Below are 90,944 nucleotides of genomic sequence, written 5' to 3'. Positions count from 1 at the left end.
ACGGCGTTCTCAAATCGGGCACTGCGTTCGACCCGAAAAGAGGCCTTGCCTGCTAGGGGGTAAGACGGTATCTACGAAAATGCGGGGTTTGCCTTTCCGCCGAGGTCGCTGGACGATCGTGGCGCACCGCCGTCGCGGACGCTGAGACCGCCAGCCACTATGCTGATGCATTGTCTGAGCGGACCAGAAGCAGATGGCGAAAGCGAAAACGGCCTATGTCTGCGGCGAGTGCGGCGCCGAATACAACAAATGGCAGGGCCAGTGCACCGAATGCGGCGCCTGGAACTCGCTGAGCGAGATCGTGCTGGAGAGCGCGGCCACGGCCAAGGCGCCGGCCGCGGCGCGGCGCAGCGGCTGGGCCGGCAAGGCCGAGACGCCGAAGATCACCGCGCTCAAGGACGTGGAGCACCGCGACCAGGCGCGCGTGTCCACCGGCATCGGCGAGTTCGACCGGGTGCTCGGCGGCGGCCTGGTCGAGGGCGCGGTGGTGCTGATCGGCGGCGATCCGGGCATCGGCAAGTCGACCCTGCTGCTGCAGGCGCTGGCGAAGATGGCCGGCACCTTGCCGGTGCTGTACGTGACCGGCGAGGAATCGCTGGGCCAGGTCGCCGGACGCGCGGTGCGCCTGGACTTGCCGCTGGACGGCCTCAACGCGCTGGCCGAGACCGGCATCGAGCACATCCTGCAGCACGCCAGCGCGGCGCGGCCCAAGCTGATCGTCGCCGACTCGGTGCAGACCCTGTGGACCGAGGCGCTGACCGCCGCGCCCGGCTCGGTGAGCCAGGTGCGCGAGAGCGCGGCGCGGCTGGTGCGCTATGCCAAGGAGACCGGCACGGCGGTGTTCCTGGTCGGCCACGTCACCAAGGAGGGCGGCATCGCCGGCCCGCGCGTGCTCGAGCACATGGTCGATGCGGTGCTGTACTTCGAGGGCGAGAGCGGCAGCCGCTTCCGCCTGCTGCGTGCGTTCAAGAACCGCTTCGGCGCGGTCAACGAACTGGGCGTGTTCGCGATGGGCGAGAAGGGGCTGAAGGAAGTCTCCAACCCGTCGGCGATCTTCCTGTCCGGCGGCAGCGCGCACCAGCCCGGCAGTTGCGTGATGGTCACCCGCGAAGGCACGCGGCCGCTGATGGTGGAAGTGCAGGCGCTGGTGGATGCCTCGCCGCTGTCCAATCCGCGGCGCGTGGCGGTGGGCCTGGAACAGAACCGGCTGGCGATGCTGCTGGCGGTGCTGCACCGCCATGGCGGCATCGTGGTCGGCGACCAGGACGTGTTCGTCAACGTGGTCGGCGGCATCCGCGTGCAGGAGACCGCGGCCGACCTGCCGGTGCTGCTGGCGGTGCTGTCGTCGCTGCGCGACCGGCCGCTGGCGGAGAAGACCATCGCCTTCGGCGAGGTCGGCCTGTCCGGCGAGATCCGCCCGGTGCCCAACGGCGAGGACCGGCTGCGCGAGGCGGCCACGCACGGCTTCAAGCGCGCCATCGTGCCCAAGGCCAATGCGCCCAAGACCGGTACGGTCAAGGGCATGGAAGTGATCGCGGTGGAGCGCCTGGCGCAGGCGCTGGAAGCGGCGAGCGAATAGGCCGCGGCTGTCGGCGGGCAGCGGCGCGCCGTGCCCGTGTGCTGCGTCGTTTCGAATCGCGACGTTTTGGTGTGTGCGCGAGTGCGGCCCACGCAGACGCGTGGCCGCATCGCGCGGCCTGGTGTGGAGATTTCCTATCCGCACCTTCAGGCGCGTGCATCCGCTCGTTGCACGTCGATGCGCGCGACCGGCCACAGGTCGCAGCCGGCGACTCATCTTCGGTAAGGCGAACGGCGCGCGTCGCCACGCGCGCCGATGCCCTTGCGGCGCCCCGGACGCGATGGCGCCCGCGGTTCCGTCAATCCTTGCGGTACACCACGCCGAGCTTGTCGATCTCGTCGCCGTCGCGGCCGGTGAAGCCGGCGATGTGCCAGCCGCTGGGCGCGGTGAGCGTGTAGGTCTCGGTGGTCGGCGTGCCGGCGCTGAGGCTGCGGCCCTGGTTGGTGCGCAGGCTCAGCGAGAACAGCCGGGTGTGGCCGTTGTACTGGCCCACGCTCAGCGTGGCCGAGGTCAGCCGCTCGTTGCTGCCCAGGCGCAGCGTGACCGCGTCACCGCCGCTGCCGCCGTGGGCCAGGGTGCTGCCGTTGTCCAGGCCCAGCGCGATGCCGTCCAGGCGCGAGGCGCCGCGCAGGGTCACGCTGGCGATGGTGCGCTGCTCGGCGCCCTTGGCGATGTCGTTGAACGGGGTGCCGTGCGGGCCGCCGAACTGGTCGCTGGTGCGCACGGTGGTCCCGACCGCCCAGCCGAACTGCGCGGCCAGCGGGTAGTGGTCGGATAGCGGCTTGCCGTCGCTGTCGTAGAAGTTGCCGTCGTCGAGCTTGTAGCGGTTGGCGACCAGGGTCAGCTGCGGCGCGTCGCGGTACAGGATCTTGTCCACCACTTCGCAGTCGTTGGTCGGCGGGGTGCCGCACAGCAGCGGCGCGGCGCCGGCGGCCGGGGCGCTGCCCTTGACCAGTTCCACCCAGGTATCGGTCAGGCCGTTGGCGGAAATCAACGCGCGGATGTTGTCGTCGGCGCGGGTGTAGCGGGTATTGGAGTCCATCATCACCAGCACCGCGTTGCCGGCCGACCAGGTCTGGATGAACTGCGAGAGCTGGCTGATGTTGGCGCGCCGCGCGGCCAGGTCGGCGCTCTCGGTACCGGCGTTGGGGTGCGCGTTGTACACGTCCAGCAGCACGCCGTCGTCCAGGCGCACGCGCATGTAGCTGAAACCCTTCGGCGTGAGGCAGTCGGTGCCGTTGCACTTGTCCCACTTGATGCGGGTGAAATCGTCGAAGCGGTAGTTGCTCAGCGTGTTGAGGCCGTCGCCGATCGCCGCGCCGCCGCTGGTGGGCGTGCGGTAGGGGTGCTTGTCGCCCGCGTACAGGGTGGCGTGATAGTTGAAGTCTTCCTGCACGTTGATCAGGCCGTAGGGCGCCAGCTTCGGTGCGATCTGGGCGGTGTTGGCGGCCGGGTTGCTGCTGGAGAGGCCCTGCGGCAGGCCGGCGACGTTGTAGGTGAGCACGTCGAGCACGCCGACGTCCGATTGCGCGTGGACCACGCCGGCGCAGGCCAGGCTCAATCCGATGCCGTAGCTCACGAGGGTGCGTAGATGCTGGATCATGAATCGCCTCTTGCGGGTTGGGAGGAACAGCGGGTGGCGCGAGCGCCAGGGGCGGTGCCGGAAGGCACCGATGCCGCCGCGCGACCGGCCGGAGCCGGCGCACGTGGCGTCATGGGGTCAGGAACTGCGGATCGAGCGCGGCTTCGACCGCGGCGGCGAAGGCGGGTAGCGGGCAGTCGTACGCGGCATCGGCGCGGCTGCACTGCGGAATGAACACCGCCGATTCCAGCGGCGGTGCCTGCACCGTCAGCGCGCGGCGTTCGCGCAGTTGCGCCAGGCTCTGCGCGGTGTAGCGCAGGCGGATCACCCGTTCGCCGTCGGCGTGGCGCCAGCGCTCGAACACCAGCGCGCCGCCGGGCACGGTCTGGTCGGGCTGGTAGCCTTGCAGTTGCCAGTGCAGGTCGAGCATGCCGGCCAGCAGGGTCAGGGTGCCGTCGTGGCCGGACAGCACCACCAGCCGTGCCGCGCCGCCGATCGGCGCGGCGTGCGTGGCCTGGCCGCTGCCGTCCAGCAACGTCGCCAGCAGCCGTGCCGCCAGCGGCGAGGCGGCCATGCGCGCCACGGTGGGCGCGCGCAGGCGCAGCGCGAATTCGGCCTGGTGCGGGGCGAAGGCGCGCAACAGGCTGGCTTCGTCGACGCCGCGCCAACCCAGCGCGGCGAAGTCCTGGCCGTCGGCCCAGCCCATCAACAGGCTTTCGCTGAGGCCGGAGGCGGCCGCGGCCGGGCCTTCGATGCCGGGGATCGCGTCCTCGGCGTCGCCCAGCCGCGCCGGCACCGCATCCAGGCGCTGCTTGCCCTCACCGGCATCGGCCGGGCAGGGCCGTTGCGCGCACTGCAGCAGCAGGTGCTGCAGGCTGTCGATGGCATCCGCCTGGGTCGCGTTCCAGGCCTGCGCATCGCCGCCGATGCGCCCGGCGATGGCCGCGCGCATCTGCGCCACCGCGGCAGGCGTGCGCAGGGCGGGCGTGCCGTCGAACAGCGGATCGGAGGCGCCGTCGGCGACGCTGTGCACCGGGTTGGCGCAGCCCGGGGTCAGCGTGCTGGCCAGCGCCTGCGCCGAGGCGAGGGTGCGTTGGGTGCGGTTGGCCCAGTAGTACGCGGCCGCGCAGCCGTCGCCGGCGAACAGCCCCAGCGGTGCGTAGCGAGCGCGGTAGTAGGCACCGAACAAGCGTTCCAGCGCCGCGCCGTTCGCGGTGAGATACCCGGCGGGCACCGCGAAGCGCGGCCAGGGGCGCGCCGAGTAACGCTCCAGTTGCTCCGCGCTCGACATCGCCGCGCGCACGCCGTGGCGCTTGAGGATGACGACTTTTTCCAGGGTCTCCGTCGCGGCCGGTTGCGCGCGTGCGGCGGTGCAGGCCAGTGGCGTGAGGACGAACAGGGCGAGGGTGGCGAGGCGCGGCAGCGATGGCATCGGCAAGCTCCAGGCAGAGGCGGTACGCCGCGCGCGGCGGTGCGCGCACGGTGCGATGGCCGGCGCCCGCGGCGATGCAGGCCGCGGGGCGGGCTGGCTGCCGCGCGTGGGCGGCAGCGCGGCGGATCAGAAGCGTGCGCGCACGCCCACCGACCAGGTGCGGCCGTAGTCGGTGTAGCCGCCGAACAGGCGGTCGCCGACGTACTGGCGCTGCACGGCGCCGGTGAGATTGATCGCGTTGACGAACACCGACAGGGTGTCGTTGACCTTGCAGGCCACGTTCGCGTCGAGGCTGCCGAACTTGTCGCTGTTGAGCGTGGCGACGTTGGCGGTGCCGACCGCGTTGACGATGTCGTCGCTCCAGCCATAGCTCATTCGCGCCATCAGCGGCCCCTTCTCGTAGAACAGCACCGCGTTGTAGGTGTTCTTGGCCACGCCTTCGAGGCTGTCGGTGAAGGTGCGGTTGCCGTCGCGGTAGGTGGCCTCGCTGTCGGTCCAGGTGTAGTTGAGCTGCATGCCCAGCCCGTCCAGCGGCGCCGGCAGGCCGGCGAAGACCTGCTGGTAGGCCACTTCCACGCCCTTGACGCTGGCCTGGCTGCCGTTGATCTTGGACGAGAGCAGGTAGGTCTGGCCCTGGTACTGCAGGTTCGACATCTGGGTCTGGATGAAACGCGAGATGTCCTTGTAGAACACGCCGCCGGTCAGCGCCGAGGTGCCGTCGATGTACCATTCGAAGGTCAGGTCGTACTGCCAGGCCTCGAACGGACGCAGCGACGGATTGCCGCCGCTGGCGGTGAGGATCTCGCCGCTGGAATTGAAGGTGAGCTTGGACGACAGGTCGGTGAGGTCGGGGCGGGTGATGACCTTGGCCGCGGAGCTGCGCACCACCATGTCCCCGCGCACGTCCCAGGCGGCGTTGAACGAAGGCAGCGCGTTGCTGTAGCTGCGTTCGAAGCGCACCGGCTGCGCGCTGCCGTTGACGTCGGCGTGGCCGTCGGTGGTCTGCTCGGTGCGCACCAGGCGCACGCCGAGGTTGCCGCGCAGCGCGCGGCCGGCCAGGTCGCCGCCGAAGTCGGCCATCGCATAGGCCGAGCCGATCTTTTCCTTCACCTCGTAGGAGTTCTGCAGGTCGGCGCTGTTCGGCGTGTTGACCAGGTCCGCGGCGGTCGGCCAGGTGCCGAAGAAGCGCGATTCGATCGGCGCCAGCCACTGCCGCGGCAGGTTGCCGTTGGCGTCGGTCAGCATGTCGTCCACCGGCAGCGCGGTGAAGTTGCCGGCCGGGAAGCGCACCCCGGCGATGCTGGTCAGCAGCAGGTCGGCGCGATCGTAGGTGCGCGAGCGCTGCCGGTACTTGGCGCCGACCTTGAGCTCGCGGAAGAAGCCGTCGCCGAGCGCGCGTTTGGCGTCGAGCTGCAGCGCGTCCTCCTTGTCGCGCGCATCGATCTCGCGCCACTCCAGGCGGCGCCCGGCCACGCTGGCCGGGTTGGTCGGGTCGAAACCGTTGGTGAAGCGCCAGTCGGGCACGTCGTCGCCATCGGCCTGCGGCATGTCCACGCGCATCGACAGATTGGTGCCGCTGCGCAAGCGCGTGCGCCGGATCGGATCGGAGTCGTAGCTGTGCGCCTGCGAGTGGAACGCCACCGCGCCCAGCGTCCACGCATCGCCGCTCCAGGTGCTGGACAGGCGCGCGCTGCGGTTGTCGTCGGTGATGCCGGAGGTCTCGCGCGAGATCTGCACCTGGCCGTTGCGGTAGTCGAAGCCGGCGACGCCGCCGTGCGCCACGCGCAGGTTGCTGAGCTTGGCCAGGCTGTCGAAGCCCACGCCCAGGCTGTATTCGTCGTAGTGCACGGTCTGCTTGGCGTAGAGCAGGTCCAGGTTGGTTTCCCAGGCCGCGCTCGGCTTCCACTGCAGCGAGGCGGCGATGCCGGTGCGTTCGCGCTGCTCCAGTTCCAGCGTCGGGCGCAGGCCGGTGGGGACGTAGTTGGCGCCGGGCACGCCTGGCACCCCGTCGCGGTAGTAGTCCCAGCTCACTTCGTTGACCCGGTCCTGGCGCAGGCTGCGCTGCGCGTAGGCGCCGGACAGCAGCAGGCCGAAGGTGCCGTCGGCGTTGACCCAGTTGAACAGGCCGGACACGCGCGGATCGTTGGCGTGGGTACGCTGCGCCTGGCTCGACTCCAGCGACACGTTGGTGAGCGTTTTACCCAGTTCCAGCGGGCGGAACGTGCGCACGTTGACGATGCCGCCGATCGCGCCTTCGTCCAGGTCGGCGGTCGGGCTCTTGATCACTTCCAGGCCGGCGACCAGTTCCGCCGGCAGGGTGTCGTAGCGGAACTGGCGGCCGGTCTGGCCGGAGGTGCGCACGTTCTCGTTGACCGCCATGGTCTGGCCGTTGAGCGTGGTCACCTGGAAGTTGGGGCCGAGGCCGCGCACGCGCACGTACACGCCTTCGCCGCGGTCGCGCACGATCGACACGCCGGGCACGCGCTGCAGCGCTTCGGCCACGTTCTGCGCCGGCAGCTTGCCGATGTCCTCGGCGGCGATCACGTCGACCACGCTGTCGGCGTAGCGCTTCTCGCGCAGCGCGGCGCTGAGGCTGCCGGCATAGCTGCCGAGCACCTGGATGCTGTCCAGTTGCTTGACCGGCGCATCCGCCGGCATCACCGGTGCCGGCGTCGGTGCGGATGTTATCGCCGCCGGTGCAGTGGCCGCTGTTTCCGCCGGCGCGCTCGCTGCCTCGATCGTCACCGTGGTCGGGGTGAGGAAGCGGTAGCGCAGGCCGGTGCCGTCGAGCAGTTGCTGCAGGGCCTGTTCCGGCGCGGCGCCGGCACGGCTGCCATGGGTCTGCGGGTTGCCGGTGCTGCCGGCGGCATAGACGAACTGCAGGCCGGTCTGCCGCGACAACGCATTGAGTGCGCGCGCCAGCGGCTGCGCGGGAATCGCCTCGACCGCGACGGGCGCGGTCTGCGCGCCGGCGACACCGGTGTGCAGGGCGAGGGCGATGGAAAGGAACAGGGTGCGGCGCATCGTCGGGTCCTGTGAGAGCGGGGGTGGTGTGGTGCGCGCGGCATCGCCATCCGGCGTTTGCCTGCGCTGTCCCCGGACTACGAGGCGCGACGGCGAAGATCGGGCACCGTTTTTCGATGAATTTTCTGTGACACGTACGTGGGAGTGCTGGCTTCGCGTGCGCGCACGGGTGCGTGCGTGCACGATGCATGTGACGCGCTGATGGCGCGCCGGCCGTCTGGTTGGAAGGATGCGTGCGCCGCGCAGTGCGCGCGACGCAGCTGCTGCGCTACTGCAGGCGCGCCTGTGTCGGCACGCGGCTGCGCACGTGGATGCCGTCGGCGCTGGTGCGTACCTGCAATGTCGGCTGCGCATCGAGGAAGGCGCGCAACGCGGCGACGTCGTCGCCACGCAGGTTGCCGGTCAGTCGCATCGCACCGGCGTCGCCGTCGTCGATCAGCAGGCGGGTACGGTTGAGCCGGTTGAAATCCTCGGCGACATTGGCCAGCGGTTCGTCGCGGAACACGATGCGGCGCTGCCACCAGGCGTGCATCGCCGCGACGTCCTCGTTGCCCAGTTCGACCCGGCCGTCGGCGGTGTCGATGCGCGCGCTCTGGCCGGCGCCGAGATCGGCCAGCATCGGCTGCTGCGGCCGATCCTCGCGCCACACCTGCACGCGCCCGGACGAGACCTCGATGCGCGCCTGGTCGGGGTGCAGGGCGATGTCGAAGGTGGTGCCGATGTCCTGCACGCGCAGGCCCCCGGCCTGCACCTGCAGCGGGCGGCGGTCGGCGGCGACCACGAAACTGGCCTGGCCCTGCAGCAACTGCAGTTTTCGGCTCCACGGCGTCAGTGTGGCGCGTACCTGGGTCTGCGCGTTGAGCCGCACCGTGCTGCCGTCGGCCAGTTGCACGCTGCGTTGTTCGCCGAGCGCGGTGCGGTAGGTCTGGCTGCTCGGCCAGGCCCAGCCGACCAGCACCGCCATCGCGCACACCGCGGCGGCCGCGGCCAGGCGCCAGCGCGGCGCGGCATGAGTGCGCGTGGCGCGCGCTGGTACTGCGGCTGTCGCGCGCCGCGGCACGGGCAGGGCGATGACGTTGCCGCTCGCCGCGCCATCGGCGGTGTCGTCGCTGGCGAGCAACGCGTCCACGTCCAGGTCCATGCCGCGCAGCGCTTCGCCGAGTTCGCCGGCCACGCGCTGCATGGCCAGATACTCGCGCAGATGCTGCGGCGAGGCGGTCAGCCAGTCCAGCAACTGCTGTTCCTGTTTCGCGTCCAGCGGCTGCATGCGTTGCACGGCATGCCAGTGCGCGGCATCGGCAATGGCGCTGCGCGAAGAGAACGTGCTGTCGTTCACCAGCGGTCTCCGCTGTCGGCCAGCGCGCGGCGGCAGGCCGACAGCCCGCGCACCACGTGCTTCTTGACCATGTGCGGCGACACGCCCATGCGTTCGGCGATCTGCTTGTAGCTCAGCCCGTCGCGGTACTGCATCACCAGCACCGCGCGGGTCCGCGCGGGCAGCTCGGCGAGCAGGGCCTGCAGATGCTGCTGGCGCTGCCGCCGGTGTGCGCTGTCTTCCACGTCGTCTCCCGCCGCCAGCAATTGCGAGAATTGCTCCATCTCGTCGATGCGCAGCGGCGCCTGGCGGCGACGCGCGGCCTGTTCGCGCGCCAGGTTCTGCGCGACGGTGTACAGATAGGCTTCGGGATTGGCGATGGCCTCGCCCTGCTGCCGATGCGCGCGCAGCAACCGCAGATAGGTTTCCTGCACCATGTCCTCGGCGTCTTCGCGCGCGCCGCGGCGCACGAAGAAGCCGCGCAGCACCGGGCCGTGTTCCGCGAACATGCGCGCCCATGCGCGTTTGGGGTGAGCCGCCACCGAGCCTGCCTTGTCCCTGGGGTGCGGCGCAGGCTAGAAGCTGCAGATGACGGTTCGGTGACGTGGGGGCGGTGCGTGTGGAAGAAGGTGGCGTTCGCCACTTCCTGTGGGAGTCGACTGTCATGCAGCCGCGACGCGCGACGTGGTGTGCGTTCCGATGGCGTAATGCGTCGGGACTGAAGTCCCTCCCCACAGTGGACATGGCGGGCTCGCCGCAAGCTTCTGTAGGAGCGGCTTCAGCCGCGATGGGCTCTACCGGTAGAGCCTGTCGCGGCTGAAGCCGCTCCTACGACATCACGGCGGTGCGTGGCGAAGGTGGCGGTTGGAAGTGGCTTGCAGTCGCGACGTGGGTTATCGGTCACGCCTGTCGCGGCTGAAGCCGCTCCTACGAAATCAAGGTGGATGCATCATCACGGTGGATGCATCTTGCCGCGACCGCTAATGCGAATCGCGCGCCACCGCGTCGCCGCTGCCGCCGACCAGGAAGTCCAGGTCCGCGCCCAGGTGCGCCTGCTGCACGTGCTCCACGTAGAGTTTGCTCCAGCCGCGCGTCGGCGCTGGTGGCGGGGTCCATTCGCTACGCCGGCGCAGCAGTTCCTCGTCGCTGACCTCCAGGTGCAGCGCGCGGCCGGGGACGTCGAGTTCGATAATGTCGCCATTGCGCACCAGCGCCAGGGTGCCGCCGGCGGCGGCCTCCGGCGAGGCGTGCAGCACCACGGTGCCGTAGGCGGTGCCGCTCATGCGCGCGTCGGAGATGCGCACCATGTCGGTGACGCCGGCGCGCAGCAGCTTCGGCGGCAGCGGCATGTTGCCGACCTCGGCCATGCCCGGGTAGCCGCGCGGGCCGCAGTGCTTGAGCACCATGATGCAGTCGGCGTCGATGTCCAGCGCCTCGTCGTCGATGCGCGCCTTGAAATCCTCGATGCTCTCGAACACCACCGCGCGCCCGCGGTGCCGCAACAGGTGCGGCGAGGCCGCCGAGGGCTTGATCACCGCGCCATCGGGCGCCAGGTTGCCGCGCAACACGGCGATGCCGGCCTCCGCGCGGACCGGCGCATCCAGCGGGTGGATCACCTCGCGGTTCCAGCACGGCGCCTGCGCGACGTTCTCGCCCACGGTGCGGCCGTTGACGGTGCGTGCGTCCAGCGCCAGTTCGCTGCCGAGTTCGCGCATCACCGCCGGCAGCCCGCCGGCATAGTAGAAGTCTTCCATCAGGTACTGGCCGGACGGTTTGAGATTGACCAGGCACGGCAGCCGCGAGCCGAGCCGGTCCCAGTCGTCCAGCTGCAGCGGCACACCTACGCGGCCGGCCAGTGCGAGCAGGTGCAGCACCGCATTGGTGGAGCCGCCGATCGCCGCGTTGACCTTGATCGCGTTGGCGAAGGCGTCGGCGGTCAGCACCTGCGACATGCGCAGGGCCTCTTCCACCATCTGCACGATGCGCCGGCCGCTGAGCCGCGCCAGCCGCGCGCGGCGCGCGTCCACCGCCGGGATCGCCGCGTTCTCCGGCAGCGACATGCCCAGCGCCTCGACCATGCTGGCCATGGTCGAGGCGGTGCCCATGGTCATGCAGCTGCCCTTGGAGCGCTGCATGCAGGCCTCGGCCTCGACGAAGTCGTCCTGGCTCAGGGTGCCGGCGCGGACCATCTCCGACATCTCGATCACGCCGGTGCCCGAGCCCAGCGGCTGCCCGCGCCAGTTGCCCGACAGCGAGGGCCCGCCGGACACGCCGATGGTCGGCAGGTCCACGCTGGCCGCGCCCATCAGCAAGGACGGGGTGGTCTTGTCGCAGCCCATCAGCAGCACCACGCCGTCCAGCGGATTGGCGCGGATCGATTCCTCCACGTCCATGCTGGCCAGGTTGCGGAACAGCATCGCGGTGGGGCGCATCTGCGTCTCGCCCAGCGACATCACCGGGAACTCCAGCGGGAACCCGCCGGCCTCGTACACGCCCTTTTTGACGTGCTCAGCCAGTTCGCGCAGGTGGCCGTTGCACGGCGTCAGTTCCGACCAGGTGTTGCAGATGCCGATCACCGGGCGGCCATCGAACATGTCGTGCGGATGGCCGGCGCTCTTGAGCCAGCTGCGGTAGTAGAAGCCCTGCTTGCCTTCGCGCCCGAACCACGCCTGGCTGCGGCGCGGCGGTTTGCTGGGTGAGCCCATGTCGGCGGATTCCTCGAGTCCAGGACGCCGGGATCCGCCTGCGCGCAAGCCGCCCCCGGATGCTTTACGCCGGCGATGCTAGCGGGCATATTGATACGTGAAAAATAGCAAATATCATCGAATGGATATTTGTTTTCATATATCGAAATCCTATCCACCTAGAGCGAAACGGCATGGACAACTCGGCAAGCGCAGCGCCTTCCTCCCTCGGCAACGCAACCTACGGCAGCCTGCGCGGGCGCCGCGTCTTCATCACCGGCGGCGGCTCCGGCATCGGCGCCGCGCTGGTCGAGGCCTTCGCCGCGCAGGGCGCGCAGGTGGCCTTCGTCGATGTCGCGGCCGAGGCCAGCGCCGCGCTGGCCGAGCGCCTGGCCGAGGCCGGCCTGACCGTGCCATGGTGGCGCCTCTGCGATGTCACCGACGTGGCCGCGCTGCAGGCGGCGATCGGCGAGGCGGCGGCCGAGCTGGGCGATTTCCACGTGCTGCTCAACAACGTCGGCAGCGACGATCGCCACGCGCTGGACGCGGTGACGCCGGAGTACTGGGAGCGTTGCGTGTCGATCAACCAGCGGGCCGCGTTCTTCGCGATCCAGGCGGTGGTGCCGGGCATGCAGCGGCTGGGCGGCGGTTCCATCGTCAACCTCGGCTCCACCGGCTGGCAGAGCAAGACCGGCGGCTACCCGGTGTACGCCACCGCCAAGTCCTCGGTGAACGGCCTGACCCGCGGCCTGGCACGCGACCTGGGCGCGGCGCGGATCCGCATCAACGTGCTGACCCCCGGCTGGGTGATGACCGAACGCCAGGTCACCCTGTGGCTGGACGAGGCCGGCGAGCGCGAACTGGCGCGCAACCAGTGCCTGCCGGACAAGGTGATGCCGGAAGACATCGCGCGCATGGCGCTGTTCCTGGCCTCGGACGAGGCGCGCGCGATCACCGCGCAGGAGTTCGTGGTGGATGGTGGCTGGACCTGAGCGGCGCAGGCTTTCCGCTTCACGCGTCGCGGCTGAAGCCGCTCCTACAAACGCTGCACGCCGGTGCGGCGGAGACGTTGTGGGAGAGACTTCAGTCCCGACGCGATCAGCTGTCCTTGGGCCTTGGCGGCGGATTCCCCCATTGCGCGTCGCGGCTGAAGCCGCTCCCACAAAGCGCGGTTTGCTGATGCTGGGTTTGCTGTTGTGCGACGGAGTTCGGCCCCGACGGAGCGCGGTTGCGGAGGGGTTGCCGCTTCGCTTGTCGCGGCTGAAGCCGCTCCTACAAAAAGCCGCGCGCCGGTAAGGGCAGCAGCGTTGTGGGAGGGACTTCAGTCCCGACGCGATCAGCCGTCCGTCGGTAGCGACGGCGCGGTTGTTGCCACGGGGACGCCGTAGACCGCAGTTGCCGCCTCCTGCAGCGCCTGCAGCACGATCCGCGCGCCGGGCGACAGCAGCCAGTCGCGGCGGGTGATCAGGCCGAAGGCGTCCATGCGGCAGGACAGCGCCACCGGCACGATCGCCACGCTGCCGTGGTCGGCGAAATGCCGGGCCACGTCCTCCGGCACCACCGCCAGCGCGTCGCCATGGCGCAGCAGTTGCGGCAGCACCACCAGCGCCGAGGTCTCGATCACCCGCTTGGGCGCTTCCAGCCCGGCGTTCTGGAACATCAGTTCGAAACGGTGGCGCAGCACGCTGCCGTCCGGCGGCACGATCCACGGCGCCTCGGCCAGCAGCGCCAGCGTCGGCGTCGGTGCCGCCAGCAGCGGATGGCCGGGGCGGGCGATGGCGCAGACCTTTTCCTCGGCCAGCGCCTGGTAGTGCAGGTGGCGCTTGTCGTGCCGGGCGAACAGCCGCGCCACCACAATGTCGAGCTTGTTCTGCGCCAGTTGCTCCAGCAGCACGTCGCTGCCGTCCACGCGCAGGCTCACCCGCAGCAGCGGATGCTGCGCGCCGACCTGGGCCAGCGCGGACGGCAGCAGGCTCATCGCCGGCCCGGCGATCGCGCCGACGGCCACGCTACCGGCATAGCCGGCCTTCAGCGCCTCGATCTCGGCGCCGGCTTCGCCAAGGCTGGCCAGGGCGATGCGCGCGTGGCGGATCATCGCCTCGCCGTACCAGGTCGCGCGCATGCCGCGCGGCAGGCGCTCGAACAGCGGCACCGCCAGCATGTCCTCCAGGTCCTTGAGCAGCTTGGACGCGGCCGGCTGCGACATGTTCAAGGTCTCGGCGGCGCGGTGGATGTTGCCTTCCTCCTCGATCGCCAGCAGCAGCATCAATTGCCGGGTCTTCAGGCGGGCGCGGACGAACCAGGGCGGGGCGGCAGGCATGGCGCTCACAGAGATACGAATGTTCGTATACGTTAAGCCAAAACCGATATTTGTTGCATATAGGTCGTCCGGCCAGAATAGCGACGAGCGCTTCGCGTCGCGCATGTCCGGCGTCGCGCGCTGCGCGCCCGCATTCCGACAGGCGACCGATGCATGCGATTGATCCAGTTGCTCGATGACGCAGGCACCCCCGGCGTCGGCGTGGTGGAGGACGACGGCCGCCAGGTGCGGTTGTTGCGCGAGGTGGATTCCACCTACGCGCTGGCCAACGCGGCGCTGGCCGCTGGCAACAGCCTGGACGTCCATGCGCAGCAACTGCGCGGCGAGCGCGTGCTCGACTACGCCGCGCTGCTGGCCACCGGCCGGGTGCTGCCGCCGTTGACCCACCCGGACCCGGCGCATTGCCGCGTCACCGGCACCGGCCTGACCCACCTGGGCAGCGCCGCCACCCGCGACGCCATGCACCAGAACCTGCAGCAGCAGGCGGCGCAGGGCACGCTCACCGATTCGATGAAGATCTTCCAGCTCGGCGTGGAAGGCGGCATCCCGCGCGACGGCCAGCCCGGCGCGCAGCCGGAATGGTTCTACAAGGGCGACGGCAGCACCCTGGTCGCGCCGGGCGCGCCGCTGCCGTCGCCGGACTTCGCCCTGGACGGTGGCGAGGAGCCGGAACTGGTCGGGCTGTACGTGATCGGCGCCGACGGCGTGCCGTACCGGCTCGGCTTCGCGCTGGGCAACGAGTTCTCCGACCACGTCACCGAGCGCCAGAACTACCTGTACCTGGCCCATTCCAAGCTGCGTGCCTGCGCGGTCGGCCCGGAACTGCGCTGCGGCGCGTTGCCGCGCGACCTGCGCGGGCACAGCCGCATCCGCCGCGGCGATGCGGTGATCTGGGAGAAGCCCTTCGTCACCGGCGAGGCCAACATGTGCCATTCGCTGGCCAATCTCGAATACCACCATTTCAAGTACGCCGCGCACCGCGTGCCCGGCGACGTGCACCTGCATTTCTTCGGCACCGCCACGCTGAGCTTCGCCGACGGCGTGCAGGCGCAGCCCGGCGACCGCTTCGAGATCGAACTGCCCGAGTTCGGCGCGGCGCTGGTCAATCCCTTGCAGCGCGTCGACAGCGGATTCGCCCTGGGCGGCGTGCGCGCGCTGTAGAACCGCACGGAGGTAGGCATGACCCGACGTTTCCAGAGCTACATCGACGGCCGCTGGGTGGCCGGCGACGCCGTCGCCCCCGACGAGAATCCGTCCGATCTGTCGGCACCGGTCGGCGAGGCCGGTGGCGTCGATGCGGCCACGGTGCGCGAGGCGATCGCCGCCGCCAACGCGGCGCAGTCGGCCTGGGCCGCCAGCACGCCGCAACAGCGCGCCGACGCGCTGGACGCGGTGGGCAGCGAGATCCTTGCGCGCAAGCAGGAACTGGGCGCGCTGCTGGCCTCGGAAGAGGGCAAGACCCTGCCGGAGAGCATCGGCGAGGCGGCGCGTGCCGGGCAGATCTTCAAGTTCTTCGCCGGCGAGGCCCTGCGCATTCCCGGCGAGACGCTGGCCTCCACCCGGCCCGGGGTCAACGTCGAGATCACCCGCGAGCCGGTCGGCACGGTCGGCATCATCGCGCCGTGGAACTTCCCGCTGGCGATCCCGGCGTGGAAGATCGCGCCGGCGCTGGCCTACGGCAACACCGTGGTGTTCAAGCCGGCGGAGATCGTGCCCGGCTGCGCCTGGGCGCTGGCCGAGATCCTCAGCCGCGCGGGCCTGCCCAACGGCGCGTTCAACCTGGTGCTGGGCAGCGGCAGCACGGTCGGCCAGGCGCTGGTCGGCGAGCGCGGCATCGATGCGCTGAGCTTCACCGGCTCGGTGCCCACCGGCAACCGGCTGTTGCGCCAGGCCGCCGAGCGCGGGCTGAAGATCCAGTTGGAGATGGGCGGCAAGAATCCGCTGGTGGTGCTGGCCGATGCCGACCTGGACCTGGCGGCGGAGATCGCGGTCAACGGCGCGTATTTCTCCACCGGCCAGCGCTGCACCGCGTCGAGCCGGCTGATCGTCGAACGCGCGGTGCACGACGACTTCGTCGCACGTGTGCGCACGCGCCTGGCCGCACTGAAGATCGGCCATGCGCTGGAGCCGGGCGTGGACATCGGCCCGGTCGCCAGCGCCAGCCAGTTCGAGCAGGACCGCGACTACCTGCGCATCGCGCGCGAGGAAGGCGCCGAACTGCTCTACGGCGGCGAGGCGCTGGAGTGCGCGCACCGCGGCTACTACCTGCGCCCGGCGCTGGTCGCAGCACAGCCGCAGCATCGCATCGCCCGCGAGGAAGTGTTCGGTCCGGTCGCCGCGGTGCTGGTGGCCGACGACTACGAGCATGCGCTGGCCCTGGCCAACGACACCGAATTCGGCCTGTGCGCCGGCATCGCCACGCGCTCGCTGAAGCACGCCACGCATTTCAAGCGGCATGCGCAGGCGGGCATGGTGATGGTCAACCTGCCCACCGCCGGTGTCGACCCGCACGTGCCGTTCGGCGGACGCAAGGCGTCCAGCTATGGCCCGCGCGAGCAGGGCCGGTATGCGGTGGAGTTCTACACCACGGTCAAGACCGCCTATACGTCCGCACCATGAATTGATCGAATCAGCGCACGCCGGCCTGGGAGGGTGGGCGGCGCGTCGCGGCCCCCGGGCTGCGTCCGCCGCCAGCGTGCCATCAACGAGGAGGGGCTATGCAGAAGCACACGTCGGGAATGCGGGCGCTGGGAATCGCAGCGCTGCTGGGCATGGCGCTGGCCGCCTGTTCCGGCGGCGGCAAGGAGGCGGGCAAGGCGCCCGGGCAACTCACCGTCGGCTTCAGCCAGGTCGGCGCCGAGAGCGAATGGCGCACCGCCAACACCGCCTCGATCAAGCAGGCCGTCGCCGACGCCGGCATGAAGCTGAAGTTCTCCGACGCGCAGCAGAAGCAGGAGAACCAGATCAAGGCGCTGCGCTCGTTCATCGCCCAGCGCGTGGACGTGATCGCGTTTTCGCCGGTGGTGGAGTCGGGCTGGGAGACGGTGCTGCGCGAGGCCAAGGCCGCGCAGATCCCGGTGGTGCTCACCGACCGTGCGGTGAAGGTGTCCGACGACAGCCTCTACGTCACCCTGATCGGCTCGGATTTCGTCGAGGAAGGGCGCAAGGCGGCGCGCTGGCTGGTCGAGCGCTCGCCGCTGAAGGACGGCGACAGGCCGGTGCGCATCGTCGAACTGCAAGGCACGGTGGGATCGGCGCCGGCGATCGATCGCATGCGTGGCTTCAAGGAAATCCTGGCAGCGCATCCGCGTTTCCAGATCGTGCGCTCGCAAAGCGGCGACTTCACCCGCGCCAAGGGCAAGGAAGTGATGGAGGCGTTCCTGAAGGCGGAGGGGCGCAACATCGACGTGCTCTACGCACACAACGACGACATGGCGATCGGTGCGATCCAGGCGATCGAGGAAGCCGGGCTGAAGCCGGGCAAGGACATCCTGGTGATCTCGGTGGACGGAGTGAAGGGCGCGTTCGAGGCGATGCAGGCCGGCAAGCTCAACGTCACTGTCGAATGCAATCCGCTGCTCGGCCCGCAACTGGTCCAGGCCATTCGCGACCTCAAGGCCGGCAAGCCGCTGCCCAAGCGCATCGTGGTGGAGGAGTCGGTGTACACCCAGGACCAGGCCGCGGCCGAACTGCCCAAGCGCAAGTACTGAGGCCGCGCGCATGCATCCGCTGGTGCTGGAGGCGCAGGGACTGAGCAAGGCCTATGCCGGCGTGGCCGCGCTGGAGGACGTGGCGCTGCGTTTGTGCGGCGGCGAGATCCACGCGTTGATGGGCCAGAACGGCGCCGGCAAGTCGACCCTGATCAAGCTGTTGACCGGCGTGACGGCCGCCGACGCCGGGCGCATCGCGCTGGACGGCGCCGTGGTCGCGCCGGCGTCGCCGCAGCAGGCGCAACGGCTGGGCATCAGCACCGTGTACCAGGAGGTGAACCTGTGCCCGAACCTGTCGGTGGCCGAGAACCTGTTTGCCGGCCGCTATCCGCTGCGCGGCTGGCCGCGGCGCATCGACTGGCGCCGGGTCGAGCGCGAGGCCGAAGCCGCACTGCATCACCTGGGCATCGCCATCGACGTGCGGCGCGCGCTGGGCAGCTATCCGGTGGCGGTGCAGCAGATGGTGGCGATCGCACGTGCGGTCGGCGTGTCGGCGCGGGTGCTGATCCTCGACGAACCGACCTCCAGCCTCGATGAAGGCGAGGTGGCAGAATTGTTCCGGGTGATGCGCGCGCTGCGCGAGACCGGCATGGCGATCCTGTTCGTCACTCACTTCCTGGACCAGGTGTATGCGGTGGCTGACCGCATCAGCGTGCTGCGCAATGGCCGCCTGGTCGGCGAATACACGCCCGATGCGCTGCCCGCGCCGCAGTTGGTCGCGACGATGGTCGGGCGCGCGCTCGACCCGGCCAGCGCCGCGGCCGCCGCGGTGCGCGCAGCGCCGCCCGAACACGCTGCGCCGCTGCTGCACGCGCAGGGGCTGGGCCGGCGCGGCCAGTTGCAGCCGGTCGACCTGCAATTGCGCCAAGGCCAGGTGCTGGGCCTGGCCGGCCTGCTCGGCGCCGGCCGTACCGAATTGGCGCGGCTGCTGTTCGGGCTGGACCGCGCCGATCGCGGCCGCGTGGCGATCGACGGCCGTGCCGTGGCGCTGCGCGGCCCGCCCGACGCGATCGCCCACGGCCTGGCGCTGTGCCCGGAAGAACGCAAGACCGAGGGCATCGTCGCCGAGCTGTCGGTGCGCGAGAACATCGTGCTGGCCCTGCAGGCGCGCCTGGGCCTGCGCCGTTTCCTGGCGCCGGCCGAGCAGGTGCGCATCGCGCAGGGCTACGTCGACGTGCTGGGGATCAAGACCGCGAGCCTGGAGACGCCGGTGGGGCTGCTGTCCGGCGGCAACCAGCAGAAGGTGGTGCTGGCGCGCTGGCTGGCGACGCGGCCGCGCCTGCTGATCCTCGACGAACCCACCCGCGGCATCGACATCGCCGCCAAGCAGGACATCATGACCCGGATCCTGGCCTTGGCCCGCGAGGGCATGGCAGTGCTGTTCATCTCCGCCGAGGTCGCCGAGCTCGCGCGCATCGCCGACCGCATCGCGGTGCTGCGCGAACGCCGCCTGGTCGGCGAACTGCCCGGCGGCTGCGGCGAGCGTGCGATCTTCGACCTCATCGCCGGGAGCGCGGCATGAGCGCCGCCGCCACGCCCGAGACCACTGCATCGCGCTGGCCGGCGCGGCTGCGCGCGCATCCGCTGTTCTGGCCGCTGGCGACGCTGGCGGTGCTGCTGCTCGGCAATGGCCTGTTCGACCCCGGCTTCATGAGCCTGCAATGGCGCGACGGCCACCTGTACGGCAGCCTGGTCGACATCGGCAACCGCGCCGCGCCGCTGGCGCTGGTGGCGATGGGCATGACCCTGGTGATCGCGGTGCGCGGCCTGGACATCTCGGTTGGCGCGGTGGTGGCGATCGCCGCGACGGTGGCGGCCTGGATGATCGGCGGCGGCGAACACAGTCGCTTCCCATTGTGGGGAGTGCTGCTGGCGCCGTTGCTGGTGGCGGCGCTGTGCGGGCTGTGGAACGGGCTGCTGGTGGTCAAGGTCGGCATGCAGCCGATCATTGCCACGCTGATCCTGATGGTGGCCGGGCGCGGCATCGCGCAGCTGATCGGCGACGGACAGATCCTCACCATCTACTACCCACCGTATTTCTATCTCGGCAACGGCTTCCTGCTCGGCCTGCCGTTCGCCTTGTTCGTGGTCGCGGCGGTGTTCGTGGTGTTGCAGCTGCTGCTGGGGCGCACCGCGCTGGGCCTGTTCGTGCGTGCCATCGGCCACAACCCGCGGGCGGCGCGGGTGGCGGGTGTGCGTGCGCGGCTGATCGCGGTGCTGCTGTACGTGTTCTGCGCGTTCAGCGCCGGCCTCGCCGGGTTGCTGATCAGCTCCAACGTCAAGAGTGCCGACGCCAACAACGCCGGGCAGCTGATGGAACTGGACGCGATCCTCGCGGTCACCCTGGGCGGCACGCTGCTCGATGGCGGGCGCTTCAGCCTGGCCGGCAGCGTGATCGGCGCGCTGATCATTCAGACCCTGACCGCGACCATCTACGCCTTCGGCGTGCCGGCGCAGGTCACCATGCTGATCAAGGCGCTGCTGGTGTTCGCGGTGATGCTGCTGCAGTCTCCGACCTTCCGCGCCCACCTGCGCGGCTGGATCCGGCTGCCGCCGCCGCAGGTGCGGCCATGAGCGCGGCGGCGCCACGTGTGGCCGGGCCCGGCCTGCGCAAGGCAGCGGGCCTGCTGCAGGGCGCGCGCCTGCCGCTGGCGATCACCGTGGCGCTGTTCGTGGCCATGCTGGCGGCCGGCGGCGTGCTCTACGACGGCTTCCTGGCGCCGCAGGTGCTGGCCAATCTGCTGATCGACAACGCCTTCCTGTGCATTGCTGCGGTGGGCATGAGCCTGGTGATCCTCAGCGGCGGCATCGACCTGTCGGTGGGCGCGGTGCTGGCCTTCGCCACGGTGCTGTCGGCGTCCCTGGTCGAGCGCCACGGCTGGTCGCCGTTGGCGGCGATTCCGCTGGTGCTGCTGCTTGGCAGCGTGTTCGGTGCCGGCATGGGCCTGCTGATCCAGCGCTACCGCCTGCAGCCGTTCGTGGTGACCCTGGCCGGCATGTTCCTGGCGCGTGGCGCCAGCACGCTGATCAGCGTCGACTCGATTTCGATCACCGACCCGCTGTACACCGCGATCGCGCAGGCGCGGCTGCCGCTGGGCGGTGGCGCGTCGCTGTCGGTCGGTGCGCTGGTCGCGCTGGCGATGGTGGCGCTGGGCATGTGGCTGACCCAGTGCACCCGCTTCGGCCGCTGCGTGTACGCGCTCGGCGGCAGCGAGGCCTCGGCGCGGCTGATGGGCCTGCCGGTTGAAGCGACGCAGGTGCGCGTCTACGCCTTCAGCGGCTTCTGCTCGGCGCTGGCCGGCGTGGTGTGCACGTTCTACATGCTGTCCGGCTACAGCCTGCATGCGCAGGGCCTGGAACTGGACGCCATCGCCGCGGTGGTGATCGGCGGCACCCTGCTCGCCGGCGGCAGCGGCTACGTGATCGGCACCTTGTTCGGCGTGCTGATCCTGGGCGCGATCCAGACCCTGATCGTGTTCGACGGCACGCTCAGCTCGTGGTGGACGCGGATCGTGATCGGCGGCCTGCTGCTGCTGTTCTGCCTGTTGCAGCGGCTGCTGACCCGGCGCCTGCCGCAGGGTGCGGCGAGCGAGTGAGCGGCACGGCGGCGTAGAATTCGGCAACCGCAACCGGAGCGCCGACATGCTGACCATCTGGGGCCGCCACAATTCGAGCAACGTGCGCAAGGTGCTGTGGTGCGCCGAAGAGATCGGCCTGGCCTACACCTCCATCGAGGTCGGCGGCGCGTTCGGCGGCAACGATCAGCCGGCCTATCGCGCGCTCAATCCCAATGGCCTGGTGCCGGCGATCGAGGACGATGGCCTGGCGCTGTGGGAATCCAATGCCATCGTCCGCTACCTGGCCGCGCGCTACGCGCCGGGAACGCTTTATCCGCAGGATCCGGTGCTGCGCGCGCAGGGCGACAAGTGGATGGACTGGACCACCTCGCGCTTCGCCGGTGCCTTCCGCGATCTGTTCTGGGGTGTGCTGCGCACCGCGCCGGAAAAGCGCGACGCCGCCAGGATCGCCGCCGCGCTGGAACAATCGGCCGAGCTGTTGCACACCGCCGACGCCGCACTGTCACAACAGCCCTGGCTGTCGGGCGAGCACTTCGCCATGGGCGACATCCCGCTGGGCAGCTTCGCCTATGCCTGGTTCGAGATGCCCATCGAACGCCCGGCGCTGCCGCACCTGCACGCCTGGTACCAGCGTCTGCAGCAGCGCCCGGCCTATCGCAAGGGCGTGATGACGGCGCTGACCTGAGTGCGGCGTTCCCGGCGGGGGAGGGTGCCGTCGCGGCGGTGGCCATGCCCGTCGACGGCTCGCGCGCTCGCTCCCACCTGACGGCAAGGAGCCGCCACCCGTGATCGAACCTCCCAAGATCGTGCTCTGCATTCCCGGCCCATGGCCGGATCGCGCCGACCTGCTCGCGCGCATCGTCCAGGAAAGCGGCGGCTATCTGTTCGCGGGGCAGGTGCTGATGCACATGGACAGCGGCCAGGCGTGCGAACTGCAGCACGAGCCGCACGATGCGCGCATGGCCGCCGCGTTCGCTGCCGCCGGGCCGCACTGGCGCGGCTCGGCCGATATGGCGCGCATCGGCACGCATGCGTCGGTCGTCTACCTGATCGGTGCCGGCGGCTCGCGGGTGCGTGCGGAGACGATGATGCGCGCGGCCGCGGCGTTGCTGGACGCCGGCGGCCTGGGGGTGAAGGTGGAAAGCAGCGGCGTCGCCCACAGCCCCGCCGACTGGCGGCAGCTGTGCGCGGACCTGTCGCTGGGCAGCGCCCACCGCGCCTATGTGCTGAATATCACCGGCGAGCAGGTCCATTCCTGCGGCATGCACCAGTTCGGCATGAAGGACGCGATCGTCGCGGCGCAGGCGGCATCCGACCCGGTCGGCCTGCTGCACACCTTCACCTGCTACCTGTTCAACGAGGCGCCCGACGTGCGCGAGGGCCATACCTTCTCGGTCGCGGCGGACGCGCCGCGCTATCGGCTCCAGGCCGAGCCTTGTACCCAGTTCCAGTCCGGCGACCTGTTCGCCAATCCCTATGGACTGTGGCGGCTGACGCCGCTGTGACCGCGCGTTTCTTCCCGCATCCGTGTACGCCGAGTAGGCGCTGCCGTCGTCGAACGCCTGCGTGCGTCAGGGGCGTCCGCCCGCCACTGCCGGCAGCGCGTCGCCGCCCGCGCGGCGCATCACCCAGTTGAACAGCGGGGTGGCCATCAGCGTGGAGGTGATGGCCATCAGCACCAGGATCGAGAACAGGCCCTGTTCGATCACCCCGGCCTGCAGGCCGATATTGATGATGATCAGCTCCATCAGGCCGCGCGCGTTCATCAGCGCGCCGATCGCCATCGCATTGCGGTTGGTCTCGCCGCTGATCCGCGCCGCGGCCCAGCAGGCGATGCCCTTGCCCAGGAACGAGGCCAGCAGCACGGCGCCGGCGGCCAGCAGGATCTGCGGGTCCAGCAGCACGCTCAGCTCGGTCTTGAGCCCGGAGAAGGTGAAGAACATCGGCAGCAGGAACACCACCACGAACGGCTGCAACTGCTCGCGCAGCTTCTCGGTCAACGCGCCCTTGGGCAGGCAGGCGCCGAGCAGGAAGCCGCCGAACACCGCGTGGATGCCGATCGCGTCCATCGCCCAGGCGCTGACGCAGAACAGCATCAGCACCACCGCCAGCACCCCGGCGCTCAGCGGCTGGTCGGGGCGCACGTGGTCGGCCAGGCGGCGCAGCCAGTGACGGCCGACCAGCAGCATGAACAGCGCGTAGCCCACGCCGCCGCCGATCGCCAGATAGGCGCTGCCCCAGCTGCCGCCGAAGCTGGCCAGCACCACCGCGAGGATGCACCAGGCCGCGGCGTCGTCGACCGCGCCGGCGGTCAACGCCAGCGTGCCCAGCGGGCTGCCGGTGAGGCCGCGCTCGTGGATGATCCGCGCCAGCATCGGGAAGGCGGTGATGGCGATGGCCGCGCCCAGGAACAGCGAGGTCTCCAGCAGCTTGGCCTTGGCCGAGAAAAGCCCGTGCACGTGCAGCAGCCACGGCGCCAGCACGAAGGCGAGCACGAACGGCACGGCGATGCCGGCCAGCGACACGCCCATCGCGCTGCGGTAGCGCGTACGGAAGTGCTCGCCGCGGAAATCGGTGCCGACCAGGAACATGTACAGGCCCACGCCGAATTGCGCGGCCACGTACAGCATGTCCAGGGTCGGCTTGGGGAACAGCGCCTGCTGCAGCTCCGGCAGCAGCGCGCCGAACAGCGACGGCCCCAGCGCCACGCCGGCGATCATCTCGCCGACCACCTGCGGCTGGCCCAGGCGCCTGGCCAGCAGGCCGACCAGGCGGCATACCAGCAGGATCACCGCCGCCTGCAGGAAGAAATACACCGACATCTGCGGGGTGGTCATGGGCGGCCGTCCTGGAAGTGTCGGCGGATGATAGGAGGCCGGGGCGACGAAATCCATGCGGCCACGCCTCGCATGGTGGGGCGGGGCGCGTTTGCGGTATGGTGCCTGGCGCGCGCATGGCGCAGGCCGTACACGCAGGCGGGCCGACACCGCAGGACGCACCGGGGAGCGAAGCGATGAGCAAGGGATGGACGCGGCGACAATGCCTGGGCGCCGCTGCCGCAGGCGCAGTGGCCGGCGTGCTGCCCGGGGCCGCCATCGCGGGCGGCGCCGCTGCCGGTGCGCACGATGCCGACGCGCTGTACCGGCGTGCGCTGGTGCTCGACGCCAACGCCCTGGCCTCGATCGGGCAGGTGTTCGATGGCCCGGATGCACCGCAGCTGTTGCAGCAATTGCGCGACTCCGGCGTGTCCGCGCTGAAGACCACGCTGGGCGGTGCGGCCGGCGACTTCGAGACCGCCGTGCAGGACATCGCCGCCGCGCAGGCGCTGGTCGAGCGCTATCCCCAGCATTTCCTCAAGGTGCTGCAGCCGGCCGACCTGCGCCGCGCCAAGCGCGAGGGACGCGTCGCGCTGATCTTCTCCTTCGAGTCGGCAGCGATGCTGGAGGACAAGCCCGCGCGCATCGACATGTTCCGCCAGCTCGGCGTGCGGGTCATGCAACTGACCTACAACCGCACCACGCCGTTCGGCGTGGGCTGCCTGGACGGCGACACGGGCGGCGTCACCGCGCTCGGCCGCGACGCCATCGCGCGCATGAACCGGCTCGGCGTGGCGCTGGATCTCAGCCATTGCAACCTGCAGACCACCCGCGACGGCATTGCCCTGTCGCAGCGCCCGCCGGTCATCACCCATGCCGGCTGCGCCGCGGTGTTCGCGCATCCGCGCAACAAGCAGGATGCGGAGCTGCGCGCGCTGGCCGACAAGGGCGGAGTGATGGGCGTGTACATGCTGCCGTTCCTGACCGAGGACAGCCGCCAACCGCAGCTGGCCGACTACCTGCACCACCTGCAGCACGCACTGGACGTGTGCGGCGAGGACCATGTCGGCATCGGCACCGATTCGCTGTTCTTCCCGATCACCGAGCAGGACCGGCGCGCCTTCGAGGAAGACCTGTTGCAGCGCCGTCGCGACGGCATCGGCGCCCCGGGCGAGAACCGTCTGCCCTACCTGCCCGACGCCAATACCCCGCGCAAGCTCGAACGCGTCGCCGACGCACTGCTGCGCCAGGGCTATGCCACCCGTGTCGCCGACAAGGTGCTGGGCCTGAACTTCGCGCGGGTGTTCGGCGAGATCTGGAGCGTGTGACGCTGTCGGGCCAGGGGGGGGCGCGCAGCGGGCTGTCCGGCGCAATCGCGATTGCGTTCGCTGACGGGTGCCGGCTGAAACTTTTTTCGGGTCAGATGCGATGCCGCCCATGCGGCGTTTCGCCAACCCGCTTCTTCACCAAAACGAGAGATGGACATGCAACAGCATTCGGATGGACAGCGTCCTGCGGCGGGAATGTCGCGCCGTGATTTTTCCCGCTTCGTGGGACTGGGCGGCATGGCCGGAGTCGCGGCGCTCGCCGGCGTGGACGTGGCCGGCGCCAACACCAGCACCACGCAGGCGGCGGCGCCTTCTCCCATCGTCAACGTCAAGGATTTCGGCGCGGTCGGCGATGGCGCGACCAACGACCAGCCGGCGATCCAGGCGGCCCTGGACAGCGTGGGCACCAACGGCGGCTACGTGTTTTTCCCCGCCGGTTCCTATCGGGTCGATTTTCCGCTGTTCGTGAAGAGCAAGGTCAATAGTGCGGCGGGTTTCGTGGTGGCCGGCTCCGGACAGAACTGCGCCATTCGCGCCGGCGACAACTTCCCGGCCAACGTGGCCCTGGTCTACGTGCTCGGCGGCAACGCCGCGTTGTTCGACCTGGGACTGGATGGCATGAACCGCGCGCAGAACGGCGTGGAATACGCCTACTCCGCGCCGGATCGCCCGGACGACCGTACCATCCTGATCCGTGGCGTGGCGTTCTCGCGCTTCCTGTCCAACGGCTTCCACTGCGTCGGCGGCGAGGGCTATCAGATCCGCGAATGCTTCTTCAATTCCATCGGCGACTACGCGGTCTACAACCGCGACGGCGGCATCAACTCGTTCGTCGAGGGCAATTACATGCTTGGCTGCGGGGGCGTCTATCTGGGGTCCACGTCGGCGCAGCCGGAGGGCGTCAGGATCGTCAACAATTCCATTCTCGCCTCCGCCGGTGCGGGCATCGGCGTCTACGTCGACCACGGCCTGGAGATCAACATCTCGCACAACGTGATCGACCAGGTCAAGGTGGCCTCGGTGCAGATCACCAACAACAGTTCCTACGTCAAATGCATCGGCAATTGGCTGTCGGGGCCGCCCGGCACGGTGGTGTGCTCGCTGAGCCAGGATGCCAACTCGATCACTTTCGCCGACAACACCTTCGAGGGCGGCGATTTCCAGTTGTCCGTGGTCTCCGACACCGTCGGCCGCATCCACGACATCACCGTCCACAACAACATCTTCAACAACACGCGCGACACGGCGATGTTCTTCAACAACATTTCCAGGGTCAGCATCATCGGCAACCATTGCCGCTCGAGCGGCAAGGAATCCTTGTTCTGGGGCGGCGGCCAGTACGGCGTGGCGATGGGTAATGTGCTCTGGAAGGGCCCGAACGCCGCGGCCGGTTTGGTACAGAACACCAACATCGGCTGGTGATGCGTGCGTCGCGTCGGTGCCGGCAGAGGCATCTGCCGCATCGGCGCGGCGCCCGGGGGCGGCGCGACTGTAAGGTCCGGCCCCATGGCGCTGGATGGGCATGCACGGCAGGGTGCTTCCGTACCGTCGGCAGAGCATCCATCCACGCCAGCGTTGCACGCAGCGCTTCTGACCGTTCCAGCGGCACCGCGCCGCCCGCATTGACCGGGCCCTCGCACAGGTTCAGACTTGCGGCCACATTTCCACCCGAACGTCCACGCCGCCATGGCCCGCGCACCGCTGCTGATATTGCCCAACGCCCTGCGCGTCAGCGCAGGCCGGGTGCGCCTGCCTGAAGGAGTGGTCGACGCCGTGCGCTAACGCCGGCCATCGCCGATCCGCCGCAGACAAGCACCCGATGGGTGCTTTTTTATTGCCTGTTTTTCGCTGTTCCACCGTTCCGACACGCCAAGGAGAACGTGCCATGCACTACGCCGCCGAACCCGAAACCTAGCCGCATGCCCGCCTCGCCAACCGGGGCATGCGGCGTCCCCAGTGTTGGCAATGCGGAATCTCTCTCATGAACACGAACACCCTTTCCCGCTGGCGCAATCTCGGCATCATCGCCCATATCGACGCCGGCAAGACCACCCTCACCGAACGCCTGTTGTGGGCTGCCGGTGCGATCCATCGTGTGGGCGAAGTCCACGACGGTGCCGCCACCACCGATTTCTCGGACATCGAACGCGCGCGCGGCATCAGCATCGGTGCGGCCGCGGTGCAGGTGCAGTGGGCGCCGCGCGAGCAGCCGGCGCATCGCCTGACCCTGATCGACACTCCCGGACACATCGATTTCGCGATCGAGGTGGAACGTTCGCTGCGCGTGCTCGACGGCGCGGTCGCGGTGTTCTCCGCGGTCGACGGCGTGCAGCCGCAGTCGGAAACCGTTTGGCGGCAAGCGCGTCGCCACGGCGTGCCGATGCTCGCGTTCGTCAACAAGATGGACCGTGCCGGTGCCTCGTTCGACGGCGTGCTGGCGCAGTTGCGCAGCAAGCTCGATGCGACGGTCTGGGCGGTCGGCGTACCGGTGCTGGGCGACTCCGGCTTCGACGGCTGGAGCGATCTGGTCGGCGGCCGCCTGCTGACCTGGGACGACGAGGGGCACCTGCACGCGCGCGCCTGGCAGGCCGAGGAGGCGGCCGCGTTCGCGGACGCGCGCGAGCAGTTGATCGCCGCGGTGGCCGAGCACGACGAGGCGCTGGCGCAGGCCTATCTCGAGGAATGCGCGATCGACGCCGAATTGCTGCGCGCCGCCGTGCGCCGTGCCACCCTGGCCGGCGCCGGCGTGCCGGTGCTGGCCGGCTCGGCGTTCAAGCGCAAGGGCATCGAGCCGTTGCTGGACGCGATCGTCGACTGGCTGCCGTCGCCGTTGGACCGCCCGCCGGTCGCCGCCCGGGCCGACGCGGACACCGATGTCGGTGCCGGGGACGGACCCGACACCTTGCTGGCGCCGGATCCGTCCGGTCCGCTGGCGGCGCTGGTGTTCAAGTTCGCGCATACCGCGCAGGGGCCGCTGGCGTTCGTGCGCGTGTATTCGGGCACCTTGCGCGTCGGCGACACGGTGTGGACGTCGCATGCGCGGCGTCCGCGCCGGGTCGGGCGGCTGGCGGTGGTGCAGGCGCAGCGCACCCACGACGTGGCGCAGGCGCAGGCCGGCGAGATCGTTGCCGTGCTCGGCTGGAAGGACGCGGTCAGCGGCGAGACGCTCAGTGGCGTGCAGGCGCGGTGGGTGCTGGAACGCATCCGCACGCAACCGCCGGTGTTGGCGTGGCGGCTTGGCGCGGCCAATGCGGCCGACCTGGTGCGGCTGGGCCAGGGCCTGGCGCGGTTGGCGCAGGAGGATCCGTCCTTCCGCGTCGACAGCGATCCGGAGACCGGCGAAGCGGTGATCTGGGGCATGGGCGAGCTGCACCTGGAGGTGATGGTGGAGCGCTTGCGCAGCGAGTGGCACGTGGACGTGCGCACCGGCGCGCCGCGCGTGGCCTACCAGGAAACGCCGCGCACGGCTGCGCTGGGCGTGGCGGCGCGGCTGTCCAAGCAGAACGGCGGCCAGGGCCAGTTCGCGCAGGTGGTGCTGGATGTGCTGCCGCGGGCGGACGGTGCGGTCACCTTCGTTGACCGCAGTCGCGGCGGGGTGGTGCCGAAGGCCTTCGTCGCCGCCACCGAGAAGGGTGCGCGTGCGGCGCTGGCGCAAGGCCCGCTCGGCCATCCGGTGGTCGGCGTGGAGGTGGTGCTGGTCGATGGCCAGGCGCATGCGGTGGATTCGTCGGACCTGGCGTTCCAGCGCGCGGCTTCCGACGCGGTGAAGGCGGCGCTGGCGCAGGCCGGCACGTTGCTGCTGGAGCCGGTGATGGCGGTGGCGATCGATGCGCCTGCGCACAGCGTCGGCGACGTGCTCGGCGATCTGCAGCGGCGCGAGGGACGCGTCGTGGCGATCGAAGAGCGCGGCTCCCGCGCCGAGGTGGTCGCGCAGGCGCCATTGGCGCAACTGCAGGCCTATGCCACCGCGTTGCGTTCGCTGACCCAGGGACGGGCATCGGCGAGCATGACCTTCGACGGCTATGCGCCGGTCAAGGCCGCGTGAGCCGCATTGCCATCTGGCAATGCGGCAGGAGGACGAGGAGCCGGTTCGCCGGCTCCTCTTTTTTTGCGCGCGGATTTTCTAGCGACGGCGACACGGCGGCGCACACGCCAATGGGGCGCCGATGGTGTTCTGGATCCGCAGGGGCCACGCGCCATGGTGTTTGCTTTGTGTCCTCCGATTTGCCTGACGACGCCCCGCGACGCTGCGTGCGCCATGCCGATGCGCGGTGCTTGCGTCGACGCCGCGATCCAGGCTTCATAGCCGGCCCCGATCGCCGGAGCCGCCCATGCATCGCCGTCTTGCCCTGCTGACCTTGTTCGCCCTGTCGCCGGTACTCGCCGCGGCGCAGCCGCCGGGATGCCGGACGCCGTTGCAGGTGGCCGAGGGTCTGTTCCGGGCGCGCGATGTCGATTGGCAGCCGCAGAACCTGGAGAAGCTGCTGACGCCGCCCTTCGCCCAGGCGCTCCAGGCCGACCGGCGCTGCGCCAGGCGCGATGGCAGGTGCCGGCTGGACTTCGCCCCATGGACCGATGCCCAGGACGGGCAACTGCAGAGCGCGCCGAGATTCACTCTGGTCTCCGGTGGCGCGCAGGCCACGGTGGTGGAGGTGCGGATGGATTACCGGCGCACGCTCAGCGGCGCCGGCTCGGTCAAGATCGAACTGCAGCGCCGCGGCAACGGCTGCTGGGCGGTCAGCGATCTGATCGCGCCGGATGGACAATCGCTGTTCGCGCTGCTGACCGACGCGCAGGACTAGGTGCGTAGCGCGTCGCGCCGCATAGGAGTCCAAATCCCTTTTGTAGGAGAGCGGCTTGTGCGCCGTGCGGATGTACGCATGCACCCTCGCTGGGCGGGAGGTGATGGACGTACGGCGCGGATCGACCCTCACCCCAACCCCTCTCCCGGCGGGAGAGGGGCTAGGAGCGCTGCAGTGGCCTGGGGCTACTGCAGCTTCAGCATCACGATCGCCTTGGCCGGCAGCGCCACCTGCAGCGTATCGCCCTGCACGCGGGCGCCGGCGAAGGCGGCCGGGCGCACCGCCTGCGGCTGCGCGAAGGTGTTGAGCGCGTCGATGGTCGGTGCGGTCAGGATCTGCCCGTCGACGCCGCGCGCCTGCACCCCATCGACCTGGACCGCGACGTCGGCGCTGCGGTTCGGGTCCAGATTGGTCAGCGCCACGTACACGTGCCCGTCCTTGGCCCGCACCGCCGAGCCGTGCACCGCCGGCACCGTGTAGCCGGCATGCCGGTAGTCGGGCGTGCTGATCTGCAGCGGCAGCGCGGTCGCGTCGTGGTAGGGCTTGTACAGCATGAAGACGTGATAGGTCGGCGTCAGCAGCATCCTGTCGCCGTCGGTGAGGATCATCGCCTGCAGCACGTTGACCATCTGCGCGATGTTGGCCATGCGCACGCGGTCGGCATGCTGGACGAAGATGTCCAGGTTGAGCGACGCCACCAGCGCATCGCGCAAGGTGTTCTGCTGGTGCAGGAAACCCGGGTTCACGTCGGGCAGGCCCTTGTACCAGGTGCCCCATTCGTCGACCACCAGCGCGACCTTCCTGTCCGGGTCGTACTTGTCCATGATCGCGCTGTGCTTGCTGATCAACTCGTCCATCCGCAGCGTGCGCGACAGCGTTTCGATCCACGCCGCCTCGTCGAAGCTGGTGGAGGAGGCGCGCGGCGGCCAGCCGCCGGGCACGGTGTAGTAGTGCAGGCTCAGGCCGTCCATGAACTTGCTGGCCTCGCGCATCATCACCTCGGTCCAGTGGTAGTCGTCTTCGTTCGGGCCGGGCGCGATCTTGAGGATCTTCTGGTCGGCCGGCGCCTTGACGAAGGTCTGGTAACGGCGGAACACGTCGGCGGCGTATTCGGCGCGCATGTTGCCGCCGCATCCCCACAGTTCGTTGCCGACGCCGAAGAACGGCACCTTCCACGGGGCCTGGCGGCCGTTGCGGCGGCGCTGTTCGGCCAGGGTCGAGCGCGTGGGCGCGGTCATGTACTCCACCCACTGCGCCATCTCGTCCGGCGCCGCGTCGCCGACATTGCCGGCCACATACGCCTCCGTGCCGAGCAGTTCGGTGAGGTCCATGAACTCATGGGTGCCGAAGCTGTTGGGTTCCTCCACGCCGCCCCAGTGGGTGTTGACGCTGGTCGGGCGCTGGCTGCGCGGGCCGACGCCGTCGCGCCAGTGGTATTCGTCGGCGAAGCAGCCGCCGGGCCAGCGGATGTCCGGCACGTCCAGCGCCTTCAGCGCGGCGACCACGTCGTTGCGGTAGCCGCGGGTGTTGGGGATCTTCGAGTCCGGGCCGACCCAGACGCCGCCGTAGATGCCGTTGCCCAGGTGCTCGGCGAACTGCCCGAACAGGTGGCGCGACACCGCGGCGCCGGGGCGGTCGGCATGCAGCGTGCCGCGCACCTCGACGTCGGCGGCCTGCGCCAGTGTGGCGGCCAGTGCCAGGCCGAGCGTCGCGGCGATCAGCGGCAGCCGCCGCCAGGGTGCCGCACGCTGCTGCAGGAAACGGGGCGAACGCATCGGGAGCTCCTTGTCGGGTAGGGCGGCGCCGTCGCCAGCGCCGCGTGGGAGTGACGGCCGGCGCGCGGCCTTGGCCATGAAGCCCAGGCGCTGCCGTATCCGGGGCGCGCACCCCCGGCACGATCGCTTCCGTGCCTGTCCCCGGTGTGCCCCGATCCCGAGCATAGAAGACACGTGGAGGGCGAACCAATGCCCAAATGCGACGCCGCTATATCGGAATTGCAATGCGCGGCACGGCGCCGCACGCGGTGTGTTGCCAGAACGTGCGCGGGATCGCACAGCGCGCTGTCGGCGCTCGCGCGGCGATGGCCGTGTCGCGCCATCGCTGGTTATGCTGCGGACCCCGCGCATGCGCACCGACTTCCAAGGCTCCTGCATGTCCTCGCTCTTCGGTCATCTTCCCGACGGTACCGCCATCCAGCGCATGGTCCTGGACAGCGGCGACGGCCTGCGCGCCGAGTTGCTGACCTATGGCGGCCTGCTGCGCAGCCTGCGCCTGCAGGGCACGCACGGCGATACCGAACTGGTGCTGGGGCTGCCGACGCTGCAGGACTACCTGCAGGATCCGGCCTACCTCGGTGTGCTGGTGGGGCGCTTCGGCAACCGCATCGCCGGGTCGGCCTTCATCGTCGATGGCCGGCACTATGCGGTCACCGCCAACGAGGGCGCCAACCATCTGCACGGCGGCGCGCTGGGCTTCGGTCGCCGGGTGTGGACGGTGTCGGCGCAGACCGAGCGCATGCTGCAGTTGCGCTACGACTCGCCGGCCGGCGAGGAGGGCTACCCGGGCAACCTGTCGGTGGAGGCGACCTACCGCGTCGAAGACCGCTGCCTGAGCGTCGAGTTCGTCGCGCAGACCGATGCGCCGACCCCGCTCAATCTCACCCATCACCCCTATTTCAACCTGGCCGGCGATGCCGCGGTGCCGGCTGCGGCGCAGTGGCTGCGGGTGCCGGCCGATCGCTACCTGCCGGTGCGCGATGCGGCGCTGCTGCCGCGCGGCGAGATCGCCATGGTGGCCGGCACGCCGTTCGATTTCCGCCAGGCGCGCGCCATTGCCGACAAGGACATCGCCGCCGATCCGCAACTGTCGCTCAGCGCCGGCTACGACCACTGCCTGGTGCTGGCCGACGGCCACGACTGCACCGCCATGCTGTATTCGCCGCACAGCGGCGTGGCCATGCGCATCGTCAGCCCGATGCCGGCCGTGCAACTCTATGAAGGCCAGGGCCTGGACCGGCAGCATCCGGCGCTGGGCCGCGGTATCTGCCTGGAGCCGCAAGGCTATCCCGACGCACCGAACCAGCCGGGCTTTCCCGACAGCATCCTGCGCCCGGGCCAGATCTATCGCCACCAGATTGCCTATTACGTCGCCGAGGTCGGCCAAGGCGCGGACTGGGCGACGGTGGAGGCGGCGCTGGCGGAGCGGGGCGGCGGTTGATGCGTGGGACGTCGTAGGAGCGGCTCTTGTCCCCTTTTCGGGATCAGCCGCGACCGGGCCTTCACCCGTCGCGGCTGAAGCCGCTCCTACGGGAAGATGGGGACGCTACTGCGCGTGCCCCAGCACCAGCTCGATCACGAACTTGCTGCCGAAGAACGACAGCAGCAGGAGCACCATTGCCGCCAGGGTCCAGTGCACCGCCTTGACCCCGCGCCAGCCGTAGCGCCAGCGGCCGAACAGCAGCGCGCCGAACACGATCCACGACAGCACGCTGAGCACGGTCTTGTGCACCAGTCGCTGCGCCAGGAAATCCTGCACGAACAGCACCCCGGTCAGCAGGGTCAGGGTCAGCAGGATGAAGCCGACCACGATGGTGCGGAACAGCAGCGTCTCCAGCGCGGTCAGCGGCGGCAACGCGCGCAGCCAGGGATGGAAGTCGCGGCGTCGCAGCGCGCGTTCCTGCAGCCACAGCATCACCGCCAGCAGGGCGGCGATGCCCAGCGTGGCGTAGGCCAGCAGCGCCAGCCAGGCGTGCAGCTGCAGCCGCCAGTCCAGGACCGGCGCCGGCTCGTGGCCGTAGCCGTGGTAGGCCAGCAGCAGTGCGGCCGACAGCGGGAACACCACCACGCCCAGCGCGGCCATGCGTCCGCTGGCGCCGACCAGCGCGGTCATCAGCGCCATGCCCAGGCTGACCAGCGACAGCGCGGCGAAGAAGTGCATGTCCGGGCCGCCGGCGGTGTGCAGGGCCACCTGCACGTGATAGCCCGCATGCAGGGCCACCGCCGGCAGCGCCGGCCACAGCCAGGCGCGGCTGCGGTCCACCCGGTCGCGCACCACCGCGGCGATCAGTAGGCCGGTGGCGGCCAGGTACAGCAGGGTGGCGAGGACGGTGATGAGCATTGCGCCAGTTTCGCATATCGGGCCAGCCGCCGTGACGGCGGCGCCGGGGATCGCCGGCGCGCCCGGTCTATAATCGACGGCCGTTTCCCGTCCGCGACCCGCCCGCATGTTCGAATCCCTCACCCAACGCCTCTCCGGCACCATGCAGCGCCTGCGCGGCCGCGGTCGCCTGACCGAGGAGAACATCCGCGAAGCCACCCGCGAAGTGCGCATCGCGCTGCTCGAGGCCGACGTCGCCCTGCCGGTGGTGCAGGCGCTGATCGAACGCATCAAGGTCCGCGCGGTCGGCCAGGAAGTGCTCAAGAGCCTGACCCCCGGCCAGGCGCTGATCAAGGTCGTGCGCGACGAGCTGACCGCGGTGATGGGCTCGGCCGCCAGCGACCTCAACCTCAACGTGCCGGCGCCGGCGATCGTGCTGATGGCCGGCCTGCAGGGCGCGGGCAAGACCACCACGGTCGGCAAGCTGGCCAAGCACCTGAAGGAAAAGCGCAAGAAGAAGGTGATGGTGGTGTCGGCCGACGTGTACCGCCCGGCCGCGATCGAGCAGCTCAAGACCCTGGCCGAGCAGGTCGGGGTGCTGTTCTTCCCGTCCGAGGCCTCGCAGAAGCCGGTGGACATCGTCCGTGCCGCCATCGCCGACGCGCGCAAGTCCTTCGTCGACGTGCTGCTGGTGGATACCGCCGGCCGCCTGGCCATCGACGCAGCGATGATGGAGGAGATCAAGGCGCTGCACGCGGCGATCACCCCGGTCGAGACCCTGTTCGTGGTCGATGCGATGACCGGCCAGGACGCGGCCAACACCGCCAAGGCATTCAGCGAGGCGCTGCCGCTGACCGGCGTGGTGCTGACCAAGACCGACGGCGACGCCCGCGGCGGCGCGGCGCTGAGCGTGCGCTACATCACCGGCAAGCCGATCAAGTTCATCGGCGTCGGCGAGAAGCCGGACGGCCTGGACGTGTTCCATCCCGACCGCCTGGCCAGCCGCATCCTCGACATGGGCGACGTGCTGTCGCTGGTCGAGCAGGTCGAGCACCAGGTCGACAAGGACAAGGCGCAGAAGCTGGCCGAGAAGGTCGCCAAGGGCAAGAAGTTCGACCTCAACGACATGCGCGATCAGCTCGAGCAGATGCAGAACATGGGCGGTTTGTCCGGGCTGATGGACAAGCTGCCGGGCATGGGCCAGATCCCCGACCATCTGAAGCAGCAGGTCGCCGGCAACAAGGACGTGCCGCGGATGATCGCCATCATCGGCTCGATGACCAAGAAGGAGCGGCGCAACCCGGGTCTGCTCAACGGCTCGCGCCGCGCGCGCATCGCCCGCGGTTCCGGTACCCAGCCGGCCGACGTCAACAAGCTGATGAAGCAGTATCAGCAGATGGAAAAGATGATGAGCAAGATGGCCGGCGGCGGCATGAAGGGCCTGATGCGCGGCATGAAGGGCATGCTCGGCGGCATGGGCGGCCGCGGCGGCCTGCCGTTCCGCTGAGCCCGCGGCCACGGCGCGTGCGGTGAGCGTGTCCGTCGGCACGCGCGTGCTGGGCCTGGCCCTGGCGCTGGTCCTGGCGCTGCACTCGGCCTCCGGCTGGGCGGTGCTGCCGGCGACGCTGGTGTACTGGGTGCTGGTGGTGCTGGTCGTCGCGGCGATCGATCGCGCGATGGCGCGCCGCACGGCCGGCGGCGCTCCGGCTGCATCTCTGGACACGGTCACCGGCGAGGCCGGTGCCACGCCCGCGCCGGCGCGGTTGCCGCCGCCAGCGCAGCCCGTCATCCCACCTGCAGCGATGCGCGCGCGGCCGTCCGGTCCGCGCCAATGGCGCCGCCATCTCGACGATATCGTCCCGTTCCCGGAGGAGCGCTTCCCGCGCCAGGGCATCTGCACCACCTCCGAGCTGGTGCTGTACGCCGGCGATGCGCTGGTGCTCGCCTTTCATCCCGCCGCCGACGGCCCCGCGCAGTGGCGCTGCGACCTGCTGGCGCCGGGCGCGACCCAGGCGCAGTGGCTGGACGTGGCGGCGGACGCTGAGTGCGTCGTGCCGATCGTGCATACCGGCGTGTACTCGATCGGTATCGGCCAGGCCGAGTTTCAGGTGCACGGCACGGTGGCGCTGTGGCGGCGCGTGCCGGAACCGGAGCGGCTGGCGCTGCCGTTGCAGCCGCTGCGCGGCACGCCGCTGGCGTATGCGCAGCGCCCCGATGGCAGCCTCGCCGTCGCCGAGGCGCCAGCGCGTGACGCATGGCCGCTGGCGCAGTTGCCGCCGCGTTGCGTGGCGCGCGTGCCGGCCGCGGCCGCGTTGCTGTTCGCCGGCGCCGAGCGCGCCTGGGACGTGCGTGGAGCGCCGGACACCGCGGTGGCGGATCCAGCGGATGGCGTGGTCGTGCATCGTCACTTCCTGTAGCTGAGCCAGGGCGACGTCCTGGTGCTGGAGGCGGTGTGGACATCCGGCCTGTTCGGCCAGCCGCTGCCGGTGCCCGGCGGCAGCCGTCCGACCGACGGCGAACTGGGGCTGTTCGCGCTGTTGCACAGGCCGCAGCTGGCGGTGCTGCGGCCGTCCGCGCCGACGCCGGCGTGCGTGGAGGTGGTGTGTCCGGTCGATGGGCTGTATGGCCTGGAGCTGCGGCTGTCCGGTCCGGCGGCGTGGCGCGATCGCGCTGTCGAGACGTTCCTCGATCTGCGGCTGTGGGGCGCCTTCATCCAGCGCCCGGCGCGCCTGCGCGCTTTTTCCCTGCAGCAGGTGTGGGTCGGCGATCGGGACCGGCAATGTTTGCCGGTGCCGCTGCCGTGAGCGTCCTCGCATCTCTGGCACGGCGGCCGGAAGGCGGCGCGGCTACCATGGACGTTCCTGGAATCGCGGAGCACGCATGATGCAGCGCCTGGCGCGCGTGGACGCCTTTCGGCAGCGCTTCGGCCTGCGCCTGCCGATCCTGCTCAGCCCGATGGCGGGTGCCTGCCCGGTGCCGCTGTCGGCCGCGGTCGCCACGGCCGGCGGCATGGGGGCGATGGGCGCGGTGCTGTCGGCGCCGCAGGACATCGTGGCGTGGATGGACGCCTTCCGCGCCGCCGGCGGCGGGCCAGCGCAGGTCAACCTGTGGGTGCCGGATCCCTTGCCCGCGCGCGATGCCGCCGCCGAGGCCGAGGTGCGCGCCTTTCTCGCGGCCTGGGGGCCGCCGGTCGACGCCGCCGCCGGCGATGCGGCGCCGGCCGATTTCGATGCCCAGTTCGAGGCCCTGCTCGCGGCGCGGCCGACGGTGGCCTCGTCGATCATGGGCCTGTTCCGGCCGGACCAGGTGCAGCGCCTGCAGCAGGCCGGGATCGCCTGGTTCGCCTGCGCCACCACCCTGGAGGAGGCGCTGGCTGCGCAGGCCGCCGGTGCCGATGCGGTGGTCGCCCAGGGAGCGGAGGCCGGCGGCCACCGCGGCGCCTTCGAGGCCGGCAGCGCCGAGCGGCAGTTGACCGGGCTGTTTGCGCTGCTGCCGCGCTTGGCCGACCAGTTGCAGATCCCGGTGATCGCCGCCGGCGGCATCGGCGACGGCCGCGGCATCGCCGCCGCGCTGACCCTGGGCGCGAGCGCGGTGCAGATCGGCACCGCCCTGCTGCGCAGCCCGGAGGCGGCGCTGGCGCCGGCCTGGGCGGATGCGCTGGCCCAGGCCGAACCCGAGCAGACCACCTTGACCCGCGCCTTCTCCGGCCGCCTGGGCCGCGCGCTGGCCACCGACTACGTGCGCGCCGCCGCGGCCGCGGACGCGCCGCCGCCGCGGCCGTACCCGGTGCAGCGTGGCCTGACTGCGCCGATGCGCCAGGCCGCACAGCGCGCCGACCGCCTGGCGGCGATGCAGGCCTGGGCCGGGCAGTCTGCCTGGATGGCGCCGGCCGAGCCGGCGGCAGAACTGCTGGCGCGCTGGTGGGCGCAGGCGCAGGCCCTGCTGTGAGCGCGCAGGTCTTCCATCGCGGGCAGCGGGCGGATGCCGAACTGCTGGCCGCGGCCGCGCTGGTGAACTACGGGCACTTCAGCACCATGCAGGTGCGCAACGGCGCCGTGCGCGGGTTCGACCTGCATCTGCAGCGGCTGCAACAGACCAACACGGCGCTGTTCGGCACCGCCTTGGCGGCCGAGCGCGTGCGCGGCGAGCTGCGCGCGGCGCTGGCCGCGTTTGGCAGGGGCGACGCGTCGCTGCGCGTCACCGTGTGCTCGCCGGCATTCACGCTGCGCCGGGCCGATGCCGACTGCACCGTGGAACTGCTGGTGTCGCTGGCGGAACCGGCGCAGGCCGACCCGGCGCCGCTGCGCCTGCGCAGCAGCGTGTTCGCACGCGAGGCGGCGCAGCTCAAGCACGTCGGTACCTTCGGCGCGTTCCACCAGCGCCGCCTGGCACTGCAGGCCGGCAGCGACGATGCGCTGTTCGTCGACGCGCAGGGGCAGGTGGCCGAAGGGCCGACCTGGAACCTGGGGTTGTGGGACGGCGCCTGCCTGCACTGGCCGCAGGCACCGGCACTGCGCGGCACCCAGCAACGGTTGCTGCAGGCCGGGCTCGCCGCGCTGGGTGTGGCGCAGGAGGTGCGGCCGTTGTCGCTCCACGAGCTCGGGCCGGACGTGGCCGCCTTCACCTGCAACGCCCGCGGCCAGCAGGCGGTGGCGGCGGTGGACGGACGCACGCTGCGCCCGGCCGAGGAGTTGCTGGCGTTGCTGGAGGACGCGCTTCACACCCAGCCCTGGCAGGCGATCTAAGCGCCCGGAAAGGCATCGCCACCATGGGCGCGCTTTTAGCGAATCCCGACTCCCCAATCCCCAATCCCCAATCCCCAATCCCTGCCGCGTCAGCGGCACAGACTTGGCAGCGGCAAGGTCGGTAGCTATAATCGTCGGTTCACCGCGCCATCCTGGCGACTGGGCAACACCGGAAACTCACCATGGTCAAGATCCGCCTTACCCGTGGCGGCGCCAAGAAGCGCCCCTTCTACCACATCATCGTCACCGACGTGCGCAGCGCGCGCGACGGCCGCAACATCGAACGCGTCGGTTACTACAACCCGGTCGCCCAGGGCGCCGAGCCGCGCGTGGTGCTGGACCTGGCCCGCGTCGACCATTGGGTGTCCAATGGCGCGCAGCTGACCGACAAGGTGCGCAACCTGTACAAGGAAGCCACCAAGAACCAGGCCGCCGCGGCCTGATTCCGCGGGCCGCGCCCAGCGCGCGGCCCTCGCGTTTGCCCCAATGAAAGACAGCCAGCGCCGCATCCTGCTCGGTCGGGTCCTCGGCGCGTTTGGCATCCGTGGCGAGGCCAAGCTCGAGTCCTGGACCGAGCCGCGCCTCGCCATTTTCCGTTATCAGCCCTGGATCGTGCGCAAGCCCGACGGCAGCGAGAGCAGCCTCAGCGGCGTGCGCGGCCGCGAGTCCGGCAAGTACCTGATCGCCACGCTGCCCGAGGTCACCGACCGCGACGCCGTGGAAGCCCTGCGCGGCACGGAAATCTACGTGGCGCGCAGCAGCCTGCCGCCGCCGCGCCCGGACGAGTACTACTGGGTGGACCTGGAAGGCCTGGACGTGCGCACCGTCGACGGCGTGGCGCTGGGGCAGGTGTCGCACCTGTTCTCCACCGGCGCCAACGACGTGCTGGTGGTGCGCGGCGACCGCGAACGGCTGGTGCCGTTCGTGCAGCCGGACTACATCAAGTCGGTGGATTTCGAAGCCAACCTGGTCGTGGTCGACTGGGACCCCGAGTTCTGAGCGATGCCGGCGCGCGCCGGCCCCCGCTGTTGCGTTTGCGAATCCCCAATCCCGACTCCCCAATCCCCGCCCAATGCGCATCGACGTCATCAGCCTGTTCCCCGAGTTCGTCGCCCAGTGCGCCGGGTTCGGCGTGGTCGGGCGGGCGCAGGAGCGCGCGCTGCTGGACCTGCACGGCTGGAACCCGCGCGACTACGCCACGGGCGGCTACCGCAAGGTCGACGACCGTCCGTTCGGCGGCGGCCCGGGCATGGTGATGATGATCGAGCCGCTGCAGGCCTGCCTGCAGGCGGTGCGCGACGCCGATCCGCAGCCGGCGCCGCTGATCTACCTGAGCCCGCAGGGGCGGCCGCTGACCCAGGCCAAGGCGCGCGAACTGGCGGCGCTGCCGCGGCTGCTGCTGCTGTGCGGGCGCTACGAGGGCGTGGATGAGCGCTTCGTCGCCGCGGCGGTGGACGAGGAAATCTCGATCGGCGACTACGTGCTGTCCGGCGGCGAACTGGCCGCGGCGGTGCTGGTGGATGCGGTGACCCGGCTGCAGGAGGGCGCGCTGAACGACGCCGAATCCGCCGCCCAGGACAGTTTCGAAGGCCCGGACGGCCTGCTTGACTGCCCGCACTACACGCACCCGCGCGAACACGCCCTGGGCGAGGTGCCGGCGGTGCTGCGCTCCGGCAACCACGCTGCGATCGCGCGCTGGCGGCGCATGCAGGCGCTGGGGCGGACCTGGCTGCGGCGCCCGGAACTGCTGGACGAGGCGGCGCTGAGCGCGGCCGACCGCCGTCTGCTGCAGGAATTTCGCCAGGAGCGGGAGGCGGCGCTGGCCGCCGAACAGGAAAATCCACCCAGGCCCTAGCCATGGCCGCCGGGCTGGGTTAAAATGCCCGGCTTTCCGGCCAGTGCGTTCCGTGCTTGGCCCATCCGATATCGTGCAATCGCCGTGCGGCGACTGCCGGACCACCTCACCAGACACAAGCGGTGCCCACCATGAGCAAGCTCAACAAGACCATCCTGGCCGACTTCGAAGCCGCCCAGATCCAGCGCAAGCTGCCGGAGTTCAACCAGGGCGACACCGTCGTCGTCAACGTCAAGGTGAAGGAAGGCAACCGCGAGCGCGTGCAGGCCTACGAAGGCGTGGTGATCGGCACCAAGAACGCCGGCCTGAACTCCTCGTTCACCGTGCGCAAGATCTCGCACGGCTACGGCGTCGAGCGCGTGTTCCAGACCCACAGCGCCACCATCGACTCGGTCGAAGTGAAGCGCCGCGGCAAGGTCCGCGCCGGCAAGCTGTACTACCTGCGTGGCCTGGAAGGCAAGGCCGCCCGCATCAAGGAAGATCTGGCCGCCGCTGCGCAGGCCAAGGTCGCGCGCCAGGCCGCTGCTGCCGCCGCCAAGGCCGAGTAATCTTCCGGCGACCCTCGGTCGCTGCCGCAACGGCCGCCTTCGGGCGGCCGTTTGCGTTTGTGGAATGGCCGGATGTGCGCCGTGGCCTGTGGTGCGCTGAATCCCGGCGCTGTTTTCAACCGCCGCCGCGCACGCGATGCCCTCGATGCCCTCGTAGGAGCGGCTTCAGCCGCGACCGGGCATTCCCAGAACCGCTCGCTGCTGAGCGCCTGCGTCCTTCTTGATGATGGTCGGCGGGTTGGTCGCGGCTGAAGCCGCTCCTACAAATGGCGTGGGGTTTCGGCCGCACCGCGTCGCCGCCGCGCTTAAGCAATGTCAGCGCGCCGGATCCTGCGCCACCGCCACGTCGGCGACCGGTGCCGGCGGCTGCACCGGCACTTCCGCCGGATGCGCCACGGTCTCCGGCCGCGACGGCGCCAGCATCCGCGCCTTGCGCCAGTTGCCCCAGCGGTAATACGCCAGCGACAGCAGCATCGCGCAGGTGGCGCTGGTCGGGAAGCTCCACCACACCGCATCCACGCCCAGCTGCGGCTGCAGCAACTGTGCGAACGGCACGCGGATGCCCCATAGCGACAGCGCCAGGATCAGCAGCGGCGGGACCACCGCACCGGTGGCGCGGACCACGCCGGAGATGACGAAGGTGACGCCGAAGAACAGGAATGACCACACCGCGATGTGGTTGAGGTGGCGCGCGATCTCCAGCGCCGCGCTGTGCGGCGGCAGGAACAGCGCCAGCGTCCAGCGATCGAACAGGATCAGCGGCGCGATCAGCGCGCCGGTCAGCAGGAAATTGAACAGCACGCCCTTGCGCGCGGTCGCCGCGACCCGGTCCCAGCGCTGCGCGCCGACGTTCTGCGCGGCCATCGACGAGCAGGCCGCGCCGATCGCCATCGCCGGCATCTGCAGGTAGGCCCACAGCTGCAGCGCCGCGCCGTAGGCCGCGGAGGTGGCGGTGCCATAGCCGTTGACCAGCGAGATCATCACGATCATCGCCAGCGAGATCAGCACCATCTGCAGGCCCATCGGCACGCCCTTGACGATCAGCGCACGCAGGATCGGCAGGTCGAGCCGGAACAGCCGCGCGTCGCGGCGGCCCAGCCACAGCACGTGCCGCTTGTGCCGCAGGTACAACAGCAACCCGGTCAGCGACACCGCCTGCGCGATCAGCGTGGCCCAGGCCGCCCCGGCGATGCCCAGCTTGGGGAACGGCCCCAGCCCGAACAGCAGCAGCGGATTGAAGCCGATGTCCAGCACCACCGACAGCAGCAGGAAGCGGAACGGCGTGCGCGAATCGCCGGTGCCGCGCAGCGCCGCCGACAGGAACGCGAAGGTGTACAGCAGTGGCATCGCCAGGAAGATCACCCGCAGATAGGCCTCGGCCAAGGGCAGCGACGCCGCCGGCGTGCCCATCGCCGCCAGCAGGTGCCGCGCCAACCACCAGCCGCCGGCGGCGATCAGCACCGAAATGCCGATGAAGAAGGTGGCGCTGGTGCCCATCACCCGCCGCGCCTGGGCCACGTCGCCGCGACCCATCGCCTGGCCGATCAGGATGGTGGCGGCCATGCCGATGCCGAACACCGAGCCGATCAGGAAGAACATGATGCTGTTGGCGTTGGCAGCGGCGGTGAGCGCTGCTTCGCCGAGATAGCGGCCGATCCACACGGCATTGACCGAGCCGTTGAGCGATTGTGCGATGTTGCCGGCCAGGATCGGCAGCGAGAACAGCAGCAACTGGCGGCCGATCGGGCCTTCGGTGAGCGCAGCGGGCTTGGTCATCGCGGGTCGGGAGCGAGCGTAAGCCGGCCACACTAGCACCGACCGATGTCGGCGGGGCGATGGGCGGATCTGGGTCTGCGCAGCGTTTGTGCAGCAGGCGGGTGGGGGAGCGGACCTGCGCCACTCCATGGCAGGTGGCAGGCGCCCTCACCGGGGGGGGGGGCGGCCGGTCCTGTCCGAGTCGCGGTGGTGCGCTGCGGCGAGGATGGAACTGCGTTCGGCACGGCTCGGGTCATGTGCTTGGTGCCGAGTAGGGGGCGAAGCCAGCACCGGGGATATGAAACCTGGGCGAGCCGGCCTCCGGGGCGCCTGCCTCGAGGTCGCTCGCTCTCTGCCAACCCATTCATCCCGGAAAGGTGGGTCCCTGAGGCGCGGTGCTTGCATTGGTGCGATCGCATCGCCATCTGTGCGGAGAGACGTGTGTACCGCGCATTCCCTCGGCGGCGCGATGGTCTCCGATCCGGCGTCGCCTTTTGACTGCCTGCAATCCCCAACGCGAGTGGATGTCGAGCAACGCAATGAATGAATCTGTCGTACAAGCTGCCGCGGTGCGCCTGGATGTCTGGCTGTGGGCCGCGCGCTTCTTCAAGACCCGTAGCCTGGCCAAGCAGGCCGTGGACACCGGTAAGGTGGACGTGGCCGGGCAGCGGCCGAAATCCTCGCGCGCGGTGCGCGTGGGCGAGCAGGTACGCGTGCAGCGCGGCGACGAAGTGTTCGAGATCCAGGTGCTGGGGCTCAGCGACACCCGCGGCCCGGCCAGCGTGGCGCAGACCCTGTACTTGGAGAGCGAAGCCTCGCGCGAGCGCCGCGCGCAGTTGCGCGCGCAGCGCAGCGCCGAGCGCAACGGCTACCAGGCGCCGGAGGGCAAGCCGGACAAGCGCGCGCGGCGGCTGATCCGCGCGCTGGGGGATCTGGACGCGCTGTAGCCGAACGCGATGGATGCCGTGCGTTCATCACGCGACACTGTCCCGATCTCCGCCCGAGGATGGCCCGTGGACCTGCCGGCCGTTCGCGTCGATGGATGCCACGACACGGTTAGCGTGCTGCGGTCGCGGCTGAAGCCGCTCCTACGGCGAGTGGTGCGTGCTGTGGCATCGGCTTCAGCCGCGACGCGCTGCGTCGTCGAAACGATGCTGTCGTCTTTGCCGCATATTCGGAGTGTGGCGGTTGCCCTCACACTCGCGACAACGCCCCGGCGAGCGGGGCGTTGTCGTCATGCAACCAGGACACGCGAGGCGCCGCTGCGGCGCCCCGTCTGTCGTCGTCAGGCGGCCAGGTCGAAGCGATCCAGCTGCATCACCTTGGTCCAGGCGGCGACGAAGTCGCGCACGAACTTCGCCTGCGCGTCGGCGCTGGCGTAGACCTCGGCCACGGCGCGCAGCACCGAGTTGGAGCCGAACACCAGGTCGGCACGGGTGCCGGTCCACTTCACGGCGCCGTTCTTGCGGTCGCGGCCTTCGTAGACGTCCTTCATCTCCGAGGTCGCCTTCCACTCGGTGCCCATGTCCAGCAGGTTGGCGAAGAAGTCGTTGCTGAGCACGCCCGGGCGATCGGTGAACACACCGTGCGCGGACTGGCCGCTGTTGGCGCCGAGCACGCGCAGGCCGCCGACCAGCACGGTCATCTCCGGTGCGGTCAGGGTCAGCAACTGCGCCTTGTCGATCAGCAGCGCTTCGGCCGACAGCGCGTAACGGCGCCTGGCGTAGTTGCGGAAACCATCGGCGATCGGTTCCAGCACCGCGAACGATTCCACGTCGGTCTGTTCCTGCGAGGCATCCATGCGGCCCGGCACGAACGGCACCTCGACGATCTGTCCGGCCAGCTTGGCCGCCTGTTCCACCGCGGCGGCGCCGCCGAGCACGATCAGGTCGGCCAGCGAGATCTGCTTGCCGCCGCTCTGCGCGCCGTTGAACTGCGCCTGGATGCGCTCCAGCGTGGCCAGGACCTGTGCCAGTTGCGCCGGCTGGTTGACCTCCCAGTCTTTCTGCGGGGCCAGGCGGATGCGCGCGCCGTTGGCGCCGCCGCGCATGTCCGAACCGCGGAAGGTGGACGCTGCGGCCCAGGCGGTGGACACCAGCTGCGCCACGCTCAGCCCGGAATCGAGCAGGGTCTTCTTGAGCGCGGCGATGTCCTGCGCGTCGACCAGCGGGTGGTCCACGGCCGGGATCGGGTCCTGCCACAGCAGTTCTTCGGCCGGCACGTCCGGGCCGAGGTAGCGCGCACGCGGACCCATGTCGCGGTGGGTCAGCTTGAACCAGGCGCGGGCGAAGGCGTCGGCGAACTGTTGCGGGTTCTCCAGGAAGCGGCGCGAGATCTTCTCGTAGGCCGGGTCGAAGCGCAGCGCCAGGTCGGTGGTGAGCATGGTCGGCAGGTGCTTCTTCGACGGGTCGTGCGCGTCCGGAATGACCGCCTCGGCGTTCTTGGCCACCCACTGGTGGGCGCCGGCCGGGCTCTTGCTCAGTTCCCACTCGAACTTGAACAGGTGCTCGAAGAACTCGTTGGTCCACTGCGCCGGCTTGGTGGTCCAGGTGACTTCCAGGCCGCTGGTGATGGTGTCGCCGCCCTTGCCGCTGCCGAAGCTGTTGGACCAGCCCAGGCCCTGGCTTTCCAGGTCGGACGCTTCCGGCTCGGCGCCGACGTGGTCGGCCGGGCCGGCGCCGTGGGTCTTGCCGAAGGTGTGGCCGCCGGCGATCAGTGCCACGGTCTCTTCGTCGTTCATCGCCATGCGGCCGAAGGTGTCGCGGATGTCCTTGGCCGCCAGCAGCGGGTCGGGGTTGCCGTCCGGACCTTCCGGGTTGACGTAGATCAGGCCCATCTGCACCGCGGCCAGCGGGTTCTCCAGGTCGCGGGTGTGGCGCACTTCGCTGTCGTCGTCCTTCACCAGCACGCCGTGCGCCTCGTCCACGCCCGGCGAGCCGTGCGAATACCGCTCGTCGCCGCCCAGCCACTTGGTCTCGCGGCCCCAGTACACGTCCTGGTCCGGCTCCCAGGTGTCGGCGCGGCCGCCGGCGAAGCCGAAGGTCTTGAAGCCCATCGATTCCAGCGCGACGTTGCCGGTGAGGATCAGCAGGTCGGCCCAGGAGATGGCCTGGCCGTACTTCTGCTTGATCGGCCACAGCAGGCGCCGCGCCTTGTCCAGGCTGACGTTGTCCGGCCAGCTGTTGAGCGGAGCGAAACGCTGCTGGCCGCGGCCACCGCCGCCGCGGCCGTCGCCGGTGCGGTAGGTGCCGGCGCTATGCCAGGCCATGCGCACGAACAGCGGGCCGTAGTGGCCGAAGTCGGCCGGCCACCAGTCCTGCGAATCGGTCATCAGTGCGCGCAGGTCGCGCTTGAGCGCTTCCAGATCGAGTTGCTTGAACGCCTTGGCGTAATCGAACTGCGGGTCCAGCGGGTTGGAACGGGCCGAATGCTGGTTGAGCAGATCCACGCGCAACTGCTTGGGCCACCAGTCGCGATTGCTGGTGCCGCTGCCGCTGGCAGCCTGGTGGAACGGGCATTTCGATTCGCTGGTCATGGGAGGCTGCCTTGGCTCTTGGTGGACGAGATGAGGTGGCTCGGCGCCGCGATCATACGGCGGCGACACGGTGAAACTGGAGACACGATAGGCGGAAGCCGCGATTTAGAGAATTCGAATTCTTCTAATCAATCGATAGGGTGCGGCTATCACATCGATGGCGGTGCGTGGTGTGGCCGCGCATCGCTCGCTTGCCGGCACTCCCTGCAGAGGCAGCATGCTGCGTGCGTCCCTGACAGGACTCAGTCCACCGGCATCACGTCGAAATCGCCGCCCAGCACGCGTTCCAGGCGTCCGCTGCGCCAGCCGCGGACGCTGTCGCGCACCAACGGCGAAGGCGCGATCCGATAGCGTCGGCACACCCGCAGTTCGTCCTCGCCGATGGGCGCGCGCCGTGCCTGCCCGGGCAGGTCCGGGGCGACCCGCACCTGCACCGCGAGCCGGCGCAGGGTCGGTTCGTCGACCTCCTGTTCCTGCACGTGCAGGCCGGCTTCCGCGTCCAGCAACGCCAGTGCCCCGAAGCCGGCGATGGCCAGCCAGGCGCGACCTTGCTGCGGATCCTGTGCCAGCACCTCCACCCGCATGTTGCGCTGCTCGGCCCAGGCCAGATACATCTGCAGCAGACGTTGCCACCACTGCCGCACTTCGGCCGGATGCCGGTGCAGCTCGCTGGCGCCGATGCGCAGGTCCAGCAGCGCATCCTGCGGGCGTTGCTCCTGCAGCGCGGTGCTGGCCAGGTGCAGCAACCACAGCAACTGGGTCAGGCGCGCCACGAACTCGCCATCGCGCTGGGCGCCGCCGTCCAGCCGCGCGCGCAGGCGCACGGCGGTGGCCAGCGCGCTTTCGATGCGGTCGCGGCGCTCGATCCGGTCCAGCACCTGGAAGCGGCCGGGTTGCGACCAGAAATCGCGCTCGCCCATGGCGGCGAAGTCGGCCTCGCGCGCCTGCCGCCAGGCCGGGGTGGCGTGCGATTCCTGCAGGCGATGCAAGGCCGCATCCAGGCGCGGCAGGACCGCGCTGTCTGCATTGGGCGCATATACCAGGTCGCGCAGATCCGTCGGCGCGGCGGGGTCGACCGCAGAGGGCAGGGGCTCCGGCGTCGGCGGCGCGTCCGGCGCGATGAAGCGCACGTCGAGGCGGTCGCTGGCGCCGCGCACGAACAGGAACTGGTCGCCTTCGGGGGCGCGTTGCTCGACGATGCTGCGTGCCAGGGGCGCAAGCAGATGCTGTTCGATCGCGCGGCGCAGCGGACGCGCGCCCAGGTCCGGAGTGAAGCCGCGGTCGAGCAGGAACTCGATCGCCGACGGCTCCCATTCCACCGCCCAGGCGCGATTGCGCAGGCCGCGCCGGGTCAGCGTGCGATCCAGTTCCTTGTGCAGGATCTCGCGCATCAGCGCCCGATCCAGCGGGTTGAACAGCACCACTTTGTCGAGCCGGTTGACGAACTCGCGGCGGAAGGTCTCGTACACCGCCTTTTCCACCGCGTTGCGCGAGTAGCCGCCGGCGACGGTGGCGAAGCCGGGGCCGGCGCCGCGGGCCAGCGTGGCGCCGACGTTGCTGGTGAGAATGATGATGCTGTGGCGGAAGTCGGCGGTGTTGCCGTTGCGGTCGCTCAGGCGGGCGTCGTCGAACACCTGCAGGAACAGGTCCCAGACCTTGGGGTGGGCCTTTTCGAACTCGTCCAGCAGCACCACCGAGAACGGCTGCTCGCGGATGCGCGCGATCAGCGTGCGCTGCCCGGCGCTGTCGTCGCCGGTGAGCCGGTACAGCGCGTCCTCGCCCTGGAACTCGCTCATGTCCAGGCGCAGCAGGCGCTCGGGAGTGCCGAACAGCAGTTCGCCCAGGGCCTTGGCCAATTCGGTCTTGCCGGTGCCGGTCGGGCCGGCGAACAGGAACACGCCGATCGGGCGGCGGCTGTCGATCAGCCCGGCCTTGAGCATGGCGATGCGGTCGAGCAGGGTCTCCACCGCCTCGTCCTGGCCCAGCACGCGCTTGCGGAAGAAACGGCGCAGCGTCTCCAGTTCCAGGCGTTGGCGATCGTCGATCACCTCCAGCGGCAGGCCGCTGCGCCTGGCCACCGCCTGCAGCAGGGCATCGTCGTCCAGCGGCAGGCGTGCGTCGTCGCCGTCCTTCGCGGCCTGCAGGGTCTCGTCGAGCAGTTGCAGCAGGCGGCCGGGTTCGTGCTGATCGGGGAAGTACTGCGCGGCCAGGCGTTCGGCTTCGGCCAGGGCGCGAGCGTCGATCACCTCGGTCTGCAGCGCCTGCGCCTGGGCCTGCGCCCACTGTGCGCCGATCTGCGCCAGCGCGGTGGACGCGGCCGGTGCCAGCGTCACCACTTCGAAGCGCGAACGCGTGGTCGGCCGCGCCACCTGCAGTTGCGCCAGTTGCCGCGGCGTGATCTCGCCGATCAGGCGCAGCTCACCGCGTTCCAGCGCCGGCAGCACCAGATCGAGGATGCCGCGCGGATCGCGCGAATGCGCGCCCTTGTGCAGCAGGTCGTAGAAGTCCGGCGCGCGCCACAGGGCGCGCTCGCGGTGCAGGACCGCCAGCATCTCGCGGATGCGTCCCTCCAGTTCGCCGATGTAGCTCTGCCCCGCGAGGATCTCCGCAGCGGAGGCCTCGAACACACGCCAGCCTTCGCCGAGCAGGCGTTCGCTGAGCAGGTCGATCAGCACGCTCTTGCCCACGCCGTGTTCGCCGACCAGCAGGACCGGCTGCGGGGGCGTGGTCACCACGTGCTCGTAGGCGCGCTGCAAGGCCGCGTCCAGCCCCGGGTGGTGCAGGCGCAGGCGCGCCGGCACCGCGGCGACGACACGGCCGAAGCCGCCGAGCACGCGCTGCTCGCGACGCTGCTTGCGTGCGTCGTGCAGGCGCTGCAGGAACGGCTCCAGCACCGGTTCCTTGAACTGGGCGAGGGTATCGCCGAGTGCGGTCAGCGCTGCATCGTCGAGTTCGTCGAAATCCACCGGGCGGTCCGCCGGGGTCTTGCTTGCGGCCCACTGCAGATAAGCGCGCAGGCGTTGCCGGAACGGGACGACGTTCCACCACCAGTCGCGCGCGTGGCGCAGCAGCGCGTGCAGATGGTCGGCATCCGGCAGGCGCTGCAGGTAGTCGAACAGGAAGCTCAGCGGATACGAGCCCAGGTGCGGGAGCACGTCCAGGACCGCGTCCGCATCCGGGGAGCGGCGTTGCGCCAAGGCCTGCGCTGCCATGCACGGCAGCACGTAGCCTGGGCTGCCCAGCGCCTCGACCAGTTCCTGATGGGAGAACTCCGCGCCCGCCAGTAGCGCCACGCCTTGCTGGAACTGCGGAATCTGTGCCAGATCGGCAGGGCTGTGGATCTGCTCGTCCTGTGCTTCCACCTGCTGGCGCAGCCGCTGCAGATGCTGCGCCGGGGTCTCCTGCGTTGCCTCGGGCGCGGCGTGGTGGTTCTCGCCAGCGTCGGTTGCCGGTGCAGGCTGCTGCGCGGAGGCGCTGCGCCCGAGAGGGCGCGCCAGATGCAACAGCACCGCACCGACGACCACGCCGATGGCAAAAAGGACAAATTCCATCATCGTCGCCTCAGTCCCGGAGGCCGCGACGGCCGCTGCGCGGATGTGGCGCCCGCAGGGCACCGGCGGTGGCGCAGCGGACCGGTTGGCGTGACGACGTTCGCGAGCGTGGCTGCATGCGTTCCCTCGTTGGATGTAGCCGTCGCGGACGCGTGCGGCCTGTGCTGGTGTCCGCGGCGCCGTTTGTGATGGAGCAGGGCGGCGCGTTCGCCGTCGAGTATAGAAGTCCGTGTTTCCTCCAGGCGACAGCGTCGCTGCGCAGTGCGACACCGATCGGAAGGCAGCGCCAGGCGGGCGATGCCTGACGCACCAGTGCCTCCCGTTGGCAGCGCCTGCCCACTATCCTGTCGCGATGACCCAACGCGCCACCCGTCTGCTGCGCCTGCTCGACGCCCTGCGCGGGCGCCGCCGGCCCGTGGCCGGGGCGCAGCTCGCCGCCGATCTGGGGGTGAGCCTGCGCACGCTGTACCGCGACATCGCCAGCCTGCGCGGGCAGGGCGCCGACATTCTCGGCGACCCCGGTGTGGGCTACGTGCTGCGCCCGGGCTTCCTGCTGCCGGAGTTGAACTTCAGCGAGGACGAACTGGAAGCGCTGACCCTGGGCGCGCGCTGGGTGGCGAGCCAGGCCGATCCGGAACTGGCGCAGGCCGCGCAGCGCGCCATCACCCGGATCGGGGCGTCGTTGCCGGCGCCGTTGCGGCTGGCGCTGGAGACCAGCGGGTTGCTGGTGCCCGCGGCCACGCCCGCGCAGCCGGCGGCGCCGTGGCTGCCGGTCCTGCGCCGCGGCATCCGCCTGGAACACGTGCTGCACATGGACTACGCCGATGCCGGCGGTGTCGCCTCGCAACGGCGCATCTGGCCGTTCGCGATGGCCTTCCTGGGCGGTTTCGGCATGATCGCGGCGTGGTGCGAACTGCGCGGCGACTTCCGCCATTTCCGTGCCGACCGGGTGCTGGCGCTGCGCGACGACAGCGAACGCTACCCGACGCGACGGCATCTGCTGATCCGGCGCTGGCGCGCCGCCACCGGACACGGCGTCGGCTCCTGACAGCAGGTGTCAGCAGGGCACGCGCAGACTGCGTGGCGTCCACCACGGAGTCCGACCATGTCCCACGATCTTGTGCTCTATACCCACCCCATGTCGCGCGGCCGCATCGCGCGCTGGATGCTCGAAGAAACCAGCCTGCCGTACCGCGCGCAGATCCTGGACTACGGCACCGGCATGAAGGCGCCGGCGTATCTGGCGATCAACCCGATGGGCAAGGTGCCGGCGCTGGTCCACGGCACCACGGTCGTCACCGAGAACGCGGCGATCTGCGCCTACCTGGCCGATCTGGTGCCGGAGCGGCAACTGGCGCCGCCGCTGGGATCGTCGGCGCGGGGCGAGTACTACCGCTGGCTGTTCCTGCTGGCCGGACCGGCCGAAGCCTTCCTGACCGCACAGCAGCACGGCACGCTGGCGCCGGCGCACAGCGCGGGCTACGGCCATGGCGAGGACCTGCTGGACATGCTGGAGCAGGGCGTCGCCGGTCGCGAGCACCTGGCCGGCGATCGCTTCAGTGCGGCCGACCTCTATGCCGCGGCGTTCCTCGGCTTCTACACGCGCATCGGTGTGCTGCAGGCGCGGCCGGCGTTTGTCGCGTTTGTGCAGCGGCACATGGCACGGCCGGCGGCGCAACGTGCTGCGGCCATCGACGATGCGTTGCTGGCGGCGCATCCGAACCCGTTCATGCCGCGTCCAAACGCTGTGCCGGCGACTGCCTAGTGGAAGGTGGGCCACTGGAGGGTGGGTGTGCTCGCCGCGTGGACCGACCCTCACCCCAACCCCTCTCCCGGTGGGAGAGGGGCTACGGAGCTTCCCTTCTCCTTACGGGAGAAAGTGCCCCGAAGGGGCGGATGAGGGTACGGGCGCAGCCTCTTGCGCCCTGACACTGCAAGACGCTTCGCGCCGGACCCTCACCCCAACCCCTCTCCCGATGGGAGAGGGGCTTTGGCGCCTCCCTTCTCCCGCCGGGAGAAGGTGCCCCGCCGGGGCGGATGAGGGTGCGGGCGCAGCCTCGTGTGCCCTGCCGCTGCGAGACGCTTCGCGCCGGACCCTCACCCCACCCCCTCTCCCGATGGGAGAGGGGCTAAATCGTAGGCCGCCTATAACAGCGACTTGAGCCGGTACAGCGCTTCCAGCGCCTGCTTGGGTGTGAGTTCGTCCGGATCCAGCGCAGCCAATGCTTCCTGCGCGGCGGAGGGCGTGGCCGCGAACAGGCCGAACTGCTGCGGCGCGTCCAGCGCCTGCGGCGCCATCTGCGAGGCATGGCTCTCGCCGCCGCGCTGTTCCAGTTCCGCCAGGCGTCGCCGCGCCTGCGCCACCGTGGTCTTGGGCAGGCCGGCCAGCGCCGCCACCTGCAGGCCGAAGCTGCGGTTGGCCGGGCCGTCCTTGACCGCGTGCATGAACACCAGGCGGTCGCCGTGCTCGACCGCGTCCAGGTGCACGTTGGCGATGCCGCTGGCGCCGCCTTCGACCGATTCGTCGGCCAGCGCGGTCAGCTCGAAATAGTGCGTGGCGAACAGCGTGTAGCAGCGATTGTGGTGTGCGAGATGGCGCGCCACCGCATCGGCCAGCGCCAGGCCGTCGTAGGTGGAGGTGCCGCGGCCGATCTCGTCCATCAGCACCAGCGACTGCGCGGTAGCGTGGTGCAGGATGTAGCTGGTTTCGGCCATCTCGACCATGAAGGTCGACTGCCCGCGTGCCAGGTCGTCGCCGGCGCCGATGCGGGTGAGGATGCGATCGATCGGGCCGATCACCGCGCGCCGCGCCGGCACGTAGCTGCCGATGTGCGCGAGCAGCACGATCAGCGCGTTCTGGCGCATGTAGGTCGATTTACCGCCCATGTTCGGGCCGGTGATCACCAGCATGCGGCGGTCGGGGTGCAGGTCCAGGTCGTTCGGCTCGAACGGCTGCTCGCGCACCGCTTCCACCACCGGATGGCGGCCGCGTTCGATGCGCAGGCACGCACCGGTCTCCAGTTCCGGCTGGGTCCAGTCCAGTGCCTGCGCGCGTTCGGCGAAGCCGGCCAGCACGTCCAGTTCGCTGAATGCGGCGGCGGCGCGCTTGAGCGGCTCCAGGCGTTCGCCCAGCGTGTCCAGCAGGCCTTCGTAGAGCAGCTTCTCGCGCGACAACGCGCGCTCGCGCGCCGACAGCACCTTGTCCTCGAAGTTCTTCAGTTCCTCGGTGATGTAGCGCTCGGCGTTGGTCAGGGTCTGGCGCCGGCTGTAGTGCACCGGTGCCTTGTCGGCCTGGCCCTTGCTGATCTCGATGTAGTAGCCGTGCACGCGGTTGTAGCCGACCTTCAGCGTGGCGATGCCGCTGCTGGCGCGTTCGCGCGCTTCCAGGTCGATCAGGAACTGGTCGGCATTGGTGCTGAGCCGGCGCAGTTCGTCCAGCTCGGCGTCGTAGTCGGCCGCGATGACGCCGCCGTCGCTGAGCTTGAGCGGCGGCTGCTCGGCGATCGCCGACGCCAGCAGGTGCGCGATCTCGTCGTGCTGGCCCAGCTCCGCCGCCAGCGCGGCCAGCCGCGGCGAATCCAGCGGTGCCAGGACCGCGCGCACCTTCGGCAGCAGGCCCAGGCCGTCGCGCAGGGTGGAAAAGTCGCGCGGGCGTGCCGAGCGCAGCGCAACGCGGGTGAGGATGCGTTCGACGTCGCCGAGCGCGCGGAACGCCTCGCGCAGGTCGGCGTCGGCGCCGCGGTCGATCAGCGTGCCGACCGCGTGGTGGCGCTGCACCAGCACCTCGCGCAGGCGCAGCGGACGGTGCAGCCAGCGCCGCAGCAGGCGCCCGCCCATCGGCGTGACCGTGCTGTCTAGCACGCCGAGCAGGGTGTTGCGGGTGTCGCCGTCGACGCGCGTGTCCAGTTCCAGGTGGCGGCGGGTGGCCGCGTTCATCGCGATCGCCTCGCTGGCGGTCTCCATCGCGATCGCGGTCAGGTGCGGCAGGCGCTGCTTCTGGGTTTCCTCCACGTAGCCGAGCAGGGCGCCGGCGGCGGCGGTCGCCCGCGGCTTGTCGTCGATACCGAAGCCGCTCAAATCGTGCAACTGGAAGAACGCCAGCAACTGGCGGCGGCCGCTGTCGGCGTCGAACAGCCACGGCGGCCGGCGGCGCACGCCGCGGCGCTCGCGCAGGAACTCCGGCCACTGATCCTCGTCGGGCACCAGCAGTTCGGCCGGCTCCAGCCGCGCCAGTTCCGCCTCCAGCGCGTCCTCGTTGTCCACCTCGTTGACCAGGAAACGGCCGCCGGCCAGGTCGGCCCAGGCCAGGCCGTAGCCCTGCTTGGTGCGCGCGATGGCCATCAGCAAGGTATCGCGGCGCTCGTCCAGCAGGGCCTCGTCGGTCACCGTGCCGGGGGTGACGATGCGCACCACCTTGCGCTCGACCAGGCCCTTGGCCAGCGCCGGATCGCCGATCTGCTCGCAGATCGCCACCGACTCGCCCAGCGCCACCAGCCGCGCCAGATAGCCCTCGTATGCATGCACCGGCACCCCGGCCATCGGGATCGGCGCACCGCCGGAACTGCCGCGCTGGGTCAGGGTGATGTCCAGCAGCCGCGCAGCTTTGCGCGCGTCGTCGTAGAACAGTTCGTAGAAATCGCCCATGCGGAAGAACAGCAGCAGGTCCGGGTATTCGGACTTGGCGGCGAAGAACTGCTTCATCAGCGGGGTGTGTTCGGGGACTTTCTCGGAGGTCATGGCGCCTTCGTGCGGACGTGCGGGGCGGCGGCGCATGGGCGCGCCGCCGGTGCGACAGGGGCATGGGGCGGCGGGGCCGGCCCGTGGGGGAGGCAAGTTTAGTGGATTGGGGTTGCGGCTGGTCGGGTGAGCGGGCTGGTTCCTGCGGACGCGGGGCAAGAGAAGAGAGTGTGTCGCACGCCCCGATACCGGCTGCCGGCGGCTCTGGGAACGATGCGTGATGCTGAAGCCGCAGCGACATCCAGGCGCCGATTGCGGCGCCGACAGGCCATAAAACAAGCCAGGATCGATCTGGCGATGCAATGGCGGCGTCATCTTGCCCCTGGAAGATCACCTGTTTCCATCTCTGGACGCGGTTGGAGCGGTCGTGAGTGGCGCGAGGGTATGGGAGAAGAGCTATGCGTTGCGGCGGCGGCTGCTGCGTGGCTTCTTCCTGCGCCGCGGCTCGCAGGCCGAGGACGCTGAGGATCTTGCGCAGGAGGTCTACCTGCGCCTGTTGCGCAGCACCGGCGAGAGCGCCGAGGCCGTCGCCAATCCGGAAGCCTATCTCTATACCGTGGCGGCCAACCTGGCGCGCGAACATGCGCGCTCGCGCGCTGCGCTGCCGCCGCTGGAGGACGTCGAACTGCTGGCCGAGGTGCTCGAAAGCGAAGAGGACGTGGAGGGCGAGTTCGAGCGCCGGCAGCGCTGGAGCGAGATCCGCAACACCATCGCGCAACTGCCGCCGACCACCCGCCAGATGATGGAACTGCACTACCGCGACGGACTGGAGTGCCAGCAGATCGGTGCGCGGATGGACGTGTCCGTGCATATGGTGCGCAAGCATATCGGCAGGGGCCTGCAGGCGTGCAGGGCGAGGTTGCGCAGCCGGGGGGAGGCATGAATCAACGGCCCCCCTCCATGGACGACACCGTGGCCGAGCAGGCGGCGTCCTGGTTCCTGCGTCATCGCGCGGCGCCGTTGAGCGAGCCCGAGCGCCTGGCGTTCCTGGAGTGGATGCAGCGTTCGCCCGAGCACGTGCGCGAGTACCTGCGCACCTCGCGCCTGCATCGCGAAGTGGGCCAGGCGATGCGCCCGCGGCGGCAACAGGATGCGGCGGCCGGCCAGGGCACCGTCGCCACGCCTGCGCTCCGCGCCAAGGTCGTGCCGCTGTTCTCCGGCGCGGAACCGCGCACCGCGCCGGCCACCCGGCGTCCGCACCGGCGCTGGCAGGCGGCGGTCGCGGCTGCGGCCTGCGTGGCGATCGCGCTGGGCGTCCTGCTGGCACATCTGCAATCGCCGGAACTGCTGTTGCAGGCCGGGCACGGACAACTGCGCGCGTTCACCCTGGCCGATGGCAGCCGGGTGCGGCTCAACGCGGACAGCGTCGTGCGCGTGCGGATGGGATGGCTGGCCCGGCGCGCCGAACTGCTGAGGGGAGAAGCCAGCTTCGACATCGCAGCGGACCGGCGCCCGTTCCAGGTGCAGGTCGACGGACTGCACATCCGCGACATCGGCACCGTGTTCGACGTCGCGCGCCGCTTGCAGGACACCCGGATCGGGGTGGTGTCCGGCGCGGTGGAGGTCTGCCGCACTGGCGAGGATGCACGTTGCCTGGCGCGTCTGGACGCCGGTCGGGTGGCCGCGGTCGATCACGATAGCCGGGTGGTGCGACCGTTGAACATGCCGGCCTCGATGCTGCTGGACTGGCAGCAGCGCAAGATCTCCTTTCTCGACGAGCGCCTGGACGAGGTCGCGCAGGCGTTCAATCGCCACAACGCGGTGCAGGTGGTGATCGCGGACCAGGCGGCTGCATCGGCGCGCCTGTCCGGCAGCCTGGACGCGCACCGGGTCTCGGCCCTGCAGGCCTTCCTGCAGCGCGACCCGCGCTTCGTGGTGCACCGCGATGGCGAGACGGTGCGCGTCTCCAGCCGTTGAGCATGCCGCGGACGCTGTCAGAAAAAATTCATCGAATCCGCGTTCTCCATTCCGGCGCTTGCCCGCTCTTTCTTAAGGAGAAGCCGCTGTCGTTCCGCGACGCGGCGTCGACATCCTCTCTCCCTCAAGGAACCGTGATGCGGAAGCCGCTCTCCCTGTCGATTGCCCTGGCCATCGTCCTCTCCCACTCCTTTCTCGGCCAGGCCCAGGCCGCGACACCGGATGCGCTCGCCGCGAAGATCACCGCGCCGATCGCCGCGCAACCGCTGAGCCGCGCGCTGCAGCAGCTATCGCGTGCGTCGGGCGTGCAGTTCCTCTACTCGCCGAGCGGCCCCCCGCGCACGGGCGGCGCGGTGGCGGCGGGGTCGACAATCAAGCAGGCACTGGATGCACTGCTGGCCGGCACCGGCCTGCGCTATTCGGTGGTGGACGGCAACGTCATCGCCATCGATCCTGCGCCACCACGCGACGTGCCGCAGACGGCCACGCCGCAGCCGGGCACGGAGCAGGGAAGCGCCGCGCCGACGCTGGATGCGGTGAACGTGATTGCCGCGCACGAGGTGATCGAGCAGAAGAAGCAGGCACCGGGCATCAAGGACTCGGTGATCTACGACGAGATGGACAGCTACGGCGACGAGACGCTGGCCGAGAGCCTGATGGCGGCGCCGGGGGTGAGCGCGGTGGAGGACGCGGGCGAGCCGCGCTACGTGACCGTGCGCGGCGTGCAGCCCAACCTCAACTACACCACCATCGACGGGATCGCGATCGCCAGCGTGGGCGGCAGCGGCTCCGGCGAGCGCATGAACAACCTGCAACTCATTCCCAGCGACATCGGCACCCGCACCGACATCTACAAGAGTTTCAGCGCCGAGCAGGCGCCGGATGCCATCGGCGGCGTGATCGACATCGTCAGCCGCAGCGCGTTCGACCGCTCGGGCCGCTACGTCTTCGCCGATCTCGCCGGCATCTACTCCACCGCCGAAACCGACGTCGGCCGCAGTGCCGGCGGCGACCACAGGACGCTGGGGCATCTCGGCAAGAGCGCCAAGGCGGTGTTCTCCAACCAGTTCGGGGCCGATCAGCAATTCGGCTTCGTGGCGGTGGCGCGCTACGAACAACGCTCGCGCAACAGCATCAAGCGCTGGGTGGAATCGAACTATTACTTCGATGGCGCAGGCAAGTACCTGACCGACGGCACCACCGATCCCGAGGCTACCGCCGGCTGGAACGGCCTGCGCGCGCCGGGAAATTTCAGCACCGGCACCTATACCAACTACATCACCAACTTCGGCGGATCGGCCAAGCTGGAGTGGAAGCCCTCGCAGGATCCGTTCTATGCCTCGTTGCTGCTGTACTCGTACCGGTTCTACGAGAACTCGACGATGAACAAGACCGACCTGTACTCCAACCCGAAGTTTCCGATCCGCAACGCCAGCGAGGACGGCGGTACCACCCAGATCAACAGCATCTACATCAAGAACCGGCACGACCGCTGGGATCGCAGCAACCGCGGCGCCATCGCCGTCTTCGACTGGGACGTGGGCGAGCGCTCGCGGCTCAGCCTGCGTGCCGGCCATACCGAAGAGACGTTCGACAATACCCAGGTCTACTGGGGCGTGCGCGCGTATCCCAGCAGGCTGTTCGTCGACTACGCCAACGACGGCAACGGCTTTCCGAATGCGGTCGGCGTGTCCGATCCGAGCCTGCTGACCACTTCGGCGTTCAAGCTCAATCCGGCGCAGGCCTACATCTCCCCGCGCGACGCGCAGGAAAGCATCGACGATGTGCGCGTGGACTTCACCCACAACATCGATGCCGACGCGCGCGGCTTCGGCCTGGCCACCGGCGCCGAGTACCGGCGCCTGGACATCTGGCAGAACATCGACTTCACCTACTACAAGACCGGCGCCACGCTCAATCGCTATCTGTATCCCGGCGCGACCCTGGTCGGCAGCGTGCCGGGCTTTCCGTTGATCGACAATCGCCTGTGGACCGAGCAGCTGCTGCCGACGCTGGGCAACAACAATGCCGCCTACCCGAACGCCAACCTCACCAGCGACTACAAGTACGTCGAGGACATCGGCAATGCCTACGTCTCGGCGCACTATGCGTGGGAGCGGCTGCTGCTGATCGGCGGCCTGCGCTACGACCATACCCGCTTCGACGCGTACAGCCCCTTCAGCGCCGATGGCGGCGCGACCTACAGCGCCGACCTGCGCAAGAACACGGGCGGCTACGCCAATGTGCTGCCGTCGCTCAACGCCACCTTCAAGCTCACCGACGACCAGCGCCTGCGCGCGTCGGCCAGCCGCACGCTGGGCCGGCCGACGCCGAGCAACATCGCCCAGGCGACCCAGACCAACTGCGGCGACGACGGACAGGGTGGCAACTTCTGCACCATCCAGCAGGGCAACGCGGGTCTCAAGCCGCGTCGCGCCACCAATCTCGACCTGGCCTGGGACCTGTACTTCAACGGCAACAACGGCCTGGTCTCGGTGGCGCTGTTCGACAAGGTCATCAAGGACGACATCTACACCCTGACCACCTACGAGACCATCGGCGACATCCGTTATCGGGTGACCCAGCCGATGAATACCGACCAGTCCACCCTGCGCGGCGTCGAACTGTCCGTCGCCAACCGCAACCTGCGCTGGGGCAATCAGCGCCTGGACATGTATTTCAATGCGACCCGTCTGCAAGGCCGGACCAACTACACCATCACCGACGGCAGCCAGCGTCGCCTGGACCGCCTGTTGTACCAGCCGGACTGGTCGTTGAACGGCTCGCTGATCTGGCGCATGCCCTGGCACAGCGCGCAACTGCGCTTTTCCGGCACCTATCGCAGCCGCATGCTGGTCGACTTCGGCGATACGCAGTGGCTGGATTCGTACTACGACCCATACATGACCTTCAACCTGGCCTTCAGCCACAGGATCGGCAAGCACGTGACGCTCAAGTACGAGGCCAAGAACCTGTTCAACACGCAGCCGACCTACAGCACCGGCCCGAATGGGCGCTTCCGCACCGAGATCGACGACTACGGCCGTTTCTTCTACTTCCATGTGATCTACAACTGAGGCGATCGCCATGAGTACCTTCAATCGCAGGCGCTTTCTTGCCATGTCCGGGCTTTCCGCGTTCGGCGCCTGGATGCAGACCGCCTCCGCGCTGGCCACGCAGACCGATGCCAAGAGCTTGCTCCCCCGCAACCTGCTTGCCTCGCCACGCTTCGCGACCACGCCGTTCACCCTGGGCGTGGCCTCCGGAGACCCCTCGCCCGAGGGCGTGGTGCTGTGGACGCGGCTGGCGACCGAGCCGTTGGTGTACGGCGGCGGGATGCCGACGCGGCCGATGGTGGTCGACTGGGAGGTGGCGGCCGACGAACAGTTCGCCAAATCGGTGCGGCGCGGATCGTCGCTGGCGCATCCGGAACTGGGCCATGCGCTGCATGTCGAACTGGACGGCCTGTCGCCGGGCCGGCCGTACTGGTATCGCTTCAGGATTGGCGATCACGCCAGCCCGGTCGGGCGCACCTGCACGCTGCCCGCGGCCTACGCCAAGGTGGAGCGGGTGCGCTTCGCTGTTGCCGGCTGCCAGCACTACGAGGAGGGCCACTACACCGCATGGCGCTGCATTGCCGAGGAGCCGCTGGATTTCGTCTTCCATTACGGCGACTACATCTACGAAGGCGCAGCGCGACCCGGCCCGCGCACGATGAACGGCCGCCCGTTCACCAACCTGCGCAACCATGTCGGTCCGGAGATCTACACGCTGGACGACTATCGACGCCGCTACGCGCAGTACAAGTCCGATGCCGATCTGCAGGCGGCGCATGCCGCCGCGCCGTGGTTCGTGACCTTCGACGACCACGAAGTGGACAACAACTGGGCCGGCGCCGAAGACCAGGACGACACCCCTAGCGAGGTGTTCCTGCTGCGGCGCGCGCAGGCGTTCCAGGCGTACTACGAGAACATGCCGCTGCGCCGCACCGCGTTTCCGCGCGACGGCCACATGCAGCTGTACCGGCGCGCCCGCTACGGCACCTTGATGGACCTGCACCTGCTCGACACCCGCCAGTACCGCAGCAAGCAGGTCGACATGGCGCAGCGCGACCAGGTGCAGTCGCCGGCGCGCAGCATCATGGGCCAGCCGCAGGAGCAGTGGCTGTTCGACGGCCTGGCCGATGCGGCGCCGCGCTGGCACACCATTGCCCATCAGGTTGCGCTGGGCAACTACGCGATCGAGAAGAACGGCGAGGTGGAGTATTCCGACGATCAGTGGTCGGGCTATCTGGCCAGCCGCCGGCGCCTGCTCGACCATATCCAGCGGGTCGGCTTCGGCAACGTGGTCACCACCTGCGGCGACGCGCATCGCCATTTCGCCAGCGACCTGGTGCAGGACAACGCCGATTCCGGCATCGTCTCCAGCGAGTTGCTGGCCACCTCGATCACCTCCGGCTCCGATGGCCTCGGCGAGGACGCGGTGGCCGAGAACATGCTGCGGCATAGTCCGCATCTGAAGGCCAGCACCGACAAGCGCGGCTATCTGCTGTGCGACGTGCGCCGCGACACGTGGATCGGCGACATGAAGACGCTGGACCAGGTGATGCAGCCGAACGGAACGCTGCAGAGCTGGCGGCGCTATGCCATCGCCCACGGCAAGCCCGGATTGCAGGAGGCCTGAGGCGCAGCGCCGCACCCGCTTGCCGGCGCGCATCTCCGCGTCACAGGTGCCGCCGTGGCTATCGCCGCGCCTTCGCCTCAGCGAAGGCGCCCGGTGCTACGCCACGAACGGACGCGACCGCGCGCGTTCCACAGGCAGCACCAACCGCGCCGGTGCCAAGCCCGGCGCCGTGGCTTCCAGTGTCAGCTTGCCTGCCGTGCGCGTGGTCTGCAGCAAGGCCATGCACAGGCCGTTGAAGGCGCGGCGGTGGTCGGCCTTGTCGGGTTCGTGGCTGGACGGGTCGCCGTTGCCCACGCCGATCAGGCGGCCGGGGCCATGAACCGTAAAGCGCACGGTGTCGCTGGCGGTGGGCACGATACGGCCCTGGGCATCGATGATTTCCACCGCGACTACGGCGATGTCTTCGGCGTCGGCCAGCAGGGTGGCGCGCTCGCAGCGCAGGCGCACCGCGGCCGGGGCGCCGATGGTCTCGCGGCGTTGCGTCAGCACCAGCTTGCCGCCGCGGTAGCCGCGTGCTTCGATGCGGCCCGGTGCGTAGCGCACGCGCCACTCGACGTGGCCGTAGGCCGGCACCTGCTGCATGCCCTGGCTGACGCCGTTGACCAGCAGTTCCACCGCGTCCAGGTTGCTGTGGCACCACACGTCGACCATGCCGTTGTCGCGCTCGTCCAGCAGGCCGTCCCAGTTCCAGTGCGGGAACAGGTGCAGCACCGGCTCGGCGGTCCATTGCGCGCGGTAGTACCAGTAGTTGTCCTTGGGGAAGCCGCAACTGTCGAGGATGCCGAACTGCGAGGCCACGTTCGGCCAGAGGTTGTACGGGGTCGGCTCGCCGCGGTAGTCGAAGCCGGTCCAGACGAAGCCGCCGGCGATGTACGGGCGCTGCGCGACATAGCTCCACCAGGCTTCGGCGCTGCTGGCCCACCAGGGGTAGTCGAGGTCGTAGGCGCGGGCATAGCCGCGCACGTCGTCGGTGCGGTAGTTGCCGCGTACGCCGACGGTGCTGCCGGTCTCGCTGCCGTATACCGGGATCTGCGGATGGCGCGCGTGGAAGGCGTCCATCTGCGTGGTGCGGTAATTGAAGCCGACCACGTCCACGACCTGGCCGACGCCGTCGTCGAAGCCCTTGTCCATGGCGAAGGTGGTGGGGCGGGTCGGGTCCAGGCGCCGCACCAGGCGCTGCATGCGCGCGACGATGCGCGCGCCGCGCGCGGTGACCATCTGCGGTTCCTCGTTGCCCAGCGACCACAGCATCACGCAGGGATGGTTGCGGCCGCGCCGCACCATCGACGTCAGTTCGGCCATGGCCTCGTCGTCGGAGGACATGCGCCGGGTCTCGTCGATCAGCAGCAGGCCCAGCCGGTCGCACAGCTCCAGCACCGCCGGCGAGGCCGGGTTGTGTGCGCTGCGGTAGGCGTTGCAGCCCATCGACTTGAGCTGGCGCAGGCGCCACTCGTGCAGGCGGTCGGGAATGGCAGTGCCGACACCGGCATGGTCCTGGTGGTTGTTGGTGCCGTGCAGCTTGTACGCTGCGCCGTTGAGCAATAGCCCGCGCTGCGGGTCGAACTGCAGGCGGCGCACGCCGAAGTGGGTGGTGGTGGCGTCGCAGGTACGGCCATCGCCGAGCAGGCGCGTGGACAGGGTGTAGCGCTGCGGGTTCTCCGGCGACCACGGCGCGGGCGTGCCCAGCTCCAGCGTCTGCCGCACGCGCTGCACCACGCCCGGTTCCACGGTGATCGGCGCGGAGCTGGCCTGGGCGACGATGCGCCCATCCGGCGCGCGGATCACCGAGACCACGCTGCACTGGCGCGGCGTCGCGCCGTTGTTGCCGAGTTCGGTCTCCACTAGTGCCTGCGCGTCGCCGCCATCCCAGGCGCTGCGCACGTACACGCCGTCCATCGGTACGTGCAGCGCATCGGTGGTGCGCAGCCAGACGTGGCGGTAGATGCCGGCGCCCTCGTAGAACCAGCCTTCGCCGAGGGTGGCGTCCACGCGCACGGCGATGATGTTTTCGGCGCCGTAGTCGAGCACGTCGCTGAGGTCGACGTCGAAGCCGCAGTAGCCGCTGCCGTTGCGGCCGACGAGGTGGCCGTTGCAGAACACGATGCAGTCGCGGAACACGCCGTCGAATTCCAGGCTGATCCGCTTACCCAGGTCCTCGGCCGGAATCTCCAGCACGCGTCGGTACCAGCCGATGCTGGTCTGCGGATCGGTGCGGCCCAGCGGCGTGTAGCCGTGCGCGGCGGCCGGGTCTTCGCCGTTGACCAGGCTGGAGGTCGGGTCCTGCCGCGGCGGCAGCGTCACCGCCCAGTCGTGCGGCAGGTCGATGCGTTCCCAGGCGCTGTCGTCGAAGCCGAGCAGGGCGGCGTCGGCAGTGTCCTTGCCGGCCTTGGCGTAGGTGCGCTGGAAGGTGCCGAAGTTGAAGTCGCGCGCCGGGTCGTCGGCGTGGCCGAGATGGAAGCGCCAGCCGCCATCGCACAGCAGGCGCCGGCGCGGCGCGTCGTCGTCCAGGTCCAGCGGCAGCGGCGCAATGGTGGTGCTGCCAGCGGGCGTGGCGGCCAGCGCGGCCGGTGCCAGCGCTGCGGCCGCGCCGGGCACCGCCACCTGCACGCCGCCGGCGACCAGCGAGCGCAGCAGGTCGCGGCGGCTCAGCTCGATCATGGCTGCGCGTCCTGCGTGGGCGTGGCAGTGGTGCCCGCGGCCGCCGCCGGGGCCGGCCGGTAGGCATGCTGCATGAAGCCGATGCCGGGCAGCAGTTCGTTGCCGTGGTGGAAATCGAAGAAGCTGGCGTTCTCCCACGAGGAGCCGACGCCCCAGCGGGTCTTGCACTGGTTGCTGGTCCAGGCCGGTTCCCAGTACACGACGCCGCTGCCGCCGTTGTCGACCACCAACTGGGTGAGGTCGACCAGGTACTTCAACTGGCCTTGCGGGGTGGCGGGGTAGCCCGGAATCAGCGAGTCGGCGCCGAGCAGGTTGGGCGAGGGGTCGCCGCTCTCCAGCGTCCACGGATAGGCGGTCTCCACCACCATCACCTCGGCCGGATAGCGCTGGCGCAGGCGCTTGATGGTGGCGCCGAGCTGGTCCATGGTCTCGCGCGACCACTTGCGGTAGTAGCTGATGCCGATGAAGTCGAAGTCGCGCACGCCGGCCTTGGCGGCGTCGGCGAACCATGGCTCCACGTTCTCCGGCTGGGCGATGTGCAGCATCACCTTGGGCTTGATCGTCGAGCGCGCGCCGGCATCGCGCACGGCCTTGATGCCGGCGTTGAACAGCTTGGCGTTGCGGCTCCAGTCGATCGGCCGGCGCTTGTCCCAGGGCTGGCTGTCCATCAGGTCGGAATTGCTCTCGTTGCCGACCTGCACCAGTTCCGGCATCAGCCCGGCGCGGTCCAGCGCGCTCAGCGTGTCGTAGGTGAAGCCGTACAGGGTGCGCGCCAGTTCGTCCTGGTCGGTGATCGAGGCCCAGGCCTTGGGGATCAGTTGCTTGTCGCCGTCGGCCCAGTCGTCGGAGTAGTGGAAGTCCAGCAGCACCTGCATGCCCTGCGCGCGCGCCCGGCGGATGGTCTTCTTGACGTCGCTCAGGTCGCTGTAGCGGGTCCAGCGCGCATCGTTCCACAGGCGCACGCGCACCAGGTTGGCGCCGTGCGCATGGAACAGCTCGAACGGGTCGCGCAGCGTGCCGTGGTCGCGGTACTGCACGCCGCAATCCTCCATCTCGTTGACGTAGGACAGGTCGGCGCCGAGGTACAGCGTGCCGGCGCCGGCCAGGGGCGCGGCGAGGGCGATGGCGAGGGCCAGCGCGAGCGCCGGCAGCCAGGTGCGTCTGGATCGCATGCGGGTCTCCACCGGCTCAGAACGTGTAGGTCGCTTCCAGGGCGAAGCGGCGGCCGAACAGCTGGTAGCCGCCGTCGTCCTGGTTGGCGAGCCGGTTGCGCTTGTTGTCGCTGTAGGCGCGCAGCGGTTCGTTGGTCAGGTTGCCGACCTGGAACTTGAAGCCCAGGTGCTCGCTGTAGCGCCACGCCAGGCTCAGGTCTACCGTGCCTTCGCTCTCCAGTCGCGCCAGCCGCGCCGCGTTCCAGCCGTACACCACGGTGTAAGGGCTGTGGTACTTGTAGCCGATCCGCGCTTCGAACTTGCTGTTGTTGTACCAGAGGTCCAGCGTGCCGGTGTTGCGCGCCAGGCCGCTGAGCGGCAGCGGATTGTCCGCTGGCGAGAACTCGTGCAGGTTGGATTCCACGTACGAGTAGTTGGAGTAGATGCCGAAGTTCTCCATGTGCGGGATGAAGAAGAACGGGGTCTGGAAGGTCAGCTCGGCGCCGTTGATGTAGCCGCCGCCGCCGTTGAACGGGCCGCTGATCAGGTAGTCGCGGCCGTCGATGGTCTCGTGCTGGGTCTTGTAGCCGATGCTCGAATCCACCCACTTGCGGTACAGCGCCAGCGCCGCCAGTGCCTCCTTGTGGAAGTACCACTCGTAGGACAGGTCGAGCTGGGTGGCGCGGAACGGGTTGAGCTGCGGGTTGCCGCCGCTGCCGGTGAGCTGGCCGACGGTGGTGTTGGGGTCGTCGAGCGCACGCCCGGTACGCAGTTCGTCCAGCGGCGGCCGCGCCATCACCTTGGCCACCGACAGACGCAGGATGCGCTCGGGGTCGATCAGGAAGTTGACCGTGGCGCTGGGCAACACGTCGGTGTAGGTCTTGCCGGCGCTGCTCGGCTGCACCACGCCGCCGACGGTGTCGTAGCCATGGCTGTCGGTGTCGGTGTGGACCACGCGCACGCCGGCGTTGCCGGTGACGTCGACGCCGAACCACTGCGTACTGAACACCGCCTTGGCGAAGGCCTCGCGCACGTTCTCCTCGACGTTCCAGTGGTCCAGGCGCTGTTCGGCGGCCAGGCTGGGATCGAAGCCGCCGAAGCCGAGCTTGGCGATCGCGTCCAGGTCGCCGCCGGTCAGGGTCGGCACGTTCAAGTCCGGCATCGTCACCGGATAGATCAGGTCCTGGTAGGCCGAGATGGGCTGGCTGTAGCCCGACTGGAAGCTGGTGAAGTGGCGGTTCTGTTTCTCGCGGCGCGAAGCGCGCGCGCCGAACTCCAGCGCGGTGACCGGCGAATCCTCGATCGCGCGGCTGGCGCTCAGCGCCAGCGCGGCGATGCGGTCGCGCAGCGCCTGCGGCTCGGTCTGGCCACTGATGCCCCATTCCGGCGCATCGGAACTGGTGCTGATGGTGGGGGTGACGCCGTGGCGGAAGTCGAACGACACCGTGTCCGGGTTGCTGCCGAAGCGCACCGCACGCCAGTCGTTGTCGCGCTTGGCCTGCGAGAACGACAGGTCGCTGCCCAGCGTCCACACGTCGCCGCGCCACTTGGCGTTGAGGCCGCCGGCGGCCAGCGTCTTGACCTCGTCGTAGCGGGCCACGACGTGGTCCACCTGCAGCTTGGAATTGGCCAGGGTGCCGGCGACCACGTCGCCATCGACGATGGTGTAGGACGAGCCGGGCGTGGTGTACGGATTGCTGGCCGAGTAGATGCTGTAGCCGAGGTTGTTGAACCAATTCTGGCGCTGTTCCTCGTCGATGCGGATACGCGAGTACAGGCCGTCGAGCTTGAGTTCCAGGTTGCCCGAGCGCCACTGCACGGTGCCCATGGCGCCGGTGCGGGTCTGCTCGGTCAGCTTGAGCTGGTCGGCCGCGCCCCAGGGGGTGTAGTCGACCTTGCCGTCGCCATCGACGTCGCGCGCGTTGCTGGCATCGGTGTAGCCCCAGCTGCCGATCGAGACGCCGGCGTTCTTCTGCTTCTGGTAGGTGGCGCCGAGCGCGACCGCCAGGTTGTCGTTGATGCGGTGGATCCAGCTCGCGCCCAGGCGCTGGCCCCACGGCGAGTAGTCGCGTGCGTCCTTGGCCTCGTCGTAGTAGACCGGGCCGCCGGTGGCGACGAAGGTCGGGCCGGTATGGTCGAGCGGGTTGATGGTGGAGATGTCCACGGTGGCGGCGATGCCGCCGGCGATCAGGTCCGCCGACGGGGTCTTGTAGACCTTGACGGTGGAGACGATCTCGGTGGGGAACACCTCCCAGCGCACCGCACGGTTGGGTTCGGAGGACGCGATCTCGCGGCCGTTGACCGTACCCATGGTCATGCGCGGGCCGAGGCCGCGCACCGTGGCCAGGCTTTCGTTGCCGCGGTCGCGGGTGCCGTTGACGCCGGGCAGGCGCACCAGCGCCTCGGCCACGGTGACGTTGGGCATCTGCCCCATGTTGTCGGCGGAGATCACCTCGACCACGTGGTCGTCGAGCTGCTTGGCCTGCACCGCCTGTTCCAGGCTGGCGCGCTGGCCGACCACCATCACGTTGTCCAGGGTGACCGGTTGCTGGCCGTTCTTGGCGTCGGTCGTGGCATCGGTCCTGGCGGGGGGCGCGGCCGCCGAATCGGCGCTGGCGCTCTGCGCCTGCGCGGCGAAGTTGCCGGACAGGGCCAGGACGATGGCCGCGCCCAGCAGGGTGCGGGCAGCAGGGCGGTGCGCGCGCCGGCCGACCGGGCGACGGGACTGTTCCAAAGGCATTTTTGTTCCCTCCCAGGACAAAAAGTGACCGATCAAATTGGCGTGGACCGGGAAACCCGGTCCTGGAGGCATCGGCAGGGCGTCATGCAGGGCTGCAGGCTGTCCCGATCGCTGTCCTCGATGGCGTGTCTGTCGACGTGGCGGGGCGTGCGTGGCATGTCCGCTGGCGGCGCCGCGGACATTCCCCTTCCGCTGCCTTGGCGCGCGAGAGACCGGGAGCGAGGATAGAAGCGCCAGGCATTCCATTCCAATGAAGCATTTGCCGAGGGCTATCTCGTTTTGGAATGGATATCGCGTGCCGCGTCTACCCTCGCCCACGCGAGGCTCAGGCCGCGGCGGATGGGGCCTGCAAGCCGAGCAGGGCGGCCGCCGCCGCACCCAGGCTGCGTTCGCGGTGGCGCAGGGCATGGAAGGTACGTTCGCCCAGGGCCACGGCGAGGGGCTGCAGGCGGCCGCTCTCCAGCCACGGCGCCGCGGCCAGCTGCGAGATCGCCGCCAGGCTGGGCCCGGCCTGCACCGCCGACAGCACCGCTTCGTTGGAGGGCAGGGACAGCGCCACACGCAGGCGCTCGGGGGCGATGCCGGCGGCGCGCAGCGCCGTCTCGAACGCCGAGCGGGTGCCTGAGCCGGGTTCGCGCATGATCCAGGTGCTGTCGGCGACCAGCCGTGCCAGCCCGAGGCGGCGACGCCCGGCCAACGGATGGCCCGGCGCGGCGACCACGCGCAGCCGGTCGTGGCCCAGCGGCGAACTCAGCAGTTCCGGGGCCTGCACCCGGCCCTCGACGAAGCCCAGTTCGGCGCGTCCCTCGCGCACCGCGCACGCCACGCTGTCGGTGTTGCCCACGCTCAGGCGGATCTCGATCTGCGGATAGCGCGCATGGAACGCCATCAGTCGGGTCGGCAACCAGTAGCTGGCCACGGTCTGGCTGGCGTGCAGATCGAGCGTGCCGCGCAGCACGCCGCGCCATTCGCTCAGGGCCAGTTCGGCCGCGCGGCTGCGCGCCAGGATCGCCTTGGCGTCGGCGCAGAACGCCGCGCCGGCCGCGGTCAGCACCAGGCCGCGGCCGACCCGGTCGAACAGCGCCACCCCGTACTGCTGCTCAAGTGCCTTGATCGCGGCGCTGGCGGCCGAGGGCGTGCGGTGCGCGGCCTGCGCGCCCAGGGTCAGGTGCTGGCGCTCGGCCACCGCCACGAACAGCGTGAGTTGTTCCAGGGTCATGCTAGGACCGTTCGGATGGATCGAATGAAATGTGCGCAATTATGCGATGGATCGAAACGGTCCGTGGGCGCAACCTGCCGCCACTCGATCCGGATCGCTGCCATGCGCACCCAACTGCACAGACCTTCGACCTTGCTGCCCGGCCTGGGCCTGGCCATCGCGGTGGCGGCGCTGGCCTGGCTGGCCGAGCGCGCGCAACTGCAGTGGCTGGGCCGGCGCTGGATCGACGCGCTGGTGTTCGCCATCGTGCTCGGCACGCTGCTGCGCACGGCCTGGCGGCTGCCCCCATCCAGCCATGTCGGCATCGCCTTCGCCGCCAAGCTGCCGCTGGAACTGGCCATCGTGCTGCTTGGCGCCTCGGTCGGCATCGGCGCCATCGGCGCGGCCGGCGGTCTGTTGCTGGCCGCCATCGCCGCGGTGGTGCTGCTGGCGATCGCGCTCGGCTACGGCATCGGCCGCGCGCTGGGGCTGCCGTCGCGGCTGGCCACGCTGGTCGCCTGCGGCAACGCGATCTGCGGCAATTCGGCGATCGTGGCCGCCGCACCGGTGATCGATGCCGATTCCGACGACGTCGCGGCCTCGATCGCGTTCACCGCCGCCCTGGGCGTGCTGGTGGTACTGCTGCTGCCGCTGGCAGTGCCCTTGCTTGGCCTGGACCAGCGGCACTACGGCATCCTCGCCGGCATGACCGTGTACGCGGTGCCGCAGGTGTTGGCGGCGACCGTGCCGGTGGGCGCGGTGAGCGCGCAGGTGGGGGCGTTGGTCAAGCTGATGCGGGTGCTGATGCTGGGACCGGTGATGCTGTTGCTGGGGCTGGTCCGTGGCGGGTCGACGACGGCGCCGCGGCGCCCGGCGCACGCGCTGGTGCCGTGGTTCGTGTTCGGCTTCGTCGGCATGATGGGTCTGCGCGCGCTGGGCGTGCTGCCGGCGCCAGCGATCGAGGCGGCGCAAGCGCTGTCGCTGCTGTTCACCCTGGTCGCGATGGCGGCATTGGGCCTGTCGGTGAATCTGCGCACGGTGCTCGCGTCCGGCGGCCGCGTGCTCGCCGCCGGTACGCTGTCGCTGCTGGCGCTGGCCAGCCTCAGCGTGCTGTTGCTGCGCTGCTTGCCATAGGGCATCGCGGCGCGCTTGCGGTCAGTCGCCGTGGATGCGGCCGCTCTCGCCTGCGCGGTACAGGGTGCCTAGCGGGTCGCGCGCCGGCTGTGCCTGCCGCTGCTGTTCGCTGCGCAGCGCCGAGAGCCGGTCGGCCAGGCGCGGCAGCAGATGGGTCATCGCCACATTGGCGCTGGCCAGCAGGCCGACCTTGACGTCGCGGCCGCCGTGTTCGGCCGCATGCAGGATCGCCTCGGCCACCCGCAGCGGCGCGATCATCGGCTTGGGCAGCGTGGGTTCCTCGCGCAGGTAGTTGCGCGCATGCTGCGGATACGGCGTGTTCACCGCGGTCGGCTGGATCAGCACCACCGACACCGGCGCGCCGTCGAGATGCTCCAGTTCGATGCGCAGCGTATCGGTGAAGCCTTTCACCGCGTGCTTGGACGCCGCATACATGCCCTGCAGCGGAAGCACCGCCTCTGAGGCTTCGCTACCCAGGTTGATCAGGGTGCCGCGCGCGGCGAGCAGATGCGGCAGCGCGGCCATCGATCCATGCACCAGGCCCCAGAAGTTCACGTCGAACAGGCGCCTGCTGTCGCGCTCGTCCACGTCGGCGAGCTTGCCGTAGATCGCCACGCCAGCGTTGTTCACCCAGGTGTCGATGCGGCCGAAGTGCCGGATCGCCGCCGCCGCGGCCTCGTCCAGTTGCGTGCGTTCGGCCACGTCGGCGGCCACCGCGATCGCCTCGCCGCCGGCATCGCGGATGGTCTGCACGGTCGCGTCGAGGACGTCCTGGCTGCGCGCCACCAGCACCAGCCGGGCGCCGTGTTCGGCGGCCAGGAGCGTGGTGCACAGGCCGATGCCGCTGGAGGCGCCGGTGATCACGATCACTGTTGCGCGAGCGGGAGATGTCGCTGTGCCATGTGCTGTGCTCCGGACGTGGTGTCGTCCCAGCGTGGGCTGCGGCGCGTTGTGCGGTGTGAGCTGCGGATCGCGGTGGCGTCAATCGGTGCAGGCATCACAGGATTGCTGCGCAGCGATGGTGCGGGTGCCTTGATGTCTTTGCGTCCGCAGCATTTCGCATCGCCTGCACCCACGTTCAACCATGCGCTCACGAGAGGCCGCGGAGCATGGGCGCCACCTGTCATGCAAAGGAATTTGTCATGCGTCATTACCGTTCCGGTCTTTCCCTGGCGCTGCTGTCGGTCCTCGGCATCGGCCTGGCCCACGCGCAGAGCGACACGTCCGGCCAGGCCGGCGCTCGCGATCCCGGCGCGATGCAGCAGCAAACCCCGGCAACGACTGCGTCGCCGACGTCGCCTGAGATACAAGGCGCGCGCTCGTCTGCGCTGAACGAAAAGCAGGTGCTCGGCGTGCTGTCGGCGATCAACACCAGCGAGATCGGCGCCGGCAATCTGGCCTTGCAGAAGCAGGTCAAGGGCCCGGTGCGCGATTACGCCATGCAGATGGTCAAGGAGCACTCCGACAACAACGCCAAGATCGCGCCCTGGGGGCCCGACACCAAGGCAGCGCCGGCGCAGCAGCAACTGCAGAAGGGCAAGGCGGAAGCCGGCAAGCTGCAGGCATTGGAAGGCGATCGCTTCGAGCAGGCCTACGTGGCGGCGATGGTCAAGGATCATCAGGCCGCCCTGCAGATGCTCGACAGTACCCTGATCCCCGCGGCCAAGACGCCGGATGTGGCTGCGCATCTGCGCACCACGCGCACGCACGTGGCCGAGCACCTGGCCAAGGCGCAGCAGTTGCAGAGCGCCGGCGCGACGCCGGCCGGTTCTACCCGCTGAGCCGCGCTGCGGGTCGCGGCCGAGGCGCCGCGATCCGCGCCGCGATCGTTCCGGTCCTGCCAGGAGTTTTCCCATGCGCGAATCCCCGGAGACCGACGCGGCCGTCACCCTGGACGGCACGCGCCTGGTGCGAACGCTCAGCATGCTGGGCGAACCCCATCAGATCCTCGATGCCTGGTGCGACGTGAGCGTGCAGCAGCAGGTCCTGTCTGGCCTGGCCGAGCTGCAGTCCGGCGACGGTTACGCCTCCCGATGGCGCTTGCGTCTGCCGCTGGAGCGCCACCTCGAGCTGGACTACCGGCGCGGCGAGGTCTGCCTTGGCGAATCCGTCAGCTATGCCGGCAGCGGCGAGCACGGATTGCAGTTGCAGACCACGCTGAGCGTGCGTGCCGCGCCAGATGGATTCGGCTGCGAAACCACCTTGGCGGTGGAGTACCGCGTCGAGGGCGGCATCGTCGCCCAGGCCGTGGCCAAGCTGGTCGGTGCCGCGCCGGATGCGCTGCTCGGCAAGGTGCTGCACCGGTTCAAGGCCTGGATCGAGTGCGGCGAAGTGCCGACGTTGCGCGACAACCCGTCCGCGCGCGGGCTCGACCACCACCAACAGTAGGGGTCTGCCATGCGCGCACTGTGCTGGAACGGCGTCAACGATCTGCGGGTGGAGACGGTCCCCGACCCGCGCATCGTCAATCCGCGCGATGCCATCCTCAAAGTCGGCCTGAGCACCACCTGCGGCTCCGACCTGCATTTCATCGATGGTTACCTGCCGACGATGCGCGAAGGCGACATCATCGGCCACGAGTTCATGGGCGAAGTGGTCGAGGTCGGGCCGCGAGTGCGCAACCTGCGCATCGGCCAGCGCGTAGTGGTGCCCTCGTTCATTTCCTGTGGCGAGTGCTGGCACTGCGGGCGCCAGGAATTCTCGCTGTGCGACAACACCAATCCCAACTGGGAAATGCAGGAGCCGCTGCTCGGCTATCCGACCGCCGGCATCTACGGCTACACCCATGCCTTCGGCGGCTACGCCGGCTCGCATGCGGAGTTCATCCGCGTGCCGCACGCCGACGTCGGCTGCTTCGCGATCCCGGAGGAAGTGGACGACGAGGATGCACTGTTCCTGTCCGACGCCGGCCCCACCGGCTTCATGGGCGCCGACTTCTGCGACATCCAGCCCGGCGCGACCGTGGCGGTGTGGGGCTGCGGCGGCGTGGGCCTGATGGCGCAGCAGAGCGCGCGGTTGCTAGGCGCCGAACGTGTCATCGCCATCGACCGCCTGCCCGAGCGCCTGGCGCTGGCGCGCGACGTGCTCGGCAACGAGGTGATCGACTACAGCGCCGTCGACAGCGTGGTCGAGATGCTGCGCGAAATGACCGGCGGACGCGGTCCTGACGCCTGTATCGACGCGGTCGGCATGGAGGCGCACGGCACCGGCCTCGGCTACGCCTACGACCGGGTCAAGCAGGCGCTGCATCTGCACACCGATCGAGGCCAGGCGCTGCGCGAGGCGATCCTGGCCTGCCGCAAGGGCGGCACGCTGTCGATCCTCGGCGTGTACGGCCTGATGGACAAGTTCCCGCTGGGGGCGGTGATGAACAAGGGGCTGACCGTGCGCACCGCGCAGCAGCACGGCCAGCGCTACGTGCCGCGCCTGCTCGACCTGGCCCGCAGCGGTGCGTTCAGGACGCGTTTCCTGGCGACGCACCGCATGCCGCTGGACGATGCGGCGCGCGGCTATGAGATGTTCAAGCACAAGCACGACGGTTGCGTGCGCGCGGTGTTCGTCCCGGGGCAGGCGGCCGCGGCGACGGTGTAATAGTCTCCGCACAGGCGGCAGCCTAAGGTAGCGGCCATCTTCCTCCGCATCGCCGCCCGGTCGCCCCATGGGACACGATCACAGCCACGCCCCCACCGAAATCCGCCACGAGCAGCCCCTGTGGTGGGCGCTCGGCCTCACCGCGCTGTTCCTGGTGGTGGAAGTGGCCGGCGCCTTCCTCACCAACAGCCTGGCGCTGCTGTCCGATGCCGCGCACATGGCCACCGACACGCTGGCGCTGATGATTGCGCTGATCGCGGTGCGGCTGAGCCGGCGCCCGCCCGATGCCAAGCGCAGCTATGGCTACGCACGGCTAGAGGCGCTGGGCGCGCTGGTCAACGGCGCGCTGCTGTTCGTGGTGGCCGGCTACATCTTGTGGGAGGCGGTGCAGCGCTTCCGCCAGCCGCAGGAGATCGCCACCGTCGGCATGCTCGGCATCGCCGCGTTCGGCCTGCTGATCAATCTGATCTCGATGCGCCTGCTCAAGGCCGGCAGCGGCGAGAGCCTGAACATGAAGGGTGCCTACCTGGAAGTGTGGAGCGACATGCTCGGCTCGGTCGCGGTGATCGTCGGCGCGCTGGCGATCCGTGTCACCGGGTGGAAGCTGATCGATCCGATCCTGGCGGTGCTGATCGGCCTGTGGGTGTTGCCGCGGACCTGGGTGCTGCTGCGCGAGGCGATCAACGTGCTGCTCGAAGGCGTGCCCAAGGGCGTGGACCTGGGTGCGGTGCGCGGCTATCTGCAGGCCGCGCCCGGCGTGGCCAGCGTGCACGACCTGCACGTGTGGGCGCTGGCCTCCAGCACCCCGGCGCTGACCGCGCATGTGGTGGTCGCCGACGGCAGTGACGCCGATGCGCTGCGCGCTACGCTGTGCGACGGCCTGCATGCGCAGTTCGACATCGATCACATCACCCTGCAGATGGAGGCAGGCCATTGCGGCGCCACCCCGTGCGGCACGCCGGCCGCGGCGGGTGAGGGTAGTGGTCACGATCACCGCGGGCATGATCACGACGAGCATCCACATGGGCATGGCGGGCATGGGCATGCGCACGGGCATTCGCATCCGTAAGCAGCGCTGCTGGGTGGTGACGTTAGTGCAGGCGCAGCGCGTGTCTTCGGTTCGGAATTGGCTGCCCGCGTTTACCGGGAATGCCGGTCGCGGCTGAAGCCGCTCCTACTAGTTCTACAAGGGCGTCCGCCTCGACGGCTGACATGCGCCGCTTTCGTAGGAGCGGCTTCAGCCGCGACAGGCTTTCCCGACATCGCCTATCGCGGTTGAAACCGTTCCTACATGTAAGCGCCTGCGCGCCTCACACCACCGGCTCGCGCAACGCCGACGACTCCCAGCCCGGGCGCGGCGCAAAGCGCTCGCCGTAGCGCGCCTGCAGGGCGCGCAGGCGCGCCAGCAGCACGTCGGCGCCGGCGGCGCGGATGTGCTGGATCGGGCCGCCGCGGAACGGGGCGAAGCCGGTGCCGAAGATCACCCCGGCATCGAGCAGGTCGGCGTCGGCGACCACGCCTTCGTGCAGGCAGGCCACCGCTTCGTTAAGCAGCGGCAGGATCAGCCGGTCTTCCAGATCGTCGGGAGCGTGGTAGTCCTTGGGCAGTTCCGGCTTCTTGGCGCGGCCGTTCTCCCAGGCGTACAGGCCCTGGCCGTCCTTCTTGCCGCGCTTGCCCGGCTCCACCGTCTGCAGCGCCGCCGGGATCGGCAGGCCCAGGAACGGCGCCAGTTCGGCGCCGACGCCCGCGGCCACGTCCAGGCCCACGGTGTCGATCAGTTCGATCGGGCCCATCGGCATGCCGAACTTGACCGCGGCCTTGTCGATCGCCGGACCGGGAATGCCCTCGGCATAGGCGGTGGCCGCTTCCAGCATGTACGGGAACAGCACGCGGTTGACCAGGAAGCCGGGCGTGCCGGCCACAGGCACCGGCAGCTTGTCGATCGCCTTGCAGAACGCGGCCAGCCGCTTCTGATTTTCCGGCGCCAGGCCGTCGTGGCAGACGATCTCCACCAGCGGCATCTGCGCCACCGGATTGAAGTAGTGCAGGCCGCCGAACTGCGCCGGGCGCTGGATGTGCTCGCGCAGTTCGGTCAGCGGGATCGAGGAGGTGTTGGTGCTGAGCAGCGCGGTCGGCTGCATGCGCGGTTCCAGCGCCTGGTACAGCTCGCGCTTGGCCTGCGGGTTCTCGATGATCGCCTCGATCACCAGGTCGGCGCTCGGCACGCCCTCGCCGGCCAGGTCGCCCTTCAGGCGCGCCGCCACCGCCGGGCGCTTGCTGTCGTCCTTGACCCGCTTGGCGAACAGCTCGCCGGCGCGGCTCAGCGCACCGTCGATGAAGCGCTGCTCGCGGTCCTGCAGGGTCACTTCGAAGCCCTTGTAGGCCGACCAGGCGGCGATATCGCCGCCCATCACGCCGGCGCCGACCACGTGCACGTGGCGGATGCCGTGCTCCTTGCCGCCCAGCGCCTTGAGCCGTTCGGTGAGGAAGAAGATGCGGATCAGGTTGCGCGCGGCCGGGGTGCTGGCCAGCTTGACCACGGCCTTGCGCTCGGCGTCCAGGCGCGCCTGGATACCGCCGCCGCCGCTGCGTTCCCACACGCCGATCAGCGCATACGGCGCCGGGTAGTGTTCCTTGCGCGCCTTGCGCGCCACCTGCTTGCGCATCTGCGGCGCCAGCAGCTTGCGCGCCGGCCAGGTGTTGGTGGCCCAGGCGGTGGCGCGTTGCTTGAAGGGACGGGCGCTGCCTGACAGCGCCAGCGCCACCGCGGTATCGGTGAGCACGGCCGGCGCGGCGACCTTGTCGACCAGGCCCATCGCCCGCGCCGCCGAGGCCGACACGGTGCGCCCGGTGAGCATCAGGTCCATCGCCGCCGGCGCGCCGATCAGCCGCGGCAGGCGCGCGCTGCCGCCCCAGCCGGGGAAGATGCCGAGCTTGGTCTCGGGCAGGCCGATGCGGGTGGCCGCATCGCTGGAGGCCACGCGATAGCGGCAGGCCAGGGCGATCTCGGTGCCGCCGCCCATGCAGAAGCCGTGGATCGCCGCGACCGTGGGGCAGGGCAGTTCGGCCAGCTTCTGGAAGGTGGCCTGGCCGCGGCGGATCGCGTCGTTGACGGTGCCGCGGCGGTCGAACTCCTGGAATTCCTTGAGGTCGGCGCCGGCGATGAAGCCGTTGTCCTTGGCCGAGCGGATCACCACGCCCTTGGGCGGATCGATGGCGATGCGCTCGAGCAGGTCGCCCAGCTCCAGCAGCACGTCCTGCGACAGCGCGTTGACGGGCGCGTCCTGGCGGTCGAGGCTGAGCACGACGACGCCGTCGCCGCGGATATCCGCTTGCCAGTGACTGAATCGGAGCCCGTCGAAGCCTGAAAGCATGGGGAGGACCATCCGCTTGTGTATGGAGAAGATCGTTATCATCCAGAGGTTGTTTCCGTCGCGTCAAATCCCAATCCAGGGGAATTGAGGCGCGTCCCGCGACCGCTGGCCTTGCGCCAGCCTAACGGAACGCCGGTTAACGTCGTGGGGCGGCGATCCGCTGAGGGGCGCTGAACTTTTTTCCGAATTGGCGGTCAGAGGGTCCGACGTAGGTTGGGCTGACAGGAGTGCGGCCCGCTATGGCCGATGTCGAAACACCCCAGGAGCTGGACCTGGAACTGGTCCGGCGTGTGCAGCGCGGCGAGAGCGCGGCGTTCGATGTGCTGGTGCGCAAGTACCAGCATCGGATCGTCGGCCTGATCGGGCGCTACATCGCCGACTGGAGCGAATGTCAGGACGTGGCCCAGGACACCTTCATCCGCGCTTACCGCGCGATGGGGAGCTTCCGCGGCGACGCCCAGTTCTCCACATGGTTGCACCGGATCGCCGTGAACACCGCCAAGAACTACCTGGTCGCGCACAACCGCAGGCCGCCCACCGACGACGTCGATGTGCTCGATGCCGAGCAGTTCGACAGCGGCACCCGCCTGCGCGACACCGACACGCCCGAGCGCGAGTTGATGCGCCAGGAGCTGGAGCGCACGGTGATGAAGGCGGTCGACGCCTTGCCGGAAGAGTTGCGCACCGCCATCACCCTGCGCGAGGTGGAGGGCATGAGCTACGAGGACATCGCGCAGAAGATGGGCTGCCCGATCGGCACCGTGCGTTCGCGGATCTTCCGCGCCCGCGAGGCCATCGACGCCGAACTCCGTCCCCTGCTGGATACCGACAGCGCCACCCGTGAGCGACACCGCGTATGACCGATAGCACGCCCTTTCCCAAGCCTGTGCCGGCGCCCGACAGCGCCGCGCCGGACAAGTTCGAGCTGCACTACCGGCAGCAACTGTCCGCCCTGATCGACGGCGAACTGCCGGCCGACGAGGCGCGCTTCGTGCTGCGCCGGCTGCAGCACGACGAGGAATTGTCCAGCTGCCACGAGCGCTGGCAGCTGTGCGGCGACATCCTGCGCGGCCGTGTCAGCGTGCCGGCGCCCAGCGATTTCAGTGCCCGCGTGCGCCAGGCGGTGGCCGCCGAAGCGCAGCAGGCCGCGCGTGCCGAAGCGACCAGCGCGGCCGGCAAGCGCCGCACCTGGCGTTGGGGCGGCAGTGCCGCCCTGGCCGCTTCGGTCGCGCTGCTCGCGCTGTTCGTGACCCAGCGCCTGCCGCAGACGCCCGAGGCGTTGGCGCCGGCGCAGGTTGCCGATGCCACCGCGCCGAGCCCGGCACCGGCCGCCACCACGCCGCCGGTGCCGACACCCGCGCCGGCACCGGCCGATCCGCAGGGCGACCTCGCCGCGGCCGTCGCTGCCGCGCCGGCGATGGCGATCGCCGCCAACCGTCGCCAGGACGCAGCGGCACGACGCGAGGCCACGCGCAGCGCCCAGGCCGCGCGCACCCGCAGCGTTCCTGCCGAGCGCGCCTATGCCGCGGCGGCGCCGGCCAAGCCGCAGGCCAAGGCGCCGGTGCAGACGCCGTTCGTGGCGCCGGTCGCGCCACCGACGATGGTCGCGCAACGCGCCAGCGATCCGTTCGGACATCCGGCGACGCCGCTGCAGGCCCGGCCGTGGCCGCGCTCGACGCTGCCGGCCGCCGATTCCGGGAGCGAATTCACCGCCAGCTTCCCGCACAGCGGCGCGGACCCGGCGGCGTTCTATCCGTTCGAACCCCGATTGCCTGCCGACGCCGTGGCCAACCCGCCGCTGCATCCGCAGCCCTGACCCCGCGCGCCGGCAGGCGTCCGTGCCTCGTTCCGGCGCGTGGTCCCCGTTGCTTCGTCCCCTCGTTGTTCCCCTTCCCGAACCGGAGGCTTGCGTCCGATGACTCACCGTATCCGCCACCATCTGTTGGGCCTGCTGGCGCTGACCGTGCCGCTGGCCGCCTGCGCGCAGCAGCCCAGCCCCAGCGCCGCCAGCGCCCCGCCGCCGGCCGCGCAGGCCGCGCCCGCGCCGCAGCTGGTCGGCAACCTTCCCGACTTCACCCGCCTGGTCGAGCAGGTCGGCCCGGGCGTGGTCAATGTCGAGACCACCATCAGCCGCCGCGCCGCGGCCGCACGCTCCGGGGGCGGCATGCCCGACGACGACCAGATGCCCGAGTTCTTCCGCCGCTTCTTCGGCCCGGACGGCATGCCGGGCATGCCCGGGCAGCCGCGCGGCGGCGCGCCGGATGACGATGGTCCCGCCGGCCGCTCGATGGGCTCGGGCTTCATCATTTCGCCCGACGGCTACGTGCTGACCAACCACCACGTGGTCGACGGCGCCAGCGAGGTCAAGGTCAAGCTCACCGACCGCCGCGAGTTCACCGCCAAGGTGGTCGGCAGCGACCAGCAGTACGACGTGGCGCTGCTGAAGATCGACGGCAAGAACCTGCCGACGGTGCGCATCGGCGACTCCAACCTGCTCAAGCCCGGCCAGTGGGTGGTGGCGATCGGTTCGCCGTTCGGCCTGGACCACTCGGTCACCGCCGGCATCGTCAGCGCCACCGGTCGCAGCAATCCCTACGCCGACCAGCGCTACGTGCCGTTCATCCAGACCGACGTGGCGATCAACCAGGGCAATTCCGGCGGCCCGCTGCTCAACACCCGCGGCGAGGTGGTCGGCATCAACTCGCAGATCTTCTCCGCCTCCGGCGGCTACATGGGCATCAGCTTCGCGATCCCGATCGACCTGGCGATGAGCGCGGTCGAGCAGATCAAGAAGACCGGCAAGGTCACCCGTGCGCAGCTCGGGGTGATGGTGGGCGCCATCGATTCGCTGAAGGCGCAGGGCCTGGGCCTGCCGGACACCCGCGGCGCGCTGGTCAACCAGCTGGTCCAGGGCAGCCCGGCGGCCAAGGCCGGGCTGGAAGTGGGCGATGTGATCCGCACGGTCAACGGGACCGAGATCGGCGCCTCCAGCGACCTGCCGCCGATGATCGGCGCGATGCAGCCGGGCGCCAAGGTGCGCCTGGGCATCCTGCGCGACGGCAAGCCGCGCGAGCTGACCGTGCAGTTGACCGCGCTGGCCGACGACGCCCAGGCCAGTGCCGGCCCGGCGGTCGGCGACAACGCTGCCCCGGCCACCGGCGCCAACGCGCTGCTCGGCATCGACGTGGCCGACCTGGACGCGGCCACCCGCCAGCAGTTGGGCCTGGAGCCGGGCAAGGGCGTGCGCATCACCGCGGTCACCGGCCGGCCCGCGCGCGAGGCGCAGCTGGTGCCGGGCATGGTGATCCTGCAGGTCGGGCGCGCCCCGGTCGGCAGCGTGGCGGCCCTGAACCAGCAGCTGAGCGGCTACAAGAAGGGCGACGTGGTGATGCTGCTGATCCGCGTCCGCGACACCACCAGCTTCGTCGCGGTGCGCGCCGGCGGCTGATCCCCGCGCCCGGCCGCGGCCGGGCGCCATCCCGGGCGTCGACCCAGACCGGTCGGCGCCGCGGGGCGGGGGGGCGAATCCGGCGGCCGTCACCAGCGGCCGCCGGCCATGCGATAATGGCCCGTTATCCTGACGACGGTCCTGGCCGCCGCCCACCTCATGTCCTCTGATTCGATGCGGAACATCCGCAATTTCTCCATCATCGCCCACGTCGACCACGGCAAATCGACCCTGGCCGATCGCATCATCCAGCTCTGCGGCGGCCTGCAGGCGCGCGAGATGGAAGCGCAGGTGCTCGATTCCAACCCGATCGAGCGCGAACGCGGCATCACCATCAAGGCCCAGTCCGTGTCGCTGCCGTACACCGCGCAGGACGGGCAGGTCTACCACCTGAACTTCATCGACACCCCCGGCCACGTCGACTTCTCCTACGAGGTCAGCCGCTCGTTGGCCGCCTGCGAAGGCGCGCTGCTGGTGGTGGACGCGGCGCAGGGTGTGGAAGCGCAGTCGGTGGCCAACTGCTACACCGCGGTGGAGCAGGGCCTGGAAGTGGTGCCGGTGCTGAACAAGATCGACCTGCCCACCGCCGACATCGACCGCGCCAAGGCCGAGATCGAGGCGGTGATCGGCATCGACGCCACCGACGCGGTCGCGGTCAGCGCCAAGACCGGGCTGAACGTGCGCGACGTGCTGGAGGCGATCGTGCAGCGCATCCCGCCGCCGGTGCCGCGCGACACCGACAAGCTGCAGGCGCTGATCATCGACTCCTGGTTCGACAACTACCTGGGCGTGGTCTCGCTGGTGCGGGTGATGCAGGGCGAGATCAAGGCTGGCGACAAGCTGCTGGTGATGTCCACCGGCCGCACCCACCAGGTCGACAGCGTCGGCGTGTTCACGCCCAAGCGCAAGGTGCTGCCGGCGCTGCGCGCAGGCGAGGTGGGCTGGGTCACCGCCAGCATCAAGGACGTGCACGGCGCGCCGGTCGGCGACACCCTGACCCTGGCCGGCGACCCGGCCGGCAAGCCGCTGCCGGGCTTCCAGGAGATGCAGCCGCGCGTGTTCGCCGGCCTGTTCCCGGTCGATGCCGAGGACTACACCAACCTGCGCGAGGCGCTGGACAAGCTGCGCCTGAACGACGCGGCGCTGCGCTTCGAGCCGGAAAGCTCCGAGGCGATGGGCTTCGGCTTCCGCTGCGGCTTCCTCGGCATGCTGCATATGGAGATCGTGCAGGAGCGCCTGGAGCGCGAGTACAACCTCGACCTGATCAGCACCGCGCCGACCGTGGTCTACGAAGTGCTGAAGACCGACGGCTCGATCATCAGCATGGACAACCCGGCCAAGCTGCCGCAGTTGAACATGGTCGAGGAGATCCGCGAGCCGATCATCCGCGCCAACATCCTCACCCCCGAGGAATACATCGGCAACATCATCAAGCTGTGCGAGGAAAAACGCGGCAGCCAGATCGGCATCAACTACCTGGGCAGCCAGGTGCAGATCAGCTACGAGCTGCCGATGGCCGAGGTGGTGCTGGACTTCTTCGACAAGCTCAAGTCGGTCAGCCGCGGCTACGCCTCGCTGGACTACCACTTCGTGCGCTTCGACGCCGGCCCGTTCGTGCGCGTAGACGTGCTGATCAACGGCGACAAGGTCGATGCGCTGTCGCTGATCGCGCACCGCAGCCACGCCGACCGCCGCGGCCGCGAACTGTGCGAAAAGATGAAGGACCTGATCCCGCGGCAGATGTTCGACGTGGCGATCCAGGCCGCGATCGGCTCGCAGATCATCGCCCGCACCACGGTCAAGGCGATGCGCAAGAACGTGCTGGCCAAGTGCTATGGTGGCGACGTCTCGCGCAAGAAGAAGCTTCTGGAAAAGCAGAAGGAAGGCAAGAAGCGCATGAAGCAGGTCGGCCGCGTGGAAATCCCGCAGGAAGCCTTCCTGGCTGTGCTGCAGATGGATAAGTAACTGGGAGTGGGGATTCGGGATTGGAGATTGGCCAAGGCAGGTGCGCCTGCCGCCATCCCGTTCTTGCGAATCCCATATCCCCAATCCCCAATCCCGTTCCGAAGGAACCCGAATGAAATGGTTTGAAATCGCGCTGGTGGTCCTGACCTTCGCCACCGGCATCATCACCCTGCTGGACAAGCTGTTCTTCGCCAAGCGCCGCGCCGCGCGGGCCGGGTTGCTCGACAGCGAGCCGGTGATCGTCGACTACTCGCGGGCGTTTTTCCCGGTGCTGGCGGTGGTGCTGATCCTGCGCAGCTTCATCGCCGAGCCGTACAAGATCCCGTCCAGCTCGATGATGCCGAACCTGCTGGTCGGCGATTTCATCCTGGTCAACAAGTTCTCCTATGGCTTCCGCCTGCCGATCACCAACCAGAAGATCATTCCGGTCGGCGAGCCCAAGCGCGGCGACGTGGTGGTGTTCAAGCCGCCGCACAAGCCGGACGAGAACTGGATCAAGCGCGTGATCGGCCTGCCGGGCGACCGCATCGGCTTCCATGGCGACACCCTGTACATCAACGGCACGCCGATGAAGTACAAGGTCATGGGCGAGTACGTCGGCAAGGGCAAGGGCGCGGAAATGACCGGCGCCACCCTGCTCACCGAGTACCTGCCGGGCCGGACCCACACCGAGCTGGAATGGATCGACCGCAACAATCCGGCCGGCCAGGGCGACTGGGTGGTGCCGCCGGGCAAGTACTTCGTGATGGGCGATAATCGCGACAACAGCGAGGACAGCCGGTTCTGGACGCAGACCCATTTCCTGCCCGAAGAGAACCTGCGCGGCAAGGCGTTCCTGATCTGGCTCAACTGCGAAGGGTGGTTCTGCAGCGGCAGTTTCGATCCGTCACGGATCGGAACGACCATTCAGTGACTTGCGTGAGGGGAAGCGCGATGAAGCACAAGCAAAGTGGCATGACCTTGACCTCGTTCGTGATCGTGCTGGCGGTGGTCGGATTCTTCGTCTACATCGGCATGAAGCTGTTCCCGATGTACATGGAGTTCTATGCCGTCCGTTCGGCGATGAAGGGCCTGGCGACCGAGGCCGGCAGCGCCGAGATGGATCCGTCGCAGGCCAAGGCCTCGCTGTTCCGGCGCCTGGACATCAACAACTCGGACAACGTGAAGCCGGGCGACGTCACCTTCGAGCGCACCGACACCGGCGTGAAGATGCACGTGGCCTACGAAGTGCGCCGCCCGCTGATCGCCAATCTGGACGTGGTCGGCAAGTTCGACGCCACCCAGGACCTGACGACGCGTGGTGGCCAGTAAGACCATCCTGCGCGGTGACCGCATCGGTCACCGCTTCGCCGAGCCGCAGTTGCTGGCGCAGGCGCTGACCCATCGCAGCGCCGGCGCACCGCACAACGAACGCCTGGAATTCCTCGGCGACGGCATCGTCAACCTGCTGATCGCCGAGGCGCTGTACCAGCGCTGGCCCAAGGCCGACGAAGGCGCGCTGACCCGTGCCCGCGCGGAGTTGGTGCGCGAGGCCTCGCTGGCCGCGATCGGCCGGCAACTGGAACTGGGCGAACGCCTGACCCTGGGGCCGGGCGAGATGAAGTCCGGCGGCCATCGCCGCGACTCGATCCTGGCCGATGCGGTGGAGGCCGTGGTCGCGGCGATCTACCTGGATGCCGGCTTCGAGACCTGCCGCGCGACGATCCTGCCCTGGTTCGAGGCCGCGCTGGCGGCGTTGCCGGTCGGCAAGGTGGAGAAGGACGCCAAGACCCGCTTGCAGGAATGGTTGCAGGCCCGGCAGCGGACCTTGCCGGCCTACGAACTGATCAGCGAGACCGGCGACGACCACGCCAAGCTATTCCGGGTACGCTGCGTACTCGCCGAGCCCGCCCTGGTCACCGAGGGCGAGGGCACCTCGCGGCGCCTGGCCGAGCAGCAGGCCGCCGCCGCCGCCATCGAGCAACTGGATTCGAGCAAGTGAACGAACAAGCCACTCCCCCTTACCGCAGCGGCAGCGTGGCCGTGATCGGCCGCCCCAACGTGGGCAAGTCCACCCTGACCAACGCCCTGGTGGGCGCCAAGGTCAGCATCGTCTCCAACCGGCCGCAGACCACCCGGCACCGGCTGCTGGGCATCGCCAGCTTCCCGGCCGGTCAGTTGCTGCTGGTCGATACCCCCGGCCTGCACCGCGAGCAGAAGCGCGCCATGAACCGGGTGATGAACCGCGCCGCGCGCGGCTCCCTGGAAGGGGTGGACGCCGGCCTGCTGGTGATCGAGGCCGGGCGCTGGGACGAGGAGGACACGCTGGCGTTCAATGTGCTCAGCGACGCCGGCATCCCGGTGGTGCTGGTGGTCAACAAGGTCGACCGGCTCAAGGACAAGACCGCGCTGCTGCCGTTCCTGCAGCAGGTCAGCGAGGGCCGCAGCTTCGCCGCGGTGCATCCGATCTCCGCGCTCAAGCGCAAGGGCCTGGAGGCGCTGGTGCGCGACCTGCTCGCGCTGGTGCCGGAAGCGCCGCCGATGTTCGGCGAGGACGAGATCACCGACCGCAGCCAGCGCTTCCTGGCCGGCGAACTGGTGCGCGAGCAGTTGATGCGCCAGCTCGGCGAGGAACTGCCGTACGCGACCACCGTGGAGATCGAACGCTTCGCCGAGGACGGCGCCTTGCTGCGCATCGGCGCGGTGATCTGGGTCGAGCGCGAAGGCCAGAAGGCGATCGTGATCGGCAAGGGCGGTACCCGCCTCAAGGACATCGGCGCCAAGGCCCGCCAGCAGATGGAGCGCCTGTTCGGCGCCAAGGTGTTCCTGGAGACCTGGGTACGCGTGCGCGAGGGCTGGTCCGACGACGAGGCCGCGCTGAAGGCTTTCGGCTACGGGGAATAAGGCCGGGAATGGTGAATCGGGAATCGGATTCCGCGTCCCAGGCAGCCATGGTGTGTGACTTCAGCCGCGACGTGTTTTCCCTGTAACGCCCGTCGCGGCTGAAGCCGCTCCTACATAAGAGTCAGCTCTTTTCCTGATCGTTGGACGATGATTTGGCTAGGGACGGCATGCTGTTCCATTCCCTATTCCCCACTCCCCATTCCCAGCTCCTGAAGCCTTGATCGAGCACGAACCCGGTTTCGTCCTGCACGCCCGGCCCTGGCGCGAGACCAGCCTGCTGGTGGAGGTGCTGAGCGTGCACCACGGCCGGCTCGGCGTGCTGGCGCGCGGCGTGCACGGGCCGAAGAAGCAGGCCTTGCGCGCGGCACTGCAGCCGCTGCAGTCGATCCGCTTCAGCGCGCAGCGCCGCGGCGAACTGGCGCAACTGCGCGAGGCCGAGGCGATGGATGCGGCGCCGCGGCTGAGCGGCGAGGCGATGCTGGCCGGCTTCTACATCAACGAACTGACCCTGCGCTTGGCGCCGCGCGACGATCCGGCGCCGGACCTGTATCTGGCGTACGCGCGGGTGCGCGCGCGACTGGCCGCCGAAGCGCCGCTGGCCTGGTCGCTGCGCTGCTTCGAGCGCGACCTTCTGGAGGCGCTGGGCGTGGGATTCGACCTGCGCCACGACGGCGACGGCGACCCGATCGACCCGGCAGCGCGCTACGTGCTCGACGCCGAGCACGGGCCACGCCGGCTGTTGAGCGATCGCGGCCACGATCAGCGCAGCGGCATGGCGACCGGGCGCGCCCTGCTGGCGCTGGCCGACGATACCGAACCGGTCGCCGAGGATCTGCCCGGCCTGCGCCGCGGCATGCGTGTGGTGCTGCTGCACCACCTCGGCGGGCGCGGCCTGAAATCCTGGGAAATGGTCGAGGACCTGGCGCGGCAGCGCAGTGCCAGTGCCGCGGGCATGGCGCCGGCGGTTGCCGATCCCGAGCCGCCGCAGGACGATCCGCCGCTATTGGCTGCACCCGGCGTCGCCGCAATGCCGGCATCGGCAGCGCGCGCGGCGACACCGGAGCCGGACGCCGAGCTGGATGCGCAGGGCGACGCAACGTCGGCGTCCGTGCCGGAAGCGCCGCCGCGGTCGCCGCCTTCCGCGGCGTCGTGAGGGCGGCGGATCGACGGTGCGAGCGCTGCCGCCACGCGGACACCGAGTGAGCTGCGGTCGTCACCCGCCCAAGCGGATGCGGCTTGCTCCGTAGAAGCGGTTCTTGTCCGTTTTTGCGGGATCATCCGGGACGGGCTTTCCTGGAACGTCCTTCGCGGCTGGAGGAGCTGCGCCTGCGGTCGCTTCCGTCACGACCACAGGCCTCCACGCAGCGGGGCTGCGCCGCCCGCCGTCGCCGTCGCCACGCCGGGCCACGGCAGCGGCAGGCGCACTCAGCGCCAATCGATCCGCAGGCTTAGCGCTGCATTGCGTGCCTCGCCCAGCGTGTGCTGGTTCCAGTAGGTGCGATCGAACAGGTTGTTGATGTTGCCGGTCAGCAACGCGTCGTAGCCGCCCAGCGTGGTGGCGTACTGGAAGCCGGCCGCGGCGACGGTATGCCCGGGAATGAGCACGCGATTCTGATCCTCGTAGTAGGCATCGCCGGAGTAGCGCACGTTGCCGTGCAGGCTCAGGCCGCGCACGCCCGGCACGCGCCAGGTGGCATTGGCCAGCAGTTGCCGGCGTGCGGCGCCGGCCGGGCGGTTGCCGCGCAGGGCCGCGTTGTCCGGCGACAGATCCTGCAGCCGCGGGTCCATCCACAGTCCGCCGACGCCCACTTCCAGATCCTCGGTCACGCCGACGCTGCCGATCACTTCCAGCCCGCGATACAGGGTCAGGCCGTCCTGGGTCAGGTAGCGCAGGCCGTCGCGGTAGGCGTCGATCTGCGCGCCGCGCTCGATGCGGAACGCGGCGGTGGTCAGCGCGAAGCGCCCGCTCTGCAGCTTGGCGCCCAGTTCGTACTGCTTGCTCACCGTCGGCGCCAGCACGCTGCCGGCGTTGGCATAGGCGGGCAGCGCATCGGTGCCGACGCGGCTGCCGGGCTCCAGCGCCTCCACGTAGCTGGCGTAGAGCGACACGTCGTCGATGGGCTTGTAGATCAGCGCCACGGTCGGGGTCGTCACCGAGGTGCGGTAGCCGCTGTCCACCGACGCGTCGCCATCCAGATCGCGTTGCTGGTAATCCACGTGGCGCGCGCCGAGGATGGCGCGCCAGTGGTCGCCGAACTGCAGGGTGTCGCTGACGAACACCGCCTTCTGGCGCAGGTCCGCGCTGACCGGCGCCAGGCTGTAGTCCGGTCGGCGGGTGGGGCGGAAGGACTGCGGGCGATACAGGTTGCCGTCGAAGTCGTTGCTCCAGTAGAACGCCTTGCTCCACTGGTCCCAACTGCGCTGCACCGAGGCACCGAACACCAACGCGTGCGTCACCGGGCCGGTGTCGACGCGGCCGTTGACCAGCAGCTGCACCACGCTGTTGCGCAGCACCGCACCGAAGTCGTAGGCGAAACCGGCGTAGTCGCCCGCTTCGTTCAGCAGATTGGCGAACATCTTGTGCGACGTGTGCCGGCGGCGGCTGCCGCCCAGGCTCAGCGCCGCGCTCCAGCGCTCGTCGATGCGCCAGTTCAGGCCGGTGGTCGCGTGCAGCAGGGCGGTCTCGTAGTAGGCCCCGTCGACGCGGATCTTGGCGGAGTCGCTGGTGGGGCGGGGCAGGCGCGTGCCCTGGTAGGCATCCCAATAGAAGTACAGCGGCTCGTGCTCGAGCGTATTGCGCTCGTGTACCAGTTCGGCATGCCAGGTCAGGCCCTCGACGATCGGTTGCTCGACCGCAACAGCGATCGTCTTGCGGTCGATGCCCGCGCCGTTGTACGCGTCGCCGCGTTCGATGCCGGCGTTGAGCCGGTAGCCGAAGGAGTCGGCGCCGTTGGCACGGCCGCCCGCATCCACCTGTGCCGAGAACACGCTGTCGTTGCGGTAGCCAACCGTGGTGGCCAGCAGTGGCGTGTCGGTGGGACGCTTGGTCTGGTAGCTGACGATGCCGCCCGGTGCGCCGAAGCCATACATGAAGCCGCCCAGGCCCTTCAGCGCCTGCACCGATTGCACCGCTTCCAGCGGGAACTCGCCGCCCCATTCCATCAGCATGGGCACGCCGTCCACGTAGAAATTGCGCACGCCGATGCCGCGGATCTGCGTGCCCCACCAGTTGGTGGTGGCCGGCGGCTCGGCCGCGAACACCGATGGATCGTTGATGAAGATCTGCCCCAGCGTGGAGGCCTGGCGGCGCGCGATCTCGGGTTCTTCGACCAGGCTCACCGAGAACGGCGTATCCAGCAGGCGCGACGTGCCCAGCGCGCCGACCGCCGCATCCTGCTGCAGGTCCAGGCTGAGCCGCTGGCCTTTGACCATGACCGTGTCCAGTTGCGTGGCGTCGGCCGATGACCCGGCATCGCGGGTGCCGTCACTGGCGGTGTCCTGGGCGCTGGCCGAGGTGGACGCGGCGGCCACGAGGGCGGCCAACAGCGCGCGGGCGAGCACGCCCATGGCCGGCGCTGGCCGGTGGAATGACGTCTGAAACATGAGAAAGCCCCTGTTGCGGTAGTGACCGGACGGGGCGATGGCTGGTCCGAGGATGTCGTCGGGGCGTTAATTTATTCGAGAACGAATCTTATTTGCAAATTTCGCTGTGTGGCGAGCGCCATGGCGGCGCCGTCGTTGTCGTCGCCGTCGCGAGACCGGATCGTGATGGCAGGGGGAAGGGCGGCGACCGGCCGGGGCCGCCAGGGCAACGCTCGAAGCGCGGGTTGCGGCAGATGGCGCGCCCCAGGCCGACGCGTGGGAAGTGACGGGGAGCCATCCCCAATCTCCAATCCCGAATCCCCACTCCCGGCCTTCAGTGCAACAACGCCGCCACCGCCTCGCTGAACTGGTGGCGGGCCTGCGAGGAAGCTGGATCGCCATGCAACTGGCGCACGGCCCGCGCCAGGCGCGCGGCGCCGACGAAGCCGCAGCTGGCCTGCAGCCGGTGCAGGTGGCTGCGCACGGCCTGGTCGTCGCTGAGTTGCAGGGCCGAGGCCACCGCATCGCGGGTGCCGGGCAGCTCGGCCAGGAACAGTTCGCGCAATGCGATCAGGTGCGCGCGCTCGCCGTTGAGCGCGGCCAGCGCGGTGGTCTCGTCCCAATCCAGGGTCGGGTCGGCGGTCCCGGCGGTGCCGCCGAGGCGGCCGCGCGCGAGCAGCCGCCGCACCGATTGCAGCAGCCGTTCGGTGCTGAGCGGCTTCAGCAGCACGTCGGCGAAGCCGGCGTCGAGCAACTGCGCACGGACCGTGGCGCTGGCGTCGGCCGTATGCGCCAGCCCCAGGGTGCCGGGGCGTTGCCGCTGCAACTGGCGCAGCAACTCGCTGCCGCTGCCGTCGGGCAGATTGGCGTCGATCAGCCATAGGTCGTGCGCCTGCGTCTGCGCGCGGGCGAGGGCGCTGGCGACGGAGTCGGCCAGGTCCACCTGGGCCGGCAGCGCCTGCAGCGTCGCGTCGAAGAAAGCGCGGCTGATCGGGTCGTCTTCGACGAGCAGCAGTCGCGTTACCGGGTCCTGGTTCGATGCCATGCTGATGCCTCCATGCGGCGTGGTCGCATCCCGCGCGGCGGCGCGCGTGCGTGCGCCACTTTGCCTCGCCGGCGCGGCAATCGCAAGCCGGCCCCGGCCCGGCCCATCTGCGACAATAGCCGCCCTTTTCCGCCCGCAGCCTGTTGCCACGTGGCCCGATCCAGAAATCGTCTCGACCGCACGCCCTTCCAGACCGACATCGCCGACCTCAGCCACGACGGCCGCGGCGTCGCCCGCCGCGAGGGCGACAAGGTCGCCTTCGTCGCCGGCGCGCTGCCCGGCGAGACCGTCCTGGCCGAACCCACCGCGCGCAACCGCCACTTCGACGAGGCGCGCACCGTGCAGGTGCTGCAGGCCTCGCCGCAGCGGGTGACGCCGCGCTGTCCGCATTTCGGGGTCTGCGCCGGCTGCGTGCTGCAGCACCTGGCCGAGGACCAGCAGATCGTCGCCAAGCAGCGGGTGCTGACCGAGAACCTGGAGCGCATCGGCCACGTGACCCCGCAGGCGGTGCTGCCGGCGCTGACCGGCGCGCCCTGGGGCTACCGGCGCAAGGGCCGCTTCTCGGTGCGGCGGGTGGAAAAGAA

The 90,944-nt window shown here is 69.8% G+C and carries 67 protein-coding genes and 1 pseudogene (1 of these 68 running past the window's edge); 46 read left to right on the top strand and 22 right to left on the bottom strand.

Features of this window, described 5'->3' with window-relative positions; translation table 11 throughout:
• Positions 1–193: 193 nt before the first annotated feature.
• Positions 194–1,579, top strand: coding sequence for a DNA repair protein RadA (radA, locus tag PIQ37_RS10720; protein WP_017914782.1), 1,386 nt, complete (start codon positions 194–196; stop codon positions 1,577–1,579).
• Positions 1,580–1,877: 298 nt separating this feature from the next.
• Here radA and PIQ37_RS10715 read toward each other — a convergent pair whose 3' ends face one another.
• The 6 genes from PIQ37_RS10715 to PIQ37_RS10690 form a co-directional block, all read right to left on the bottom strand.
• Complete coding sequence (locus tag PIQ37_RS10715) at positions 1,878–3,182, bottom strand: jacalin-like lectin (RefSeq protein WP_342073450.1); 1,305 nt, start codon at positions 3,180–3,182, stop codon at positions 1,878–1,880.
• Between the two features lie 109 nt (positions 3,183–3,291).
• Positions 3,292–4,593, bottom strand: coding sequence for a histidine-type phosphatase (locus tag PIQ37_RS10710; RefSeq protein WP_342073449.1), 1,302 nt, complete (start codon positions 4,591–4,593; stop codon positions 3,292–3,294).
• 126 nt (positions 4,594–4,719) lie between these two features.
• Complete coding sequence (locus PIQ37_RS10705) at positions 4,720–7,617, bottom strand: TonB-dependent receptor (RefSeq protein WP_342073448.1); 2,898 nt, start codon at positions 7,615–7,617, stop codon at positions 4,720–4,722.
• A gap of 268 nt (positions 7,618–7,885) precedes the next feature.
• A complete protein-coding gene (locus PIQ37_RS10700; protein ID WP_342073460.1) occupies positions 7,886–8,884 on the bottom strand; it encodes a FecR family protein in 999 nt (332 codons plus the stop codon).
• Between the two features lie 65 nt (positions 8,885–8,949).
• Complete coding sequence (locus PIQ37_RS10695; protein WP_026143437.1) at positions 8,950–9,474, bottom strand: RNA polymerase sigma factor; 525 nt, start codon at positions 9,472–9,474, stop codon at positions 8,950–8,952.
• Between the two features lie 438 nt (positions 9,475–9,912).
• On the bottom strand, positions 9,913–11,637 hold the full coding sequence (locus PIQ37_RS10690; protein WP_342073447.1) for an IlvD/Edd family dehydratase: 1,725 nt from the start codon (positions 11,635–11,637) through the stop codon (positions 9,913–9,915).
• 173 nt (positions 11,638–11,810) lie between these two features.
• Here PIQ37_RS10690 and PIQ37_RS10685 point away from each other — a divergent pair, with 173 nt between their 5' ends.
• Positions 11,811–12,608 (top strand): SDR family NAD(P)-dependent oxidoreductase, encoded by a 798-nt coding sequence (locus tag PIQ37_RS10685; protein ID WP_342073446.1) that lies wholly within the window; start codon positions 11,811–11,813, stop codon positions 12,606–12,608.
• Positions 12,609–12,952: 344 nt separating this feature from the next.
• Here PIQ37_RS10685 and PIQ37_RS10680 read toward each other — a convergent pair whose 3' ends face one another.
• Positions 12,953–13,936 (bottom strand): LysR substrate-binding domain-containing protein, encoded by a 984-nt coding sequence (locus PIQ37_RS10680; protein ID WP_342073445.1) that lies wholly within the window; start codon positions 13,934–13,936, stop codon positions 12,953–12,955.
• 153 nt (positions 13,937–14,089) lie between these two features.
• Between PIQ37_RS10680 and araD1 the strand changes: the two genes are divergently transcribed.
• From araD1 to PIQ37_RS10640, 8 genes are all read left to right on the top strand, one after another.
• Positions 14,090–15,097: an AraD1 family protein gene (araD1, locus tag PIQ37_RS10675; RefSeq protein WP_342073444.1), complete on the top strand. Its 1,008-nt coding sequence runs from the start codon at positions 14,090–14,092 to the stop codon at positions 15,095–15,097.
• An 18-nt stretch (positions 15,098–15,115) separates the two neighbouring features.
• Positions 15,116–16,555 carry an aldehyde dehydrogenase family protein gene (locus PIQ37_RS10670; protein WP_342073443.1) on the top strand — a complete coding sequence of 480 codons (1,440 nt, stop codon included), beginning with the start codon at positions 15,116–15,118 and terminating at the stop codon, positions 16,553–16,555.
• Positions 16,556–16,653: 98 nt separating this feature from the next.
• Entirely contained in the window at positions 16,654–17,646 is a 993-nt protein-coding gene (locus PIQ37_RS10665) for an ABC transporter substrate-binding protein (protein WP_342073442.1), read from the top strand.
• Positions 17,647–17,656: 10 nt separating this feature from the next.
• A complete protein-coding gene (locus PIQ37_RS10660) occupies positions 17,657–19,168 on the top strand; it encodes a sugar ABC transporter ATP-binding protein (RefSeq protein WP_342073441.1) in 1,512 nt (503 codons plus the stop codon).
• Positions 19,165–20,220, top strand: coding sequence for an ABC transporter permease (locus PIQ37_RS10655; protein WP_342073440.1), 1,056 nt, complete (start codon positions 19,165–19,167; stop codon positions 20,218–20,220). The genes PIQ37_RS10660 and PIQ37_RS10655 overlap by 4 nt, the downstream gene beginning before the upstream one ends.
• The gene (gene yjfF, locus PIQ37_RS10650; RefSeq protein WP_342073439.1) at positions 20,217–21,242 is read left to right on the top strand and encodes a galactofuranose ABC transporter, permease protein YjfF; all 1,026 of its coding nucleotides are present in this window, start codon (positions 20,217–20,219) and stop codon (positions 21,240–21,242) included. Before PIQ37_RS10655 ends, yjfF begins: the two co-directional genes overlap by 4 nt.
• A 46-nt stretch (positions 21,243–21,288) precedes the next feature.
• Positions 21,289–21,909, top strand: a complete 621-nt coding sequence (locus tag PIQ37_RS10645; protein ID WP_342073438.1) for a glutathione S-transferase family protein — start codon at positions 21,289–21,291, stop codon at positions 21,907–21,909.
• Positions 21,910–22,009: 100 nt separating this feature from the next.
• Positions 22,010–22,729 carry a hypothetical protein gene (locus PIQ37_RS10640; protein WP_342073437.1) on the top strand — a complete coding sequence of 240 codons (720 nt, stop codon included), beginning with the start codon at positions 22,010–22,012 and terminating at the stop codon, positions 22,727–22,729.
• A 66-nt stretch (positions 22,730–22,795) separates the two neighbouring features.
• Here PIQ37_RS10640 and PIQ37_RS10635 read toward each other — a convergent pair whose 3' ends face one another.
• A complete protein-coding gene (locus PIQ37_RS10635; RefSeq protein ID WP_342073436.1) occupies positions 22,796–24,061 on the bottom strand; it encodes a cation:proton antiporter in 1,266 nt (421 codons plus the stop codon).
• Between the two features lie 176 nt (positions 24,062–24,237).
• Here PIQ37_RS10635 and PIQ37_RS10630 point away from each other — a divergent pair, with 176 nt between their 5' ends.
• The 4 genes from PIQ37_RS10630 (at position 24,238) to PIQ37_RS10615 (ending at position 30,170) form a co-directional block, all read left to right on the top strand.
• Positions 24,238–25,368, top strand: a complete 1,131-nt coding sequence (locus tag PIQ37_RS10630; RefSeq protein WP_342073435.1) for a dipeptidase — start codon at positions 24,238–24,240, stop codon at positions 25,366–25,368.
• Positions 25,369–25,605: 237 nt separating this feature from the next.
• Positions 25,606–26,790: a right-handed parallel beta-helix repeat-containing protein gene (locus tag PIQ37_RS10625; RefSeq protein WP_342073434.1), complete on the top strand. Its 1,185-nt coding sequence runs from the start codon at positions 25,606–25,608 to the stop codon at positions 26,788–26,790.
• A gap of 559 nt (positions 26,791–27,349) precedes the next feature.
• Positions 27,350–29,413: an elongation factor G gene (gene fusA, locus PIQ37_RS10620; protein ID WP_342073433.1), complete on the top strand. Its 2,064-nt coding sequence runs from the start codon at positions 27,350–27,352 to the stop codon at positions 29,411–29,413.
• Positions 29,414–29,699: 286 nt separating this feature from the next.
• A complete protein-coding gene (locus tag PIQ37_RS10615; protein ID WP_342073432.1) occupies positions 29,700–30,170 on the top strand; it encodes a hypothetical protein in 471 nt (156 codons plus the stop codon).
• 185 nt (positions 30,171–30,355) lie between these two features.
• Here PIQ37_RS10615 and PIQ37_RS10610 read toward each other — a convergent pair whose 3' ends face one another.
• Positions 30,356–31,945, bottom strand: a complete 1,590-nt coding sequence (locus tag PIQ37_RS10610; RefSeq protein WP_342073431.1) for an alpha-N-arabinofuranosidase — start codon at positions 31,943–31,945, stop codon at positions 30,356–30,358.
• A 376-nt stretch (positions 31,946–32,321) separates the two neighbouring features.
• Here PIQ37_RS10610 and PIQ37_RS10605 point away from each other — a divergent pair, with 376 nt between their 5' ends.
• The gene (locus PIQ37_RS10605) at positions 32,322–33,386 is read left to right on the top strand and encodes an aldose epimerase family protein (RefSeq protein WP_342073430.1); all 1,065 of its coding nucleotides are present in this window, start codon (positions 32,322–32,324) and stop codon (positions 33,384–33,386) included.
• Positions 33,387–33,491: 105 nt separating this feature from the next.
• On the opposite strand, the gene PIQ37_RS10600 is transcribed toward PIQ37_RS10605, so the two are convergent.
• Positions 33,492–34,286, bottom strand: a complete 795-nt coding sequence (locus PIQ37_RS10600; RefSeq protein ID WP_017913516.1) for a cytochrome C assembly family protein — start codon at positions 34,284–34,286, stop codon at positions 33,492–33,494.
• Between the two features lie 106 nt (positions 34,287–34,392).
• On the opposite strand from PIQ37_RS10600, the gene ffh reads away from it, so the two are divergent.
• The 9 genes from ffh (at position 34,393) to rplS (ending at position 41,413) form a co-directional block, all read left to right on the top strand.
• The gene (gene ffh, locus PIQ37_RS10595; RefSeq protein WP_043092756.1) at positions 34,393–35,772 is read left to right on the top strand and encodes a signal recognition particle protein; all 1,380 of its coding nucleotides are present in this window, start codon (positions 34,393–34,395) and stop codon (positions 35,770–35,772) included.
• Between the two features lie 22 nt (positions 35,773–35,794).
• Positions 35,795–36,682: a hypothetical protein gene (locus PIQ37_RS10590; RefSeq protein ID WP_342073429.1), complete on the top strand. Its 888-nt coding sequence runs from the start codon at positions 35,795–35,797 to the stop codon at positions 36,680–36,682.
• A 33-nt stretch (positions 36,683–36,715) separates the two neighbouring features.
• Positions 36,716–37,069 carry a hypothetical protein gene (locus PIQ37_RS10585; RefSeq protein ID WP_342073428.1) on the top strand — a complete coding sequence of 118 codons (354 nt, stop codon included), beginning with the start codon at positions 36,716–36,718 and terminating at the stop codon, positions 37,067–37,069.
• A 79-nt stretch (positions 37,070–37,148) separates the two neighbouring features.
• On the top strand, positions 37,149–38,213 hold the full coding sequence (locus PIQ37_RS10580) for an NAD(P)H-dependent flavin oxidoreductase (protein WP_342073459.1): 1,065 nt from the start codon (positions 37,149–37,151) through the stop codon (positions 38,211–38,213).
• Entirely contained in the window at positions 38,210–39,010 is an 801-nt protein-coding gene (locus PIQ37_RS10575) for an aminotransferase class IV (protein ID WP_342073427.1), read from the top strand. The genes PIQ37_RS10580 and PIQ37_RS10575 overlap by 4 nt, the downstream gene beginning before the upstream one ends.
• A gap of 182 nt (positions 39,011–39,192) precedes the next feature.
• The gene (gene rpsP / locus PIQ37_RS10570) at positions 39,193–39,453 is read left to right on the top strand and encodes a 30S ribosomal protein S16 (protein ID WP_010342240.1); all 261 of its coding nucleotides are present in this window, start codon (positions 39,193–39,195) and stop codon (positions 39,451–39,453) included.
• 43 nt (positions 39,454–39,496) lie between these two features.
• Positions 39,497–40,009 carry a ribosome maturation factor RimM gene (gene rimM, locus PIQ37_RS10565; protein ID WP_017907937.1) on the top strand — a complete coding sequence of 171 codons (513 nt, stop codon included), beginning with the start codon at positions 39,497–39,499 and terminating at the stop codon, positions 40,007–40,009.
• A gap of 73 nt (positions 40,010–40,082) precedes the next feature.
• Positions 40,083–40,865: a tRNA (guanosine(37)-N1)-methyltransferase TrmD gene (gene trmD / locus PIQ37_RS10560; RefSeq protein ID WP_342073426.1), complete on the top strand. Its 783-nt coding sequence runs from the start codon at positions 40,083–40,085 to the stop codon at positions 40,863–40,865.
• Positions 40,866–40,996: 131 nt separating this feature from the next.
• A complete protein-coding gene (rplS, locus tag PIQ37_RS10555; protein WP_010342237.1) occupies positions 40,997–41,413 on the top strand; it encodes a 50S ribosomal protein L19 in 417 nt (138 codons plus the stop codon).
• A 315-nt stretch (positions 41,414–41,728) separates the two neighbouring features.
• On the opposite strand, the gene PIQ37_RS10550 is transcribed toward rplS, so the two are convergent.
• Positions 41,729–43,189, bottom strand: coding sequence for an MATE family efflux transporter (locus tag PIQ37_RS10550; protein ID WP_342073425.1), 1,461 nt, complete (start codon positions 43,187–43,189; stop codon positions 41,729–41,731).
• Positions 43,190–43,707: 518 nt separating this feature from the next.
• On the opposite strand from PIQ37_RS10550, the gene PIQ37_RS10545 reads away from it, so the two are divergent.
• On the top strand, positions 43,708–44,115 hold the full coding sequence (locus PIQ37_RS10545) for an RNA-binding S4 domain-containing protein (protein WP_342073424.1): 408 nt from the start codon (positions 43,708–43,710) through the stop codon (positions 44,113–44,115).
• Positions 44,116–44,453: 338 nt separating this feature from the next.
• Here PIQ37_RS10545 and katG read toward each other — a convergent pair whose 3' ends face one another.
• Both katG and PIQ37_RS10535 read right to left on the bottom strand, forming a co-directional pair.
• Complete coding sequence (gene katG / locus PIQ37_RS10540) at positions 44,454–46,703, bottom strand: catalase/peroxidase HPI (RefSeq protein ID WP_342073423.1); 2,250 nt, start codon at positions 46,701–46,703, stop codon at positions 44,454–44,456.
• A gap of 242 nt (positions 46,704–46,945) precedes the next feature.
• Positions 46,946–50,254, bottom strand: a complete 3,309-nt coding sequence (locus tag PIQ37_RS10535; protein ID WP_342073422.1) for an AAA family ATPase — start codon at positions 50,252–50,254, stop codon at positions 46,946–46,948.
• Positions 50,255–50,606: 352 nt separating this feature from the next.
• On the opposite strand from PIQ37_RS10535, the gene PIQ37_RS10530 reads away from it, so the two are divergent.
• Together PIQ37_RS10530 and PIQ37_RS10525 are read left to right on the top strand one after the other, a co-directional pair.
• Positions 50,607–51,302: a helix-turn-helix transcriptional regulator gene (locus PIQ37_RS10530; RefSeq protein ID WP_017907930.1), complete on the top strand. Its 696-nt coding sequence runs from the start codon at positions 50,607–50,609 to the stop codon at positions 51,300–51,302.
• Between the two features lie 57 nt (positions 51,303–51,359).
• Positions 51,360–52,019 (top strand): glutathione S-transferase family protein, encoded by a 660-nt coding sequence (locus tag PIQ37_RS10525; protein ID WP_342073421.1) that lies wholly within the window; start codon positions 51,360–51,362, stop codon positions 52,017–52,019.
• 380 nt (positions 52,020–52,399) lie between these two features.
• Here PIQ37_RS10525 and mutS read toward each other — a convergent pair whose 3' ends face one another.
• The gene (mutS, locus tag PIQ37_RS10520) at positions 52,400–54,991 is read right to left on the bottom strand and encodes a DNA mismatch repair protein MutS (protein WP_342073420.1); all 2,592 of its coding nucleotides are present in this window, start codon (positions 54,989–54,991) and stop codon (positions 52,400–52,402) included.
• A 367-nt stretch (positions 54,992–55,358) separates the two neighbouring features.
• On the opposite strand from mutS, the gene PIQ37_RS10515 reads away from it, so the two are divergent.
• From PIQ37_RS10515 to PIQ37_RS10500, 4 genes are all read left to right on the top strand, one after another.
• Positions 55,359–55,874 carry an RNA polymerase sigma factor gene (locus PIQ37_RS10515; protein WP_342073419.1) on the top strand — a complete coding sequence of 172 codons (516 nt, stop codon included), beginning with the start codon at positions 55,359–55,361 and terminating at the stop codon, positions 55,872–55,874.
• Entirely contained in the window at positions 55,871–56,908 is a 1,038-nt protein-coding gene (locus PIQ37_RS10510) for a FecR family protein (protein WP_342073418.1), read from the top strand. The genes PIQ37_RS10515 and PIQ37_RS10510 overlap by 4 nt, the downstream gene beginning before the upstream one ends.
• 137 nt (positions 56,909–57,045) lie before the next feature.
• Positions 57,046–59,985 (top strand): TonB-dependent receptor, encoded by a 2,940-nt coding sequence (locus PIQ37_RS10505; RefSeq protein ID WP_342073417.1) that lies wholly within the window; start codon positions 57,046–57,048, stop codon positions 59,983–59,985.
• A 10-nt stretch (positions 59,986–59,995) separates the two neighbouring features.
• Positions 59,996–61,591 carry an alkaline phosphatase D family protein gene (locus tag PIQ37_RS10500; protein ID WP_342073416.1) on the top strand — a complete coding sequence of 532 codons (1,596 nt, stop codon included), beginning with the start codon at positions 59,996–59,998 and terminating at the stop codon, positions 61,589–61,591.
• 96 nt (positions 61,592–61,687) lie between these two features.
• On the opposite strand, the gene galA is transcribed toward PIQ37_RS10500, so the two are convergent.
• The 4 genes from galA to PIQ37_RS10480 form a co-directional block, all read right to left on the bottom strand.
• Positions 61,688–64,249, bottom strand: a complete 2,562-nt coding sequence (gene galA, locus PIQ37_RS10495) for a beta-galactosidase GalA (protein WP_342073415.1) — start codon at positions 64,247–64,249, stop codon at positions 61,688–61,690.
• Positions 64,246–65,421: a glycoside hydrolase family 53 protein gene (locus PIQ37_RS10490; protein WP_342073414.1), complete on the bottom strand. Its 1,176-nt coding sequence runs from the start codon at positions 65,419–65,421 to the stop codon at positions 64,246–64,248. Before PIQ37_RS10490 ends, galA begins: the two co-directional genes overlap by 4 nt.
• A 16-nt stretch (positions 65,422–65,437) precedes the next feature.
• On the bottom strand, positions 65,438–68,140 hold the full coding sequence (locus PIQ37_RS10485) for a TonB-dependent receptor (RefSeq protein WP_342073413.1): 2,703 nt from the start codon (positions 68,138–68,140) through the stop codon (positions 65,438–65,440).
• A gap of 325 nt (positions 68,141–68,465) precedes the next feature.
• Entirely contained in the window at positions 68,466–69,359 is an 894-nt protein-coding gene (locus PIQ37_RS10480; protein WP_342073412.1) for a LysR family transcriptional regulator, read from the bottom strand.
• 102 nt (positions 69,360–69,461) lie between these two features.
• Here PIQ37_RS10480 and PIQ37_RS10475 point away from each other — a divergent pair, with 102 nt between their 5' ends.
• Entirely contained in the window at positions 69,462–70,472 is a 1,011-nt protein-coding gene (locus tag PIQ37_RS10475; RefSeq protein ID WP_342073411.1) for a YeiH family protein, read from the top strand.
• Positions 70,473–70,493: 21 nt separating this feature from the next.
• Here the strand turns inward: PIQ37_RS10475 and PIQ37_RS10470 are convergent, their stop codons facing one another.
• Entirely contained in the window at positions 70,494–71,342 is an 849-nt protein-coding gene (locus tag PIQ37_RS10470; protein WP_407136581.1) for an SDR family oxidoreductase, read from the bottom strand.
• 272 nt (positions 71,343–71,614) lie between these two features.
• On the opposite strand from PIQ37_RS10470, the gene PIQ37_RS10465 reads away from it, so the two are divergent.
• The 4 genes from PIQ37_RS10465 to PIQ37_RS10450 all read left to right on the top strand — a co-directional run bounded on the left by PIQ37_RS10465 (position 71,615) and on the right by PIQ37_RS10450 (position 75,132).
• The gene (locus PIQ37_RS10465; RefSeq protein WP_342073410.1) at positions 71,615–72,253 is read left to right on the top strand and encodes a DUF4142 domain-containing protein; all 639 of its coding nucleotides are present in this window, start codon (positions 71,615–71,617) and stop codon (positions 72,251–72,253) included.
• A 73-nt stretch (positions 72,254–72,326) separates the two neighbouring features.
• The gene (locus tag PIQ37_RS10460; RefSeq protein WP_342073409.1) at positions 72,327–72,860 is read left to right on the top strand and encodes a hypothetical protein; all 534 of its coding nucleotides are present in this window, start codon (positions 72,327–72,329) and stop codon (positions 72,858–72,860) included.
• 9 nt (positions 72,861–72,869) lie between these two features.
• Positions 72,870–74,063 carry a zinc-dependent alcohol dehydrogenase gene (locus PIQ37_RS10455; RefSeq protein WP_342073408.1) on the top strand — a complete coding sequence of 398 codons (1,194 nt, stop codon included), beginning with the start codon at positions 72,870–72,872 and terminating at the stop codon, positions 74,061–74,063.
• A 67-nt stretch (positions 74,064–74,130) separates the two neighbouring features.
• The gene (locus PIQ37_RS10450; RefSeq protein WP_342073407.1) at positions 74,131–75,132 is read left to right on the top strand and encodes a cation diffusion facilitator family transporter; all 1,002 of its coding nucleotides are present in this window, start codon (positions 74,131–74,133) and stop codon (positions 75,130–75,132) included.
• 241 nt (positions 75,133–75,373) lie between these two features.
• Here the strand turns inward: PIQ37_RS10450 and PIQ37_RS10445 are convergent, their stop codons facing one another.
• A complete protein-coding gene (locus PIQ37_RS10445; protein ID WP_342073406.1) occupies positions 75,374–77,437 on the bottom strand; it encodes a 3-hydroxyacyl-CoA dehydrogenase NAD-binding domain-containing protein in 2,064 nt (687 codons plus the stop codon).
• Between the two features lie 239 nt (positions 77,438–77,676).
• On the opposite strand from PIQ37_RS10445, the gene rpoE reads away from it, so the two are divergent.
• From rpoE to recO, 9 genes and pseudogenes are all read left to right on the top strand, one after another.
• On the top strand, positions 77,677–78,297 hold the full coding sequence (rpoE, locus tag PIQ37_RS10440) for an RNA polymerase sigma factor RpoE (RefSeq protein WP_160948332.1): 621 nt from the start codon (positions 77,677–77,679) through the stop codon (positions 78,295–78,297).
• Positions 78,294–79,253 (top strand): sigma-E factor negative regulatory protein, encoded by a 960-nt coding sequence (locus tag PIQ37_RS10435; protein ID WP_342073405.1) that lies wholly within the window; start codon positions 78,294–78,296, stop codon positions 79,251–79,253. The genes rpoE and PIQ37_RS10435 overlap by 4 nt, the downstream gene beginning before the upstream one ends.
• A gap of 99 nt (positions 79,254–79,352) precedes the next feature.
• On the top strand, positions 79,353–80,885 hold the full coding sequence (locus PIQ37_RS10430; RefSeq protein WP_342073404.1) for a DegQ family serine endoprotease: 1,533 nt from the start codon (positions 79,353–79,355) through the stop codon (positions 80,883–80,885).
• Positions 80,886–81,059: 174 nt separating this feature from the next.
• Positions 81,060–82,850, top strand: coding sequence for a translation elongation factor 4 (lepA, locus tag PIQ37_RS10425; RefSeq protein WP_342073457.1), 1,791 nt, complete (start codon positions 81,060–81,062; stop codon positions 82,848–82,850).
• 112 nt (positions 82,851–82,962) lie between these two features.
• Positions 82,963–83,763, top strand: coding sequence for a signal peptidase I (lepB, locus tag PIQ37_RS10420; protein ID WP_010340595.1), 801 nt, complete (start codon positions 82,963–82,965; stop codon positions 83,761–83,763).
• Between the two features lie 20 nt (positions 83,764–83,783).
• Complete coding sequence (locus PIQ37_RS10415) at positions 83,784–84,161, top strand: DUF4845 domain-containing protein (protein ID WP_010340596.1); 378 nt, start codon at positions 83,784–83,786, stop codon at positions 84,159–84,161.
• Entirely contained in the window at positions 84,151–84,831 is a 681-nt protein-coding gene (gene rnc, locus PIQ37_RS10410; protein WP_026143959.1) for a ribonuclease III, read from the top strand. The genes PIQ37_RS10415 and rnc overlap by 11 nt, the downstream gene beginning before the upstream one ends.
• On the top strand, positions 84,828–85,733 hold the full coding sequence (era, locus tag PIQ37_RS10405; RefSeq protein WP_010340598.1) for a GTPase Era: 906 nt from the start codon (positions 84,828–84,830) through the stop codon (positions 85,731–85,733). The genes rnc and era overlap by 4 nt, the downstream gene beginning before the upstream one ends.
• 217 nt (positions 85,734–85,950) lie before the next feature.
• A pseudogene (recO, locus tag PIQ37_RS10400) lies at positions 85,951–86,667 on the top strand (DNA repair protein RecO); the annotation flags it as partial.
• A gap of 491 nt (positions 86,668–87,158) precedes the next feature.
• Here recO and PIQ37_RS10395 read toward each other — a convergent pair.
• On the bottom strand, positions 87,159–89,336 hold the full coding sequence (locus PIQ37_RS10395) for a TonB-dependent siderophore receptor (protein WP_342073403.1): 2,178 nt from the start codon (positions 89,334–89,336) through the stop codon (positions 87,159–87,161).
• A gap of 313 nt (positions 89,337–89,649) precedes the next feature.
• On the bottom strand, positions 89,650–90,366 hold the full coding sequence (locus PIQ37_RS10390) for an Hpt domain-containing response regulator (RefSeq protein ID WP_342073456.1): 717 nt from the start codon (positions 90,364–90,366) through the stop codon (positions 89,650–89,652).
• Between the two features lie 144 nt (positions 90,367–90,510).
• Here PIQ37_RS10390 and rlmD point away from each other — a divergent pair, with 144 nt between their 5' ends.
• Positions 90,511–90,944, top strand: the beginning of a protein-coding gene (gene rlmD, locus PIQ37_RS10385; protein ID WP_342073402.1) for a 23S rRNA (uracil(1939)-C(5))-methyltransferase RlmD. The gene runs 913 nt beyond the window's last position; 434 of the gene's 1,347 nt are visible here — the first part of the coding sequence; its start codon is at positions 90,511–90,513; the stop codon falls past the right edge of the window.

Source organism: Xanthomonas protegens (assembly GCF_038442435.1).
GTDB classification, from domain to species: domain Bacteria; phylum Pseudomonadota; class Gammaproteobacteria; order Xanthomonadales; family Xanthomonadaceae; genus Xanthomonas_A; species Xanthomonas_A sontii.
The sequence above is the reverse complement of the archived record's forward strand: the minus strand, read 5'-3'. Positions and strand labels throughout refer to the sequence as shown.

Coding starts and splice junctions, on each gene's coding strand:
- radA (WP_017914782.1), top strand. CDS start 194: ATGGCGAAAGCGAAAACGGCCTATGTCTGCGGCGAGTGCGGCGCCGAA.
- PIQ37_RS10715 (WP_342073450.1), bottom strand. CDS start 3,182: ATGATCCAGCATCTACGCACCCTCGTGAGCTACGGCATCGGATTGAGC.
- PIQ37_RS10710 (WP_342073449.1), bottom strand. CDS start 4,593: ATGCCATCGCTGCCGCGCCTCGCCACCCTCGCCCTGTTCGTCCTCACG.
- PIQ37_RS10705 (WP_342073448.1), bottom strand. CDS start 7,617: ATGCGCCGCACCCTGTTCCTTTCCATCGCCCTCGCCCTGCACACCGGT.
- PIQ37_RS10700 (WP_342073460.1), bottom strand. CDS start 8,884: ATGCAGCCGCTGGACGCGAAACAGGAACAGCAGTTGCTGGACTGGCTG.
- PIQ37_RS10690 (WP_342073447.1), bottom strand. CDS start 11,637: ATGGGCTCACCCAGCAAACCGCCGCGCCGCAGCCAGGCGTGGTTCGGG.
- PIQ37_RS10685 (WP_342073446.1), top strand. CDS start 11,811: ATGGACAACTCGGCAAGCGCAGCGCCTTCCTCCCTCGGCAACGCAACC.
- PIQ37_RS10680 (WP_342073445.1), bottom strand. CDS start 13,936: ATGCCTGCCGCCCCGCCCTGGTTCGTCCGCGCCCGCCTGAAGACCCGG.
- araD1 (WP_342073444.1), top strand. CDS start 14,090: ATGCGATTGATCCAGTTGCTCGATGACGCAGGCACCCCCGGCGTCGGC.
- PIQ37_RS10670 (WP_342073443.1), top strand. CDS start 15,116: ATGACCCGACGTTTCCAGAGCTACATCGACGGCCGCTGGGTGGCCGGC.
- PIQ37_RS10665 (WP_342073442.1), top strand. CDS start 16,654: ATGCAGAAGCACACGTCGGGAATGCGGGCGCTGGGAATCGCAGCGCTG.
- PIQ37_RS10660 (WP_342073441.1), top strand. CDS start 17,657: ATGCATCCGCTGGTGCTGGAGGCGCAGGGACTGAGCAAGGCCTATGCC.
- PIQ37_RS10655 (WP_342073440.1), top strand. CDS start 19,165: ATGAGCGCCGCCGCCACGCCCGAGACCACTGCATCGCGCTGGCCGGCG.
- yjfF (WP_342073439.1), top strand. CDS start 20,217: ATGAGCGCGGCGGCGCCACGTGTGGCCGGGCCCGGCCTGCGCAAGGCA.
- PIQ37_RS10645 (WP_342073438.1), top strand. CDS start 21,289: ATGCTGACCATCTGGGGCCGCCACAATTCGAGCAACGTGCGCAAGGTG.
- PIQ37_RS10635 (WP_342073436.1), bottom strand. CDS start 24,061: ATGACCACCCCGCAGATGTCGGTGTATTTCTTCCTGCAGGCGGCGGTG.
- PIQ37_RS10630 (WP_342073435.1), top strand. CDS start 24,238: ATGAGCAAGGGATGGACGCGGCGACAATGCCTGGGCGCCGCTGCCGCA.
- PIQ37_RS10625 (WP_342073434.1), top strand. CDS start 25,606: ATGGCCGGAGTCGCGGCGCTCGCCGGCGTGGACGTGGCCGGCGCCAAC.
- fusA (WP_342073433.1), top strand. CDS start 27,350: ATGAACACGAACACCCTTTCCCGCTGGCGCAATCTCGGCATCATCGCC.
- PIQ37_RS10615 (WP_342073432.1), top strand. CDS start 29,700: ATGCATCGCCGTCTTGCCCTGCTGACCTTGTTCGCCCTGTCGCCGGTA.
- PIQ37_RS10610 (WP_342073431.1), bottom strand. CDS start 31,945: ATGCGTTCGCCCCGTTTCCTGCAGCAGCGTGCGGCACCCTGGCGGCGG.
- PIQ37_RS10605 (WP_342073430.1), top strand. CDS start 32,322: ATGTCCTCGCTCTTCGGTCATCTTCCCGACGGTACCGCCATCCAGCGC.
- PIQ37_RS10600 (WP_017913516.1), bottom strand. CDS start 34,286: ATGCTCATCACCGTCCTCGCCACCCTGCTGTACCTGGCCGCCACCGGC.
- ffh (WP_043092756.1), top strand. CDS start 34,393: ATGTTCGAATCCCTCACCCAACGCCTCTCCGGCACCATGCAGCGCCTG.
- PIQ37_RS10580 (WP_342073459.1), top strand. CDS start 37,149: ATGCAGCGCCTGGCGCGCGTGGACGCCTTTCGGCAGCGCTTCGGCCTG.
- rpsP (WP_010342240.1), top strand. CDS start 39,193: ATGGTCAAGATCCGCCTTACCCGTGGCGGCGCCAAGAAGCGCCCCTTC.
- rimM (WP_017907937.1), top strand. CDS start 39,497: ATGAAAGACAGCCAGCGCCGCATCCTGCTCGGTCGGGTCCTCGGCGCG.
- trmD (WP_342073426.1), top strand. CDS start 40,083: ATGCGCATCGACGTCATCAGCCTGTTCCCCGAGTTCGTCGCCCAGTGC.
- rplS (WP_010342237.1), top strand. CDS start 40,997: ATGAGCAAGCTCAACAAGACCATCCTGGCCGACTTCGAAGCCGCCCAG.
- PIQ37_RS10550 (WP_342073425.1), bottom strand. CDS start 43,189: ATGACCAAGCCCGCTGCGCTCACCGAAGGCCCGATCGGCCGCCAGTTG.
- PIQ37_RS10545 (WP_342073424.1), top strand. CDS start 43,708: ATGAATGAATCTGTCGTACAAGCTGCCGCGGTGCGCCTGGATGTCTGG.
- katG (WP_342073423.1), bottom strand. CDS start 46,703: ATGACCAGCGAATCGAAATGCCCGTTCCACCAGGCTGCCAGCGGCAGC.
- PIQ37_RS10535 (WP_342073422.1), bottom strand. CDS start 50,254: ATGGAATTTGTCCTTTTTGCCATCGGCGTGGTCGTCGGTGCGGTGCTG.
- PIQ37_RS10530 (WP_017907930.1), top strand. CDS start 50,607: ATGACCCAACGCGCCACCCGTCTGCTGCGCCTGCTCGACGCCCTGCGC.
- PIQ37_RS10525 (WP_342073421.1), top strand. CDS start 51,360: ATGTCCCACGATCTTGTGCTCTATACCCACCCCATGTCGCGCGGCCGC.
- mutS (WP_342073420.1), bottom strand. CDS start 54,991: ATGACCTCCGAGAAAGTCCCCGAACACACCCCGCTGATGAAGCAGTTC.
- PIQ37_RS10510 (WP_342073418.1), top strand. CDS start 55,871: ATGAATCAACGGCCCCCCTCCATGGACGACACCGTGGCCGAGCAGGCG.
- PIQ37_RS10505 (WP_342073417.1), top strand. CDS start 57,046: ATGCGGAAGCCGCTCTCCCTGTCGATTGCCCTGGCCATCGTCCTCTCC.
- PIQ37_RS10500 (WP_342073416.1), top strand. CDS start 59,996: ATGAGTACCTTCAATCGCAGGCGCTTTCTTGCCATGTCCGGGCTTTCC.
- galA (WP_342073415.1), bottom strand. CDS start 64,249: ATGATCGAGCTGAGCCGCCGCGACCTGCTGCGCTCGCTGGTCGCCGGC.
- PIQ37_RS10490 (WP_342073414.1), bottom strand. CDS start 65,421: ATGCGATCCAGACGCACCTGGCTGCCGGCGCTCGCGCTGGCCCTCGCC.
- PIQ37_RS10485 (WP_342073413.1), bottom strand. CDS start 68,140: ATGCCTTTGGAACAGTCCCGTCGCCCGGTCGGCCGGCGCGCGCACCGC.
- PIQ37_RS10480 (WP_342073412.1), bottom strand. CDS start 69,359: ATGACCCTGGAACAACTCACGCTGTTCGTGGCGGTGGCCGAGCGCCAG.
- PIQ37_RS10475 (WP_342073411.1), top strand. CDS start 69,462: ATGCGCACCCAACTGCACAGACCTTCGACCTTGCTGCCCGGCCTGGGC.
- PIQ37_RS10465 (WP_342073410.1), top strand. CDS start 71,615: ATGCGTCATTACCGTTCCGGTCTTTCCCTGGCGCTGCTGTCGGTCCTC.
- PIQ37_RS10460 (WP_342073409.1), top strand. CDS start 72,327: ATGCGCGAATCCCCGGAGACCGACGCGGCCGTCACCCTGGACGGCACG.
- PIQ37_RS10455 (WP_342073408.1), top strand. CDS start 72,870: ATGCGCGCACTGTGCTGGAACGGCGTCAACGATCTGCGGGTGGAGACG.
- PIQ37_RS10450 (WP_342073407.1), top strand. CDS start 74,131: ATGGGACACGATCACAGCCACGCCCCCACCGAAATCCGCCACGAGCAG.
- PIQ37_RS10445 (WP_342073406.1), bottom strand. CDS start 77,437: ATGCTTTCAGGCTTCGACGGGCTCCGATTCAGTCACTGGCAAGCGGAT.
- rpoE (WP_160948332.1), top strand. CDS start 77,677: ATGGCCGATGTCGAAACACCCCAGGAGCTGGACCTGGAACTGGTCCGG.
- PIQ37_RS10435 (WP_342073405.1), top strand. CDS start 78,294: ATGACCGATAGCACGCCCTTTCCCAAGCCTGTGCCGGCGCCCGACAGC.
- PIQ37_RS10430 (WP_342073404.1), top strand. CDS start 79,353: ATGACTCACCGTATCCGCCACCATCTGTTGGGCCTGCTGGCGCTGACC.
- lepA (WP_342073457.1), top strand. CDS start 81,060: ATGCGGAACATCCGCAATTTCTCCATCATCGCCCACGTCGACCACGGC.
- lepB (WP_010340595.1), top strand. CDS start 82,963: ATGAAATGGTTTGAAATCGCGCTGGTGGTCCTGACCTTCGCCACCGGC.
- PIQ37_RS10415 (WP_010340596.1), top strand. CDS start 83,784: ATGAAGCACAAGCAAAGTGGCATGACCTTGACCTCGTTCGTGATCGTG.
- PIQ37_RS10395 (WP_342073403.1), bottom strand. CDS start 89,336: ATGTTTCAGACGTCATTCCACCGGCCAGCGCCGGCCATGGGCGTGCTC.